The organism is Phycisphaeraceae bacterium (assembly GCA_019636655.1).
Taxonomy (GTDB): Bacteria; Planctomycetota; Phycisphaerae; order Phycisphaerales; family UBA1924; genus JAHBXB01.
The window spans coordinates 346,029-446,801 of sequence record JAHBXB010000003.1 but is presented as its reverse complement, the minus strand read 5'-3'; the positions used below and the strand labels follow the sequence as shown (position 1 = coordinate 446,801).

The window sequence follows — 100,773 nt, the reverse complement described above, 5'->3', positions numbered from 1 at the left end:
GAGGTCGGCGACGTCGCGGAGGGTGAGGGTGGGGTCGGTGACGGAATCGAGGATCTTGGCCGCGAGATCGGGGGAGGGGTTGAAGGAGGGGAGATTGAGCATGGCCCGCGCAGGATACGGGTTTTTAACGGTATGTCAATAGGTTTTTGATAGGATCTCGATTATCTCGTCAAATGGTGTCTGGGTATGCACTTGCGCTGGTGTGCAAAGCACTCGCATCAAGGCAAAGACGAGATGACCACACGCTGTTCCACGCCGTGACGATTCATGGCGGATGAGCATCAGCGTATCGAGGGAGTTGCCGGGAATACGCGCGCCTTGGCTTGTCGATCTGGAGGGTCAAAGTACCGGGCCGGCGAACGTCCAAGGGCTCTACGAAAGGCGGCAACGAACGCGCTGGGGCTTGCATATCCGACACGATGAGCGACCGATGTCACGGGCATTCCGTCGCCAAGAAGCCGCAGGGCTTCCAAGAGACGCACCTGGTGGCGCCAGCGTCCGAACGTCATCAGGGTTTCGGTGTGGAACGCTCTCTCAAGCGTCCGAGGACTAGCCCCTACTCCCTTTGCCAGCCGCGCAAGCGGCAGCCTTGCGCCGGGACCTGCGAGCACGCGATCGGCCACGCGACGCGCCCGCGGGTCGTGCGGCATCGGCACGGTCAGCGGCGATTCGGGCATCGCGACCAGAAGGTCGAGAAGGAGGCCTTGAAGCCGAAGGTGTGCCGCGTTGTCCTCGTAGAGAGCGCCAAGATCGACGATATGCGTAATCAGTTCGCGGAGCAGGGGTGACACGCTCATCACGCAGCAGGGTCGATCCACCCCCGATGCGGCCTTCGGGGAGAAGTAGATCGTGCGCATCGCAACGGTGCCCGTCATGTCAAGACGGTGCGAGACGGCCGCGGCCATCCATACGGCACGCATAGGCGGAACGACCCAAGATCCGCGGTCGGTCGTTACGGTGATTACACCGCTCACGGCGAAAATGAGCTGCGGCCAATCGTGCTGGTGATGCTCGATCCGAAACCCCGGGGGGAGGGTCAGAGCCAGAGTTCGGACGGACGCTGTATGTCGCTTTCCAGACATTCATTGGCAGTATATCGGCTTTACGTCCGGCCACCGGGCATGTAGCCTTCGATCCACAGCATCCACCAAGGAGCATTCGATGCCAAATCCGATCAGCCACTTTGCGATTCACGCGGACGATTGTGAGCGGGCCAAGACCTTTTATGAACGAGTGTTCGGGTGGTCGTTCGAGGAGTGGGGGCCGCCCGGCTTCTGGCGAGTGCACACCGGCCAAGTCGGCGTCGAAGGGGCGCTGCATGCGAGACACGAACCACTCTCCGGGCGTGGACTCCGAGGATTCGAGTGCACGATCGCGGTGGAAGACGTCGCCAAGACGGCTCGGATGATTGTGGCCGCGGGAGGCACGATCACGATGCCGCCGTTCCTCATCAACGGAGTGGGGACCGTCGTCAAGTTCGCTGATACGGAGGGAAACGCGGTCGGCGCCATGCAGTATTTGCCCGGTGTGCTTGAGTCGGCCGGAGGTGGGGCGTGAGGCAGTGCTGCAAGAGCGGAGTCGCCGTTTGGACGGGCCTCGCGATCGGAATCGCTGCGGTGCTGGGGTGCACGGCGACTCACGAGCCGGCGCGCCTTTCGCCGGCCGAGCAACTCGCCATCCAGACTGATATCAAGGCGTTCTTGGAGAAATGGGTGTCGGCCTTCGAGGCGAGGGATCAGCAGGCTGTCCGTTCCATTCTCGTCGAGGACGATCGCTTTACGTGGTATGAGGATGGGACGGCGCGCTACCAATCGGCGGACGCGGTGATCGATGGACTGCAGAGATTTCCTCCCACTTTGACGTTCGGGCATGAGCTTGTGGAGGTGAGAGTCATTCCGGTCACTCGCGACATTGCGTGGACGGACATGCTCACTCGTACTGAGATCCGGCAGGGCGGGGTGGTTGTCGCCGCGTTCAGCGGCGCTGTTGCAATGCTGGTCGAACGCCATGGGAGCACATGGCGTATTGTGGCGGCGCACAGTTCGACGGAGCGACCCGCCCAGGAGACTGGGCGTCCGGCGGAGTGAGATACGATCGTCCGGCGGCCGCGAGGCGATTGGTCTGCACGGGAATCCTGCACGCCTTCATAGAGACTCCTCTTCGTGGCTCATCTGCGGCGGATAGAGTCCAGGGTGACCGCGCCACACTCCCGATATCACCGCCAGGCTCTTGTGCCCATGATCGGGGACGAGGGGCAGGCGCGTCTTGCCGCGGCGCATGCGCTGCTGGTTGGTTGCGGCGCGCTGGGGACGGTGATCGCGGATCTGCTGGTCCGCGCGGGGGTTGGCAGGTTGACGCTGGTCGACCGCGACCTGGTCGAGGTCACGAACCTGCAGCGGCAGACGCTCTTCGACGAGTCGGACGCGCGAGGGGGGGTTCCGAAGGCCGAGGCCGCAGCGGGGAGGCTGCGGGCGGTCAACTCGGTGGTCGGCATCCGCCCTGTGGTCGCGGACTTTTCGTGGCGGAGCGCGGAGGAGTTGGCGCTGGGATCGGGCGGGGTTGCGGTGCTGCTTGACGGCACGGACAACTTCCAGACGCGATTGCTGATGAACGACCTGGCGGTGAAGCACTCGATTCCGCTGGTGTACGCGGGCGCGGTCGGGACGACGGCCACGTCGATGACGGTGATGCCGGGGCGGTCGCCGTGCCTGCGGTGCATCGTCGAGACGCCGCCGCAGCCGGGCGACACAGCGACGTGTGATACGGCGGGCGTGCTGGGGCCTGTGACGGCGATGGTGGCGGCGTGGCAGGCCGCGGAGGCGATCAAGATCCTCGCCGGGCGTGCTGACCTGGTCAGCACGACGTTGCTCCGCATCGACCTGGCGGCGTCGCGCGTGCAGCAGATCGACGTGGCGGGGGCAAGGGCCGAGTCGTGCCCGTGCTGTGGCGAGCGGAGGTTCGACCACCTGGAGGGGCGGACGAACGTCGACACGACCGTGCTGTGCGGCCGCAACAGCGTGCAGGTGAATCCGCCGCTCGAGCTGATCACGCGGCGGCTTGATCTTGAGTCGGTCGCCGCGAGGCTTGCGGCGCATGGGCGTTTCACCGTGACGCCGCTGATGCTACGGGGGCGGCTCTCATCGGTTGAGGGGGCGGCGGCCGGCGAGGAAGGCGATGAGGCCGGGATCGATGACGAGTCGAACACGGGCCTTGAACTGACGCTGTTCCCCGATGGCCGCGCTATCGTCTCGGGAACGACCCGCCCGGAGGTCGCCCGATCGATCTATGCGAAGTTCGTGGGCGTCTGACGGGGCCGTGCGGCGGAAGTTCCGGCGCGGCGGGCTGCGGGAGCGGCGTACGTGATTCCGTGCTTGCTGATCCGTATTCAATCAATCGTGACTCCAAGGAGCCGACCATGACCGCGATCTCAGACTTCATGCTCCCCCCGGCCAAGCTCGCGATCGGTTATGCCGAGAAGCTCCTGGCCGGCATCACCCCCGAGATGTTCGCCCGCCAGCCCTCTCCCGGCGGGGCGCTGGTGACGACGAACCATCCGGCGTTCGTGTATGGGCACCTCTCGCTCTATCCGGCGAGGCTGATGACGATGATCGGGCGCGATGCGGACCGCGTGCCGCACCCGGCGCGCTTTGAGGAGTTGTTCAAGGCGGGCGCGGAGTGCCGGGATGATCCGGAAGGGAAGATCTACCCGGACATGGAGTCGATCACCTCGCACTTCATGCGTGGAACCCGCAAGGCGATCGAGGCGATTCCGTCGGTTGATCCGGCGCTGTTCGCGCAGCCCAATCCGGCGGAGGGGCGCGCGAGGGAGTTGTTCCCGACGATCGGGGCCGCGGCGAACTTTGTGCTTGGGGCGCACGTGATGATGCACCTGGGGCAGGTGAGCGCGTGGCGCCGCTGCATGGGGCTGGCGGGGGTGCTGTGAGGCGCCCGGGGCGGGCGGGGGTCAGACTCGCGACCGGGTCTTCCGGGCCGAGAGATCGGCGGCGGGCTCGGCGCCGTTCTCGCCGGCGTTGGTGCCGTCCGGCTCGTTGGGCTCGCCGGTCACGGGGTTCGTGAAGTGGGATTCCTGCACGGGCACGACGTGTTCGAGGACGTGCTGGAGCACGCGGGCGGGGGAGCCCATGGCGCTGACCTCGGCGATGATCTTCTTCGGGTAGTACTCGAGGACGGGGTAGGTCTCGTCCTCGTACACCTGCCAGCGCTTGCGGATGACCTCTTCCTTGGCGTCGTCGATGCGGTTTTCCTTGAGGGCGCGGCGGCGGAGGCGCTTGATCATCTCGTCCTTGTTGGGGCAGACGAGGTGGATGATCTTGAGCACCTTGATGTGCTTGTCCATCAGGCGGGCCTGGGAGGCGTTGCGCGGGATGCCGTCGAGCACCAGCAGGTCCTGCATGGGCTTGTAGCGGGAGAGGACGGTCTGGGCGTGGATGTTCTGGTGCCACATCTTGACGGTGACGTCGTCGGGCACCAGTTCGCCGCGGGAGGAGAACTCGTAGAAGGTCTTGCCGAGTTCGGTGGACATGTCCAGGGCGCGGAAGACCTCGCCGCAGGAGAGGTGGAAGAACCCGGGCACCTGGCCGAGGATCTTGCCCTGGGTTCCCTTGCCGGCGCCGGGGGCGCCGAAGAGCAGGACGGTCTGGTACCGGTGAGGCATGCGCGGATTCCCGTCGAGCCGCGCGGGCGACACTCTCCGCCTGACCCGGCGGAACCCTCGCGGCGAGACCAACAGCCTAATCCCTTGGGGCGGGAGCGGCAAGGGCCGCTGCACGCAAATCCAGCGATAGGGCCTGCTTATGACGCCTGGCGCCGGGCCCGGGGCGGCCGATAAAGGCTGCTCGGGGCGGCCTCGGGCCAAAGGGCGGCAGGTCAGTCCTTCTCGATGACTTCCTTCATCAGGTTGGTCGGCATCTGGCGGTACTCGAGGAACTCCATCGTGTTGGAGGCGCGGCCCTGGGACATGCCGCGGAGGGCGGTGGTGTAGCCGAACATCTCGGAGAGGGGGACCTCGGCGGTGATCATCTTGACGTTGCCGCGGTCCTCGGTGTCGACGATCATCCCGCGGCGGGAGGAGACGTCGCCGGTGACGTTGCCGAGGTAGTCGTCGGGGCAGGTGATGACGACCTTCATGATGGGCTCGAGGAGGACGGGGCCGGCGGCCTTGACGGCCTCCTGGAGGGCGAGGCGGCCGGCCTGCTCGAAGGCGACCTGGGACGAGTCGACCGCGTGGTACGAGCCGTCGACGAGCAGGACGCGGACGTTGATCATGGGGTAGCCGGCGAAGCAGCCCGTCTTGGCGGTCTGGCGGACTCCGTACTCGACGGAGGGGATGAACTCCTTCGGGATGGCGCCGCCGACGATCTTGTTCTCGAAGGCGAGGTTGTCCTCGAAATCAAGCTCCTCGGCCTGGGCCTGGGCGGCGGTGAAGGGCTCGATGGTGACGGTGGCATCGCCGAACTGGCCGCGACCGCCGGTCTGCTTGACGAACTTGCCGCGGATGTACTCGGCCTTCTTGGTGATGGTCTCGCGGTAGGAGACGCGGGGCTTGCCGACGTCGACGCCGATCTTCATATCGCGGACGAGCTTGGTCTTGATGATGTCGAGGTGGAGCTCGCCCATGCCGGAGATGATGGTCTGGCCGGTCTCTTCATCAAAGTGGGAGCGGAAGGAGGGGTCCTCGCGGCGGATGACCTGGAGGGCCTCGGAGAGCTTGCGCTTGTCGTCGGAGGTCTTGGGCTCGATGGACATCGAGATGACGGGCTCGGGGAAGGTCATGCGTTCGAGCAGGATCTCGTTCTCGGGGTCGCACAGGGTGTCGCCGGTGTAGGAGTCCTTGATGCCGACGATCGCCACGATGCTGCCGGTGGTGATCTCGTCGATCGGCAGGCGGTTGTTGGCGTGCATCTCGAACATGCGGGAGGCGATCTCTCGCTTGCCGTTGCCGGGGTTGACGACGCGGTCGCCCTTCTTGAGCGTGCCGGAGTAGACGCGGAGGTAGGTGAGGTCGCCGTGCAGGTCGGAGACGACCTTGAAGACGAGGGCGGAGAAGGGGGCCTTGTCGTCGTGCGGGCGGGTGAGCTTCCTGTCCTTGTCGCGGGGGTCGACGCCCTGGACCTCGGGCACCTCGTCGGGCGCGGGGAGGAAATCGACGACGGCATCGAGGACCTTCTGCACGCCGATGTTTCGAAGGGCGGCGCCGCAGAGGACGGGGAAGCACTTCTCGGCGATCGTGCCCTTGCGGAGGGCCGCGCGGATCTCGTCGGCGGTGACGGAGGACTCGTCCGTCAGGTACTTCTCGGTGAGGGCTTCGTCCTGCTCGGAGGCCTTCTCGACCAGGATGTGGTGCCACTTCTTGGCGGTGTCCAGCCACTCTTCGGGGATGTCCTTCTCGGTGATGACGGCGCCCTTCTCGTCGGCGTCGTAGTAGAAGGCTCGCATAGTGATCAGGTCGATGATGCCTTCGAGCTGGTTGCCCTTGCCGATGGGGTACTGGATCGCGATGGCGTTGGCGCCCAGCCGCTCCTTGATCGTGTTGAAGGAGAAGTCGAAGTCGGCCCCGAGCTTGTCCATCTTGTTCACGAAGCAGAGGCGGGGGACGTGGTAGCGGTCGGCCTGACGCCACACGGTCTCGGACTGCGCCTCGACGCCTTCCTTGCCGTCGAACACCGCGACGGCGCCGTCGAGCACGCGCAGCGAGCGCTCCACCTCGATGGTGAAGTCGACGTGTCCGGGGGTATCGATGAGGTTGATCTTGTAGTCGACGCCGCCCTTGGTCCAGGGGCAGGTCGTCGCGGCGGCCTGGATGGTGATGCCGCGCTCCTGCTCGTCCTGCAGGAAGTCCATGGTGGCGGTGCCCTCGTGGACCTCGCCCATCTTGTAGTTCTTGCCCGTGTAGTACAGGATGCGTTCAGAGACCGTGGTCTTGCCCGCGTCGATGTGGGCGCAGATGCCGATGTTGCGGATGTGGCTGAGTTCGGTGGCCATGATCGTTCTTTCCTTCGGACTCGTCCGTTTCCATCCTGCCGGATGGGGATACACCTACCGCTGGCACCCCGGTATGCTGCCGCCGGTTCCAGCCCGGTTCTTGCGGCGATTCAGGGGCGGGGAGGCCTGACGCATCCCCAAAAATGCACCGCCCTCCCGCGTGGGCGGATCGTAGCCACCACGAGGGGGGTTTCAAGGTTCGGCGGCCCACCGTCGGAGATCTGTTCGGTCGTTCTCGCGGAGCCCACGGATGCCGGGATCCAGGACGGTCTGTCCGTCGAGTTCGAGCGCCCGCCGTGCCCAGGAGCCGCGTTTGGCGTTGTCGCCAAGGCGGTCGTAGACGTGGGCCAGCCGGTTCGCAGCCTCCAGGTTGTACGGGTCGCGGGCGAGCGCTGACTCCAGGGCCGCCGCGGCGCGTTCACGGGCCTGGTCCAGGTGGTTCAGGTCGTGGGCCGTTTCGAGCACGACGGCCAGCCAGGTCAGCATCGCGGTCCGGGCGGTCGCGGCGTCCTCGGGGGTGGCGACACGAACCGCCTTCTCGAGCCACAGGGCGCCCTCGCGGGCGTCTCCAACCTGCACCAGGCGCGCCGCGATCGCTATCGCCAAGCGCGACGCTTCGCGGCGCGTACGCCACTCCCCCGGCTCGATCGCGCCCGCGGCGAGGAGTTCATCGAAGGCGTCGGCGAGCGACTTGGTGTAGACACTGTCCAACGCCAGCCGGAGCGACTGGGCGTCGGTCGCCATCGGAGAGCCGGTAAGGGCGGCGACGTCCGCGGCGAGCGCCCGGAGCGCTGCATCCCGGTCGGCAGGGGACGTCTTCGCGGCGGCCTCGTCCCATCGCTGGCTGAACTCGGTCGCCGGCGCGACGAATCTCGCCGCGGTGCGGAGGTGGGAGGTCCAGTGTGTCGCTGGAAGCGCGCCGTGTACGGCGACGAACCCGGCCAGGACCAGCATGATCACCGCCGCCACGATTCCCCCGGCGGGGCGCGCGGGCGCGACGCGATGTCGCCAGGACATCGCGCTTGAGGCGAGGACTGCCGTCACCAGGGCGCAGGACGCGGGCCAGCTTGCAGCGACATCGATCTGGATGAGCAGGCCGAGCGTCACCCCGGCCGCGGCGAGCGAGACCGCGAGGGCTTTCTCGGCGCTCCGCAACGCGACGCCGACAGCCACGGCGATCCACAGTCCCATCATGACGATCCGCACCGCCGCCATGTCGGGCGTCAGGAGCATCCGATCGATCGCCACGCAGGCGATGGTCGCCCCGGCGACGACGAGCCCGATGAAGCGCCACTCCGCTCGGCCTGAGTTGTTGGCGTGGATGGCGCCGGAATCGCTGCTCTCGGCGGCGCGGCGCAGGCCCGACCACAGCCACCACACGGCGAGACCGCACCAGGCCAGGCCCCCGATGCCCAGCGTCGCGACCCAATCAAGCATGATCGCGTGCGGGCTCCGCACGTCCTCGGGCGAGAGCGGCGGCTTGGCGAGCAGGTACGCGCCCTGGAATCCATCGGGGCCCACCCCGAGCGGCAGGTGCTCCCAAACGATCTTCGCCGCGGCCTCGAGGTAGAACCACCGGAACAGGAGGCTCTTTTCCCCGGTCCAGCCAGCGAACTGCCCGCGCGTGATCAGCCCGGCCAGCGGCGCCAGGAAGGCGAACACGGCGATACACGGGACGAGACGCCGCAGCCGCGAGCGGCCGGAGGGCGGCCCGCTCCCGCTGCGTCCGCACACCGCCACCAGGAGGACGAGGACGGCGAGGCCGGCGAGCAGCCCTGCGTACCCGCCCTTCGAACCGGCGAGTACGACGCCGAGCAGCGACCCGGCGAGCCCGGCCAAGACCAGCAGGACGCTCCGGTGCCCCGGTGCTGTCCGCCACGTCAGCGCTACAAGCCCGGTGAAGGCTACCGCCGCCGTCGCGGCGAGGGTCGCGTACACGTTCGCCAGGGCAAACCACCCGGTCGCTTCGCGCTGCAGAAGGCGCCGCTCGTAGGACAGAGCGCTGGCGGAGGATTCCGCCCAGCCATGACCCTCCAGGATTTGCCGGCGGTTGCGCCGGAAGTCCGCGACGGTCGCAGGGTGCTCGATGAACCACTGCTGCAGTCCCCTTACTGCCAGTGCCGCCACCACGCCCAGCAGCACGGCCGCGGTCACCCGTCGCAGGCGTTCATCGCGGCACAAGTGGGCCACCGCTACGCCCGAGCAGATTGCCGCGACCCATGCCATGCCGATGCGCTGATCCTGAAGCGCCGGACCGTGCGTGAGGAATCCATGCCAGAGCGCCGGAACGATCCCAGCTCCCGCCGCGAGGAGCATCCAGCCATGAACACGCTCCCGTGCCAGCCCGACCCCGAGCAGCGCCAGCGCCGCGCCGCCGATGATCGCTGTGTCGAACCACATCGATCCCGCCGGGCCGATCCCGGTCATCGGCACCACGAACCGGAGCGGGTCCAGGTCCCAGTAGGGCAGTTCGCTCGTGACCACGAGTGCCCGAGCCGTTATGCACCCGAGCATGAGGGCCAAGGACACCCACTTAAGGCACGCTGCCGCGGTATCCGAGGCCGGTGACGGTGGAGCGGATGCGCTCATCGGCCGTCACCGTTGGGCTCGCCGGCCTGCTTCGCGCTCGCCCACTCCACCAGAGCGATCACGGCCAGCACGAGCAGGGTCTGGACGGCCACGAGCACGGCCTGCCAGCCGCTCAGCCCTCCCAATGAGACTCCCCCGATGGCGGTGACCGCGGTCAGGGCATAGATCACCAGCACGGCGTCGCGCCGGGACAGGCCGCGGCGCACAAGCCGGTGCGACAGGTGGTTGAGATCTCCGACAAAGGGCGAGCGGCCCTTTGAGAGGCGGATGGCCGTCACCGTCACGAAGTCGTAGAGCGGGATCGCCAGCACGACGAGCGGCATGAACACCGCGTACCACCCGCCGCCGAGTTTGGGCGAGTAGTAGGTTGTTCGAGCGGTCAGGAATGCGAGCAGGAACCCCAAGACCAGGGATCCCCCGTCGCCCATGAAGATTGTCGCTCCGCCGCGTCTGGGGAAGTTGAACCACAAGAACCCGAGCAACGATCCCAGCAGCACCGCCAGCGCCGCGGCTACGAACCACTGCTCGTTGACGAGGGCCGCCGTCAGGAAGAACCCGGACGCAATGGCGCCGACGCCAGCCGACAGGCCGTCCATGTTGTCCAGGAAGTTCATCGCGTTCGTCACCACGACAAACCAGATCACCGTTACGGCGTACGACGCCCACGGTCCGTGAGCGGGGCCGTCCAGGAGCGTCAGCAGCCGCGTCTTGGTCTCGATGATGACCGCGAGCGACACGCCGACCATGACGCCCAGCTTCACCCACGGCCCCATCGGGCGGCGGTCGTCGACCAGACCCATCACGTGGAGCACGAGCAGTCCCCCGAGCAGCACGAGCGCGTGCCCGGAGGATTCCACCAGCCCGGGGAGGTGCCTGGCGAGTTCCGGCACCATCCTGGTGATGAAGCCCGCCTCGCCCAGCTTTGCAAGAGCGATGATTCCCAGGAATGGGGCCGCCACGCCCCAGAACAGTCCGATCCCGCCGGTGTTCGGTACGCGCCGCGGCGACATCTTCACCTGTCCGGCGACGCCGGGCGAGTCCATCGCGTTGAGCCGCCGGCCGAGGGAACGAGCGAGCAGCGTCATCGGCAAGGCGATCACGAAGGCGATCCCGGCCAGCAGCATGCACAGTGCGATCATCGTGGTGGCAGTCTAATGGCGTGGCGATCGCGCCGCCGGTGGGCTGATGGGCGAGTGAGTGGGGGGAGTGCTGCTAGCGTTCCAGGCTCGGCGTCCCGGGCCCCGTGAACATCCACCAGGGAACCCATGCCAGCACCATGGCGGCCGACGCGATCAGCACGATCACGGCGGCCCGTGCCGGCCAGGGTCCGAGGACGTCCACGAGCGTCCCTGCGCCCTCTGCCCCCGGACCGAGGTACGCGTAGTTCCATCCCGTGAACGCATCGAGCGTGAAGATCGCGGCTGCGTAGGCGACGCTGATGAGCCATGCGGTCCGCAGGTCCCTGAACTCCGGCCGGAAGCCGCGCACGACGACCGCGTAGACGGCCGAGCCGACGATCAGCGTGTGGCTTTCCCAGAAGATCCAGAACTCCGCGAATGCGGGGCCCAGGCGTACCACGGGCGTCACGAACGCCTGCGTGCACAGGGGGATGGCCCAGAAGTACAGCAGCGAGGTGACCCATCTTCGCCCGGTGAGCAGCGCTGCCGCGGCCACCAGCCCCGCGACATCGCAGTAGTGCAGCGGCAGCGACCGGCTTGGATCGAACCGCGAGGGGATGAGCCACCACGCGATCAGCGCGATCCAGTACGCCAGTGCCAGCGCGCCCAGAAGGCGGCCGGGGGGGTCCGCGCGCTCGGGGCGAGCGGACGCCCGCGCCGTCTTCCATCCGATCCACACGACGCCCGTGATGGCGATCACTGTGCACACGAGCGCCGCCGCGTGCACGTCGGTAAACGGGTGGAACTCACGGCCCCATCCGTCCCACGCCGGCGCTGCACCGCCCGTCGCCCCGTTGACGCTGGCGGAGGCTTCCTGGCCCGGGCTGGCGCCGAGGTCAGGCAGGTCGCTTCTCCCGCTCCGCGGCCTCGTGCCGCAACTGCCCGCACGCCGCGGCGATATCCCTGCCCCGGCTGCGGCGGATGTGGGTGTTCACGTGCTGGTCGCGCAGGATCATCTGGAAGGCGAGCACGTCTTCATCGTGAGGGCGGCGGAACTCGCCGCCGTCGAGGCCGAGCCCCGGCACCTCGTTGTACCGGATGAGGTTGATGTTTGCACGGAGTGACTTGGCGAGGCGTGACAGTTCCCTCGCGTGCTCCGGCCGGTCGTTGACGCCGCGCAGCAGCGTGTATTCCAGCGTGATCTCGCGCCCCGTCTTCTCAAACCACCTCTGGCAGGAGGCGAGCAGTTCCTTGATGGTGGAGTACTCCGCCCACGGGATCAGCCTCCGACGGAGTTCGTCGTTCGGAGCGTGCAGCGAGAGGGCGAGTGTTACGGGGAGTTCGAGTTGCTCGGCGAGGCGTTCGATCGCCTTGGGCAGTCCCACCGTCGAGATCGTGATCTTGCGGGCCGAGATGCCCGTCGCCCAGGCGGAGGCCAGGGTCCGCACCGCGTTCATCACGGGGCCGAAGTTGCTCAGCGGCTCGCCCATCCCCATGAATACCACGTTGGAGATGCGTCCAACGCCGGGCAGGCGGCCGAGTCGCCAGACCTGCTCCACGATCCGTCCGGCGGAGAGGTTGCCGTCGAGTCCTCCCTGCCCAGAGGCACAGAACCGGCACCCCACAGGACACCCTACCTGCGAGGAGATGCACGCCGTCCGCCGGCTCACCTCGCCGTCGTCACCGGTCGCGGGGATCATCACGCACTCGGTCTGCCTTGCTGGGTCCGGCGACGGGAGTTGCGGGAGCGAGGACGGAGTGCCTGCGCTCCCGTCATCCCACTGCACCAGCAGCTTCTGGGTTCCGTCCGTGGCGGTCTGCTGCGAGAGCACCGTGCCGGAGAGGAATCGCATCTCCGTGGCGAGTACTTCCCGGTCCCGCTTCGACAGATTCGACATCTGGCCCGCGTCGACGACGCCCCGTTCGTATACCCACTCGAGGATCTGCTTCCCCCGGAAGGCCTGCATTCCCCGGTCCTTGCACCAAACGCCAAGCGACTCGGGTGTGAACTCAAAGATGTGGAAGGGCGGGTGCTTCACGGTGCGATCGTAGGAAACGCCCCCGAAGCTGCCCCGGCGCAGCATTTTGGCCAGAATCTCGACCGTTGTTGAAACTCAGTCTCAACAAGAATACATTGTGTCCCCCTCCGGTCCCCCCAAACGGAGTGGGTAAAAGGAGATCCCGATGTCCATGAATGCCACCACCGCCGCCGCTCTCGTTGCTGCTCTTGCCTTGGCGGGCTCCGCCCAGGCGGTCATCAACCCGTTCACTGAGCCGTTCAACTCCGCCGCGAACAACTGGAGCGTGGGTTCGGTTCTGACCCCTTTGAACTACTTCCCCTCGGGCGGGCCGGACGGATCCGCTTACGGCAGCACCGATGTATCCCTCGCATCTGCCATAGTCGGGGATCAACCCCTGCTGTTCCGCGCACAGAGCAACTTCAACTCTTCGAACAACGCGTTCGTGGGCGACTGGCTGGCCTCGGGGGTGACGGAACTGACGTTTTCACTCCGCCACAACGGGCCCGTGCCGGTGACTTTTTATACCCGCTTTGCGCCGGCCGCGGGCCCTGGAGCAGTGGCGGTTTTGCCGACGGCGGTGCAACCGAACGAGTGGACCACGCTTTCGGTAGCGATCAACCCGGCGACGCCGTTCATCTATGAGGGGACGACCTTCGCAGGCACATTTGCGTCGGTCGCCCGCCTGCAGTTTGGTTTGATGGTTGATGCCGGCCTAGCGGGGCAGTCCGCTCCGCTCACGGTTGATATCGACAACGTCGGCATTGTGCCCGCGCCGGCGGCCGGCGTCCTATTCGGTGTGGCTGGGCTGTTCGGATGCCGCCGGCGGCGAGGCTGATTCGGTCAGGTGTGCCTGGGCCCGAGGAAGCTCCCGATCGGCATTTCCCGCGGCGGCTCGAAGGCGGCCATTCGATCCAGCAGGCGAGAGGGGTCGGTGTCGGAGAGCAACAAGTCGCGGTGCACCCGCTGGTAGAAGCCCTCGGCCACCGCGTGATCGAGGAACGCGAGCAGGGGGTCGAAGAATCCATCGACGTTCAGGAGCCCACAGGGCTTGGCGTGAATACCAAGCTGCGCCCAGGTCAGCACTTCGAAGGTTTCCTCAAACGTGCCCATACCGCCGGGCAGGGTGATGAACCCGTCGGACAGGCTTGCCATCGTCGCCTTGCGCTCGTGCATGGACTCCACGACGATCTGGCGAGTGAGTTTCTGGTGCCCGAGCTCCTTGTCGAGCAGGAGCCTCGGGATGACCCCGATGGCCTGGCCTCCGTGCGACAGGGCGGAATTGGCCACGATCCCCATCAGGCCGACGTGTCCGCCGCCGTATACCAACTCGATCCTCCGTTTCACGAGGGTGGCGCCGAGATCCCTTGCGGCGTCGGCGAACACTTCCCGCCGGCCCGAGTTGGCGCCGCAGAAGACACAGATCCGGCGGAGTTCTCGTCCCATGCGGAGAGGGTACCGCCTGGAGCCCGAACCGGGTGTCCTGGTGTCATCCCCGGCGGGTTTTTCCACAGTCCCTGATTTTTTCGGAAGTTACGTCACACCGGTGGGATCAGCCCCGTCTATATGGGAGCAGTCCTGATCTCCTCCCGAGCGAAAGCTCCGGGAACCACACGCGGCGCACGCGGCTCAACATCCGGCGACTTGACGCGCTGCCGGATGAAGAGCCCGTCGCCGTTTTTGGGGAGTGCGATCGGATCGTCGCGATACCATGCCTGAGCCGCGCGCTCAGGAGCATCCAGCAAAATGCCAGGGACCGAATCGACCGTTGCTCGCCCGCTTCACTCGTTATCCGTTCGGATGGCCGGGGTTGGTGCGTTGGTGTTCCTTGCGGTCGCGGCCGGCGGGTGCGCCACGACCGTTGTGCCGCCGAAGAATCCACACGACCCGGTCTCGGTGTACATCGTTGATTACGGGAAGCACTCCAGCCTGATGGTCCCGCGGGACAATGACCGGGTGACCGAGTTCGCCTTCTCGTCGTGGACGTGGGAGGCGCTCAAGTGGAACACGTGGCTCAACGTCTTCCCGATCCTGACTTCTCCATCGCAGGGGACCCTGTGCGTCAAGGAATGGCCAGGGCCGCTCAACGAGATGACCATCCGCATGCAGACCACTGCGGATGTGGTCTACAACGTCAGGGTGTCCAAGCAGGATGTCGACCGGCTGATCGCGAAGCTGGATGAGGCCTACCGGAAGCGGGAAGACGAACTGATCTTCCATGCGCCTACGGGATGGGTGTACGTCAAGTCCGACACGTCCTACTGGTCCGCCCACACGTGCAACACCGAGGTGGCCGTCTGGCTCGAGGAACTCGGCTGCACGGTCAAGGGCCAGCAGGTCTACGCCGACTTCCAGGTCACCAACCCCGGGGGGTGAACCGGCCCCCGCGGCACTGGTCGACCTGCCGGGCCCTACCCTGTGGGTGATGTGCGCCGCGCTGCGGCGGGAGCGGGGGGGGCAAGGAGAGTGGTTTTCATGTCCGCCAAAGCCGCCACCGCTGGTCCGTCCGCCCCGGTTTCCAAGACCGATCCGCTCGAGCAGTTCCAGTGGAAGCCGCAGCCCCAGGCCCAGGCTCTCATCAACGCGATTGTCGACGAGTTCCTCAAGGCCTGTCCCAGCTCGGCCGAGCTCGCTCGGCGCATGAAGCACGAGTCCGGCACCCGCTTTGTCGACTGGATCGATTACATCCAGGTTCACCGCACTCCCGAGCTTCGCGCCAGCCTCACGGCCGCGGGCTTTATCCGTCGTGCCGCCCCCGGCGCCCCGGACTGCTATGTGCATGACGGCGGCATCTTCCCGCAGGTCGTTCTTGATTCCAACGCCGTTACCCGTGTTGCGATCAAGGCGGACTCGGTGGTTGACTTCCTGGCGGCCCACAACATCACGGACGAGCACCCGATCGAGGGCGAGCCGATGGCGCAGCTGCGGCGCGCCCTTGCCTTCCGGGCCAAGGGTGCGGTTCTCCTGATCGTCGAACGCCATGGCTACCGCGGCTACACCGTTCCCGAGGTCGAGGAGGCCAAGGTCGTCAAGATCCTCAAGCACCGCGAGGCGTTCCGCCGCCGCACGCGGGACTGGGCCGACGACGAGATTGGGTACGACCACATCGATCAGTTGGTCGAGTCCTCCATCGCCGACCTGGGTGTTGATCTCTCGTGCGACCTGTTTTTTGCTGCGGAGCGGCAGTACTGGCAGCGCCGCAATCGGGCCGCCCAGATCCAGAAGGCCCGCCAGGACAAGCTCGGTCTGGGCTGGGCCAACCACGACCACCACACCTACCGATCCTCGCGTCACTGCTTCCCCCGCCTCATCCGCGTCCTGGAGCGGCTGGGGTTCCGCTGCCGCGAGCGGTTCTACGCGGGCGAGGAGGCCGGGTGGGGGGCCCAAGTTCTCGAGCAGCCGGCTTGCAACATCACGATCTTTGCCGACGTCGATCTTTCTCCGGACGAGGTCCGCGGCGACTTTGCGCACGAGGGGCTCCCCGCTCGCTCCGAGCTTGGCACGGTCGGCCTCTGGTGCGGTCTCCACGGCGAGGCGATGCTGCAGGCCGGGATGCACCACCTTGAATGCCAGTTCGACTTCGATTCGCTCCGGGCGCAGCTCGAGGCTGCTCACATCGAGACGATGGAACCGTTTACGAACTTTGAGTTTCTGCGCCAGGCGTTTACGGTCGGGGAGCGGTGGAAGGTTGCCGATGATCGAATCGATCGGCTCCTGGCGCAGCAGTTGGTGACGCCGGCGCTCGCGTCGCAGTTCCGCGCTCAGGGGGCCATCGGCTCGCACCTTGAGAACCTCGAACGCAACGACGGCTACAAGGGCTTCAACCAGCACGGTGTCAGCAAGATCATCGCGAAGACGGATCCGCGCAAGCAGGCGAAGGACGACCACGAACTGATTGGGGCGTAGCCGGCGCCCCCGGGCAACCAGTTCTTTACAGAGCAGGGCGGGGCGGCCCTGCGGCCGTTCGGGCCGCGGTGCGGTGTGCCATGCCATGTGGTGGACGCGGGGGATTGCCCCCCCGGGGGTGGAGGGTGGAGGTGTTCTTTCCACTTGGGTGATCACCGCTTTACAGGGCGGCCGATTCGTGGCACAATGTAATAGTCCACTCGGGCTTCCGGTCTGACCGAACCTCTCGCAAGACAATCTTGGAACAATCAATGCTCAGCCGCTTGATTGCCGGTGCCGTCGCAGCCGTCGCGGTTGCCGCGGCGGCGAATGCGCAGTGCAACGGTCGGTGGATTCCGGGCGGGTCTCTCGGCGGAGGCTGGGGCGCCTCCAACAGCTACGGCGGCTCCTACGTCTCGCATGCGGCTGGGTGGGACCCTGACGGCCCCGGCCCGCTTCCAACGAACGCCGTCTTCGCCGGGTTCTTCAACGGCATCGGCAAGACTGCCGCTGTCAACATCGCGATGTGGGACGGCCAGCGGTTCCTGCCGATGGGGACGGGGATTGGGTCCGTGACAAGCCCGGAGCCCTTCGCTCCGGTGCGGTCCATGGTTGAGTTCAATGGCAAGGTCATCGTGCTTGGGTACTTCAGTGCTGCCGGTGGCGTGCCCTCGCAGGGGTGCGCGATATGGGACGGCGCATGGCACCGGTTCACGCCGCCGCCGGGATTCACCGGCGAGCTTGGCAGCCCGGCAATGGTCCTCCGGGTTGAGGGAGAGCGGCTCTACGCGGGGGGCAGCCTGGGGTTCTTCCGTTGGGAGGGCGATCAGTGGGTGTCGCTTGCGGATCCGTTGCCGGGCGCATCAGTGTACGGGATTGCGATCTACCAAGGACAACCGATACTCGCAGGGGTGTTTCAGACGATCGGGGCCAACCAGTACAACAACATCGTTCGTTGGAACCCCGGCGGCCGGTGGGAGCCGGTTGGCGACGGAGTTCGGCAGGTGGACTACATGCAGGGCCTCGCCGGTGTGTACTCGCTTGCGGTCTATGAGGGCGACCTGATCGTGATCGGGAACTTCTCGCACGCTGGTCCGATTGTCGCCTCCAATGCGGCTCGCTGGAACGGTCAACAATGGACGGCGATGTCGACGAGCACACGTGGTTCGGCACTCGCCATCTATCAAGGCAACCTCTACCGGGCGGGAGGGTCCCCTTATCACTCCTACTCGTGCCATATGGACATCACGGTCAGCATGGTCCAGCGATGGGAAGGGAGTTGGGTCACGGTGGCTTCCGACACTCCCGGTGGCGTTTCGCTCGGGCTAGTCGGCGACAAGCTCGTGGCCGTCGGTGGCTTCTCCGGTCTCGGGGGTGTTCCCTCCCGTCACATGGCATCCTTTGATGGCCAGTCATGGTCGGACTTTGCGGAGGGGATCACCTACCCAGTCCTGTCGTTCTACAGCGTTGACGGAATGACTTATGCAGGTTCTGCGCCGCCGTGTTCGACCGCATACAGGGGCAACGTGCCCAATGCGCCCCTCAGGTGGAACGGCGTTTCATTCGTGCCTATCGGGACACCTGCTCTCGGCTGCAGTTCCTCTTGCTATGGCGCATCTTCCATCTATGCCATGGTCGCCCACGGCGGCGAACTCTTCGCGGGCGGGGATTTTCGAGAGAATGTCGCGCACTGGGATGGCTCCGAGTGGCGGGCCACGAGCTTCTTCCCGGCTGGCTATCAGAGGGTCAATGCTTTGGCCAGCTTCCAGGGCAGCATCTACGCAGGGGGTTCGCTCAGCGGCCCCATAGATGGACGCCTCCGCCGGTGGGATGGCACTCAGTGGCAGGGCATTGGAATCAGTTCCGTGTACGAGGTTGATGCTCTGCTCGAGTTCCGCGGCGAGCTGATCGTTGGCGGAACATTCGGGGTCTTGGCGTGGACTGGTTCCGAGTGGCATCCCCTCGCAGGCACCATCTCGGGGCGGGTGCGAGCGCTTATCGAGTACAACGGAGACCTTGTGGCCTGCGGGTCATTTGGCTCTACCAGCGGCGCCGCGCTGAACTCCATCGCACGCTGGGACGGAGAGTCGTGGCATCCGCTTGGCAACGGCCTGACCAGCACATCGTACTGCTCCGCGTTGGCAGCGACGATCCTTCGCGGTGAACTCGTCGTCGGCGGGATCTTCACCAAGGCGGGCGAGGTCGCGGTTGAGTCGCTCGCCGGCTGGAACGGTTCGCGGTGGCGGGCCGTTGGCAACGGCATCTATCACTCCAGCTATGTGTACGCGCTCGCCGCCGACCGCGACGAGCTCCTCGTTGCTACCGACTACATTTCGTCGGGCTCAACCACGGCCCGCTACTTCGCCCGCTGGACCGAGACCAACATCCCTTGGATCGCCGTACAGCCCGTCGGTGTTCCGCATGCGTGTCCCAACTCGTCCGCTGTCCTCACGGTCTCGCCCGCTTCGGGCTACCCCGGTCTCACGTACCGCTGGAGCCGCAATGGCCAGCCCCTCGTCGACGGTCTGACCCAGTCTGGTTCACTCGTTGCCGGGTCCGCGACCGCGACGCTGCGGGTCTCAAACCTGAGTGCCGCTGACTCCGCCTCCTACACCTGCCATGTGCAGAACACCTGCGGCTCGGCCGTCAGCGCCGCCGCGGTTGTTACGGTCTGCATGGCGGACACGGACTGCAACGGGGCGATCGAGCCGACCGACATCGCCGCGTTCATCCAGGTGTGGCTTGCCAGCCTGCACGCCGGCACACTCGCCGGCGACTTTGACCGCAACGGGACCGTCGAGCCCGCCGACATCTTTGGATTCATCTCCGCGTGGCTGCAGGGTGTGCAGACGGGCTGCTGAACCCTCAGCGTTGAACCAGGAAGCCAAGACCGCCAGGAGCCGACCGTGATCAAGACCTCTCTCCTTGCCGCGTCGCTCGTCTCGCTTGCCATTGCCCCGGTCGTCCGTGCCCAGTGCGAGGGGCAGTGGCTGCGCGGTGGTTCCTACACCGGCGTCTCGGGCGCGACCGTCCCCGACGCATCGGGCAATCCGATCTACCCGGTGCCCTCTCGCGTCGCCAGTTGGGACCCCGACGGGCCGGGTCCGCTGCCACCGCAAACAGTGATTGCCGGATCGTTCTCGGCGGCGGGGGTTGCGAACGCGGCCAACATCGCGCTCTTCGACGGCGAGCAGTTTCTTCCCATGGGTTCCGGCCTGACGCCCTTCGGTGCCAATCAACTGCTTGGGCCGGTGCGCTCGATGGCCGATCACGCCGGGAGCCTCTTCGTTCTTGGTAGTTTTTCCAGCGCCGGGGGCGTTCCGGTTCAGGGGTGCGCCCGTTGGGATGGAACATGGCACGCCGTCCCGCCTCCGCTGGGCTCGACGGCATCTCCCGCCGCGCCGGGGGAGGGTGTTGTTCTCTCCTCGCATGATGGCGAACTGGTTGCCGGCGGCGCGGCGGGGTTCGTCCGATGGGACGGGGCACAGTGGCAGGTCCTGGCGGGCCCGCTTGCTGGCGCGAGAGTAAACGCCGTCACCATGTACAACGGTGAGCCGATCATGGCTGGGCAGTTCGCCGCGCTGAATGGCCAGACATACAACCACATTGTCCGGTGGGACGGTTCGGCATGGCAGTCCCTCGGTGGCGGAGTCTCTGACCAGGGCCAGTACCCGCCGGCCCAGGTGAACTCCATGGATCACTACAAGGGTAACCTGATTGTCTCCGGCAGCTTCGTCGCAGCGGGCGGCGCCACCGCCACCAATGTTGCGAGATGGAATGGCCAGGCATGGTCGGGCATGGGGTACACCACGGGATCGCTCGTGGCGGTTGTTGGTGGTTCGCTCTACCAGTCCGCGGCCGTCTCCCGGTCCGCGGGTATCTGCGGCTTTGTCGATGAGGGATCCGTGAACCGATGGACCGGCAGCGGATGGCAGTCGCTCTCAGCGTTCTGCCCCGGCAGGGTTCGAGGTATGGCCGCTTGCGGCGATCGCCTCGTCGTGGTCGGCGATTTTTATGGTCTCGGCGGCGTTCCCAGCCAGGGAATGGCGGCGTTCGATGGTCAGGCCTGGTCCCTCGTTCCCTCGGCGATCGTGAGCGAGGTTCAAGCGTTTGCGACGCGAGCCGGCGCGACGATCATCGGCCGCGGCGTTCAGTGCAAGAAGTTCGATTCGGCAAGGGTGCTGAACTCCCCGCTGTCGTGGAGTGGAGATTCGGCCATTCCCGTTGGGGCCGCCGGATTCGGGTCCAACATCCGGTGCGACTCCTACACCGAGTGCCGAGCCTTTGCGGAGCACACCGGTTCGCTCTACGCCGCGGGGTACTTCACGTATGCCGGCGCCAACTTCTCACCGATGACGCTTGTCGCTCGCTTTGACGGGACAACCTGGCAACCTCTTTCCTCAACCCTGTCGACTACGTCAACGCTGCCAGTCATCCATGCCCTCCGGAGCTACAACGGAAGCCTCATCGTGGGTGGGGACTTCGCGGCGGGCTTGGGTGGAGGCAGCGCCGCATCTGCCAATATCCGACGGTGGGACGGCGCCTCGTGGCAGCCCTTCGGCTCTGGCGCCAACGGCGCCGTCCGCGCTCTGGCCGAGTTTCAGGGTGAACTGATCGCCGCGGGCGAGTTCACCACGATCGACGGCGTGCCCGCGAACCGAGTTGCCCGCTGGGACGGTTCCGCATGGCGAGCGCTGGGCGGGGGCATCGGCCCGACCGGCTCCGTCAAGGCGCTTGTCATCTACAACGGTGCCCTCATCGCCGTCGGCCAGTTCTCGACCGCCGATGGGTTCGGTCCTGTCTTCGGCGTCGCGAGTTGGAACGGCGTGAACTGGAGCCCCGTCGGAAACCCACCGCAGGACGCTAACGCCAACGCTGCGGTGGTCTACCGCGGCGACCTTGTGGTCGGCGGGAACGCCCTGATGCGATGGAACGGCTCAACTTGGCGGCACCTCGATCCGGATTGGGGACCGCCGTTCGCCAGCACCGCCACCGTCAACGCTCTCCTCGTGGATCACGACGAACTCCTGATCGGGACGAGCGCCGGCACGCTCGGCGCCTCACCAAGCCGATACTTCCATCGCTGGACCGACACCAATACCCCCTGGATCGCCGGCCACCCGGTGGCTGTTCCGCTCGCCTGCATCAACTCAACGGTCACCCTCCGCACGACCCCCGCCGCGGGCTATTCCGGCCTTTCCTTCACTTGGCGCCGCAATGGCCAGCTCCTCGCCGACGGCCCCACCCCTCACGCCTCGATCATCGCGGGCGCCCAGACGCCCACACTCCAGATCGCAAACATCGCCGGGGCGGACGCGGGGTCGTACGACTGCGTGGTTTCCAACGCCTGCGGCTCCGCCGCGACTGCTCCCGCGTCGATCGGCCTTTGCCCTGCTGATACGGACTGCAACGGGATTGTCGAGCCCCGCGACATCGGCGCCTTCATCAACCTCTGGATCACCAGCCTCAACCAGGGGTCCCTCGACGGCGACTTTGATCGCAACGGCACGGTCGAGGCGGCCGACATCGGCGTGTTCATTTCGTCCTGGCTGGCGGCGGTCAATACCGGGTGTTGAGCCCCGCCCGCCCTGCCGGCGGGTGTTTGGGGCCCAGTTGACCTTCCCCCTTCCGAGTGCTTCAATCCCCCTCCACATCCCGGCTCAGTCATGCCCGGATCTCACCCCTGCCGGACCGCAGCCGCGGCCACCCGGCGCAGATCGCCCGCGTTCCACCGCGGGCACCCCGCCACTTCCTTTAGGAAGCCAGGCCGGGGACGGAAGGAATCAGCGCGATGGCTCGGTACACAGGTCCCAAGGTTAAGCTCTCCCGTCGGATCGGCGTTCCCATCGCCGACAACCCCAAGCACACATCCAAGCGTGAGCTCACCCCGCCCGGGATGCACGGGTACCGCGGCCGCCGTCTGCGTGACTACGGCCTGCGCCTCAACGAGAAGCAGAAGCTCCGCCACCACTACAGCGTCCTCGAGAAGCAGTTCCGCCGCTACGTCGCCGAGGCCACCCGCGGCACCGGCAACACCGGCGAGGTTCTCCTGCAGCTCCTCGAGCGCCGCCTTGACAACGCCGTCCGTCGGGCGGGCCTGGCTCGCACGATCTGGGCCGCTCGTCAGATTGTCGCCCACGGGCACGTTCTGCTCAACGGCCGCAAGACTGATCGTCCGTCCTGCTCGGTCAAGGTCGGGGACGTCATCACCCTCAAGCCGAAGATCCAGAAGCTCATCCGCGAGAACATGGAGTCCCTCCCCGGCCACGAGGTCCCGGGCTGGCTTGACCTCAACCCCGGCGAACTCACCCTGCGTGTTGTCGCGCTTCCGACGTCGGACCAGATCCCGTTCGATGTCAACGCGAACCTGATCGTCGAGTTCTACCGCTAATCAAGGGCGACCGCGCCGGCCGAGTCTCGCCCGATCCAGGGGAGCGTCGGGCCCGGGCGGTACGCCACCCCGGCTTCGCCCACGCCCCGCGCGCCGGGCGACGCCGCGGAGTTCTCCCTGCAGTGCACCCCGGGGTCATTCTCGCATGCTCAAGTTCCTGCGCAAGTACAACCGTTGGATCCTGGTGGTCGGCGGGGCGCTGCTCATGGTCGCCTTCCTGCTCCCGCAGACCGTGTCCCAGATGGGGCGCGGGGCGGGCGAGGGCGCGACCTATATGCGCATCAACGACACCAAGATTACCGGCGCCCAAGCCAATCGCGCCAAGTACGAGCAGTACATCCTCGAGCAGCTCGGGCTGATGGACAAGCAGACGAACCTCGATACGTGGATCCTCCAATCCTACGAGGCGGCCCGCGAGGGTCTCATCGGCGGCCCGGAGGACGGCCAGCGGCTGCTCAGGGACGTCGCCAATCTGGTCGCTCAGCGCCAGGCGATGCAGGCGTTCCAGTCCGGCATCCGCGATCTCGACATGTCCAGACTGGTCGAGAACGCCCGCTCCGGCGTTGAGCAGATGGCGCTGCAATCGGCCGCGTCGGCCCACATGACCTCCGACGAGCTCTACATGGCCCTCGCCAAGTTCCGCGGCGTCAATCGCGTGGAGAGTCTGTACCGCGCCGGGCCCGGGGCCCTCTCCATCCAGCGGGAGGCCATCGAGGGTCGCCATAACTTCGACCAGGCCATTATAGACTACGTCTACCTCAACTCCGAGCGACTTGCCCCCAAGATTCCCAAGCCGGACGACGCCGCGCTTGCGGAACTCTTCGCGACCTACAAGGGTGTCAAGCAGGGCGAGGGTGAGTACGGCATCGGATATACCTTGCCGCCGCGTGTCAAGATCGAGTGGATCGCCCTGGACCGAACCGAGTGGGAGAAGCAGATCCCAATCGACCCGATCGAGGTGCACAAGCGATTCCTCGCGGCCAACCCCGGGAAGGCCGACGCCGCTTCCAGCCCCGAGTTTGAGACCGCGAGGCCGGGGATCGAGGCCCAGATCCGCAAGGAGAAGACCGACAAGATCCTTGCCGAGGCCGTCCGCACGATCCGCGGCGAGATCGCCAAGTCCACCATGCGGCTGGAGACGGCGGCGGCTGGGGAGTACTTTGTACTTCCCCCTGACTGGGCTGCCCCGTCGCTCGAATCGATCCGTGATACCGTCGCCGAGCGCATCAAGACCACCTCCGGCATTTCGGTGACTCCGCCCACGGTTACGGTCATGAACTCGTGGCAGGACCGCACGGCCCTCTTTGGCGCCCGCAACATTGGCCGCGCGTACCTCACCCGCGGCAACGCCCGCATTCTCTTTGCGGACCTCTCACTTCGCGCAAAGGAGATCGCGCCGGCCAACGACCTGGGGATCCAAGAGCGGGTGCCCTTCGGTCCGATTGAGGATCAGTCCGGCAACATGTACTTCTTTACGGTCCTCGCCGGTCGGGCCGAGTCGCCGCCGGATTCGTGGGAAGAGATCCGCGACCGTCTCACCACCGACTACCAGCGTCTCGAAGCCTTCAAGCAACTCCAGGCCGACGCGCCCAGCCTTCGCCAGCGGGCGATCGCGAGCGGAATCGAGGGAATTGCAAACGACCGGACGTTCCTGGACCCTGAGGCGATCGACCCGTTCCAGCGGATCCCCAAGGTGGCCCGTGATATCCGTATCACCCGCCAAGATCCGATTCCGTTCGACATCGACACCCCACAGCTCCGAAACGAGGTTATGGACACGGCCGAGAAGCTCGACCCGCTCAAGCCCGTCTCCGAGGCCGACGCGGCGGTGACGACGCTGGCCGTTCCGCTCCCCTCGAAGCTCGCCGTCGCGGTCATCCGGATCACTGGGTTTATGCCGATGACCGTTGAGAAGATGCGTCAACGCGACCGGGAACTCGCCGGGATGGCGGCCCAGGACGCCTTCAAGGACCTGACGGACGATCCCTTCACGCTCGCGAGCTATCTCAAGCGATACAGGGTCGACACGGAGGAACGCAAGGTCAGCGAGCAACTTGCGAAGGAAGCAGAAGAGGCGGCTGGCAAGTAGGGTGATCGGCGCGGGCGGGATGGCGGGGGGCCGTTACGCGCGTGTCGCCGTGTATTCCGAGAAGATCCCGCTTACGACGTGCCGCCGCTCGTTCGAGAAGCCGGCGTTGCGGAGCGACTCGAGAATCAGCTCCGGGGGGAGGCAGCGGTCGATGGTCTCCCAGTAGTACTGCCAGAGTTCCGGGGTCCTAGGCGAGAGCCTAGCGACGGCGCCGAGCAGGCGCGAGACACCCCCCAGGTACGCATAAAGCCACGCCCGCCCGGCACGCGTGCGGGGGCGTGTGATCTCCAGGATGCACAGACGCCCCGGGCCGAATGGACCACCGGGGTTGAGCACCCTGTGAAACTCTCGAAACGCACCGTTGAGGTCATCGACGTGGCGCAGGGCGTACCCCATCGAGAGGAAGTCGAACGATCCGGCGAGGAGCGGAAGGGACTCCGCGGTCCCTTCGAACGTCTCGATGCCCAGCCGTTCCCTGGCCCGTCGCATCATCTGCGGGCTGGGGTCGACCCCGACAACGTTGCCGGTCGGTCCGGCCAGTTTGAGCGCCTCTCCCGCGACAAGCCCGGTTCCTACGGCGATGTCGGCGACGCGCATCCCGGGTTGCAGGCCGGCCCTTGCCAGGGCCTTTCGGCGGTACCAACGGCCGCTGCCGAGGGAGAGCCACCGCTCGACCCGGTCGTAGTCCGGCGCGGTCTCGTCGAAAATGCCGTTGAGAAATGCCCGCTTGTGCTCGGGCGCCGAGTACGAGCGAGGGATCGTCGGATGCGGGGCGAGCGGCGGCGGTGATGAGCCCGATGAGTCGGGCCAGTCATGGACAGCCATGTCCGAGCTCCTGAAATCGTCGCATCCGGCCCGTATCATACAGGCTGGTTCGGATACGGAGGGCTCGCTCGAGTCAGCGTTCGGGCCGGCGGCGCACGGCGTCGGACAGGAGTCTACGGAGTCGCATGCCTAGCACCGAGACATTGAGCCGCGTGAAGGGGGTGATCCGCCGGTGTCTGAAAGTGGATGAGCAGACGCTGTTCGAGGACACCATGCCGCTGGTAGGGGGCGAGTACGACCTCGATTCACTCGACATCCTGCTGATCGTGACGGAGCTTGAGAAGGAGTTCGGTGTCAAGATCACGGACGGATCGATGAGCAAGGCGGCGTTTACGAATGTGACAACACTCGGGTTGCTGATCGAGGGGTTGCCACAGGATGGCTCGAAGAGAGGCTGATCCTCATGCGCACAGGGACGCTGGAAAACCTGCCGCACCGGCCGCCGTTCCTGTTTGTAACCAGCGTCGAGGAACTCGAGGCGGGGAGGAGCGTTCTGGGCACCTGGCGGGTGCGGGGAGATGAGGATTTCTTTGCAGGCCACTTCCCGGACAACCCGGTCGTGCCCGGTGTGCTGGTCGCCGAGGCGCTCGCCCAGGTGTCCGGCGTGATGGCCTTTTCCGGCGGGGCTTCGGGGTATTCTCCTTCAGCGAGGCTGGCGCAGGTGGATGTGAAGTTTCATACCGGCATTGTTCCGCCGGCGGAGATCCGGCTGCACTCGGTACTGGCCCGGGAGATGTCGGGTCTGTGCCTCTTTGATGTGCGGGCGACGGTTGCCGGGGCGGTCGCCGCATCGGGGTCGCTTGTTCTGGCGAGGGTGGAGTGATGCTGATTGGAGCCGTCGGTCCCGTGTGCCGCTTTGCGATCGCCGCCGCGTGTGCGATGGCGTCATGGTGGGGCCGACCGTTGGACTCATTCTGCCAGCCCGCCGCATCCCAGTCCGCTTCGTCCTCTGATGGGTCGCGATTTGTTGAGCGGCTCGAGGCGGTTGACGCGGCGATGTCCACGGTGCAGGATCTCCGCGCCGACTTCGAGCAACGGCGGCACTCGCCGCTTCTCAAGAAGCCGCTGGTGTCCCAGGGAGTTGTCCGGGCAAAGGGGGAACTGGTTCGATGGGACACCGCCTCGCCGCGGAAGTCGTCGCTCTTGGTCTCGAGCGAGTCGATCCAGATGTACTACCCGGACGATGGTCTGCTGGAGATCTATCCGGTCGGCGAGGGGTTCAGGGACCTTGCAGGCGGGCCGCTTCCTCGGTTGGCCGTGCTTCGGGAGCGGTTCGAAATCGAGCCCTTGGAGCCACGGATCATGGGCGAGGATGGCGATGGTAAGAGTCTTGCTCTTCGGCTCACGCCGAGGTCCGAAGCCCTGCGGCGGCACGTCAGTTTTGTGCGGGTTCTGATCGATGAATCAGCGCCGGCGGCGAAGCGGGTGGTCATGACCGATCCGGAGGGCGAGGAGACGGAGATCGTGTTCAGCCATGTGCGACTGAACACCGGGATGAAGCCGGATGATCTCGAACTCAAGGTGCCGCAGACGACTCGCGTGTCCCGCCCGATGGGGGACGTTCGCGGTGTCCATCGGAGCGAGGCTGGCGCGGGCAACGGTCCCGAGAGGACGCCCTGAGACCACAGGGTGCTGGAGACGAGCGTGGCGAGCCAGGGCGCTGAACTGCTGCAGTCATCGGGGAGGGCGATGGTGCCGGCGTGGGCGAGGCGGCTGACGCCCCACATGGTCGCCTCCCGTCTTGCGGGGCTGGCCGCGGGAGGGTCGGCGGGGTTAGAGCACTACCGGGGCGACGGGATCGGGATGGTGGCCGCTGTCGTGCCTGGCGCCACGAGCCTGTCGACGGGCCAACTGAACGAGAGTGTCGCGGCGGTGTTCGAACTGGTGCTCGCGGGCCTGAACGAGGGTGGCTTCCCGCATCCGCTGAGGACGTGGGCGTTTGTGCCCGGCATCCACGACCAGATGGATGAAGGGCTTGATCGCTACCGGGTCTTCAACTTGGGTCGATTCGCCGCCTATACGCGGTGCTTCGGGACCAGACCCTTCGCGGGAGTTCTCCCGGCCGCATCGGCGGTAGGTCATGATGGCGACCACCTCGTCGTATGCGCGATGGGATCAGGTGTGCCCGGTGTGCCGGTAGAGAATCCGCGGCAGATTCCTGCGTTTGAGTACTCCCGGGCGTATGGTCCGCGGCCGCCGTGCTTTGCACGGGCGACAGTGGCCTCATTGCCGCTGGGCCGGCGTCTCCTCGTCTCGGGCACGGCGAGCATCAGGGGTGAGGACTCTGTGCATCCGGGCTCGCTGTCGCTTCAACTGGAGGAAACGCTCGCGAATATCGATCGTCTGGCTCGGGGCGTGCCGGGTCCAGACTCGTACTCGATAGACGGGACCGAAACGGCGCGAGTCTACTTTCGGCGGCCCGCGGATCGTTCGGCGCTGAGGGCGGCCCTGTCGGGGAGGTTGCCACGGACCGCCGATGTGGAGTACTTCCCGGCGAAGATCTGCCGGGCCGAGTTGCTGGTGGAGATCGAGGCGACGGTGGTGCCGGGCCGCATGGGTGGCGCGCCGCATGAATAGGTCGGTCGAGCAGCGGCTGGAACGCTCCTCCGGCGCGCAGGGCGTTGGGTGGGGGGTGATTGATGCGATCAACCGGCACGCGCTGGAACGGCCGGAGGCGGAAGCGGTGGGGGAACTGGACGGGGCGAGGGGGCGCTGTACCTTCGGCGAGTTGGCGGGTCTCGTGTCTTCACGGACTCAGCAACTTCGCGGGTCCCTGGACCCGGGCGACGTGCTGATTGCGGTGCTCCCGGCCGGTACTGAGTTCGCGGCGTGGTTCTGTGCGGCCATCGCGGCCGGCCTGCGGTTTCTGCCGATGCACCCGCAGATCGCGGGCCCCGAGGCGCTGGCGGCGGCGACGCGGGCCGGGGCCGTTGCCGCGTTGGTTGGTCCAGGCCTTGAGGCGGAACCGGCGCTCAGTCACCTGGCGTTGGGACTCGGCGTGAACCGGAACGCGCTGGTGCCCACGGCCCATGGTTCGCTGGTGCTCGGGTCCTCCGGAACGACGGGACTGCCGAAGCTCGTCGTGCGAACGAGCGAGTCGTTGGATGCCGACGCGGCCGGGGTGATCGCCGGTATGGGCCTGACCGCCGCGGATCGGATCGTGTTTCCGACGTCGCTCAGCCACTCGTACGGTGTGGATGTGCTGGTGGGCGCGTTGACCGCCGGGGCCGGGCTCCGCGTGATGGGGCAGTTCGACGCCGAGTACGTCGCGCGGGAGCTCGAGGAGGGAGCCACAGTACTTCCCGGGGTTCCGTTTGTCTTTGAGGCGCTCGCTCGCCGCGAGCGCACGCGTCCCACGGCGCTTCGGCTGGCTGTGTCGGCGGGTTCGCCCCTGCCCGACCCGGTGCGCCGGGGGTTCGCCGCGGCGTGGGGGGCTGACATCGGGCAGCTCTACGGGGCGACTGAGCTTGGGACCGTGGCGATCGATGCGCCGGGATCTGATGGGTTCGATCCGGCTTCTGTCGGTCGGCCGCTCGCCGGAGTTTCGATTCGCATTGTGGATATTGCGGATCCGAGCCGGTTGCTCCCAACAGGCCAAGAGGGACAGCTGGCGGTCCGCGCGGCCTCCATGCTGTCGGAGTACCTTGACGGAGATGTTCCGTTGGTCGATGGGTACCTGCTGACCGGAGACCTGGCGAGGACCGATGCGATTGGCCGGATCTGGATCACCGGAAGGCTCAAGCACCTGATCGACGTCGGGGGATTCAAGGTGAACCCCCTTGAGGTTGAGCGGGTGCTTGCTACGCACCCCGGGGTCGCCGAGTGCGTCGTTGTGCCGGTAGCGGCCTCTCAGACGGTGCAAAGGCTCCGTGCGGTTGTGGTTCCGTGTGCGGATCAGCCGCCCACCCCTGATGAACTCCGGCGTTATGTTCGGGCAAGACTCTCGTCGGTCAAGGTTCCGCGGTCGATTGAGCTCTCGGCGTCGCTGCCGAAGTCGGCGACGGGCAAGGTCCTCCGACACCTCGTCTAGGTGGAGATCCAAGTGGTGTGCCGAAGGACGATGACGGGAGCAGCGGCGGCCGCGGCCGGGCTGTTGAGCGGGTGTGCGGGCTCACTGCCGGTTTACCCAACGATGAGTGCCGAGGAGTCGCTCACAACCATCGCGGATCGCCAGGCCTCGGTGACGCATCTCGTGGCGGAGTGCGACCTGGACCTCACCGACTCCGAGGGTCAGAGCGTTCGAGTTGATGGCGTGATAGTGGCCGAACTTCCCGGCAAGATGAGGATGCGCGCGTGGAAGTTCGGGCACGCTGTGTTTGATCTGACGGTAACGGATGATGGGGCGTGGTTGATGACGCCGGAAGAGGAACAGGGCGGTCGGCGCCTGGACGCCGAGCACGTGTCGTCGACAGGGGTGCGAGATGTTTTGGGGCTGCTCGGACCGGGCTACTTCAGGACCGCGCGGCCCGTCCGTGCGGACGCTTCGATGCTTATCGCGTGCGGGGCCGCTCTGGGGCGAGACGATGTGGTGTGCGAGATTGTCCGGGCCACACTGGCGCCGCGGCGGTTTGTGATGGGGTCCGGCGCCTCGTTGAACGGCGGGGAGGTCGTTCTCGATCAGTACCAGGCGGTGGACGGGGCCATCTGGCCGATGCGGGTGCGAATACGGAGCCAGGCGGGCGAGGTGGTTGTCCGGGTGCGCCAACTGGAAATTAACGGAGAGTTGCCCCCCGGGGCGTTTGTGCCGTCGCAGCGGGCAAGGGCGATCCCTTGAGTCGTGCCTCAACCAGGACTGATTCGGGACACATCGGCGACCTTGCTGCACGCCTCGCAGGGTGGTCCGCGACGCGGCCGGGCTGGGTGCTGGCGGGCGCGGTGGTGGTCCTGGCCTTCTCCTTGGTTTCGCTCAGTCGGCTTCACATCACGTCGTCCCTGACCGGCATACTCGGGAGTGGTTCCGGCGCCGCCGCCGCGATGGAGCGGGTTGTTTCCGGGTACCGGTCCGGGGCGGAGTTGATGCTGCTGGTAGAGCTTCCGGAGGGCCGTGCAGCCGATGACGCGGGGCGGGCGGAGTTGGTGGGCTATGCGACGCGCCTTGCGTCAGCACTGGGGAGCGACCCGGTCGCTTCGCGGCTCGTCTTGTGGGCGCGGTTCCGCGAGGATCCTGAACTGCTGAGGTTCGCACGCGAGGTGATGCTCCCTCATGGCGTGTTCTATCTCAGCGAAGGGGCCGTGGAGGAGCTCGAGCGCCGGCTGCAGCCGGCGCAGATCCGCAGGCAGATTGCGAGAAACGAGGCGATGATCTCCGCGCCGGGCGCCGCTGGGGCGGCGCTGAGTGAGGGGGTCCTGCGGGATCCCCTTCGCCTATTCGATCTGGTGCCGCCCGAGCTGCGCTCGGACGTCGCGGCTGATGCCCCTGTGGTCGGGAAGCCAGAGTTGTCGGACGATGGCCGGGCGATTCTCCTGAGCATTGGAACCGTGGGGGATGGTGGGGACTACGAAGCGGCGGGCAGGACGGTCGATGCCGTTGAACGGCTCGCGGCCAAGACGAACTCGACGGGTCTGAGCGTGGCCATGGCGGGGTCCGCGGCTATTGCGCGCGAAACCTCACGTGTCATTCGGCGTGACTCGATCGTGAGCGTTCTGGCCTCGGTGGCGCTGCTGTATGCCTTGTTCTTCCTGTTCTACAGCCGATGGTCGGCGGGTCTGGTGATCGGCGGAGTCGCGGCCGTCGGCATGCTGGCGGGGGTTGGCGCGGTGGCGGTGGTGGTCCGCGAGGTCTCGCCGCTGGCGGCGATGATTGCGGCGTTGCTCGCGGGGATCGGCGCTGACTACGGGGTCCACTTCCTGTCTCGCTACGACGGGTATCGCGGCGAGGGCCAGGGCAGCGCGGCGGCGTCGGTGGAGACGGCACGGCACATGGCCGTGCCGATCGGGACCAACTGCTTCACGAGCATCTTCGGATTTATGAGCCTGTGGCCCTCCACGATCAAGATGCTGAGCGACTTCGCGGTCATGGGGGCAGCGGGGCTGCTCGGGGCGTTCCTCGCGGTGTTCGTGCTGATGCCGGCGGTGCTGGCGGTCACTGATCGACGAGAGACGCATCGGGCGGCGGGCCGGGCGATGTTCAATAGGTTTGCCGATGGTGTTGTGGACCGGCCTCGCACGTGCATGGGACTGTCGCTGGCGATTCTTGGTGCGGGCGTTGTGGCGGCGGCCGCCCAGGGGTTCTCGATCGGCTTCGAGTCGGACCTCACCGTGATGCACCCTCGCCCGAGCAAGGCCCTCGATGCGACTTCGGAGGTCATGCGGCGGTTCTCGAGGCAGGGGGCTCTGGTCCCGATCGAGGTGCGGGCGGCGGCGGCGGACCAGCTGGTCGGCGTTGCGCACGATGCTGCCCGCGCGCTGACCTCGCCGGCGTGCCGCGAGGCAGGGGTGACTGCCGTTCTGGGGTTGGGCACGCTTCTGCCTGATCCGAGGCAGACCGCGGGCAGGCTGCGGATGCTCGACCGGCTCGATCCGAGCAGGGTCATCGAGGCGTTTGATGCAGCGATTGCAGAGAGTCAGTTCGAACCGAAGGCCTACGCCGGCTACAGAGGGGTGCTTGCTGAGATCCTGGGGTCGCGGCGTGTGCCGACCGTGGCCGACGTCATGCGGTATCGCTCGGTGGCGGAGCGGGTCTTTCCGGCCGCGAGCCTGGTTGGCGGAGGTCAACCGACGAGCACCATGCTCGTTGTGCGGCTTGCGGAGCCGCTGCACGACCGCGAGCAGCGGCGGCACACCATCGCGGCGCTCAGGAAGGCGGCGTCGGGTGTTCGTGGCGGGGAGGTCACAGTTGCGGGGATCGACGCCGTGTCCGAGGAGCTGGACGCGGCCGCCAGGGTCGGGCTCCCGCGAGCAATAGCAATCTCGTTCGGGCTCGTGCTGCTCTGGCTGATGATTGTCTTCCGTCGCGCTGTCGATGTGCTGCTGGCGCTTCTTCCGCTGGCGTTTGCGGCGGTCGCCACCGTTGCGTTCATCGTCGCGACGCGGCAGCTCTTCAATCCCATCAATACGGTTGCCATCCCGCTGCTCGGAGGGATCGCGGTTGATGCCGGTGTGTTTCTTGTGTCGGTCTTCCGTTCGGACGGCGCGACGCGCGCCGAACTGCGGCCGCACCTGCGACCCACGGTTCATGCCATCTCGCTCTCGGTAGGCACGACCGCGACGGCGTTCGGCTCGCTGTGCATCTCGCACACGCCGGCCATACAGTCCCTCGGGCTCGTCTCCGCCGTGGGGATCATGGCGTCCGGCGTTGGCTCCCTGCTGCTGTTGATGCCGATCCTGATCCGCCGTGCTCCGCGGGCCGGCGTGCGCGGGCGGAGTGAACCATGTGCGAGTTGAGCCGGGCGTGCAGGGCGACAAACGCATCGACCAGTCGCGATTCGATGTCGTCCGGGTCGAGCGCCGGGTCGATCGGGTCGCCGTAGATCAGCCCGTATCGTGTGAGACGGAACGGGAGCCAGCTTGCCGGACGGCTGTAGAGATGGGAATCAACAATCACGCAGGGGACGACCGGCGAGGCGGTCAACCTCGCAACTCGGCCGACACCCTGGCGGATGCGCCGGGTGTAGACCACCGATTCGGCCCCCTTGCGGAACGCACCCTCCGGGAACATCGCAACCGCCCGGTCTCGCTCGAGCCGTTCCAGGATAATCCGGACGGTCTTGGCGTCCGGCCGGGAGCGATCGAGCGGGAATGCGTTCAAGGATCCGTAGAACCAGGCGACAAACGGATTCTGGAAGACCTCGACGATGCTCACGAAGTCCAGGAGCCGCGGGGTGTGCCGGATGAGCAGCGCCACGTCGTACGGGCTCTGGTGCGTAGCCGCGAGAATGCACCGCCCACTGAGGGGGATGTGCTCCGCGCCAATGACAACGGGAGAACCGCTGATCCAGAACGGAGCGGAGCCCAGGAACCGCACGGCTCGATAGAACGCGTCACTCATCGGGGGGATCCGGTGGTCAGGGAATGTCGCCGTCCGTCAGCCCCGTCCTGGCGAGGAGGTCGTGGTACAGCCGGATGAACTCAGCTCCCAACCGGGAGGCCATCTCGGCGCGATCGGCCCGGCGAGAGGCCGAGCGTGGCGGCGGGGCGACATCGTGGCCGAACGCATACCACAGCCGGCCTCGACGGAAGGGCAGCCAGGGCGACACCTGATTGAGCCTGTCCGTGCCAAGCACGATGACCGGCAGAATCGGTGTACGCGAGGCAACGGCGACGGTGCAGACCCCGTGCTTGAAGGGTGCGCCGCGGAGCATCGACTGCCGTCCCTTGGCTACGCCACCTTCCGGAAAGATGCCGACGCACTCCCCGGATTGTGCGAGCCGGACGGCCGTGCGGACGGCCGGGAGCGAGCATCCGTAGCGGTCGACCGGGAACGCGCCGCCAAGGTTGAGCGCCGCGGCACCCCACCAGGGGCGATAAAACTCGATGCGTGCCATCCAGCGGATGTGCCGCTCGATCGTCGCTGAAACGAGTATCGGTTCGAGATGGCTTAGGTGCGTGCAGGCAATGATGAAGCCGCCCTTTCGGTCGGCGCGGTCGGAATCAAGAACGACTTCCCGGAGCGTCTGCCACGCGATGAACCGGCTGCAGAGCCTGCACGACCGGTAGAAGAGCGATCCCATGTCCTCATCATGATACCGAACCGCGATCCGCCGGCGATCGCTCGGAGTGGGCCCCTGTATACTGCGCGTTGATGCAGGCTCGGGTGGACATTTCGGTGCAGTCTGCAGCCCTCGGGGCAACGCCTACCACCACGCCGAAGGCGCTTGGGCCGTTCTTTGGACTCGCGGTGAGGGCACCGGGTGTACTGAGGGCAATCCGGCCTCTGGTAACACGAGTTGTTCCGCTCGTTTCTCGCGGGGTCCGGGTGCAGACCCGTCGAAACGCGACACGGATCTTTGGAAGGCCGCTGAGTCCATCCGAGGGGCGGGCGTTCACTCGGGCGGTGCTGGACAGTTTCTACGAGTTTATTCTGGACGTCGGCCAGGCAAACCGCGAGCCGATCGAGCGGCTGCGGGGACGAATCGAGCGAGTCGAAGGCGAGGAGGCCTACCGGGCACTTCGGGGTGATGGCCGAGGGGTCGTTCTCGTCACGGCTCACATGGGTTCGTTTGAAGTGGGACTGGCGGCGCTCATGCGTGTCGAGCAGCGGGTGCACGTGGTGTACAAGCGGGACGCATCCGGACCATTCGAGGCCATGCGGGCGAGATTGCGGCGGCTCCTGGGTGCGCTTGAGGCGCCGATTGATGAGGGGATGTCGACGTGGATGGGCCTGCGCGATGCGCTGCTAGGCGGCGACGTCGTCGTGATGCAGGCGGACCGGGCGATGCCCGGCCAGCGGTTCGAGGTGGTCCCGTTTCTCCACGGCCATCTCCGCCTTCCAACCGGCGCGATCCGCCTTGCGCGGATTACCGGGAGCCCGATCGTGCCTGTGTTTACGGTGCGGCTCGCATCGGGCCGGTTCGCCGTCCACTTGTGTCCGGCGATCGAGCCGGGGCAGAGCGATCCAGGCCCGGGTGCGACGGACCCGTCGCTGGTCGCGATGGCCAGGTCGATTGAGACGATGATCGCCCGATACCCGTCGCAGTGGCTTGTGCTTGGAGCGGCCTTTGAAGAGGACGCGGTGAGTGCCTGAACGGTGCGAGCAAACCGAGCGAGTTCCGATCGCCATTACCGGTGTGGCGGCGACCGCGTCGCTGGGGGGTGATGCCGAGTCGATCTGGCGTGCGATGCTGGCCGGACGCTGCGGGATGGCCCCGATGACGGATATCGAGTCGGCCCTTCCTCCGGGGAGCCTCGGGGGCCAGGCGGCGGACCTGCCCTCCTCGTATTGCCCGGGCCTCCCTCGCGAAGCCCGCTATCTTCGATGGACGATCGAGCACGCCCTTGCGGATGCGGGCCTCTCCGCCGCGATCGGGCCCGCTTCTCGCCGGTGCGCCGTCCTTGGCACCACGCTTCACGGGCTGCGAGCGGGCGGCCGCTTCCTGCGGTCGGGCAAGGCAAGGGACCTTGGCTCATTTCTTGCAAGCGCGACCGCAAGAATATCTCTCGATGGCCTGGGTATTGAGGGCGGCGCCCTCACAACGTGCTCCGCCTGCTCATCGAGTCTCGGGGCGGTGGCGCTGGCCGCAACGCTCCTCGAATCTGGTCAGGCAGACGTGGTCGTCGCGGGCGGGTACGACGCGATCAGCGAGTATGCCTGGGCGGGGTTCAACTCGCTCAGGCTGATCGCGGAGGGGCCTCTCCGGCCCTTCTGCCGTGGTCGCCAGGGGATGAAGGTGGCCGAGGGGTACGGGATCGTGATCCTCGAGCGGGCGTGCGAGGCCGCCGAGCGTGGAGCACGCGTGCGGGCGGTCCTGGCGGGCTGGGGAGAGACGGCCGACTCGCACCACCTCACGCAGCCGCACCCGCAGGGGGAGGGAGCGCTCGCAGCAATGCAACAGGCCCTCCGCGGCGCCGGGGTCGAAGCGGCGGACCTTGGGCTGATCGCCGCCCATGCGACCGGAACACCCGAGAATGACGAGTCCGAGTTCCGGGCCCTGTCGCGGCTGCTCGGCGAAGACCTTCCTCGGGTGCCTGTCGTCGGGTTCAAGAGCTTTCTTGGCCACACACTTGGCGGCGCTGGAGCGGTTGAGCTGGTGATGTCGTGCATGGCACTGCGGGATCAGCGGGTTCCCGCGTGCCCGAACGTACGGGCGGAGGAGATCGAGTTTCCTGGGCTGAACGTGTCGAGCGGCGGCGCGGCGGATCGCCCTGTGCCATGCACCCTCAACACTTCGCTCGGGTTCGGCGGCGCCAACACGTGCGTGGTGCTGACCCAGGCGGAGCGCCACCGCAAGCAGTCGGCGCGTGCGGGATCCGGCCTGCCCGCGGGGCGACGCGCGTGCATCACCGGCGTGGGTGTTGTTCTGCCTGGCGCGGTGGGGCACGCGGCGTTCGTGAACTGCTGCTGTCGGCCTCCGGACTCTCGGGCGCAACGCGGACAGGGGATCAGTGACGAGGCGATGGCCGAGTACCTGAACGTGCGTCGGGCACGCCGTCTCAGCCAATACGTCAAGTTCTCGCTGGCGGCCGCCGCGATGGCCGTCCGGGACGCCGGTCTGGGCGGTGACCGCGAGCGATTGGCCTCTGCGAATGCGATCCTGGGCTCGATGCACGGGTCGGCGTCGTTCTGTTACGAGTACTACTCGGAGATTGTCTCCCAGGGGGTCATGGCCGCCAATCCTGTGCTCTTTGCCGAGGGGGTTCCCAACGCTGCGGCCGCGCACCTGAGTGTGTCGCTGGGCGTGCGGGGGGCCTGCCAGACGATCATCGGCTCGCGCACCGCCGGGCTCGATGCATTGGCTCTGGCGGCGCTCCGCGTTCAAAACGGCACGGCCGACACAGTCCTCGTCGTGGCCGCGGAGGCCCCCTGCGGCGTTGTCGATGATGCCTATAGGGAGTACGGGCTGCATGCGAGCGATGAACGTGTGTCGAACGCGCGGCATCCGGGGTTCTTCAGGTCGTTCGGCGGGGTCGCGTTCGTGGTCGAATCGAGTACCGCGGCCGCGGCACGCGGGGCGATGGCGTATGGGGCCGTGCTTGGGAGCCGGTGGGCCATGCCGCGGGCTGGGGGGGGCGGCGGGCCGGCAGGGGCGGTGGCATCGGTACTCACTCGGCTCAAGCCGGTGCCGGGCCGGGTGATCGGATCCGCAAGCGGCACATGGGTGGATCGGGCAGAGCAGCTTGGGCTGCGCCGGGCGGGCATGAAGGACAGCGGATCGGGGAGCGAGGTGTTCGGCGAGCTGTTCGCGGTGTCGCCGTTCGTGGGGATCGCCAGGGAGCTGGTGGGCGGCTCGACCGGTGAGGTGTTGGCCTCGTTGTGCACGGACTGGTCAGGGGCAGCATCGGCGGTCGGGCTCGAACGCTTGGAGCGGCGGCTCGGCGGGGCGGAAACACCCGTTGGGAGGGGTGTATGAAGCGGGAATACGACGTCGTCATTGCCGGGGGCGGACCTGCCGGTTCAACCGCCGCGATCCTCCTGTCCCGCGCCGGGTTCAGCGTCTGCGTGCTCGAGAAGGACCGGCATCCGAGGTTCCATATCGGGGAGTCGATCCTGCCGCGGACCATGCCCCTGCTGCGAGAGCTTGGCATCGACCGGGCCGTGCTAGCTCTCCCCCACGTGGCGAAGTTCGGCGCCGAGTTCGGTTTCGGAAACGACCCGGCGACGCGGACATTCTCGTTCACCGATGGCCTGCTTCCCGGCGTGCCCGTCTTTAACATCGAGCGGTCGTGCTTCGATGAGTTGCTCTTGAACACGGCGCGGGATTCCGGCGCGGATGTCCTTGAGCAGTGCGCCGTCAAGAGCATCTCGCGGCTCTCCGAAGGGGACATCGAGCTGGAATGCGCGGCGGGGCCGGTGCGGGGCCGAGTTCTGCTTGATGCAAGCGGGTCCAGCACGCTGGTGGGACGCGAGTTGAACCTGCGTCGCAACTTTGAAGACCCCGAGCTCCAGAAGGTGGCCTATTTCCAGCACTTTGATGGTGTGGAGCGGCTGCCAGACCGGGGAGCCGGGCACCCCGCCATTCTCATGTGCGACGAGGGGTGGTTCTGGTTGATCGCCCTGAATGAGTCAACAACGAGCGTGGGGTTTGTGACACGCCCGTCGTTTGTCCGCACGCTGGGTGTTCCCCCAACGCGACTCCTGCAGTGGGCGATCGCCAGATGCCCGGTCGTCCGACACCGCATGAGGGGCGCCACCGGGAGCAATGAGAACGCCGTGCTCTCAGACTTCAGTTACCGGTGCCGGCCCTACTGCGGGCCCGGGTACTTCTTGCTCGGAGATGCCGCGTGCTTCCTCGACCCGATATTCTCGACCGGCGTCACGCTGGCGATGATGAGCGCATCGTGCGCGGCGGACCTGTCCGCGGAGATGCTCCGCGGCGTGATGAGGCCTGCCACGGCGCAGCGTCGGTATCGACGCCACATCGAGTGCGGCACCAGGCCGTTCTGGAGGCTCATCCGGAGTTACTACAAGCACTCCTTCCGCGAACTGTTTGTTCACGGGACGGGTCCGCTCCAGATTCCCGGCGCCATCATCTCAATTCTCGCCGGGCAGGTCTTTCCTCGCCAGCCATGGTCGTTGCGGTGGCGGCACCTCGCCTTCGAGGTGTTCGTGTGGTTGCAGCAATACGCGGAACTCTCGCCGAGACGCGCACCGTTCTGCCTCGCCGCGCAGCCGCCGGACGAGCTTCCCATGGTCGGATCTGGGCCGCGGCCGCCGGGAGTGATCAGGCGCCCTCGTGGCTCGGGCGGTCAATCAGCGCCGGCGGCCGGTGTGCAGGACGCATAAGCAGGGCTCGGGTCAGTGAGTACCCGATCAGGCCGAGCAGCGCCGACGCCGCAACGCTGCCGACGAGCCATTCGATCAGCAGGGCATTGACGGTCGACCACCGGGACGCCTGCCGCAGATTCAGGTCCGCGAGGTCGGGGATCTGGCCGTGCAACGCGATCCCCCCGACACAGAGCGCGATCGCGACAAACACCAGTCCGAGCGGCGGGGTGGAGAGGCTCGAGATGCTGACCACGGCGAGCGGGTGGAGGCAGAACCGGCGCGAGAGCCACAGGCAGGTCACCGTCTTCAGGCCGTAGATGGGCAGCGCGGCCATCATCAGTCCGACACCGACGGATGCCGAGAGTCGTTCCCGAGAGGCCGCATCCCCCCGGGCCATCAGCCGCAGACGCCGCGGGCTGAACCAGTGGCCGAGGCGCCGCAGGACCGTACCGGTGCGGTAGTCTTTGGTCAGCCCAACGCGATCAGGTCCCGGAGCATGCGCCCGCATCATGAGGCGTGCGTGCATCACGACCGACGACACCGTGTCCCGGACGAGTCGGAAGTGAGTGGTGCGTCCCCCCGGGACGCGGTAGATGCACTGAATCGGGCATTCGATTACCGGAATGCCATGCCAGCCCGCGCGCACAAGCACCTCGGTCTCGAACCCGTACCGCTCGGCATCGCTGGCCAGCGTCCCAAGATGCGAAAGCGGATACACGCGCATGCCGGACTGGCTGTCTGTGGTTGAGATACCGCTCTCATACCAGACAAGGGCGTTCGAGACGGCGCGACCAAGGCGGCTGGCCACGGGGGCGCCCGAGCCGTTGCCCCGTCGGGCGCCAACGACCAGGGCGCCGGGGTCGCCTTCGGAGAGCCGTACGAGTTGCGCAAGGTCCGCCGCGGCGTGCTGGCCGTCGGTATCGATCGTGATGGCATGGGAATACCCCGCCCGGATCGCCGCCGCAAAGCCGGAACGCAGCGCGGCCGCTTTGCCCTGGTTGGTCGCGTGTGTGACCACGCTTCTGGCCGGTTCGGACGGGCTTCCCAACCACTGTTCGAGCACAGCCTCGGTCGCGTCGGTGGCGCCGTCGTTGACGACAATGATGGGAAGGCGATACTGACCGAGCGATGCTAGAACCGCGCCAAGCGTTCGGGCATGGTTGTACGTCGGGGCGATCAGGACCCACCGGAGCCTGGGAGCGGAGGAAGGAGCAGCCTGGGTCGCTTCTGGCGCCATCCCGTTCATCTTACAGTGGAATGTCGAAACGCCGCCGGGCGAGGTCTTGGTAGGCTGTGAAGCGCCGGTTCAACCCGAACTTCCAGGAGGAGCCCGTGAATCCCAGAGCATCGCTTGCCTGCGTCCTCGCCGCGTCCGTGCAGATGGCCCTGATCGGCTGCAACCAGGGGGCTCGCGGCGGATCTGCCACGGTTGATCCAAAGTCCAATCAATGGTTTGTGGCAGCGGCTTCCAACGATTCAGCGGCACTCGGTGCCGCGGCGGTTGCTGGCGCCGACCCGAACGCCCACGAACCTCGCGACTTCAACACCCCGCTGCATGTGGCTGCCATCGCCGGCAACGATGCAGCGATCCGCGCCCTTCTGGCCGCGGGAGCAAGCCCGGATGCGATCGATGAGGACGGGCGAACGCCGCTGATGATCGCATGCCACCGGTCCAACACGTCCGCGGCGATCCTCCTTGTCGACGCCCCCACGGACCAGCAGGTCCGTGACCGCCAGATGCAGACTGCCCTCATGTTCGCTGCAAAGAACGGGGAACTCGACGTTGTTGTGGCGATGATCGCCCGCAACGCACCCCTGAATGCTCAGCGGGCAGATGGCTGGACGGCCCTGCATCTGGCCGCGCGGGAAGGCCACGTCGAGGTTGCACGCGCGTTGAAGAATGCCGGAGCCAGCACCACCATCGTCGACAAGCGAGGGCGATCCGCCCGCGACGTTGCGGTCTCGGCCCGGAGGCCGGAGGTGGCAGCTGTGCTCGTGGGACCGTAACAACTGTTCGCGCGCGGCCACTGATTGGGCCGGAAGTCAGCCCATATGCGTCCAAGGGCCTCGGCTACCATCGCCCGATGACAAAGAGCACCGAGCGGGTCAATGTTCTGCTAGTCGGCGGTGGGGGGCGTGAGCACGCGATTGCGTGGAAGCTCCGCCAGTCCGGCCGGTTGGGCCAGTTATGGCTCACCCATCCCGAGAACCCCGGCCTTGCCGAGCTTGGGCGAGCCGCCGATGTGCCTATCGAATACGACCGGCCGTTTCGGCTTCAGCGGTTCTGCGAGAAAGAGCGGGTTGGCCTGGTGATCATCGGGCCCGAAGCCCCGCTTGCCGCTGGGCTGGCCGATGCCCTTGCCGCGGGCACCGGGAGCGGCGATGCGGCCCCGGTCGTGTTCGGCCCCGGAAAACAGGCGGCCATGCTCGAGTCGGACAAGGCATGGGCGAAGCAACTCTTCCGCGCGGCGGCGATCCCCACTGCGGAAGGACGGGTCTTTTCGGATGCCGACGCGGCGAAAGAATACATCCGCTCGCGTGAGTCCCCGCAGGTGGTCAAGGCCGCGGGGCTTGCCCAGGGAAAGGGCGTCATCGTGCCCGACACCGCCGACGATGCGGTTGCCGCGATCGATCGGATCATGGTCCGGCGGGAGTTCGGAGACGCGGGCGCGAAGGTCGTTATTGAGGAGCGGCTGCGCGGCCGAGAGGCCTCCGTTCTCGCGCTGGTGGATGGCCGGACCATCTACCTTCTTGAGGCATGCCAGGACCACAAACGCCTTGGAGACGGCGACACCGGTCCGAATACCGGAGGCATGGGCGCGTTCTGTCCGGGCGGTGTCACCGACGACAAGGTCATCGAGCGCGTCTACCGCGAGATCCTCGTCCCCACGATCGACACCTTGAAGCGTGATGGGATCGACTTCCGAGGCGTCCTGTACGCCGGGATCATGCTCACGCCCGCCGGTCCGAAGGTGCTGGAGTTCAACACCCGCTTCGGCGACCCCGAGTGCCAGGTCCTCATGACCCGTATGCGGGCGGATTTGGTGGATGTCTGCCTGGCAACGGCGACCCGTAAACTCGACAACGTGTCGATCGACTGGCAACCCGCCGCGTCCTGCTGTGTCGTGCTCGCGAGCCACGGCTACCCCGATCGGCCTCGCACGGGTGTTCCCGTTGAGGGCCTCGCTGACGCCGCCGAGGTCGAGGGCGTCACGGTGTTCCACTCCGGTACGCGGCGAGATGAGGCGGGCCGGATCGTGACGGCCGGCGGGCGGGTGCTGAGCGTGACCGCGGTCGGCGAGTCGATGGAGCAGGCCCGCCAGCGTGCCTACCGCGCCTGCGACCTGATCCGATTCGAGGGCAAGACCTACCGCAAGGACATCGGCGCCGACACCGGCCGCTAGCCGCTACTACTTCATCGGATCCGTCGGATCCCCGGCCACCGCGGGAACCGGTGTGATCGCGGCCCCGCTTCGCACGAGCCAGTCGCGTACGAACGCCGGTACCGCTTCCATGGGATAGGACCGATAGACCTCTCCCGAGCGTGCGACGAGCGCCTGTCCTGCGACGCCGATCTCCACGATGTCCAGCGGAGAATCATCGAGTGAAAGCAGGGAGATCTCCCCCATGCGCCGGTATTCGTGCGGCGCCGTGATCACGACTGACGCAGGCTGGCGGTCGTGGAGCAACGCCAGGAAGTCGACTGCTCCCTTGGCCTGTGCCTCCGCGAGCATCGACTCGGACCCATTGGGCAGCACCTCAACCCAGTTCGAGAGACTCCGCTTGAGGCTTCTGCGAGCCGGCGCAGCGGCAGGCGCGGTCGGCGCCGCCGGGTCGGGCTCGCCTGTGAACGCGATGCCCCCGACATCTGCCGGGCTCAGGTGGGTCGCCGGCGCCGCGATGTATGCGATCGGATCGGATGAGAGAGCCGCGGACAGACCCGCGGCGTCAATGACGAAGGTGCGGGGCGGTCCGTCTCCTGTCGTGAGTGATGCGAACAGGGACTTGCCGGTCGTGTCGGCCGGCCCGCCCACGCTGAGCTGGAACGTGGTCGTGCCACCTGCAGGACTTGTCGGGCCCGCATCGGTCTCGGTAGTCACCACGGCCACCGGAGCATCAAGGCCGGTCATCGAACCATCGGGCTGCCTGGAATCCAGGAAGTCGGTGATGACCACGCCGTTGAGCGCCCGGATGATCGACGCAACCCGGGGCTCGTTGGCCGGCGCGGAGACCGGCTGCCGCACGAACCAGCGTTCCTTGAGCCGGGCAAGGGCGATCGTTCTGTCGGAGTTCTTGATCGTGATCCGGCTTGCCTCCGGACCGATCCCGGGCAGCGCCGCGGTGTCGCGCCAGAACGCCAGATCGGCGGCGCGGAACATCTCGTGGATCCCCGAGTCGATCTGCGCCAACCGCACGTCGGCCGCCGTGTCGTTTCCGCTCGGTATCTCGTCCGTCTCGGCGAGCCCGGCTCCAGCCAGTACCCGCTCCGCGAGGCGAAGACGCCGGCGCGACCCGTCGGAGAGCGTGATCGTGACGGTGGTGAATCGCTCCCCGATACCGGACTCCCCCTCCGCCGCGGCGCGGGCTCTGAGTTCCGACAGCCTCCGCAGGGCGCCGCGGACACGCTGCGGCAAGACGCTCCACGTCGGCCCCGGCTCCGATCCGGAGGTCGGCATTTGGATCAGCCACTGGTCGGGCCCGGCGCCGCGTCGGATCGAGTGGGTCTTCCCATCCGGGTCTTCGATGTCGATGGTCGTGACCAGGGCCTGGTCAAACGCCAGGATCACCGAACCCGGCACGACGGCTCCGCCCGCTCCTGAAGAGCCGGCCGGGCTCGGACCTCGAAGGATCACTACAAGGGCCACCCCGAGCACGATCGCGACACCGAGCCAGATGAGTACTGTTCGAGTGGACATGCAGGGAGTGTACTCGCTCGCCGTCCCGGTCGGGCCGGTTCCGACGAGTATCCTTGCATCGCGGCTGTGTGCGTGGCCAGGCTTCGGAGTGTCAGCGTGCCAAGGGATCGCAGCGAGTTTGGCGGTTGGAGGCAGTCGCCCCGTCACGACCAGGCGGCTGCACCGCGACAGGCGCCGGTCGGCCAGCCGGCGCCGCAGCGGCGACGCCCGGTCGTCGGGATCACCGCGGATCTCTCCGAGCCAGTCGAGGGGAAGCCACGTGCGACCTGCTCGCTCGCCTATGCCCGCGCGGTGAAGGAGGCCGGGGGCGTGCCGATCATTCTGCCGCCAGACCCGGCGATGGCCGAGACCCATGTCGGCCTCCTTGATGCCGTTGTCCTGACCGGTGGCGACGACCCGAGGACGGAGCCCTTTGGAATGCCGACGCACCCGAAAGCGACGCCGATCCACCCGGTTCGCCAGGCCTACGAGACCGCGCTGCTCGCTGCGCTCGGGGCCCATCCGGAGCGTCCGGTGCTCGGTGTGTGCCTGGGTATGCAGATGATGGCTCTGACCCACGGCGGCCGGTTGCACCAGCACCTTCCAGATGTGCTGGAGACCGCCGAGAGCCACAGCGGCAACCGGCTGCACCCCATCACCGTGCTTGTTCCGGGGGCGCTGCCACCGGCCGACTCGGCGGCCGACGGTGGGGGAGTGACCAGCCACCACCACCAGGCCGTATGCGACGCGGGACGGCTCCGGGTGATTGCCCGCTCGGCCGATGGCGTGATCGAGGCGATCGACGATCCCGCGAGGAGGTTTTTCATCGGTGTGCAGTGGCACCCGGAGCGAACCGAGGACCACCGATTCGGCATCGCGTTGTTCCGGCGCCTCGTCGCCGCGGTCGGCGACTGATGGCGGGTTTTCACGCGCCCGGGGGCGTCGTGGTCCAGATCACCTGGTCCTTGCCGGGCCGTGACAGCGACCGCGAATCCTGTACACCAAGATTGAGATAGATGTCGCGCGTCGCCGTCGACCGGTTCAGTGTGTAGAAGTGGATTCCGCGGGTGTCATTGTCCAAGAGGTCGCGGCACTGCTCCGTCGCCCAGTGCACGCCGACCCGCCTGATCGCATCGGCATCGCCGCTGGTGCGGTTGATTGCCCGCATCAGCGGGGCCGGGAAGCGGCATCCCAGCGCCAAATCCGCCATCCGGAGCATCCCCGGGAGCGAGGTGACCGGCATGATCCCGGCGAGGATCGGGACCTTGATGCCCATCAACTCGCATCGATCCCGGAAATCGAAGAAGTCCCGGTTCTCGAAGAAAAGCTGCGTGACGATGTAGTCGGCGCCCGCGTCGACCTTCGCCTTGAGCAGCTCCATCTCGCGGAGGCGGTTGGGCGTTCCGGGATGACCCTCCGGGTATCCTGCGACACCGATACCAAATCCCCGACGGTCGAAGTGCCCGCCGCCGTCGTTGTACTGCCGGATGTAGCGGACCAGGTCGGCGGCATAGCGGAACGAATCGGAGCTGCGGTCATGGCCGTTCAGGGACTTGGGGACGTCCCCACCCAGGGCGAGGATGTTGGTGATCCCCGCCTCGGCGTACCGGTCCAGGATCGACTTGACCTCGTCCTGCGAGTGACACACGCAGGTCAGGTGCGGCACCGGGTCCAGCCGCGTCGACGACTTGAGCCGCACCACAAGGTCGCGGGTCAGTTCCCGTGTTGAACCGCCGGCGCCGTAGGTCACCGAAACGAAACTCGGCTTGAGCGCCTCGAGTTCCTTGGCCGACTGGAACAGCGCCTCCGCCGCCTCCGCCGACTTCGGCGGGAAAAACTCGAAGGAGAACGTCGTCGGGTCGAGTTTGAGAATGTCCTGGATGTGCAACAGTCACACTCGGGAGAGGTTGTGGGAATCGGGGGCAGGGCCGCTAGGCCGTGCCCCCGCAAGCCGATCAATACCGGTAGTGGTCGGACTTGTACGGTCCGTCGGGCGAGATGCCCAGGTACTTCGCCTGCGCGTCGGTCAGCCGCGTCAGCCTGACGCCGAGTTTGGCCAGGTGCAGACGGGCCACCTCCTCGTCGAGCTTCTTGGGCAGCGTGTAGACCTTGCCGGTCTCGTACTTGAACCCGCTGAGCGTCGGCTTGTTGTTGGCGTTGAGCCACAGATCAAGCTGCGCGATCGTCTGGTTTGTGAAGGACGAGGACATGACGAACGACGGGTGGCCGGTTGCGCACCCCAGGTTCATCAGCCGGCCCTCGGCCAGCACCAGGATGCTTTTCTCGCCGGAGGTGCCGGGCTGGAAGACGAACTCGTCGTACTGGGCCTTGATGTTGATCCGCTTGGCCTCGCCCTTGTCGCACGCCCTGAGCAACGAGGCCATGTCGATCTCGTTGTCGAAGTGGCCGATGTTCGCAACGATCGCCTTGTCCTTCATCCGCTTCATGTGGGACAGGTTGATGACGTCCTTGTTGCCGGTGGCGGTGATGAAGATGTCCGCCGTCTCGACGACGTCGTCGAGCGTCGCGACCTGGTACCCCTCCATCGCGGCCTGCAGGGCGTTGATCGGATCGATCTCGGTGACGATCACGCGGCAGCCTTGCCCGCGGAGCGCCTGGCAGCACCCCTTGCCGACATCGCCGTACCCGAGCACCAGGGCCACCTTGCCCGAGAGCATGACGTCCGTCGCACGGTTCAGGCCGTCGACCAGCGAGTGCCGGCAGCCGTAGAGGTTGTCGAACTTGCTCTTGGTCGCCGAGTCGTTCACGTTGATCGCGGGGAATGCCAGCGTGCCCGCCCGCTGCATCTCGTACAGCCGGAGCACGCCGGTCGTCGTCTCCTCGCTCACGCCCTTGATCCCCTTGAGAACCTTGGTAAACCGCCCCGGGTTGGCCTTCTGCTGCTCGCGCAGAAGGTCGAGGATCACGCCCCATTCCTCGGGGTCGCTCTCCGCGTTGAAGGCGGGAACGCTGCCGGCTTTCTCGAACTCGAAGCCCTTGTGGACGAGCAGCGTGGCATCGCCGCCGTCGTCCAGCAGCAGGTTCGGGCCGGTGCCATCGGGCCACGCCAGCGCCTGGTCCGTGCACCACCAGTACTCTTCAAGGGTCTCACCCTTCCACGCGAAGACCGGAACCCCCTTGGGATTCTCGACCGTGCCGTTGGGGCCGACGGCCACCGCGGCCGCGGCGGAGTCCTGCGTGCTGAAGATGTTGCACGAGACCCAGCGGACGTCCGCGCCCAGGTCCACGAGCGTCTCGATCAGCACGGCCGTCTGAACGGTCATGTGCAGCGAGCCCATGATCTTTGCGCCGGCCAGCGGCTTCTTGCCCTTGTACCGTTCGCGCAGGGCCATCAGCCCCGGCATTTCGTGTTCGGCAAGTCGGATCTCCTTGCGGCCCAGTTCGGCCAGCGAAAGGTCCCGAACCTTGAACGCCGGGCGGGCGCTGGAGGCCGTGCCGTTGGAAGACTTGGAAGCAGGTTTCGCGGCAGTGGTCGTGCTCATGGGATCTCCGAGGGGTTGAGTGTCTATCGGCCTCGTGCCGATACAAGCGCTACGTGATCCGCCCCCTCGCGCACCGAGCGTGCGCTCGTGCGGTCGGTGACGGTTTGACTGTCATTCTGGGACCTTCCGGCCAGCGTCCGATCCGGCGAACGCCGTGCAGGCAAACAAGCCCGGGCCCTTGGCCTCAGGGTGTGATCGCAACTCCTGGTACTTCGGGTTTCGGAACCCGGCCTGGGTCAGCAGACGCTCGATAGCCGACCGCGAGAACCCCAGCCACCGGTGGCCCATGGTGTGGCGGTAGGACGCCCGCTCGTGCTCCACCATGTCCACGATCAGGACAACGCCGCCGGGGCGCACCGTGCGATGGATCTCCGCACATGCGGCGCTGGGGTCCGCAACATGGTGCAGGACCAGCACGCACACCGCTGCATCGACCTCTCCGGCCGACAGTGGCAAGGCGTCAAGGTCGCCGCGACGGAAGTCCACGTTGTCGCACCCAGCCAGACGCTTCTTCGCGGCTTTGATCATCGGGGCCGACTGGTCCACGGCGATCACGCGAGCGACATTGGCGGCCAACAACTCCGCCGCGTTCCCGGTGCCGCAGCCAAGGTCGGCTACGGTCCAATCTCGGGGGAGGAGCGACAGCATCGCCTGGAACGTGGCGCGGTCGCCGAAGAGATCATTTCTCAGATCGTCCCATTCCCCCACGACGCGGCCGAAGAACGACTGGCTGTCGGTCCGTCGCTCGGCGAGCACCGACTCCAGCCGCCGCGTGTCCTCGGCGAGTTCCGGCGAATGGTCCGGGCTCATCTGTGCCCGGACCGCGAGCCAAAGGGCCCTTGCGTTTGCATCCATGTCGTCGAGAACCAGCCGGTACAGCGTCGCCGTGCCCTCGCTCCGCTTGAACAGCCACTCTCCATCGGCGAGCACCTTGAGGTGGCGACTGACCGTTGATTGCGGGAGCTGGACGACCCGCGCCAACTCACCCACCGATAACTCCTCTTCTTCGAGCAGCCGAAGGAGGCGAAGGCGGATCATCTCGCCAAGCGCGGCGAGACGGGCGGTGACCAAGGTGTCGGCGGCTGTGCGATCCATCCGTTTATCCGGATGAATGGTAGATAGAGCCCCGGGAATGTCAACCAAGGGGTCTACCAAAAAGGAAGCGAGGGCCGCTGGGGCCCTCGCGGTGGACGTTTCTATCGGGCCCCCGGTCAGGGAGCCTCATCTGGCTTGATCGCGAACGTGGGCCCCGTCACGGCATTGAGCGTCTTCATCCGCTCGGCTACTCGTGTGTCGCGTGGGTTCAGGTAATAGGCCATCCTGAGCCGCCGGACGGCCTGGTCCTTGTCGCCGATGCTGCTGTAAAAGTCGACCATGGCCAGCTGAACCTCGACGGTTTGGCCCTCATCAAGCCTCGCGGCCATGACGAGAGCCTGTCGGGCCTCGTCGGCATCTCCCAGTTCCTGGGCGTAGCGGGCCAGCCGCAGGTAGTCGCTGACCTGCTGCCGGTCGAGCGCACGCTGCCGCAGGAGCTTGTACAACTCCTCGTCGCGGTCGCCGGCGACCAAAGCATCGCACAGGGCGTCAACAACCGCGGGATCGTTCATCCGCTGCGGGTAGGCGAGCCAGAGGTGCTCGCGGGCCGGCACGGGGCGGGGTGGGGTGACCTTCAGGTAGGCCCGTCCAAGGTTGTACTGCCCGACCGGGTCCCCCGGCAGTCGCTCGACGTACTCCTGGAAGTCCACAATCGCCTCGCTGTACTGGCCGGCGACGTAGTGCCTCTCGCCACTCTCACGCACCGCGGACAACGAACGCTGGGCGCAGGCTGGAAGGAACAGCATGGCCATGCCAAGCAGGAGAACGCACATGATCGGGCGTGATCGGTCTGGTGAGAAACGGCGTGTATTCATCTCGATCTCTCGTGAAATAGGGCCTTCGGTCATCCTGCCGAAGGTGGTTGGCAGAGAGTGTATCGGTTCGCGGTGCGTTGTGGGACCAGCGGGGCCCTGTTCCGGGTAGGGGCTCGCCGCGGCCCGCTTCCCAAGGGGGAGGGGGGACCTTACCATTCCACAATGGGTGCCTGCGTACTCCTCGAGCACACCCTCCCGGATGGGAGCGTCCACTTTGACTGGCTCTTCGAGCCCGACGGCCCGCCCCTGGGGGGGCTCCTGTCGTTTCGGGTCCAGGAGCGGATGGACCAGCCAGGGTGCACGGAAGTGCGTGCCCTGAGCCGTCCCGACCACCGGCGGGCCTACCTGGAGTTCGAAGGGGAGGTTTCCGGCGGGCGGGGCTCCGTGCGGCGGATCGCCGCCGGTGAGTGCGTCATCACCGAGCGGACGGACGCCCGCCTTGATCTCACCGTTGCCTTCGGTGAGGGACCATCGGCCCGATGGGTTGGACACCGCTTGTACGGGCCTCCAGAGGCAATGTGGTGGCACTTTGTTCGTCAGCGGTAGCGTTCTCGCGGCAGTTCCGCGATACTGAGGCGGCCATGTGAGACGCCCCGGAAAGGTCATTCGACCAGCCCTTCGAGGGCCCGGGATCAGGGTTCGTTCCACCAACAGGGCATTCGCCCATGGGAGGTACGCATGACGCCGTGGATTCACCAGATCAGGCGGTCGCCGGAGATCCAGTTCACGGGAGGCGGAGGTCTCGGCCATCGCCCCGCGACGACCTCGCCCACCTCGAGCGATCACCCTGAAGCCAAGCCGCAGATCAAGCTTGTCGAGCAATCGCTCGGCGCGGCGAAGCACCAGGAGGACTGGGCGCGAAAGCCGAAGGGAACCGGGACCGGGGCCTGCCATTGCCGGACCTTCCATTGCAAGCTCACCGGTGACAGTCTTGAGAATCTCGACCGGCAGATCAACGAGTGGCTCGACCAGCATCCCGATTACGAGGTGAAACTCTCGACCACGACCGTTGGCGAGTGGACCGGGAAGCTCAAGGAGCCGAACCTGATCGTCCAGGTCTGGGTGTGACGCCCGCCGGCGCCGTCAAGAGTTCTCTGTGGAGCGATGGCACCGCATCCAGCAGCGTGCGCGTGTATGGGTGCGCGGGCGCTCGCACAACTGTGTCCGTCTCGCCGATCTCAACAAGCCGCCCGCCTTTGAGCACGGCGATCCGGTCGCACATGTGGCTGACGACGGCCAGGTCATGGCTGATGAACAGGTAGGAGAGGGAGAGGTCGCGCTGAAGGTCCCTGAGCAGGTTGAGGATCTGCGCCTGGACCGAAGCGTCGAGCGCGCTCGTCGGCTCATCACATACCAGCAGGCTCGGCTCCAGCGCCAGCGCCCGCGCGATGGCTACTCGCTGTTTCTGCCCGCCAGAGAGTTCGTGCGGGTAGCGGTCCGCGCTGTCGGTCGGCATGCCGCATCGCTCGAGCAGCGCGTCGACCCGCGTCCTCGCTTCGGCTCGAGACGAGACCAGGCGGTGCACGACCAGCGGTTCGGCGACGATCTCGCCGAGGCGCATCCGGGGGCTTAGCGAACCGCCGGGATCCTGGAACACGATCTGCATCCGGCGGCGCAGCGGGCGCAGCCCGCCTTCCGACATCGCCAGCACATCCCGTCCCTCAAAGAGAACCCGGCCGCTCGCGGCGGGGACAAGGCGCAGCACGGCCCGCCCGATCGTTGTCTTGCCGCTCCCGGATTCGCCAACGAGCCCGAGCGTCTCGCCGCGGGCGACCTCGAAACTGACGCCGTCCACAACGCGCGTAGCCTTGCGCCGCAGTCCAAAGGCGCCGCCGGCGCGGGGGAACTCGACCACCAGGGACTCGACGCGGAGCAGCGGCGGCACGGCGCCGGGTGCGGCGGGCTCGGCGTCTGGCGCATCGCTGCGGGTCGGTTCGGGCATCTCCGCCGATCGTATCGGAATGCCGGTTCGTCCGATCCGGACCCGCTTGACCCAAGAGGCCGCCCCGGTACCCTTGACGCTTGAGGAGTTTGCCTTGAAGCAGGGCAGTTAGCTCAATTGGTAGAGCACAGCATTGAAAATGCTGGGGTTCCCGGTTCAAGTCCGGGACTGCCCATTTCCGGCCTACAAGTTGGCAATGGGGTGGTGCGGTACGCGGAAGTTGTGCCGTCCTAAACCGATTCCGCCGGGGGCGCGAGCAAGTCGCTGTACGAGCAGTCGATCGGTTCTCCGAGCACCGGCTGGAGTCTGGTACGAAGAGAATCCACCAGCGCAAAGCACGCCGGGATGCGGCGGTCCGGGGATACGGGCGCCTCGAACTCGAGGTACGTTCCGAGCCCTTCGACATCATCGAGGTGGACCCGCACGCCGTCGACCAGGTACACCTCGCGGATCTTCCGTACCACAACCCAGACCGGGAGCGGTGTCACCCCGTACCGCGTTGCGACCTGTTCGGGGCTGAAGACGTCGTACCGGCTCAGCCTCGGTCCCGACTTATCGGCCCGGTCGTAGTAAATCCACTCCACTGCGGTCTCGGGTTCACCGCCGTCGGGGCCGATCCTCGCGATCTCCCGCTTCTTCAGCCGACCATCCGCGAGCCGGTGGTACGTGTCGACCTGGCGGATCGTCTCCGCATGGAGGCCGCCGGTAGCCAGGACGATGGTTCTCGCGAGGGGCAGATCTCGAAGCTCGGCCTTGAACTCGACGTTCTGCATCGCCAACGCTAGGTCCGGATTTGGGGCGGGCGAGCGGGGGGTTTGGAACGGATCTCAGCCCCGCTCGGGACGAGAAACCCGCGAAAGTTCGCGGCAACTGTGCACCACTTCCGCACGCGTCGCGTACGATACTGCTCCGGCGGGCCCTTCCGGCCCGGCAGGTCGCTCTGACACCCCGCTGTGCCCCCGATCCGGAGGATCTCCATGCCTCTCCTGCCCCGTTCTGTCGCAACTCTCCGAGCCGGCGCCGTCGCGACAGCCCTATATGCATCCCCGCTGGCCACACTTGCCCAGATTGACGGCAACGTTCAATGGTCGGGGGTCAGCCACATTGATTGGAACAGCCGCCGCCCCCGCGTCCCCAGGAACGGCGAGGCGTTCACGGTGCTCCTCCAGACGCTGCGGGACGACGTCACCGCCGTCCGTGTCCGGGTCGATACCGGGACCGTGACATTCGTTGACGCGGCGAAGACGGGCAGCCGCGGACCCTACGACCTCTGGGAGGCCACGATCCCGGCGACGGCCGCATCGACCGAGCGGTACCTCTTCGAGATCACCGACGGCGCCGATACGGACTACTACAGCCGACTGGGGATGTCGGACGACCTGGTCACGACCAACCAGTTTGAGATCAACTTCACCACCCTGGAGCACGCCCCCGTGGGGGCGACGCCGGTCTCGGGTGGTACCGTCTTCAAGGTCTGGTCGCCGTCGCGGACAACCGCGCACGTCCGGGGGGAGTTCAACTCCTGGTCGACGGCCAACCCGTTGGCGAAGGTAGGCGAGCACTTCATCGGCTTTGTCCCCGGCGCCGTTGCTGGCCAGTCGTACAAGTACTTCTTCAACAACTCGGTCTGGAACTCGGATCCTCGTGCGGCGGCGCTGGTTCCGACGAACAACTACAACGCAGTAATTGTCGATCAGGATGCCTACCAATGGCAGGCCCCGGGCTTCAGTTCCAGACCGACCGGCGAGCTGGTCATCTACCAGCTCCACGTCGGCTCGTTCGCGGGCCGTAACGACCCCGGCGGGGTCACCCCGAATCCGTCGCGGTACATCGATGTGGCGGCGCGGGCCGATCACCTCGCCCAGCTTGGCGTGAACGCCGTGATGCTCAACCCGGTCCACGAGTTCCCCGGCGATTTTTCCGGCGGGTACAACTCGGTAACGCCGTGGGCGATCGAGTCCAAGCTCGGTACTCCCGACCAGTTCAAGCAGATGGTCGATGCGCTGCACCAGCGCGGTATCGCCGTCATCCTCGATGTGGTCTGGAACCACGTCTCCTCCAGCGACAACTTCCTGTGGAACTTCGACGGCACGCAGTTGTACTTCGACAGCACCGCGGTGGACACGCCGTGGGGGGCCCAGGCCGATTTCGACAAGGCCGGGGTCTTCAACTTCTATCTCGACTCCGCCGAGCAGATGCTCACCGACTATCGGCTCGACGGCTTCCGCGTCGATGCCACGATGTACCTCACTGATTCCGGGCTGACCCCGCAGTGGTCCGCTGGCCAGGCCTTTATCCGCGGCGTCAACAACCTGCGGAACAGCCGGCACGCCGATGCCCACACTATCGCCGAGATCTACATCGATAACCGCTGGGTCACCGATCCGACCTCTTCCGGGCTCGGCTTCACGGCCCAGTACCAGAACGAGTTCAAGGAGGCGGTCCGTGCCGCGGTGTTCGACTCCGCGTTCACCAGCCCCAACGTGCAGCGGGTCGCCAACGTCCTTGACGGCCAGGGCTTCGGTGTTTCCGGCAGCAGCGTCCTCAACTACTTCGAACTGCACGACGACTGCTGGCCGCTCAACAACCACCAGCGGGCCGTGAAGCAGATCGACACGACGGCTCCGCACGACGACGAGTTCGCCCGCGGCCGGACGACCCTCGCGCAGGCTCTCAACCTTCTCTCTCGCGGCGTTCCCGCCATCGTCCAAGGGACCGAGTGGCTCGAAGACGATGGCTGGGAGTCGAGCAAGATCGATTGGTCGCACAAGACCACCTATGCCGGCGTGTTCAAGTTCTACAAGGACCTGATCGCCCTCCGCACGAGCGAGCCTGCCCTCTACGCCGACTCGCCGCTGTGGGCGTACCACGTCAACGAGGCGCTCGATGTCCTCGCCTTCGAGCGGTATGAGGTCGGCGGCGGCTCGTTCGTCGCCGTGGCCAACTTCTCGAACAACGGCCTCAGCGACTACCGGATCGGCCTGCCCCGCGACGGGCGTTGGAGTGTCGTCATCAACTCGAGCGACACCCAGTACGGTGGTCCGGGTGGGGGGGCGACGGGCGAGGTCGCGGTCGAGGCGATCGCATCAGGTCCGTTCCAGCAGTCGGCGGCGCTCAACATACCGGCCCGGACGATCCTCCTGCTCCGGCACGAGGCTCTCCCGGCCTGCCCCGCCGACTTTGATCACAGCGGCGATGTGAGCCCGACCGACATCGCGGTCTTCATCAATGCGTGGCTGGCCGATGTGCAGGCCAGCACCCCGCCGCCCGCACCCAGCGATTTTGACGGCAACGGCGCCGTGGAACCGAGCGACATCGCGGTGTTCATCGCCGCGTGGCTGTCGGCGGTAACCAACGGCTGCTGATTACCTGTCCCGTTGGCTACGCTGGCCCGTGAGCGATCCCGGGCGCATCCCAGCCGACGTGGCGAGACTGATGTTCGTGCATGGGCACGGGCTGCTCGACGATCCCACCCGCCCGGCTCCCCGCCGCGAGGTGCTGGGCGTCATCAAGCGGCTCGGCTTTGTGCAGGTGGACAGCATCTACACCGTCGAGCGTGCCCACCACCACATCATCTGGAGCCGGCTCCACGCCTACCGGCCCACTGATCTGGCTCCGCTTCATCGATCCGGCGCCGTCTTCGAGGGCTGGACGCACGATGCGGCGATTATCCCGACGGAGTTGTACCGGCAGTGGGGGCACCGCTTTGCCGCACGCCGGGAAAGTCCCTCGGCTTGGCTGCGCCAGCGGATGGGCGACGAGTACCAGCATGTGCTTGAGGTTGTTCTGGACCGGATCCGCCGCGAGGGGCCCCTCCTTGCCCGCGAGTTTGAGCATTCCGGAGGGCGCAACGGGCCGTGGTGGGATTGGAAGCCGGCCAAGGCAGCGCTCGAGCACCTCTGGCGCTCCGGTTCCCTGGCCATCGCCCGCCGCGGCGGAGCCGGTGGCTTCGAAAAGGTCTACGACCTCGTCGAGCGCGTTCTCCCTGGGGTTCACCCCGCTCGCCCCCCCGAGAGAGGCACCCACGTGGCGTGGGCCTGCAGGACGGCCCTGGACCGCCTGGGCACCGCAACGCCGCGAGAACTTGCTGCGTTCTGGGGCCTGCTCGAGGTCGAGTGCGCCGCCCAATGGTGCCGGGCCGAAGCGGCCAAGGGCCGCATTGTGCCCGTCGAGGTGTCCGGTTGCGGAGATGGGCCGCCTCGTCACGCGTTCGCGTTCGCCGACTGGCGCCGCCGGGCGGAACTCGCGGCGGAAGCCCCGATGCCCCGCGGCATCCGAATCCTCAGCCCCTTCGACCCGATCGTCCGCGACCGCGCGCGGTGCGCTCGCCTCTTTGGATTCGACTACCGATTCGAGGCGTACGTCCCGGAGCCGAAGCGGCGCTTCGGGTACTACGTTCTGCCGATCATCGAGTGCGGCGGCCGCGGGGTCCGAATCGTCGGCCGGCTGGACCCGAAACTGGACCGCGACCGGGGCCGGCTGAGCGTCCGCGGCCTGTGGTGGGAGCCGGAGATCAAGGCGACCAAGGCCCGTCTCCGGGACCTGAGCGCGGCTCTGGTCCAGTACGCCGCCTTCCTGGGGGCGGACCGTGTCGAGCTTCCGGCCGAGCCCAAACCGGCCGCGCGGCAGCCGCCGAAGCAACGCGCATCCCCGGCACGAGTGCCCTCCGGGGCATCCCGCCGGGTCGTGGACAACCGACCGGCATCACCATAAAGTCCAGACCCTTTCGGCGATTGGCCGCGGGAACCCGGGCGTGTACCGAAGTGGTCAAACGGGTCAGACTGTAAATCTGATGGCTTACGCCTTCGCAGGTTCGAGTCCTGCCGCGCCCATTGATGCAGATCCGCGAGTCCGCTCGTGACGGTCGGCGTCCCTTCGAAACTCCACGAGACAGCACTTCGTCGAATCGCGATTCGTTCGCGTGGCCACTTCGCGCCACCGCGAGCCGAATGGCTCGGGTTCAGGCCTGGGTTCCATCTCTTGTCGAAAGCAGTGGGAGCGCCAACGGGGCGCCCGCATCCATATTCCAGGCGCCATTGCACTCCGGACAGACCACGCACCCATCGTCCTCCGCCTTCAAGCCCTTGATGGTGTAGCCGCACGATGGACACTGCCCCCGTCGAATCCAGCGCTCCGCCAAGGCTCCGGCGCTCGCCTGCCAGAGAAGGATGATTCTGAGGACCCAGAGCAGAAACGCAAGCGCAATCAGGGCCAGGAGCGTCCTTCCTCTCCATAGGTTCGGCGCGGCGACGACGGCAAACACCATGACCGGAATCACGAGGGTCACCGACGGGAATGCGGGCCCCGTGTTCGCCGTGAGAGACTTGCGGTCCACCGCTCGCCACCGGTCCACGATCGAGCCGGTGACGCCGCGCATGACGCCGCGTCCGTCCCTCGTGCGGAAGAGCCAGCTTCCGCGATGGTCGTGCTCGGCGGGCATGTGGCCGCAGTTTACCGGCGCTGATCACGGGGAGGGCGGCTGCTCGCAAACAAACAGCGGGCGCCGGAGGTCCGGCGCCCGCTGTAGAGTGCGCAAGTTGTCGCGGCCGCGATCAGCAGCCGTTGGTCACGGCGTTGAGCCACGTCGTGATGAACACGGCCACGTCGGTCGGCCCGATGCCGTCGGCTCCGTCGATGTCGGCCATTGTGGTGCCGAAGTTCAGGTCGGCGAGCCAGTCGTTGATGAACCCGGCGATGTCCGCTGGCTCGATGGCGCCGTTGCCATCCCAATCCGCGAGGCAGTCGTTGCCGCCCTCGGTCGGCATCTCCGACCAGAGACCGCCCTGGAGCGACAGGTCGCCGCCCGACATCTCATCGATGTCGTGCTGGCCGACGGTGCCCGAGAGTCGCACAGTGGCGGCGCGGACGCCGGTCGCCGTTCCGGCATCGACGGTGGACCAGGAGAGGTCCAGTTCAGGAGGATCGGCTATCGCGGCCGAACTCAGCAAGCCCGCCGCGCCGAGGGCGGCGACCAGGCCCAGCGGGGCCGATCGACGGGCGCTGCGGTGTGAGGTGTGAAACATGGGAGTCCTTTCTGTTCACCCGGGATCAAGTGAGCCGGGTGTGGATCTTCAAGACTGCGGTCTTGTCTCCGCGTTTCCCGGAACCCGAGCCCGGGGCCGCCGCCGCGAGGTTGAACACACTCGCGGCGGCGGGACCCGGACGAGCCCGGTGAGTACTCAGGACTAGAACTTGCTAGCCTTGAGGAAGCTGTTGGACTGGACCGTCAGCGTGTCGCCGGAACCGCTCGGGTTCGTGTTCATCGACCACTGGAGTTGAACGTTGCCAGCGGTCGCCCCGGTCACCACGGTACCCGTGACGCGAACCATGGTTGAGGCGCTTGTGGTCGCACCGTAGACAAGGGTCCCGGTTCCGCTCGTCGTGCCGAGGTTGACATTGATATCGGCCCAGTCGCTGCCGACATCGTTTGCGGGGCCGATGCCGCCCCACCGGATCGTCGCGCCGGCCGGAACGGTGAACCCGACCTGAAGGTCGCAGTTGCTGTCGTTCGTTGCGACGCTCAGGAACATATCGAAGACCCAGACCTGATTCGCTCCGACGGCAAAGAACAGGTGATCATCATTCTGCTGTGTGGTTGACTCCGTGACCGTCTCGTCCACGGTCTTGCGGACAAGAGTGTCCCCGGGACCCTGTGGTCCTTGCGGTCCGGTTGCTCCGGTCAGGCCCTGAGGACCCTGCGGCCCCGTGGCGCCAGTCAGACCCTGCGGTCCCTGGGGACCTGTCGCACCAGTCAAGCCCTGAGGACCGGCGGGACCCATCGGGCCGACTTCACCCTGAGGACCCTGGGCGCCGTCAGCGCCCGCGGGGCCCATGGGGCCGACTTCACCCTGCGGGCCCTGGGCGCCGTCAGCGCCCGCGGGACCCATCGGGCCGACCTCGCCCTGGGGACCCTGGGCGCCATCCGCGCCCGCGGGGCCCATCGGGCCGACCTCGCCCTGGGGACCCTGAGCGCCATCCGCGCCCGCGGGACCCATCGGGCCGACCTCGCCCTGGGGACCCTGAGCGCCGTCCGCGCCGGCGGGACCCATCGGTCCGACTTCACCCTGGGGGCCCTGAGCGCCATCCGCGCCGGCGGGACCCATCGGGCCGACCTCGCCCTGGGGACCCTGAGCGCCATCAGCGCCGGCCGGACCCATCGGTCCGACTTCACCCTGCGGACCCTGAGCGCCGTCCGCGCCCGCGGGACCCATCGGACCAACTTCACCCTGCGGGCCCTGAGCGCCATCGGCGCCGGCGGGGCCCATGGGGCCAACTTCACCCTGCGGGCCCTGAGCGCCATCCGCGCCGGCCGGACCCATGGGGCCGACTTCACCCTGCGGGCCCTGGGCGCCATCAGCGCCGGCGGGACCCATCGGGCCGACTTCACCCTGAGGACCCTGAGCGCCATCGGCGCCCGCGGGACCCATCGGGCCGACCTCGCCCTGGGGACCCTGGGCGCCGTCAGCGCCCGCGGGGCCCATCGGGCCGACCTCGCCCTGAGGACCCTGGGCGCCGTCAGCGCCCGCGGGGCCCATGGGGCCGACTTCACCCTGCGGGCCCTGGGCGCCATCAGCGCCCGCGGGGCCCATCGGGCCGACCTCGCCCTGGGGGCCCTGAGCGCCATCGGCGCCGGCGGGGCCCATGGGGCCAACTTCACCCTGTGGGCCCTGAGCGCCGTCCGCGCCGGCGGGACCCATCGGGCCGACCTCGCCCTGGGGACCCTGAGCGCCATCGGCGCCCGCGGGACCCATCGGGCCGACCTCGCCCTGGGGACCCTGAGCGCCATCGGCGCCCGCGGGGCCCATCGGGCCGACTTCACCCTGGGGGCCCTGAGCGCCATCGGCGCCCGCGGGGCCCATCGGGCCGACTTCACCCTGAGGACCCTGAGCGCCGTCAGCGCCCGCGGGACCCATCGGGCCGACCTCGCCCTGCGCGGCGATCATCGACCACTCGGCGGGGTTGGTGTCGGGTGAGGCGCCGGCGCTGGGAGCGGTGGCGACATATGACGAGCCGTTGAAGAAGACCGCGTCTCCGATCGCGTAGACGGCTTCGGAGTTCCAGGCTGACTGCCAACTGAGTCCGGCGGCACCCGTATCACCCTGGGGGCCGGCGGGGCCGGTGTCGCCCTGCGGACCCTGCTCGCCAGTCGGGCCCATGGGGCCCATCGGTCCGGCTTCGCCCTGAGGGCCGGCGGCGCCGGCGGGCCCAACGGGGCCGGTGGGACCCATCGGGCCGGTGGCGCCGGCCGGGCCTTCTGGGCCAGCGGGGCCTGCTTCACCCTGGGCTCCCTGTGCGGCGTTCAGCGCGTACAGGGCGTAGGGGGCGGGGGTAATGGACTGACGTGGGTTCAAGGTTGTGTACGGCGGCTCGACGCCCACCCCGTTCCAAGCGGGAATGCGGACTGCGATCTGCAGCCAGCGGCCGTCGCCGTTGAAAGCGCCGGGTCCGAAGTCGAGCTGCGATGAAACCAAGCCGCGGGTCACACTCGTGTTGGCGAGACCGAGGGTGGTTCCAACCTGGGTCCCGCCGGAGGCCGAGTCCCAGAGCGTGAAGAGAACGTCACAGTTCCCGTTGAAGGGGGCGCCTGCCTGCCGCAGTTGCCCCTGGTAGGTAAAGGCGCGATCCGTCGGCGCCTGCGCGAGCAGGGCGCTGTTGGTCGCGAGCAACGCGGCAACAACGATCGCCAAGTGCAGCTTCGAGTTCTTCACTTCTTTGCTCCCACGAGAGACGGGCACGGCGCGCCGAACACAGCGCGCAAGATGCACGTCGAGTCAGTCACTCACTTATGCTCGATGGCAAGCAACCGGCAAGGTCACGCCAGCGTTATAAAGGAGAGCCACGACCAACCGCGCGTGGCGCGGACGGGCGGGCGATCCAAGTACCCCGGATTTACTCGATAGCGCTGCGTCGAATAACGCGTGGAAGGCGAGGCGTTGCTCGAGCGGGAGGGGCGCCGCCTGCCTACGACGGGCGATCCAGCACCATCTCGACTCGCTGCGACGGGACCCACATCTGCCGCCCGTCGCCCAGCCGTACCTGGGTCCACTCGCCGACCCGGGCGGTCGCCTGCAACTCGCTTCCAGCGGGCAGGGAGACCGACTCCTCGCTTGTGGCGACAGCGCCGGGAGAAGGCAGGCCCTCGGTGGGACTGATAATGACAGCGCGGCGATCGCGAGCATCCGCGGCGGTCTGCAGGGCCAATGAGGCAAATGCCACGAGCGAAATCACAGCCAGAGCGGACGCGGGGACTGATGTGAGTCTGCCGCGGACACCAACCATCCGGAGAATCAGAACAGCCCAAAACAAGGCGAAGCAGGCGAGGAACGTGTAGACCTGCCAGGCCGTGGGGACGATGCGGGTAAACGACGCGGTCGAAGCCCACGCCGGTTCGCGGGCCGCAGGAGCGGCGGCCGACGGGACACGTGCCCTGGCGTCTGCAAGGTTGGTGGAGAGTGACTGGCTGGCGGGCATCAGCCGCTGGGCGCGGAGGTAGGCGGCGATCGCCCGGCCGACATCGCCGGACATCATGTAGGCGTTTCCAAGGTTGTACCAGAGAGGGCCCGACTCGATGCCCTGGCCGAGAATCAGGGCGCGGTACGCCGCGATGCTGCTCTCAAAGTCCGCCTTGGCGGCGGCCGGCGAGTTGGCGAGTTTGTCGATCCCGGCGTGGTATGCGGAAGCAGCCGCGGCGGTCAGCGAGGAGGGATCGGCAGTAGTGTCCGCGGCAAGTGAACTTGCCGTAACAGACAAGATCACGCCAAGTGCCGCGATGAGGCGAAGTGCGGGGCTCATCTGTTCCTCCGGATCTCGGATCGCAAGTCCGTGGCAATCGAGGCGGCCTCGTCGACAAGGGATGTGCTGGAGCCTGAGGTACCTCCTCCTCCGAAGCGAGCAGCATCACAGGCGGCGAGCAGGGCGGCCAGCCGGGTGGTTGAGGCGCCGGCGGACTCGGCCACGGCGAGGCATTCCTGGTCGGTCAAAGAGCCGTCCGGCTTTTCGAGAAGGTCGGCAATCAGCGAGCGTGCGGCCTGGCTTACTTTCGCCGGCTGCTCGCTTGGGGGGGCGCTTCGTGCTGACGCCAGCGACTCCGAGAATCGCCTCATGGCGTTTCTGCTGCGTTGCTTGGCGGGATCTCGCCGGGCACGGCGGCGGCCCGCAAGCAAGATTGCGATTCCGAGGTACGCGGTCGGCGGGGCGGCAACTGCGGCCACGAACGCGGGCCGCCCGATGAAGGCGACAAGATCGAATCGCGTGGTGGCCAAGGTCAGATTTGCATCCATCAGCGGCGCCAACCCGCCGGGCTTGGCTGTCGGGGCAAGGGCCGGATCCGACTGGTCGGGCACGCCACCCAGTGTCAGACTGGTTGTAGGACGGACGGTGAGCGGGATGGGATCGCTTCGGGCGACCCGGTACTCGCCGGACTTCGTGTCAAAGTACGGCAACTCGATCGGCGGGATCTGCTTGACCCCGTCGGATCGAGCCCGCAGCGTGTAGGTGAACAGTGCGTGGTCACGATCGATCTGTGGGAGCGTGGGTTCGGAGGGGAGCTTGAACGACTCGTAGATCGACCGTTGCCGCTCGATGGGAATCGACTGGACCAGGTCGAGAGGGGGCGGCCCACTGACCGTGACGGTGACAGTAATCGGGTCACCGACGTTGACTGCGGTTGGCGTCGCGTCCGCACGGAGGGAGTACTCGCCGACAAGGCCGGAGAAGTTCGAGGGCCTGCCTTCGCTCGGGAGCGGCTTGACTGCGAGGGTGGCCTTGGGCGCCGAGACGACGAACCTCTCGCTGACCGAGAGATCATCGAAGATGCTGTCAAAGAAGCCTCGCTGCCGTTGACCGACGATGGCCTCAAACGCCGCCCGGAGCGGGCCGAGAGTGATCGAACCGGGCTTGCGAGGGATGAGCACCTGCTCGAAGGTGATGGTGTTGAAGGTGCGGCCGTTCACCGTTGCGCGGGAGATCGTGCCGACGACTGGTGATCCCATGACCGTCAGGTTCGCGAATCGAGGGTCGTCCGCGGCAACGGTGTCGGGCCGCGGGCTTGGCGCTGGGAGCAGGTCGTAGGCGCCATCGGCGTCCGGCAGGCTGAACACGTACTTGCGTACGGGCTTGGAGACGTACCACGTGACGGTCAGGCGGACGGGCTCACCCACGTACGCCTCGGCCGAGGAGAGCGATACGGCGAGCTTGAAGTCGTCGGTATCCGCGGGTTCGACCGCCGAGAGCGAGACCGGGACGGTCCGGTAGACCTGACCGTCGACCGTGACAGGGATGGAGGGAATGGTCATCACGCCGGCCCGCGTAGGTGTCACCTCGTACTGGAAGACCACACGGATGATCGAGCGATCGGTGACCCGGCCGTTGATGTTCATCTGGATCCGCTGCGACGCGTCGATCATGTTGTCGTAGCGGACGGCAAGGCCGTCAACGCCGGGAACAACGGGTTGCTCGGCCGAAGTGGTGCCGTCGACAACAACATGGAGTTGGACAGAATCACCGACATAGGTCTGGGTCGTTGAGAGCTCGGCACTGACCGAGACAGGGCCGGCCGCGCGTGCGGAACCGAGCGGCGCCAGGATCGCTGTGAGAACGAAGACCAGCGGAAGCAGGGGGTTGGGGCGAGTGTGCATGATCACCAATCCTTGTCGACGGGCAACGGCCGCCCGGAAGCCGATCGCCGGATGCCTTTGAGCAGTTCACGGTCCCGCCGCTCCTTGTCCAGGATCTTCAGGACGGTCATGTCGCGCGGGCTGCTTGAGTTCGAGTCGTCGGCGGCCGTGCCAGAGGCGGCCGCCGCGGCCGCAGCTGATTCGCCTGGTTTGCCTTGGCTGGAGGCCTCGTGCTCACCAACCTCTGCGGTCTGGGCGTGGGACTTGCTGTCAGCGCCCTTGTCCTCGGGCGATCCGTTCTCACTGGAACTCTGTTCGCCGGTGCGGGGCTCGGAACTTGACCTGTCGCTCTCGGCGTTGCGCATCGAGGTTGCGGCCTCGCGGAGGCGCTCGGCCGCCTGCTTCTGGGCCTTGGCTGCCGCGTCGGGATTGCCCTCGCGGAGATCACTGGCCGCTTGGTCCTGAAGGTCCGTCGCCTGGTCGGCACGGTCGGCCGCCCGTTGGCGCTGTGGTTGAGAACCCCGGTCATCACTCTTTGGACGCAGCGAATCCGCGGCGGCCTTGGTTTGCTGGTTCAGGGCCTCCTGCTCGCGCGCGAGTTCCTCGGCCTGGCGGGCCAACTCCTCGGGATTCTGTGCGGGCTGCTCGCCGCGAGCCTGCTTGTCCTTGGCGAGCGCCTCAGCCTTTTCTGCGGCTTCTTGCTGTTTCCTGGCAAGGTCATCGAGCTGGTCCGCGGGTGATGGCGGTGTGGGCGGCTGCCCATCTTCTGTCTCGGGCGGATGCCTGTCCTTCTGGGAGCCTTGATTCGGATTTGGCGTACCTGACGGATTGCCAGTATCAGCCGAGGCGCCCGACTGCGGCTGGGACTGGCCTCCCTGCTGCGGCGAGTTCGGATCGCCCTTCTTGCTTCCGCCGCTCCCCGATTGCTGTTGCCCGTCTGCCTCGCCGGGAGAAGACTGGCCATTCTCGCCACCCGACTCCGAGTTGTCCTTGGAGTCCTGCTTTTCGCTCTTGTCCTGCTGCTTTTGGCCACCCTGCTGCTTCTGTTGCTGCTGTTGTTGTTGGGCCTTCTGAGCGTCTTCGAGGGACTTGATCGCTCGCCGCAGGGCCTCGACGTTTCTGGCGGAAGACGCATCTGTCGGCTCAAGTTCAAGCACGCTCTGGAACTTTGACTCCGAGGCTTTGAGGCCCTCGATGGCCTTGCCGGGATCGGTCCTAAGCGATTGCTCCGCCTTCCGAAATGCGAGCACCCCGAGGTTGTACCTTGCCCTGGCGGCTAGCGACGGGTCCGTTGCGGCGGCACGATGATCGACTTCGCGGAAGAGCGACTCCGCCTCCTCAATGTTGCCCGAATCGGCCAGGGCGCAGGCACGGTTGTAGTCGGCCTGGCCCGCATAGCGGGCGTCCTTGGCCGCGGCGGTGTATTGCTCGATCGCTTCCGCGGGCTTTGACTCACGGAGGAGCGTGTTGCCGCGGTCGATCCGCTCGCGCGCGGACTGGGCGGTCGCGGGGGAGGCGATCGCCAGGAGCGACAGGGCGGCGGCGAGCGCAAGGTTAGGAGCGGCGTGGGCGTTCACCGATCAGGCCCTCCAGGATCAAGAGTGCGAGTGCGGGGATGAGAAGGAACTGGAATCCCTCCGTGTACCTCATTGAGGCTGTGTCCGAGATCTCCCGTCGCGAAGCGCCGGACATCAGTCGCTCGTAGAGGCGGTCGAAATCGGCGTTGCCTGTCCCCATATTCAGGAAGACGCCGCCGGGAGTCGCCTCGGCGATGCGCCTCAGCGAGTCCGGGTTCATCTTCGTCCTGACCGGCCGGCCCTCGTAGGTCAGTTCACCCGGGGCTCCGGTCCTGGTGGCGACCGGGACCGCGGATCCATCCTGATCGTTCCCGAGCCCGACGGTGATGATGCGGACCCCCTTCTTCGCCGCGGCGGCGGCGGCCTCGGTGGGGAAGCTCTCGTGGTCCTCGCCGTCGGTGAAGATGATCATGTCGCGGTATTCCGACTGCGACGCCTCGTCGGTGTCGAACACCTGGTCCATCGCGGTCCTGACGGCATCGCCGATCATGGTGCCGCCACGGGAGATCGTGTCGGGCGTCACGTCATCAAGGGCCAAGCGTACGAATCCATAGTCGGTTGTCAGCGGGCATTTCACGACCGATGAGCCCGCGAAGGCGATGAGGGCGAAGCGATCGCCCTTGGCAACGTCGAGCATGTCCTTCACGGCGAGCTTCGCCCGCTCGAGCCGGTTGGGGCGGAGATCCTGGGCCAGCATGCTTCGGGAGACATCGAGCAGGATGGCGACATCGCGGCCCGATCGTGTCGCGGGGACCGGGACCGGGTTCCAGGCCGGTCGGGCGAGCGCGGCGGTGATGCACGCCAGCGCCAGCAAGGCAGCCGCCGCACGGGCCCAGGCACGCGCGGGTCGGATCCCGGCGCGGGCGCTGGCACGATCGGCGAGCGCGGGGCCCATCATCCTGACTACAGCGCGCCTGCGGCGGATGAGACTGAGGCCGGCGATCAGGGCGATCACCACGACGGCGACAAGCCCGTAGAGCCATGTCTGCTGGAGCCACAGCATCAGGGCAGCCTCCTGAGCACGGTTGCGGAGAGCAGGACCTGCGCCGCGAGCGCGGCGGCCGCCGCGGCGGCAAACGTCGTGAAGCGCTCCTCGTAGTCGGTGTACTCGAACGTCTGGACGCGGGTCTTTTCGAGCGAGTCGATCTCGGCGTAGATGCGCTCCAGGGCGTCGCCGTCCTGGGCACGGCGGTAGACCCCGCCGGTCATCTGCGCAATGCGCTGAAGTGTGGGTTCATCGAACTCGCGCAGATCGAAGAATCCCTCACGGGCTCCGATGCCGATGGTGTAGACACGGATTCCCCAGTCCGCGCACATCTGCGCAGCCTCGATCGGCATGTGATCGCCGAGGCCGGGGGTCTGGGCTCCATCGGTGAGCAGCACGATGACTTTGCTCTTGATCGTGACCGAATCGCCTGCGCCCGTCTCCTGCCTTCGCTTGAGGTCCTCCTCGGCCCGCTGAAGGCGGGCGGCGCCGAGCGCCAAGCCGTCTCCGAGCGCGGTCTGGCCCTCGGCCCGTGTCGTTGGGATCTGGATCGAATCGATGAGATCGACCAGTGCCTTGGGATCCCGGACGAGGGGGCACACGGTCTCGGCCAGCGATCCGAAAGAGACAAGACCGACCAGGTCGGCGGCGCGGCCCTTGAGGCCCCTTCCGTTCCCTTCGACAAAGCCGGTGAGCACGTGCTTGACAACGTCCAACCGGCGAGCGGCCGACCCCTGGTAGAGCATTGGCTCGGCCATCGAACCGGACCGATCCACGACGAGTTGGATGGCGACAGCATCCGTGCTGGTTTGAACACGACCCGAACCGAGCTGGGGCCTGGCGATCGCCACGACAAGGAGAGCCACGGCGGCGGCACGGAGCAGCCACAGGGCCGGCATCAGCCGGGTTCGCCACGTGCGACCGGACATCGCCGCGAGGCGTGCTGTCGGGAGCAAGAGCGCGGCGGTGCGACCTGGGCGCCGTGCGAGATAGATCACAAGCGGGACCAGCGCCAGCAGCAACAGGGCCCATGGCGATTCGAACCGCATCATCGCCGGGCCTCCTCTCGACCGTGCGGCGCAGCGGGAGGTCTTTGCTTGCTCCCGGGGTCATTGTCGTCGGGGTGCGTGGTCTCGATGAACTGGGCGACGCGCCGGCAATCATCGCGGAGAGTCTCAATACCGAACTGCTCGCCCCCGAACTTCGCCTCATCGCTGCGGGAAAGGTGCGGGATGATCCACGGGCGATCCGCGGCGGGAACTTCGGACGAATCCAGCCTGGTGGCGAGTTCCTGTGTCGTCATCTCGGTCGCCGGGATCTGGAAGCGGAGGGACAGGTACTCGCGCAGGACCGCGGACAGTTCGATGTAGAAACCGAGGGGCCGCACGGGCGCCTGTTGGAGGGAGGCGTCCAGCGCCCGCAGGCGGCCTGTCAGCAGCCCGAGAAGATCGATCGGCTGGGCCCGGCGTCGGTTCCGCAGCGAGGCAATCGCCGCAGCAATAGCGATCGCGGCTACGCCGGCACCGGCCACACCGAGCCAGAGCCACGGCGGCGCCGATTCGGCCGGGAGCGAGACAACTTCGCGAAGCACGCTCGGGTCAGGCGGATCACCCTGCGGATCAATCTCGGAGCGTACGAGGACGGAGATTGGGTCGGTAGAGATCGAGACCGAATCGTGGCCCGGTGACTTGAACTGGACTTTCAGTGGCGGGATGCGGTAGTCGCCAGGCAGGTAGGGCGCCAGCACATAGGTTCGGCGCGAGACCTGCTGCAGCTCTGCCCTGTCGCCAACACGCGCAAGAGTGGGGGGGCTGTCGGTGGTGCCGGAGACCGTGAATCCGCCGAGATCGCTGGGAACATCGGGCCACAACACCGCCGAACCTGGAGCGCCGGCAGCGGTGAGCGTGAGGACCAGTTTGTCGGTGCAGGAAGGCGAGGTATCTGAGAGCGATGCGACGAGGGTGCCGCCCTTGGCGTGATAGGTCGAGCTGTGCGGGCCACGCGATGCGGTTGCGGCGGGGGCGTTTGAGCCTGGCAGAGCCGGCTGGTCAGCGAGAACGCTGGCCGACCAGAGCAGCGCGGTGGCCGCGGCGACGAGAGGCAGAGAGAGGGATTGGCGGGGACTGAGGCTCACCGATTGTCCTTTCGGCTGATGCGTCACAGGGTCGAGCCGTCGTGTCAGCGGCGGTGTTCTCTTCGTTTGAACAGTTTGGTGAGTTCATGGATGTAGTCACGATCGGTTCCGATGCTGACGCGATCGATGCCGAGCCGCGAGAGCGTGGCGTCGAGTTGCCCGCGGATCGAGTGCGACAGCGCGCGGTAGGCGTTGCGGACCCGCCGGCTTGAGGTGTCCAGCAGCACTCGGTGGCCGGTCTCCGGATCCGTCACCTCGACCAGGCCGATGCCCCGGCCGAGCCGGTCGAGGGAGGACTCAAGCGGGTCGGATACATCGATCGCAACAACATCGTGGCGCTGGGTCAGCAGGCCGAGGGGATGTTCGATCTGCTCGGTTTGGAAATCGGAAACGACGAACAGGACGCTCCGCCGGTGCAGCACTCGCGCCAAGTGATCCGATACCGCGGCGAGGCTCGTGCCGGTGCGATTGGGTTCGAAGGCGAGTAACTCACGGATCAGGCGGAGTGTGTGGCGGGCGCCCTTGCGGGGTGGGATGAAGAGCTCGACCTCATCGGAGAAGGCGAGCAGCCCGACGCGGTCGTTCTTCTTTAGAGCAGCGAACGCCAGCACCCCGCAGACCTCGGCCGCGAGCTCACGCTTCTCGCGGTCGGTCGTCCCGAATGCGCCGCTGGCGCTGAGGTCCACCGCGAGCATCACCGTCAGTTCCCGCTCTTCCGTGAACCGCTTCACGAACGGACGCCCTGCGCGGGCTGTGACGTTCCAATCGATAGTCCGGACGTCGTCGCCGGGCTGGTACTCCCGCACATCGGCGAACTCGATGCCGCGTCCCTTGAATGCCGAGGAGTACTCCCCGGCGAAGACCTCGGTCACGACGCGGCGGGTCGTGATCTCGAGGTTGCGGACCTGTTGTGCAAGCAGTTCCGGTGTCATGGAGCGTCCTGGAGACGGGTGTGGGGAGTCGATCCGGCCTAGGGAACGGCGATGGCCTCCAGCACCTGCGAGACGATCCGTTCGGGAGTGATGGACTGGGCCTCAGCCTCGTAGGAGACACCCACGCGGTGGCGCAGCACATCCATGGCGACCGACTTCACATCGTGCGGCGTGACGTAGCCGCGGCCGCTGAGAAGGGCATGGGACCTCGACGCGATGGTCAACGCGATGGTGGCGCGGGGGGAGGCCCCGAACTCGATGAGATTCGAGAGCGCGAGGCCGTATTCGGTCGGCTCCCGCGTGGCGTGCACGATGTCCACGATGTAGTCCCGGATCTTGGCATCGACGTGCACCGAATCCGCCGCCGCGCGGGCGGCAATCAGGTCGTTGATGTGGATGACGGGTGATATGCCGGCGGGGCGTTGTGTGGTCGCCATGCGGTCCAGGATCAGGCGCTCCTGCGACTTGCTCGGGTAGTCGATCTTCAGTTTGAGCATGAAACGATCGACCTGCGCCTCGGGGAGCGGGTAGGTGCCCTCCTGCTCGATCGGGTTCTGTGTCGCGAGCACAAGGAAGGGGTCGGGGAGATGGAACGTGGTGTCGCCGATCGTGACGTGACGCTCCTGCATCGCCTCGAGGAGCGCTGACTGGACTTTCGCCGGCGCCCGGTTGATCTCATCGGCGAGGACGATGTTCGCGAAAACCGGCCCCTTGCGGGCGGAGAAGGTCGCCTCGCGGGGGTTGTAGATCTGTGTGCCGACGACGTCGGCCGGGAGCAGGTCCGGCGTGAACTGGATTCTCTGGTAGGTCGCATCGATGGCTCGGGCGAGCGTGCTCACCGTCAGCGTCTTGGCGAGACCGGGCACGCCCTCCAGCAGCACGTGGCCGTTGGAGAGCAGGCCGATCATCAAGCCTTTTACCATCTTTTCCTGCCCGACGACGGTCTCGCCGACCTTGTCGGTCAGCGACTTGATCGTCCGTGCGTGCGACTCGATCTCGCTGTTCATGGTGCCCGTTGCCGTCGTCATGCGGGGATCCTTCGTGGGGCTCTGTGCCTCGCTCTCGGTCGGTCCGGTCCGCCGGATGCTGGCTCGGTGCGAGCGACAATCTACCCGATGCCTATGGGTACGTTGTCCGTCGCATTTCGATCGGAAAAGTGTCGCCAAAAAATCAAACACGCGGGGCCGTGCGGCGCCCGCGTGTTCTTGGACCGTCCCTTTGCCGCGGCGGTGCCGGGCTGTCACTTTGACAGCCGAGGCCCGTTCGTATCGCCGCCTTGCTGGGGCTGCTGGCCCATCCCCATGTCGATCGTCCCGTTGCGCTCCTCGTACTGGCGGATGACCTGTCCGAGACTGATGGCGAGCCGCTTGGCGCCGCGCCAGTTCATGACCACCCGGCTGCCGACGCTGAACAGGAAGGTCGGCGTGTTTCCTTCGGATGGCATGGGCAGGTTGATGCCGAAATCAAGCACGACCTCGTCCGCGGTCGTCGAGGTGCGGATCGTGTTGGCGTAGGTGGTGTGCATCTTCGCTTCGTCGATGCGGAGCTGAGCCTGCTGCTGCTGAGGATTCGGGGTATCCGACATGCGTGCGCCTTTCTGGTGCGTGGATATGGACAAAACTGAGCGACGGGCCCCAACGGAGTCGGGGACCACAACGTTAGCCGCGAAACCCTCCCCCGGCTCCACCTCCCCTGTGCAGCCCTCGTACGCCGGCCCCGCACGTCGGGTTCCTTCGGCTGCTCGGATTCTGTCGGCCCACGCCGACGGCGGCAGCCCTCGGGAGGCCCGCCAACTCGCCAATGCCGGAGACAGGAATCGAACCTGCACGGGGGTATCAGCCCCAACGGATTTTGAATCCGTCGCGTCTGCCAGTTCCGCCACTCCGGCCCTGCAGGGTTCGAAGCATAGCGGCCGTCCGGCCCGAAGGGGATGTGCCTCGGGACCGCGATGCCCCTGGCCAGGAGGAGCCTGAGATCCGATAAGGGGAGTCACGGGGGTCAAGCAGGGGGAGCTCCACTGGTTGTTCGCTGGAGCCCGGAGCATTTGCTCTGGACGAATGGACGTGTTGCCCGAAGCGGATCACACTGGGTATTGCCATGAGCCGAATCGAAGACACCGCACTCTTGGATCTTGTTCGCGCCGCGGTTGCGCTGCCGCCTTCGGAGCGTGCGGCGTTCATCGCCCGTCGGTGCCCTTCCGACCGTCGAGCGGACTTCGACCGGCTTATGCGGAGCCAGGAGGAAGCCACCGTTGATCGGCCATCGGCCGCGAGCGAGGGGATCGCAGCTTCGGAGCCCGGAAGACGCCCGGTCCATCCGGAGCGAATCGGGTCCTACGCCATCGTGGATGTCCTCGGTGAGGGCGGGATGGGAGTGGTGTACCTTGCCCGCCAAGAGCGTCCGGACCGTCTCATCGCCCTGAAGGTTGTACGCCCAGGGCTGCTGACTCCGCGGATGCTTCGGAGGTTCGAGCACGAGGCGCAGATCCTGGGACTCCTGCAGCACCCGGGTATCGCCCAGATCTACGAGGCGGGAACGGCGGACACAGGGCTTGGGCTTCAGCCGTTCTTTGCGATGGAGCACGTCGACGGGGTGCCCCTGGGCGACCATGTTCGACAGGCCGATCTCGGCGTGCGGGACCGAATCCGCCTCATGATTAAGGTGTGCGATGCCGTTCACCATGCCCACCAGAAGGGCATCATCCACCGTGACCTCAAGCCCAGCAACATCCTGATCGCAAGGCGAGGAGCCGACGCCGTCGGAGAGCCGAAAGTCCTGGACTTCGGTATTGCCCGCGCGGATTCGGATAACCCGTCGGCGACGCTGCAGACGGAAGCGGGTCAACTGGTCGGCACGGTGCCCTACATGAGCCCCGAACAGGTCGCGGGCGACCCCAACGACCTCGATACCCGGTCCGACGTGTACGCGCTCGGCGTGATCCTCTACGAACTGCTCGCCGGCCGGCTCCCGCACGCCATCGCCGATCGAACGTTCCCAGAGGCTGTGAGGATCATCGGCCAGGACGAGCCGGTTCTCCTCGGATCGTGCGACCGCGGTCTGCGGGGCGACCTCCAGACCATCTGCTCGAAGGCCCTTGAGCGGGACCGCGAGCGGCGGTACCAGTCCGCGACTGAACTCGCTGCCGACCTGGGGCGCTACCTCAGGCACGAACCGATCGTGGCGCGACCCGCGAGCGCGGTGTACCAGTTCACCAAGTTCGCACGCCGAAACCGCGGCCTCGTCGCCGCGATCGCGGTCGCCGGCGTCATCCTGATCGCCGGCGCGGTTGCCACGGCGTGGCAAGCGGCCGAAGCGATGAGGGGATGGGAGCTGGCCCAGCGGCGGGAGAACGAGGCGACCATCGCTCAGCGAGCCGCGGAAGAGGAGGCGGCCAACGCCAAGGCCGTGAACCAGTTCCTCACCACGATGCTCACCGCGGCCGATCCCGAGCAGGACAACGAACGAGACATGACCGTCAGGGAGATGCTGGATATCGCCGCGGAGTCGCTCAAGGCGTCCGCTCCGGCTCGCCCACGGGTCAGGCTCTCCATCCTCGGGTCCATCGCGAACACGTACAAGGGGGTCGGCCAGTCGGCCAAGGCCGAGCCGCACGCCCGGAACGCCGTCGACCTTGCCCGGGAGACGTACGGACCCGATCATCCAGAGACCATCACCGCCGAGCGCATGCTCGCGCTCGTGCTCAATGATCTGGCGAGGTTCGACGAGTCCGAGCCGCTGCTGATCCATGCTCGGGAAGCGACGATCGAACGGTTTGGCCCGGACAGTGCCGAGTCGGCCGCGGTCATCGGCGATCTTGCGAGCCTGGAGTACCAGCGCGGCAACCTCAAGGCCGCCGAGCCCCTGCTCCGCGAGGCGATCCGGCTGGGTACGGCAAAGGGAGGCCGGACCGATCGGGATGTCCTGACGAACATGGACCACCTCGGGTCTCTGCTGAGCATGCTGGGCCGATTCGAGGAAGCCGAAGAACTGCTCCGGCGGACCCTGGAGATCAGGTCCGAGGTCTTCGGCCCGGAGCATCCGGTCACGGCGTTCACGATGAACTCGCTGGCGAACGCGGTTCAGAAGCAGGGGCGCGGCGCCGAGGCGATCGAGTTGATCAAGAAGGCGCTCGAGATCCGGCGTCAAAAACTGGACCCCGAGCACCCGAGTCTGATCGTGACGATGCAGAACCTTGCCGTGGCCTTGGTGGGGGAGAAACGCCTAGACGAGGCCGAACCCCTGCTTCGGGAAGCGGTACGGCTCCAGACCCGAAAGCTCGGTCCGGACCATCCCAAGACGCTGCTCATGATGGGTAACCTCGCTTACCTCCTCGAGGACCAGGGAAAGTTGGACAAGGCCGAACCGCTCTATCGACAGGTGGTCGAGGCGCGTCGTCGAGCCGACCAGATGGCCGACCCGGAAGCCTGGCCGCAGATCAACAACCTGGCGATGTGCCTGCAGGCGCTCGGCAAGCCCGCCGAGGCCGAGCCTCTGTATCGGGAAGCCCTGATGCTCGCGAGCCATCAGCTCCCCGCAGACCACTACTACCTCGCGATCTTTCGCAACAACCTTGGCGATTGCCTGACCGAGATGAAGCGGTTCGAGGAGGCGGAATCGGAGCTCAAGGCAAGCCTTCCGGCTCTTGAGAAGTTCTTTGGTGAGGCCCATCCCCGCACCACCAAGGCGATTAGTCGGCTTGCCAAGCTCTACGACGCTTGGGACCGGCCGGGCCTGGCCGAGGCGATGCGGGATCGGACCGCGAAGCGGTAGACCTACCGCCGAATGCCCTCGAACTCGATGGAAGCAACAGTCGCATCGTCGTCGAGTATCGCGCCGTTGGCCCATCTGGTCAGGTCGGCGAAGATCGACGCGATATCCTCTTCGGCGGACTTGGTCGTTGACAACGCGGCGAGCACTCGGTCCTTGCCGAACCGCTCGCCCATCGTGCTCCGTTGATCGAGGACACCGTCACTGTACGCGATAATGCGGTCAGATGGCCGAAGAGTCAGTGATGATGCGCGGTAGGCGAACCGCGGATCAATGCCCACCGGGATACCCGTGTTCGACGTGGCCCCGTCGAGCACCAGCGGCTCGCTGCCACGGACGTGCATCCAGTGCCCGTGCCCGCCATCAACGTACTCAAGCGAACCATCGCTGGAAAAGACACCGAGCCAGAGCGACACGAACCGGCCGTGCACCGAGTGGTCGCACAGGTAGCGGTTTAGGGCGTTCATCGCCCTGGCGGGGTCTCCGGCCGAGCGGAGCTCTGCGTTCAGATAGGACTGGGTCGACGCCATCAGCATCGCAGAGCCGGCCCCGTGTCCGGCGACATCGCCGAAGCTCACACCAACGCGCCCATCGCCCAGGGCGATCACGTCAAACAGATCCCCGGCGACAAAGAGCCCTGGCCGCATTTCCATCGCGTACCGCACCACGCCCACCTGACCGAATGCCGCGGGCAGAATGAACTGCTGGGCATCGCGGGCCGAAGTGAGTTCAGCCATCAGTTCCCGCTGGCGGCGCTCAAGTTCAGCTCTCTTGAGCGCGGCGAGGGACATCCCGTAGGCCGTCGCGATGGCTTCACAGAAACCCGCCGCATCCGTGCGCACCCGGGACTCCTCGCCCCGTGCGTCCAGGTACAGGAAGCCGGCCAGCGTGTCGCCCATCAGCACCGGTGTGCACAGCGCGGAGTGGATCTGGAGTTCCGCGATGCTGCTCCCGTAGGTCGCCGAGGTGAGCGGTGTGCCACCCTCGAAGAGGGCCACGGTGCCTTCCGCCGCTGCACGTCGGATCAGCGACCGACTGAACTGGAACTCGGTCGTGTCGCCTGCCGTCGTCCGGGTGGTGGCGACCACCTCAACATCGCCGTCTGAATCGAGCGCACGGAGCACCCCGCCGCGTGTGTACCCACTCCCAGCCAGGGCGGCGTCGAGAGCCGCTTCGGAGAGCAGCCGCTCATCCACCGCTTCGTTCAGCCTCGCGATGCACGCTGTCAGCAGCCGAAGACGTTGGTCGGATCTGGATCCGAGATGCACCGCTGCCCGCTCGACTCGCATCATTCCTGAGGGGGCGTCATCGACCGTGGCGTCGGGGCGGGAGGTGTCCACGCCGAAACGGACCATGAACGTCCAGGGGCCGATGCGGATCAGGTCGCCGTTGTCGAGCACCGCGGGCGATTCCCGCTCGAGTTGTACGCCGTTGAGGAAGGTGAGGCTTCGGCTCCCGATGTGGACGATGTACCAGCCGTCGTTCCGCCGCGAGATCGTGGCGTGCCGGCGCGACACCGCATCGTTGAGCAGGCAGATGTCGCTCTCGGCGAGGCGGCCGATATGGCTGGCACGGTCGCTGGGCAGCACGAACACCGCAGCATCAGGACCGGTCAGGGTCCGAAGGGTGATCTGCTCTGGCGCAGCGGGCATGCGGCTCTCCGGCATCGCTGCGACTGTACCACCAAACCGCCACCCGCGTGCTGCTTACTCGCCGTCGTCGATCGCGAGGCTGTTCGCCCGGTTCCGAGGCGGCTTGCCCAGCCCGGGTGTGATGCCCCGCTTGCTGGCCGCGATGAAGTCGGCCATCTCGAGCAGCGGCGGGCAGGAGGAGCCCCTCTCTCGCATTGCTGCCACGGTCTCGTGCCTGGGCATCGGGTGCTTGAGCAGGTCGCGGAACGCTCGCCGGAGCTCAGTGATGTGCTCCCGGGCCATGCCGCTCCGCCGCAGGCCGACCTGGTTCAGCCCGCCGATCCGGTTTCGCTCGTTGACCATGCAGAACGGAGGCACGTCGAGCGACACCGCGCAGTCGCCCGACATCATGACCAGGCGTCCAATCCGACAGAACTGGTGGATCACCGCGTTCCCGCCGAGGGTTACGTTGTCGCCCACCTCGCCATGGCCGGCAACCCCGGCGCCGTTGACGAACACCACGTTGTTGCCGACCGTGCAGTCGTGGGCCACGTGGGTCGACACCATGAGGAACACCCGGTTGCCGACGCGGGTGGGGGTGTGCTCGGTGCTCGCGGCGTGAACCGTCGCGTGCTCACGGATCAGGCACTCCTCCCCGATCTCAACGCCCGCGGTCAGTGCGCCGGGCTTGAACTTGTAGTCCTGCGGTTCGAAACCGATGCACGCGAAGGGATAGATGATCGTGCCCGCCCCGATCCTTGCCGGTCCGCTGATGTAGTTGTTGCCCAGCAGGCGAACGCCCGCTCCAAGCACGACCCGCCCCGTGAGTGAACAGTAGGGCCCGATCTCGACGCCCTCGCCGAGTTCGCACTCACTGGAAACAACCGCTGTTGGGTGCACTGACGCCATGGTGCCAATGGTATCTCGCACCCAGATCGCGGTACGGCCGCCGCCACTACGATCCGGCGATGCCCCCGAACCTGGAAACCATCGATCTCGGTAGCCTGCCATACGCTGAGGCGTACCGCGTGCAGGTCGAGCACGTCGATCGGCTCCTTGATGCCCGAGAACGAGGGGAGCCCCGCATGGGAACCCTTCTCCTGGTCGAGCACGACCCGCCGGTAATCACCTTGTCGCGTCGTTCCGCCAACGGTGAGCACTTGCTTGCGACGGCTGATCACCTTGCCGCGGCGGGAGTGACTTTGGCCGCGACCGATCGGGGGGGTGACATTACCTACCATGGCCCCGGCCAACTGGTCGCGTACCCGATTCTGGATCTCAACTACCTTAGGCTCGGCCTGCACGACTACATGCGGTTGCTCGAGCAAGCGGTCATTCAGGTGTGCGACGGGTTTGGGTTGGCGACCGGCCGCGATCTGGGCGCAACGGGGGTGTGGACCAGCGGCCAGGGCGGGGAAGCCCCGGCGGCGAAAGTCTGTGCGATGGGTGTCCGCGTGCGGAAGTGGATCTCCATGCACGGGCTGGCGCTGAACGTCTCCACGAACCTGGAGCACTTCAGGCTGATCGTCCCCTGCGGCCTGGCCGGGAGGCCTGTAACCAGCCTCAGCAACGAACTCGGCCCCGCCGCTCCTTCAATGGGCAACGTTAAGCTGGCACTCGCCGCGAGCCTCAGCAGCCTGCTGCGGACCGCGCGAGATCAGGCCGCGCGGTCCGGCGACGCCGACGTCGCCTAGAGCTTCAGATCTTTGACGACATCCTCAGTAATGTCCGTCCCTTCGGGCGCGACAATGACCGGCCTCGCCAGGATGCCCTGGATCACCACCTGCACGGCCTCGGTCTGGATATCGTCCTTCTGTTTGGACGCGATCACGTACGTGTAGCCAAGGTCCCGGCCGACCGCCTCGGCCGAAGCACGCACCTGCTTGTAGGCCTCGACGTACTTGATCGCGAAGAGCTTCTCAAGGTCCCTGGACATCTCCGCTTGCTTCTGCTGCGCGGCCCGCTGCTTCTCCTGGAAGTCGTGGTACAACTGCTGCGCATCCGCATCCTGAGGAGACATGCCTTTGAGCTTGTCGGCCATGGTCTGCAGTTCGGTCTGCAGCGTCTCCAGTTCACCTTTCATCTTGTCGCCCGCCGCGGTCAGCTCGGGCTTGAACCGGTCGCTCTCCATCAGCTTGTCGGAGATCATGTAGATGTCGCACGTAGCGATCTTGTCCGATGCGGGGTCGGCAACCGCGGCGCCGTGTCCTGAGGCGTGGGCTGTGCTTCCCCCAACGACCAGGAGCCGATCCATGAGGAGAACGAGCAAGGCCGCTCCGAGGATCCCGATGAGTGCCGCCTGCGTCGAACGTCGCATGTCAGAGGCTCCGAGTGTGGTCGTGGGTTGGTTCGGTCAAGGCGGCAAGTGTAGCCGTGTCCGTCGTCTGGTCGTGGGACCGATGTTGCACTGCCGCCGGCCCTATCCTTTGCCCTCATGAGAGACCCACGCCTCGACCGTCTGGCGGACGTTCTGGTTCGATACTCCACTCGCGTCAAACGCGGCGACCTGGTGGCGATCCAGGCCGACCCGATTGGGATGCCTCTCGTCGAGGCGGTCACGCAGGCGTGCATCCGGGCTGGCGCCCATGCGTTCTACTACCCCGCGGCGGAATCGCTCGCGGAAATCCTTCTGAAACACGGCTCGGACGACCAGATCGCGTACGCCAACCCGGTCGCCCAGCACATGATCGAGACGATCGATGTGCGCATTTCGCTTTGGGCCCAGGTCAACACGAAGTACCTGTCCCGGGTTGACCCGCTCCGCATCGCCAGGAACCAGGCGTCGCGAAAACCCCTCCTCAAGACGTTTATGGACCGTGCGTCAACGGGGCAACTGCGCTGGGTTGGGACTGCCTTTCCCACTCAGGCGATGGCGCAGGACGCCGAGATGTCGCTGAGCGAGTACGAGGAGTTCGTGTTCAACGCCGGGCTGCTCCATCTTCCCGACCCGGTCGCGGAGTGGGAGAAGATCCACGTCTGCCAGGAGCGGGTGCGGGAGTTCCTCCAGGGTAAGCGGTCGTTGCGGTTTCAGTCGCCGGCATCAGAGAACCACGACGGCACCGATCTCACCGTGGATGTTTCTCCGCCGGCCACGTGGGTGAACTGTGCCGGGAGAGAGAACTTTCCGGATGGGGAGGTCTTCGCGGGTCCCCAAGGTGTCGATGGCCACGTCAACTACACGTTCCCGGCCGTTTACCAGGGGCGTGAGGTCCATGGTGTCCGCCTGGAGTTCAAGGCCGGACGGGTCGTCAATGCGTCCGCGCGGAAGAACGAGGATTTTCTCTTCAAGATGCTCGACCAGGACTCGGGCGCCAGGACGCTCGGCGAGATCGCCATCGGCACCAACTACGCCATCTCGGAGTTCTCTCGCAACACGCTGTTCGACGAGAAGATCGGCGGCACGTTCCATGCGGCTGTCGGGGCCGGGTACCCCGAGTCCGGGAGCACGAACCAGTCCGGCCTTCACTGGGACATGGTGTGCGACCTGCGGACGGCAGGGACCATCCATGCCGACGGCGACCTGATCCTTCGCAACGGCCGGTTTACGCGGCCCGATTGGCCGGGCAACTAATCCCGGCAGAGGCCGCATGACCAAAGGCCACATTCCTGTCCTGCTCAATGAGGTGCTCGCGACGCTCGATCCCGGGGCCGGCGAGACGTACGTAGATTGCACCGCCGGCCTCGGTGGCCACGCCGCGGCAATCGCGCCGCGATTGGGGTCCGCCGGCACGGTCGTCCTTTGCGACGTCGATCCGGCCAATCTCTCGGCGGCGGCGAGGCGCATTCAGGAGATGTGTCAGTCCCCGAATCTGGTGACGATTCGCGCAAATTTTGCAGATCTTCCCCGGCAACTGACGGAGCGAGGCTTGCGGGCCAACTTGCTGCTCGCCGATCTGGGGTTCGCTTCTGTTCAGGTCGATCAGGCCGACCGCGGCTTCTCCTTCTCGCGGGAAGGCCCGCTGGACATGCGGCTTGACCCCGATTCTCCGGTTACCGCGGCCCAACTCGTCAATTCGCTTCCGCAGTACGAACTTGCCCGCCTCATCCATGAGTTCGGCGAGGAGAAGCAGGCCGGCCGGATCGCGCAAAAAATAGCAGAGTCGCGGGCGGATGCGCCGATAACCACGACGACGCGGCTTGCGGCGATCATCCGCGAGGCGCTTGGCTCAAGAGCGAGAAGACCTGGTGCGTCAATCGATCCCGCCACGAGGACCTTTCAGGCCCTGCGCATTGCTGTCAACGATGAGATGGGGAACTTGGCTGCGCTCCTTGATGCGATCGAGCGGCAGGCGCGAGCGATTGGTCGGCATTCTTCGCCGGCCGGCTGGGCGGGCTCTGGCGCCCGCCTCGCAGTTATCTCGTTCCACTCGCTGGAAGATCGCCTCGTCAAGCGGTCCTTCGCCGCGGTGGTCAAACGGGGGCATGCGAGAGATTTGGTTCGCAAGCCGATCGTTGCGTCTCCGGCCGAAACGGCCGCAAATCCCCGATCGAGGTCTGCCAAGATGCGGGCCATTCAGCTCGCTGCGGCGACGCCGGAATAGCGGGGCGCGGGGCGGTCCTGCCGGTGCCAACGCGGCGCCAAAATCCGGCGCACGAAGTGGCGGGCTGAAGCATTCAACTCCAGAGGCCGCGATGCACGATTCAAGGAGCGGATCGTGCCAGGACGGCGCGCCGCTCACACCACGTCCTCAAACCGCAGGGAAGCGTCACTGTGACACGTGAACACAAACTGGCTCTCGTCGTCGGATTCTCGCTGGTCTTGGTCGTCGGGGTCCTCATCTCGGACCACTTCTCCAAGGCCCGCTCTGCTCGTGTGCTCGACGCGAACAACACCGATCCGGTAGCGGTTGCCGGCGTCCTTCCGGCCGTCCTCGTATCCACCGCCGACGCGTCGGACCTGCAGCCGCTCCCATCTCCTCCTCCGTTGACCCTTCCGGGTCCGGCCTCGGAGCCTCTCCTGGGTGGGAGGCATGAGCCCGAGATCATCAACATGGCCGCGACCGCGCAGACCACCCGGCCAGTGCTGATCGCGGATGCCGGCGGATCGGACCGCACGCCCGGATCGCTGGGGATCTCCTCGCTTCAGCCCGCGGTTCGGGTCGACACCCTGCAGGTCAATGGCGAGGCCCCGGAACCGGTTCCGGCTTTGAAGTTCTCCGGCCTTCCGGTTTCGACCGGCTCGCTCAGGCGGCACGAGGTTGTAAAGGGAGACACCCTCTCTGTTATCTCCGAGAAGTACTACTCGGAAAAGGGACTGTGGAAGCAGTTGATGGCCTACAACAAGGGGCGAGTTGGATCAGAGGGCTCACTCCGGATCGGCGTGACCCTGCTCATCCCGCCGCGAGAGGTTCTGCTCGGAACCGCCCAGCTCCCGCCTGAGGCCAAGGCCGACCAGCCTGCCTCTCCGACACCGACCACAGAGAAGCCGCAGAAGCCCTCCAAGCCGACCTCGGGCACTCTCTATGTGGTCCAGGCCGGGGACACCCTCGCCCGCATCGCCGATCGCCAACTCGGCAGCAAGTCGCGGTGGGAGAATATCCGCGATCTCAACGCCGACCTGATCGACGATGCGGATTCGCTCTCCATCGGTATGAAGCTCAAGCTTCCGGCACGCTGAGTGCTCCGGCAGGGTCACCCATGTTTGCCAAGATCTGTGCTGTCATCGTCACCGTCGGCGTCATCGGCTGTGTGCTGTTGACCAACCGGCAGCTCCGCCTCCAGGCGGTGCATGACTTAGCAGTGCTTCAGAAGCGAGTTGCAGAGCACGACCGGGCCCTGTGGCACCTTCGCGTCGAGATTGCAGGCAGCGTCACGCCCGGCAACGTCGAGCAGCTCGCACGGGCGATCGGTCCGCTCGAGAGCCTGCCGGTTCCAGCCCGCCCCGGCGCTGTACCGGCCTCTCAGGTCGCATCCGCTGCCGTCATCACCGCACGCCAGGATTCCCATCGCGAATGATCGCCCCACCGGCCACCAACACGTCTCGGTGGCGTCCGACCCGGTCCAGGGCCGACTGCTGCGCCGCCGCCACCGTCTTCGGCATCGCCGCGTTCCTGGTGGTCATGCTCGGGCGGGTCGCGCAGCTTCAACTCCGACCGTCGGAGGATCTCCGCCAGCACCTCAACGACAGGGTAAGCGTCGTTCGCGAGCCGGGCGTGCGAGGCGAGATCCTGGACCGCCGAGGTCGCCTGGCCGCGGGCACGCGTTTCGGGTACCGGATCTTTGTCGATCCGACGCGGTTCCCTGTGCCGCCCGACGAGGCCCTCATCAAGCTGGCCGATGCATCGGGCCTGCCGATGAGCTACCTGGCGTCCCGCCTGGTGCCGACAATCGCGGAGAACGAGCGCCGCGCCGCCATGGCGGCTGGAGAGGTCACGCGGGTTGACCCTGAAACCAATGCGGTCTACTCGCCAAAGCCGCTGCCGCTCTCCCGGTACCGGACAATCGGCGACGTGCTCGAGGACTGGCGTGTCGATTCCGTCCGTGCCGCCAAGATCCCTGGGGTTTACCTGGAACTCCGCGGGGTGCGGGAGACTCCGGGCTCTGCGCTCGCCGCGTCGATCATCGGCAAGGTCGGCGTTGATCACGCGGGGCTTGCCGGCGCCGAGCTCATGCTCGACAACGCGGTCTCGCCCACCCCAGGGCGTCTCTCCTATGTCCGGGATGCCTTCTCGCACCCGCTTTGGATCGAGCAGGGCGCCTATGTGCCACCGACTCGCGGACGCGATGTCCGGCTTTCGATCGACCTAGAGCTGCAGCGGATGGCGATCGAGGAGCTGGAGCGGGGGCTTGTCGATGCGGACGCCGCAGGCGGACGTCTCGTGATGCTGGATCCGCTGACAGGCGAGATCGTCGCCATGGTCGATCTGGTCCGCGACCTGCCGGATGCCGTGCCGTTTGATTGGAACAATCCGCTCGCTACCGGTCGCCGCTACATCACAATACGTCCGGACCCGAATGGCCGCGCCCATCCGGAGCTCGCGAGAAACCGCTGCATAGAGGACGTGTACGAGCCTGGATCGACCTTCAAGCCGTTCATGTGGGCCGTCACGACCGAACTTGGTCTGGCAGATCCCGGCGAGGTGATCGACACCGGCGGGGGCAACTGGTACACGGCCTACGGACGACATGTCGCCGATGTCGTCAAGAAGGACCGCCAGACATGGGCCGAGGTCCTGATCAACTCTTCGAACATCGGCATGGCCAAGGTCACTCGGCGAATGTCGGATGAACAGATGCGTGGCGCCGTGGTCCGCTTCGGCTTTGGGTCCCGCGTGTTCCCGGACAAACCGGAGCCGGGGCAGTTCCGCGGACTCCCAGGGGAGTCGCCCGGTATTGTCACGAGCCTCAAGAGTTGGAGCAAGTACACGCAGACGTCGGTCGCCATGGGGCACGAGGTCGCGGTGACGCCAATCCAGATGGTCCGCGCCTACTCCGCCTTTGCTCGTACAGGAGACGCCGCCGGGACGATCCCCCCAGTTCGATTGGTCGCCCGGGACATCGATGGCCCAACGGATCGGGTTGTTCGCGTGCTCCCCTCGACGATCGCCAATCTCACCCGCGAGACGATGCGGGGCGTCGCACACAACCTCGATTTGCGACTGGCTCGCTCAAAGGAGGAGCCGCTGCCGAAGTACGATCTGTTCGCCAAGTCAGGCACGGCAGAGATCCCGATTGGCCCGGCGCCCAAAGGCATCAAGAAGCCCCGCGGCTTCAAGGGGTATTACCCCAACCAGTACAACGCGTCGTTCATTGCGGCGGGGCCGAGCGAGTCCCCAAGGCTGGTTTGCATCGTCGTCATCGACGATCCGGGTCCTGATCGAGTCCGTCGGAGGCTGCACTACGGATCGCAGACCGCGGGGCCGGTCGTTCGGCGAGTCATGGAGCGATCACTCGCATACCTGGGAGTGCCGCCGTCGTTTGCCAGCGAGGCGGATGCGGTTGCCCAAGGGCACACGCCGGCTGAAGTTCGGACGGCCTCGGCGGGCAGCCAGCGATAGTTCGGCGGCGGTTCACCCGCGGGCCGGTGCCATCAACTGCTCGGGATCCTGCAGCAACTCGATGACCTTCGCCAGAGCGAGGGCCGCGGTTGCACCGTCAACGACCCGATGGTCGCAGGCGAGGCTCAGAGGGAGCAGCTGACCGACAAAGATGCCGCCGCCACGGACGACCGGCGACTGCCGACCACGGCCGACCGCGAGAATCGCAACTTCAGGGTAGTTGATGATCGGCGTGGCAAACCGGCCCGCATGGCTGCCGACGTTGCTGATCGTAAAGGTCGATCCGGTCAGTTGCTCTCGCGGGATGCTGCGGTTCCTCGCGGCGGTGGCGATCCCCGAGATCTGCCTGCCGATCTCGAGCACGCCGAGGGCATCGCAATCCCGGATCACCGGGACCATAAGGCCCGCGTCGGTATCGGTTGCGATCCCCAGGTGAACAGCGCGGTGCTGGACGATGGCCGCCTCGTAGGTCTCATCGCCGGCACGCTCATCGACCGTTGCATTCATGGCACGGAACGACTCGCTGCTCAGCACGCGACAGACCGCGGACGCAACGAACGGAAGGAACGAAACCTTCTCCCCGCTCGCGGCCGCAAGCTTCCGGCGGAGGATGTCGAGCTCGGACACATCGGCCTCGTCCATGACATTGAAGTGGACGGCCTGATTGACACTCTCTCTGAGCCTGTTGGCAATCGTGCGGCGGACACCCCGGAACGGGATACGGATGGAATCTTCCCCGGCGGGAATGGCGGCGGCTGCCCGTGGCGGCGGTGCCGGCGTCCGCGTCGCGGCTGATGGGGGGGGTGTCGTGGCCCGACGTGCGGCCGGGGCCACCGTCACTGTGGGCGCCGGCGCGTGTCCACGCTTGCCGTTGGACTTCCCGGTCAAACCGCGGACGTCCTTCTCGGTGACCCGTCCAGCGATTCCGCTGCCGTGGACGGAGTTGATGTCAACGCCGAGATCGCGGGCGAGCCGACGGACAGCCGGTGTGGCGAGCACCTTGCCCGGGGCGGCTTCCATCTTGGTCATGCGGCCGACAACGGTGCCGTCGTCCTCGGATCGCTCGTAGTCGTCGGACGATTCCGGGGCGGGCTCGGCTTTCGGCTCGGCTGGGCTTGCCTGCGCCTCGCTCACCCGTGTGACAGGAAGCCCGCCGCCGGAGGGGGCGGCGCCCTCGTAGGTCACCAGCGCATTGCCGACCTTCAGGATCTGGCCGGGCTCTCCGTGAAGTACGGCGATCACACCGGCCCTCGGGCTGGGCACCTCGACCAGGGCCTTGTCCGTTTCCATCTCCGCGAGGATGTCGTGCTCGGCGACCTTCTGTCCGACGGTTACCTTCCAGGCGATCAACTCGGCCTCGTGGACGCCCTCTCCCAGGTCGGGGAGGATGAAGTCGTTGGGATTCGCGGTGCTCTTTGAATGGGCCATGGTTCTTGCTCGCGGGAGCCCTCCCTCCTTGCGGCAGGGAAGCGGAATTCAGGTGTACCGTCTCGGCTCGATGACTCTCAGGTTTCGGTCCGGTTGCAGGGCTCCAGAGCCGCGGCAGGGGCCTAGTAGTTCAGACACTCCGCAACGGCCTTCCCAATCCGCTTCGCATCCGGAAGGTAATCCAGTTCCAGTTTGTAGTACGGCATTACCGTGTCAAAGCCGGTCACTCGCTGCACCGGCGCCTGCAGGCTCAGGAAGCACCGTTCCTGGATCAGGGTGGCGATCTCGGCACCCATTCCCGCGGTCTTGGGCGCCTCGTGCACGATCACGCACCGCCCGGTCTTCTCGACGCTCGCGGCGATCGTATCGACATCGATCGGGTAGATGGTCCGCAGGTCGATCAGTTCGACGCTGACGTCCTCGGGGAGATCGTCCATCGCTTCCATACACTGGTGCACGGTGGCGCCCCAGGACACGATCGTGAGGTCCGTCCCCTCCGCGACGATCTTCGCCTCGCCGATCGGGATCGTGTATTCCTCCTCCGGAACTTCCTCGCGGAATGCGCGGTAGATCCGCTTGGGTTCAAAGAACACCACGGGGTCCGGGTCGCGGATCGCAGAGATAAGTAGGCCCTTGGCGTCGTAGGGGGTGCTCGGCATTACGACCTTGAGACCCGGTGTGTGGGCGTAGATCGACTCCGGAGAATCGCTGTGGAGTTCCGGCGCGTGGATTCCGCCGCCGACCGGGACACGCACCGTTAACGGGACCGTGATCGCGCCGCGGCTGCGAGTCCGGTACCTTGCCGCGTGGTTGACGAGCTGGTCGTACGCGGGTCCGAGGAAACCCTCGAACTGGATCTCGGGAATGGGGCGCATGCCGGCCATCGCAAGACCGATCGCCGAACCCATGATTCCTGACTCGGCCAGGGGAGTATCGACGACGCGGTCCTCGCCGAACCTGGCTTGGAGCCCTTCCGTGGCGCGGAAGACTCCGCCGTTCTTGCCCACATCCTCCCCGAGCACGACGACGCGATCATCGCGTTCCATTTCCTGCTGGAGGCCAAGGGTCACTGCCTGTACAAGGGTCAACTGGGGCATAGGCGATCTCAGAAACAGCGTTGGATCAGGAACAGGTTCCGGCGAGCAATGACCGGTTACACGTGCTGCGGCTGACTGCGCAGCCCCGCTTGCTCGGGAAACTGCCCCAACGAGTGGGTCTGCAGCGTCCGCTTCTGGAGTTCGAGTTCCGCGGGGAGCGGGCCGGCGAACGTCGAGTCAAAGATGTCGTCCGTGACGGGCTTCTCGATGCCCTCGGCTGCCTTGACGACCTCCGCCACGACCGCCTTGGACTTCTCATCGATCGCGGTCTGCTTCTGGTCGTCCCAGAGTCCCTTGCTTTCGAGGTACTTCCGCAGCCGCACGATCGGATCGCGGCTCTTCCACACCTCGACCTCTTCCGGATCGCGGTACCGCCGCGCATCATCGGCCGTCGTGTGATCGCCGAGGCGGTAGGTCACGGCCTCGATGAAGCTCGGTCCTCCACCGGCCCGTGCCCGGTCGACCGCCTCCTTCGAAGCCTTGTACACCGCAAAGAGATCGTTGCCGTCGACCTGCACGGTCGGCATGCCGTATGCGAGGGCCTTCTGGGCGACGGTCTCCGAAGCCATCTGCATGTCCCGGGGGACGCTGATTGCCCAGTGGTTGTTCTGGCAGATGAACACGACAGGCGCCTGCAGCACGCTCGCGAAGTTCATAGCCTCGTGGAAGTCGCCCTCACTCGTGGCGCCGTCCCCGAAGTAGGTCAGCACGACCTTCGGCTCCTTGCGGATCTTGAACGCCCAAGCGATCCCCGCGGCGTGCAGCATCTGCGTGCCGATGGGGATCGAGATCGGGGTGACGTTGACGCCCTCGGGAATCTGGTTGCCCCGCTCATCGCCCATCCAGTGCAGCAGGATGTAGTGCATCGGGAGGCCGTGCCAGTACAAAGCCGCGTTCTCGCGGTAGCACGGCACGAGATGGTCCACGCCCTTCTGTGCGGCAAATGCCGACCCCAGCGCGGCGGCCTCCTGCCCCTTGTTCTGCGGGTAGGTGCCCATGCGCCCCGAACGCTGCAGTTTGAACGCGATCTCGTCCAGGTGCCGGCAGGTGATCATGAACTCGTACAGGTGTACCACCTGCTCATCGGAGAGCGTGTCCTTGGCGAGGGCCTCGTCAAGGTTGCCCTGCTCATCCATGAGCTGCAGGTAGTCGATCTGTGCCGTATACACGGGACGCTTGGGCATCGATGCTCACTCCACCACCACCACAGTTTCCTGTTGAGGCGGGCTCAGAACCGGACCTGCCGGGTGATTTCACCCGGTCGCGATGGCTGACCGCCTAGTCTAGCCGAAACCGGGCATCGATTCGCGGTGACCGCCCGGCAAAAACACCCCTGTAAGGGCCCGCTACATCGTCCGGCCGTTGGTTGAGGCGGGCTGAAGGGACTTGTCGCCGGGGAACTGCCGGATGCCGTCCTGCTTCAGTTTGCGGCCCGTTCCTGCCGCGATGGGCGACCGTTCCGGAATTGAGAAGAGCTCGTTGGGAAGCGAGTCGTTGTGCTTGAGGGCCGCCGCGGCGGCCGGCTGCATGGACGTGTCGGTGTTTTCCTGCAGGTGTCGGAAGTTGTCGTGGATCTCGACTTCCGCCAAGTCAAAGAAGTGCTTCGCGGCGGCCTTGTCCCGCTCGAACTCCAGCCCCTCGCTCCCATCGCGGATGTCGTGATCGAGGCGACTGAGGGTGCACGCCCATGCGTGGAGCCACAACGCGGTGTCGGCGACCCGCGCCTGGACCGCCTGTCGCGTGATGATCTCCTCGCGGTACCGCTTGCTAGCCTGCTTGAACTGGTGGCTGTGCTCGCGGACAAGCCGGCAGAATCGGTCCGCCTCGTCGCGGAGCGACGCGTGGATGTTCGAAAGGGTCGGGGCGGCACGCCGGACGCCCAGGAATAACTCGATCCCGAGGGGGATCGCGACCTTCCGCACCGCACCCTTGCTCATGTTCCGGGCGATCCGCGTGAGGTTCGCGAGCAGCCCTTCCTGATCGCTCCAGCCCACCGCCTCCTGTACCCCCAGCATCCGCTCGGCGAGCTGCTTGCCGCCGTAGGCAAAGATGAACGACTGCATGACCTCGTTGGCGCCTTCAACGATCAGGTTAATCCGGCTGTCGCGGAACACCCGCTCGACTTCGTTCTCCGTCATGTACGACTCGCCGCCCATGATCTGGACAGCATCGTTGACGGTCCGCCAACCCATCTCGGAGCAGAAGACCTTGCAGACAGCCGTCTCCAGCATGATGTCCTCATCATGCCTGTCGAGCATCCCGGTGGTCATGTACAACACCGAGTCCATCGCGTAGCACAGCGCCGCCATGTGCGCGATGCGGGTCCGAACCAGTTCGAAGTCGCTGAGCGGTCGGCCGAACTGGAACCGCGTCTGGCTCCATTTGATCGCCTGGTCCATGCACCGCTTGGCCCCGCCGATCATGCCCGCTGAAAGCGTGCAGCGCCCGTAGTTCAGGCACGTCAGTGCAACATTCAGGCCCCGTCCCTCCTGGTGGAGCAGGTGGGCCTTCGGCACCTTCACATCACGGAACCTGATCCTGGCCTGCCACGTCCCCCGGATTCCGCACTTGCTGCGGTTCTTCTGGAAGATGTCGATCCCCTCCATGTCGGGCATGCACACCAGCGCGGTAACCCGGTCGCCCTCCTTGCCCGTCTTGGGATCCTTGATTCTCTGCTTGGCCATGACCGTAAACAATCCGGAGATTGCCCCGCTCGTAGCCCACTTCTTCTCGCCGTTCAGGATGTAATGCGACCCGTCCGCCGAGAGCTCGCACCGGGTTTCTTGGCCGCCGGCGTCGCACCCGACGTTCGGTTCACTGAGGCAGAACGCGCTGACCCAGTCCTTGGCCAGGTGTGGCAGCCAGAGCTTCTTCTGCTCCTCGTTCCCGAAGAGCATGATCGCCTTGCACCCGATCGACTGGTGCGCGGAGACTAGCACCGCGGTCGAGCCGCACGACCGGCCGATCCGCTCGAGCACCCTGTTGTACGACGTGATCCCGAGTCCCAGCCCACCGTACTCCTTGGGGATCGTCATCCCCAGCACACCGAGCGAGAACAGACGATCAATCACCCACCTGGGGATCTCCTGCTCTTGATCGATCGTGACCGCCGGGTGCTCGCTCTCCAGGTACTCGTCCAGCCGCGCAAGGAGCTGGTCGCACTCGGCGCTCTCCTTCGCATCCTGATCCGGGTACGGGAAGACCAGCTCCTCCCGCAGGTTTCCCCAGAAGAGGTTCTTGATGAACCCCATGGACGTAGGCTCAGGACCGAGCAATGCCTCGGCATCCTCGATCAGTCTCCGGTCCTTGTCCGACATCTTCATGCTCTTGAGGTCAGCCATGTCGATCCTCGCTCGGGGGACACCCAAATGCCGTGACTGGGCTCAGCATCAGGCCCTGTCTGGGTTAAAAGTTGTCAAACGAATCGACAACGTACTGGACCCAAATCGAAACCAAACTCAACTCGGTCCGGGGGCGGCATACGGCCGATTGTACCTCGGTTTGTGTAGCCGGCACGGAGTTGCCGACGCCCTCGCGGAACCACGGGGGTGTTTGGGTTCACGAGCCAGGCGTTTGGACGCTCGCTGGCCCTGAACGGGACGATGCTCAGAAGTTCCGACAGGATGGGGCTCTCCGACGCCGGAGAGAGAGAGAGAGAGCTCAATCCGCCTCGCTCTCCGTCTTGGAGCCGAATCTCGGGGCCGATGGCAACCCCGACGGTCGCTCTCGCCCACCGGCGACGGCCCTCTCGGACTCTCGCGATCTCTGGTGGCGGGTGGGCTGGGCGTGGCAGGAGAGTTGGTCTCGGGGGTCTCTGCTAACCGGCGGGTCGCTAGTTTCGGGCCCGGCGACTTGCAGCATGTTCTTGCGTGCATGGTGGTCGTCGCGCCGAAGCCTCCTGACCGTGGGTCCCGAGCGGGGCGAGAACCGAGTGCGCTGCGCTCGGACTCTACGGTCGTGGTCCGATTAACTCGCGTTCTGTTGGTTCAACACGCGATCGGACGCGCATTGCCCCCGGACCTGATACTCAGCCTTTGAGATTCACAGCGTGAGCCGCTCACGACTTGCCGGTCTTGATCTCATCCCCGAGGGCTTCGTCCAGCTCCGCGAGTGCCAAAGGCCAGTTCTCCTTGTGCGCAGCGCAGGACTCCTCGGAGACGAAACCCGAATGGGTCAAGCGGATTTCCGTGGCCGCTCCTTTGGGAACGAGCTCGATCCGTAGGACGGTCTCGGCCCCGGCCGTTCCCTCGGCTGTCCCGTTTCCCGTCATCCACGTCATCTCGACGAGTCGGTTCTCAATCACGTCGAGGAACCGGCCGTAGTGGGGATGCCTGCCCCATTCTTCCCGGTTGTAGAAGAAGTACGGCCGCCCCGGCTCCGGCACCATCGAAACCGTTCCGGCCTGGGCAAACCAGAGATCGAATTGCTCTGTCCAAGCAGCGTAGACCCTGCTCGGCTTCGCATTGACGGTGTGCTCGCACGTCATGTGCAGCGGTCGCGTGGAAAGGTCGGGGCGGGGTATTGAACTCAAGAGGATCTCCTGAATCTGTTCGGCCACACCAGCGGGGTCTGAGCCTTCCTCAGATTCTGTTTGATCTCCGTGGAACCGATCTGGACAAATCATAACCAGTGATACGGCTTCTCCCGCGGGCCTGTGGCGGTACCCAACGCTTTGAAGAGTCACGCAGGTCGCTCGCGATGATCGCTGCTCACTATCTCGGAGGCTCCTTCACATCGAATCCGGCTGTTCCCATCGGTTCGAAGCCGTTCGAATCGCGGAGTTCAATCCCCCGTCAAAGGTGACGGGGGATTTGTTTTTTCGGCCCGAGCCGAGTGCTTGGGCCCCGTTTTCACGTCACGGCGGCGTTCGGTGCACTCAGCTCGATCCAAGAGCCGAACCGGCTACGCCAAACGCTCCGTCTCCGACATCCGATCGACCGCGGGCTCAGTACCTTCGATGATGATCATCGCGTCGTGTTCCCCGCCATCGAAGGTCAACGACTCCGCGCTCCAACGCGATATTAGTCAGATCCAAACACTCAGGCGTATCACCGTATGAAGGCGTTTGTCGCCTAGTGTCGAAAATGTCGCACGCCGGTCGTGAGGAGGGTCACGCCACGGGATTTGCACAGTTCGGCGGTTTCGATATCGCGTTTCGAGCCGCCGGGGTGAACGATCATCCGTACGCCGGCCTCGATCAGCACTTCCGGTCCATCGGGAAAGGGGAAGAAGGCGTCGGAAACGGCCAAGGCGTCGCGCGACAGGGCGCCGGCCTTTTGTACGGCGATACGGCACGATGTGAGGCGGTCGACCTGCCCGCCGCCCAGACCAAACAGCCTCGTGCTCGCGCTGCCGGTCGATGTGTCAACACCGCCGATCACCACCGCGTTGCTCATCGCGCCCTTGCACACGATCTCCAGAAACGCCGCCGCGGCGAGCTGCTCGGAGGTTGGAGCAGGGCCTGCCACGTGAGTCCATGATGTGGGACCTGCGAACAGCCGATCGCGATCCTGCACCAGGAGGCCGCCGGGCACCGATCGGTAGTCGAGCTTGCGAGCCGCGGAAGGGTGATTGTGCCCAACCTCAAGGATCCTCAGGTTCGCCCACCGGCTGCGCAGGATACTCAGTGCCCTGTCGCTGTATTCCGGAGCCACGACAACCTCGAAGAACACGCCATCGCGGCACAGTCGCTCTGCTGCCGGCTCGTCGATCGCAGCACTTGCCGCAAGAATGCCGCCGTAGGCCGCCAGCGGATCGCCAGCGATCGCCCGGTCGATCGCCACCGCCGCATCGCCGGCAATCGCTGCGCCGCAAGGCGACAAGTGCTTCACCACACTAGCCGCGACATGGTTCATCTCCCCGCGCAGCGCCAGGACCTTCACCGTTTCAAGTGCGGCGGACGCATCGTTGATGTTGTTGTACGAAAGCTGCTTGCCGTGCAACTGCCGGGCATTGACAATGGTCTGGCCCGTGGACGCAGGGTCGCGGTACAGCGCCGCCTGCTGGTGCGGGTTTTCGCCGTAGCGAAGATCATCGGCCTTCGTGTACGTCAATCGGAGGGTGGCGGGGAATGCCTCGGGGGACCGCCGGGAAAGGTACGCCGCGATCGCTGCGTCGTACTCGCTGGTTACCGCGAACGTCTCGGTCGCAAGCTGCGACCGCAGCGTGGCGCCTGTGCAGCCGTTATTGGCATCCAGCTCACTGATGACGGCGTCGTACCGGCGAGTCGACGGCACAACGGTGGTCCAGCGGTGGTTCTTGGCGCCTGCCCGCAGCATCGCTGGTCCGCCGACGTCGATGTTCTCAATGGCCTCATCGAGCGAAACATCCGGGTCGGCGATGACACGCTGAAAGGGGTAGAGGTTGATGCAGACAAGATCGATTGGCTCGATGCCGTGGGCACGCAGGAACGCGGCGTGGTCAGTGTTGTCCCGGACCGCGAGGAGCCCGGCATGCACCTTCGGGTGCAACGTCTTGACCCGACCGTCGAGACCCTCCGGGAATCCCGTCAGTTCATCGACGCCGGTCACGGCGAGTCCCGCAGCGGCGAGCGCTTGCGCCGTGCCGCCGGTCGAGATCAGCCGTACGCCGCGCGCCGCGAGTGCCGCGGCAAACGGGACCAGATCGGTCTTGTCCGAGACGCTCAGCAGGGCGGTCTTGATGGGTACAAGGGAGGACATAGCGTCGGGTTCAACGCCCGGCAACCCGGGCGAGATCGGGGGCTCCACGGGTGACCCCGATGCTACCACACAGCCGTCGGGGCCGATGGCGACTACTTCGGCAACAGCTTGGTGATGACCCCGTATGAAGAGCAGAGGTAGACCGTCCCGTCCACGAACGAATCGGTCACAACCATCGTCGTTGTTTCAAGCGTCACGCGGTTGATGACCTGCCCCGTCGCCGGATCGAGCGACGTGGCGACCTGCATCGCGGGATCCCAGGCCAGCAACCGACCGTGGTGCATCGCAAACACGGTTCCGCTGACCCCCTGCGCGGCCCACTCCTGATTCCCCGTGCCGGCATCAAAGGCCGTGATCCCGCGGCCAGGAATATCGAGGTACACACGACCATCGTGGTACACCGGACGATTCCTCAGCGGGGTCTCGGTACGAACCCGCCACAGCCGCCGCATCGTCTCCGCATCGAAGGCGTACAGCGACTGATCCAGGCAGGCGACAAACACGATCGCTTCTGATGCGGCGAGTCCGCCGTCCGGGCCAACGCCCCCGCCAACCCTCGCCCGTCCGTTGCCCGAGCCGGTCGCCGCGTCGAGCACGATGAGGGTGCCGTCCTGGCTGATCAGCGCCACCGAGTTCGATGCCCCGACCCTGACTGGCGGGCCGATGATCGGGCCGGGCAGCGAGTTTGTCCACGCGTTCATGTGGCCGGTCGCCATGTGGCCGACGATGTGGCCCGAGGCGGTTGGGCACACGAGCACGTTATTGACAAGCAGAGGGGAAGCCGTGATGACCTCGTTCAGCGTGTCACGATCTACGAGGGTTCCAGTATCAATCGCGTTGAAAACGACTTCGTTGTCGGTTGCCGTGATTATCCGTGTCGCATCCCGGCTGGAGGCGAAGCACTTGGTCAGGGGGTCAGCAAGCTGGTCCGACCAGCGGATGGCGCCCGACCGGGTATCGATAAGCGTGAGCTGCGACGACGACTCCTGCACCGCCATGACGTCGCCCAGCACCCGGATCGACGTCACGCTCGCGCCGGCGTTGAGCACCGGAAACGCTCGCCATACGCGCCGATACCCGGCTGTGGCGTAGTCGATGTCGTCGAGCGGTGTGGCAGCGCTCCGCTCCTCCGCGGATACCTGTCTGGGACCAGAGGCACAAGCCGCGAGCCCGAAGGCAAGCGCTGAGAGGATTCCGATCCGGGCGAGGAGGGCAATGGGCTGGGGCATTTCCGGGACTTCTCCGGTTCAAGTGCATGGCGTCTGGGGAGGCGCGCCTGGCCTCCCTTCCCGGCGATGATTGTCTTACTCGCCGCAGGGGTGGCAGTATGGTTTGCCTTCCGACAGGGGTCAAGCGGGCCCGATCAGGATTTCGGGTAGAGAGGCCCGACCCAACCGCCGGTTCTATCGTGATCCCGCTGTTCGGCGGGGGGCCGGTAGGGCGAGTGTGGAGAACGGCGTTGTTTACTGGTTTGGTACAAGCCGTCGGCCGCGTGGTGACGTGCCACCCAACCACAGCGGGTCGGCGCCTGACGGTTGATCCCGTCGACTGGAACCACACACCGCGGCGGGACGACTCCATCTCGGTTGCAGGGTGCTGCCTGACCGTTGTCCGCGATCCAGGCCCTGATCGCCTCTTTGAGTTCGACATCATTCCCGAGACGCTGACTCGAACAACGCTGGGGAGACTGACGCCCGGAAGCCAAGTCAATCTCGAGCACTCGCTGCGGGCCGACTCGCTCCTCGGGGGTCACCTTGTACAGGGGCACATCGACGGTGTCGGGCAGGTGACAGTAGTGGCCAGGGACGAGCCGGATGGGGGCTGGCGGCTTCGGATAGGCATGCCCGAGGCGGTCTCGCCGTATGTGGCTCCCAAGGGGTCGATCACTGTCGATGGTGTGTCGCTCACAGTCGCCCTGGTTGGCCCGGGCAGGCATGAGACTGATGGCGCACCTTCGTGGTTTGAGGTGGCGCTGATCCCGACCACTCTGCAGCGGACCACGCTCTCGGCCCTGAAGCCCGGCGATCTCGTGAACCTTGAGGCGGACATGATCGCCAAGACCGTGGTGTGGCACCTTCAGCGATTCGGCAGGAACTGAGTTCGGCTGCGGTGCCGATTGATCCACACTCCGGACACACCGCCGCCGCGGGGCTCGGGCCGATCCCGCTGACGTCGTACCCGCATCGGACGCAGTGCCCGCGCCGCGAGCCCGGGAGTGCCAGAACCGTGAGCCCGGCGCCGAGCACACTCGCCGCGGAGACAATCGCGGTGTCCGAGAGCGATCTTTCCAAGCAGATGACCCCAATGAGCATCAGGATGACGATGCTGAACCCGGCGAACAGGCCCGCGACGATCGGCCAGGCGCCGGCGCGGCTGCGCGAATCGAACATTCGAGTCCACCTGACCCACGCGCCAAGCTCGGCCACGACCACCGAGATGGTCAACGGCAGCGCCGTCATCAGGAGCGCGACGCGGGCATGGGACGCTGGCCCGCCGTGTGTCTGGCTGCAAATCAGCACGGCCGTGAGCCCGAGCACAGCCGCCAATCCGAGTGTAAATCGAAGCATCCGTGAAACTCCTGCGCAGGTGTCCCCACCTACTTCGATCGACTCTCGCCGCTGTTGGTGAGGGATGGAGCTGTTGGAACTGGCGGACACGCGATATCTCCGGCGACAAAGACCTTGCCCCTGATCGGCGGCGCCATACCCGGCAGGTACGGCGCCACCCAGTCGGCCAGCCATGCGATCGGCGGAAGGGACCTCAACCAACCGTCCCAGTACCCGGGCGATCTGGCCAGGGTGCCGCCGGTCGTAATCAGCCCGACGACCGCCGCGACACGAACGGCCGCACGAACCAGTCGTTCTCGCGCGGCCCGCAGACCCACCGGGCACTCCCTGGTCAGGATCGTCCCATCCGCTCGCCGGTAGAACCCGGCGCAAATCCGCCCCGTCGCCTCGCGGAGGACGGTTTCGGCCTCGTCCGCTGTCATGTTCGAGAAGTTGTGGACGGTCAGGTCACACTTGGCGCAGCGCCGTCGGCGGTCATCGCCCGTCATGTCCTCCCACCGCATGTCGCACGGCGAGGCGATCCGCACACGGTCCAGGAGTCTAAGGGGGATGTCGGCCGGCATGAGAGTCTCCTGGTGCTGCCATGGAGTTGGACTCATGGTTCGCCGCCCGGTTCCGGGAGGCCGTGTCACGGCTTTGTCACGGCGCACGACGAATCATGACGAGGTACAGTGCCGGCGATGCGGATAATGGGAATCGATCCCGGGTTGCGGCTCACGGGCTATGCCTGCGTGGAATGCCCCGAGCCGGGCGACCTCTCGGTGGTCGAGGCCGGGGTCTTTCGGCTTCGCCAGAAGACGACCGTCGCCGACCGTCTGCTCGAACTCGAGACAGACCTGGTCGAGGCGCTCGGCCGGCTGAGGCCCAGCGTGGTCGCCGTAGAGAGGGTCTTCTCCCACGCCAGGCACCCGACGACCGCCGCGATCATGGGACATGCCCGCGGGGTCATCCTGCTCTGCGCTCGCCGCGCAGATCTCCGGCTGGTTGAGCTGGGGGCGACCGAGGTCAAAAAGTCCCTGACCGGGAACGGCCATGCGAGCAAGGCCCAGGTGCAGGGCGCCGTCGCTTCGCAGCTGGGCCTGATCACCCGTCCCGAACCTGCCGACGTGGCGGATGCTATCGCTATCGCCCTGTGCTGCGGCCGCCGGATGTTGAGCCGGCACGCGGCGGCGCTCGAACGCGTATAGCAGTTGACGGCGAGCCGGGCGGCACCCTGCGGCGGGCGGCAGGCCGATACCATCGGGCCTATGGCCGACTCACGGACGAACTCAGATCGTCGACTCGCCGCGCAGGTCCTCATCGTCGAGGACGAGCCCGACCACGCCGACGTCATGGCCGAATCGCTGAAGAAGCCCGGTCACGTTTGCACGATCGTCAACGGCGTGGCCGATGCGATGCAGGAACTTCACCACGGCACCTTTGACGTGATCATCACCGACCTCCGCATGCCCCCGTCAGCCGGGGTGCGTGTCGCCGTCGGGCCCGGAGTGGGCGAACACGAAGCCGTGGTCGCGGCCGATGGCGGAGATGCCGGCCTGATCGTCCTCCGAGCGGCCCGCCATCTCCAGCCGAACGCCGAGACAATCATGGTCACCGCACACGGCGACGTCGCCACCGCGCGCGCCGCCTTCAAGGAGGGCGCGTACGACTTCATCGAAAAGCCCCTCGATCTGGATGTTTTCCGCAACCTGGTCAATCGCGCAGCGGAGACGGTCCTGCTGCGGCACGAGTCCGCCGACCTGGGCCTGGCCGGGGGTGCGGATGAACTGGTCCAGCACGATGGTTTCGAGGGGATCATTGCCGGCAGCGAGCCGATGCGGCGCATCTTGCGGACCGTCAAGACCGTGGCGGTCGCCACCATGCCGGTGCTGATTACCGGTGAGAGCGGCACGGGCAAGGAACTGATCGCCCAGGCGGTGCACCGCAACTCGCCCCGGGGACGCCCCAGGGCCGAAGGAGGCACCGGTGGTCGTTTCGTGGCCCTCAACTGTGCGGCGGAGACCGAGACACTGCTTGAGGATCAGCTTTTTGGGCATGTCCGCGGCGCATTCACCGGCGCCGAGCGGGACCGGGAGGGCGTGTTCGAGTACGCCGACAAGGGAACGCTTTTCCTCGACGAGATCGGCGACATGCCGCTGAAGATGCAGGCGAAGTTGCTGCGAGTCCTCGAGTCGGGCGAGGTGGTGCGGGTGGGCAGCAACGAACCCCGGCGTGTTGATGTGCGGCTGGTCAGCGCGACCAACAAGGACCTCAAGGCCATGTGCGCGACCGGGGCCTTCCGCGAGGACCTGTACTTCCGCATCAAGGGTTCGCAGGTCCATCTGCCGCCGCTGCGGGAGCGCCGCGAGGACATCCCGCGAATCGTGCGGCACGCGATAGCCCGGTACACCGAGCAGGTGCTGGGCAAGGGCGGGGCCGCGGCGATCCCGCCGGACATCACGGATGTGGCCATGATGAGACTCACCAGCTACAACTGGCCGGGGAACGTCCGTCAACTGCTGAACGTGGTGCAGAACATGGTTGTCATGGCTCTCGGCGAGGCGGGCGGCGGCGTGGGAAGCGGTGGTAAGACGGGTGCGGTCGTGCTCGACGTCCGTCACATCCCCGACGAGATCGTCACCGGGGACACCGACGAGGCGGATGCAATGTCCTCGCCTGGCTCGGTCGGCTCGCTCGCCGGGACCAGCCTGGAGCAGATCGAGAAGCGGGCGATCCGCGAGACCTTGCGGCTCACCGCTGGAAACCGCGAGAAGGCAGCCGAACTGCTGGGGATCGGCGAACGGACGCTCTACCGCAAACTGAAGGAATACGGGCTCCGGTAACGTTCCAAGATCCCGCTTACTGGGCGACCGGATTGCCCTGCACCGTAATCGGCGTCTTGGACGGGGCCGCGCCGTACGCCTCTTCGGTCAGGTGGTACTGGCCCACGCGGATGCGGCGGGAGTCCGGATCGATGCCTCGCTCTCGCATCAGCCGCTTGAGCGTGGCTGGCAGGCCGAACTCGACGTCCTCGTTGAACACATCGCGCTGCTCGATCGAGCCTCCGTACCGACGGATCAGGTGCCGGCACAGCTCCGCAACCAGGTCCTCCGGCGCCGAGGCGCCGGCGGTCACCAGCACGGTGACCTCATGGGGCTCTCGTTCCAGGTGCGGGGGCGAGAACCACTCATCGCGGATCTCGCTCACATCGTCGAGCAGGTAGGCCGGGACGCCGACGTTGGCGGAGATTTCCGTCAGCCGGACCGAGTTGGAGGAGTTCTTCGAGCCGATGACGAGCACCAGGTCGCACTCGGGCGCGATCTGCCGGACGGCCGCCTGCCGGTTGGTGGTGGCGTAGCAGATGTCCGATGACGGCGGTTCCTTGATGCCCGGGAACGAGGCCTTGAGGGCGTCGATGATGACCGAGGCGTCATCGGTGGAGAGGGTGGTCTGCGTCAGGTACACCGTCTTCTTGGGGTCCCGGATCCGCAGGGAGGGAATGTCCTCCGGGGACTCGACGACCTGGATGGACTCCGGCGCCTCGCCACGCGTGCCCACAACCTCCTGGTGGTCGGTGTGGCCAACGAGAAGGATGTCGTACCCCTGCTGGGCGTAGCGGATGGCCTCGGAGTGCACCTTCGTGACCAAGGGGCAGGTCGCGTCGACGGTGGTCAGCCGCCGGGCCTTGGCCTCCTCCCGCACCGCCGGCGAGATCCCGTGAGCCGAGAAGACCACGATCGAGCCCTCCGGCACCTCGCTCACTTCCTCCACGAACACCACCCCGCGATGCTTGAACCGATTCACGACATGCTTGTTGTGCACGATCTCGTGGAACACGTAGATTGTCTGGTTCGGACACAGGTCCAGCACCTGGTCAACCACATCGATGGCCATGTGGACGCCGGCACAGAATCCGCGGGGGTTGGCGAGCAGAATTCGCATGGGCGGATGATAGGGACGACGGGGAGTGGGGGGCTCGGCCGTACGGGAGTGGAACCGAAATGCCCCACCCAGCGACCTCCCAGCCTGCAGTGTTTGCCGCTCGCCCTTCGCCGTGGCGGGCCTTCGTCGCCGCAACGGCGATCGCCGCGACCCTCGCGGGGGGAGCCAATGCCGATCCCCCGATCGTCGCGCATGCCAGTCCCGACATGGCCGACATCGGGATCGATCCGGACCTGTCCGAGATCGTGATCCGGTTTGACCGCGACATGAGCCCGTTGGGTCACTCAATCTGCGGCGGCGGGCCGACATTCCCGACACTCACCGGCAAGCCCCGTTGGAGCGATGCCCGCACGATCATCCTTCCGGTTCATCTGACTCCCGACACGCGTTACGACCTCAGCATCAACTGTTCGGCCGCACAGAACTTCCGCGCCGCGGACGGGACTCCAGCGACGCAGTATCCGATCTCGTTTCGTACGGCGCGGGCCGGTGAGGCCACTGCCACCCTCACACCAGATCAGTCGAGAGCCGCGTTCGCCCGTTTGAAGTCAGCCATCGATGGCACCTACGCCTATCGCGACCTCGACTGCCGAGGCGGTGCCGTCGACTGGGCCGCTTCCTACAAGGAGTTTCAGCCCCGCCTGGAGTCCGCACCGACTCCAGGGGCCTTCGGCCGCATCGCCGCGGAGCTGCTCCGCCCGGCAGCCGACATCCACATGACAATCCAGGTCGGCGAGTTCCTGCTGGCCACGGGTTCGCGCTCCGTGACCCCCAACGTGAATCCCCGCGGCCTGAAGAAGGTAGTCTCGGACCTGGCCCAGCCAAGTCCCAGCGTCCTGACCGGTCGTGTGGACGGCGGCCTTCACTACGTCGCGATTCTCTCGTGGTCCGGTCCGCGAGAATCACTCGAGCCCGCTTTCCAGGCCGTGCGTCTCGCGCAAAGCTCGAAGGGCCTGATCGTCGACGTCCGGGCCAATGCCGGCGGCGACGAACTGCTCGCCCGGGAGTTCGCGGCTCTCTTTGCCACCAGCAGGGCGGCGTACTCAAAGAACCGGTTCCGCGACCAGGAGTCCGCAGACGGCTTTGGACCGCTTCACGATCGCTTCATCGATCCGGCAACACCCGACCACCCCGCGTTCGATGGCCGCGTATGCGTCCTCATCGGCCCCTACTGCATGAGTTCCTGCGAGTCGTTCGCACTCATGATGCGGCACGGTGCACAGGCCCCCTTGATCGGTGAGACCACCTACGGCAGTTCGGGGAACCCACGGCCGATCGACCTGGGATGCGGCGTCACTGTGAACGTCCCGACCTGGCAGGACTTCCAGCCCGACGGCACGCTGGTCGAGGGGGTCGGAATCACGCCCGACCAGGCCGTCCCAACCACCCCAGAGGCCCTCGCCGAGTCAGACCCGATCGTGGAGGCTGCCGCGAAGTGGCTCCGGAGCAAGCCTTGACCGCCAGTCGTCGCCGTGTTCCGTCGTGGATGCTCTGCTAGGCTGTCCCCCTGATGAACCCGGGCGGATCATCCTCAGCGACCCTGGACCCGAGCACGCCGCCGATCGACCTGCTCCCGCTCGTCGGGCCGGAGGCTGACGACACCCGCGCCCCGCCCACACCCGAGCAGGCATTGGCGTACGTCCGCGGCCTCGCTGTCTCGCACTACGAGAACTTCTCCGTGCTCTCGAGCCTGGTGCCCGCTGACCTGCGGGACGACTTCGCAGCCGTGTACGGGTTCTGCCGATGGGCGGACGACCTTGGTGACGAAACGGGCAACACGCCCGAGGCCCGCCTCCGCGCCACCCAACTGCTCGATTGGTGGCGGGCGGAGTTGCGTGCGTGCTTCGCTGCGGCTGAATCCGGTGATCGTTCTGGGATCCTCCACCCCGTGTACGTCGCTCTGGCCTCCACCATC

Annotated in this window: 83 protein-coding genes and 3 tRNA genes (1 of these 86 cut by a window edge); 42 read left to right on the top strand and 44 right to left on the bottom strand. The window is 66.4% G+C overall.

Annotation, left to right across the window (positions count from 1 at the left end; genetic code table 11):
- Nucleotides 1-281: 281 nt before the first annotated feature.
- A complete protein-coding gene (locus KF745_11655; protein ID MBX3359067.1) occupies nt 282-875 on the bottom strand; it encodes a helix-turn-helix domain-containing protein in 594 nt (197 codons plus the stop codon).
- Between the two features lie 286 nt (nt 876-1,161).
- Here KF745_11655 and KF745_11650 point away from each other — a divergent pair, with 286 nt between their 5' ends.
- The 4 genes from KF745_11650 to KF745_11635 all read left to right on the top strand — a co-directional run bounded on the left by KF745_11650 (nt 1,162) and on the right by KF745_11635 (nt 3,943).
- Nucleotides 1,162-1,557 carry a VOC family protein gene (locus tag KF745_11650; GenBank protein MBX3359066.1) on the top strand — a complete coding sequence of 132 codons (396 nt, stop codon included), beginning with the start codon at nt 1,162-1,164 and terminating at the stop codon, nt 1,555-1,557.
- Nucleotides 1,554-2,087 (top strand): nuclear transport factor 2 family protein, encoded by a 534-nt coding sequence (locus KF745_11645; GenBank protein MBX3359065.1) that lies wholly within the window; start codon nt 1,554-1,556, stop codon nt 2,085-2,087. Before KF745_11650 ends, KF745_11645 begins: the two co-directional genes overlap by 4 nt.
- A 150-nt stretch (nt 2,088-2,237) precedes the next feature.
- A complete protein-coding gene (locus KF745_11640) occupies nt 2,238-3,308 on the top strand; it encodes a ThiF family adenylyltransferase (GenBank protein MBX3359064.1) in 1,071 nt (356 codons plus the stop codon).
- Between the two features lie 107 nt (nt 3,309-3,415).
- The gene (locus KF745_11635) at nt 3,416-3,943 is read left to right on the top strand and encodes a DinB family protein (GenBank protein MBX3359063.1); all 528 of its coding nucleotides are present in this window, start codon (nt 3,416-3,418) and stop codon (nt 3,941-3,943) included.
- Nucleotides 3,944-3,964: 21 nt separating this feature from the next.
- Here KF745_11635 and KF745_11630 read toward each other — a convergent pair whose 3' ends face one another.
- The 6 genes from KF745_11630 to rlmN all read right to left on the bottom strand — a co-directional run bounded on the left by KF745_11630 (nt 3,965) and on the right by rlmN (nt 12,748).
- Complete coding sequence (locus KF745_11630; GenBank protein ID MBX3359062.1) at nt 3,965-4,675, bottom strand: nucleoside monophosphate kinase; 711 nt, start codon at nt 4,673-4,675, stop codon at nt 3,965-3,967.
- Nucleotides 4,676-4,887: 212 nt separating this feature from the next.
- Nucleotides 4,888-7,002: an elongation factor G gene (gene fusA, locus KF745_11625; protein MBX3359061.1), complete on the bottom strand. Its 2,115-nt coding sequence runs from the start codon at nt 7,000-7,002 to the stop codon at nt 4,888-4,890.
- A gap of 192 nt (nt 7,003-7,194) precedes the next feature.
- Nucleotides 7,195-9,591, bottom strand: coding sequence for an O-antigen ligase family protein (locus tag KF745_11620; protein ID MBX3359060.1), 2,397 nt, complete (start codon nt 9,589-9,591; stop codon nt 7,195-7,197).
- Nucleotides 9,588-10,730 (bottom strand): undecaprenyl/decaprenyl-phosphate alpha-N-acetylglucosaminyl 1-phosphate transferase, encoded by a 1,143-nt coding sequence (locus KF745_11615; GenBank protein MBX3359059.1) that lies wholly within the window; start codon nt 10,728-10,730, stop codon nt 9,588-9,590. Before KF745_11615 ends, KF745_11620 begins: the two co-directional genes overlap by 4 nt.
- Nucleotides 10,731-10,803: 73 nt before the next feature.
- Nucleotides 10,804-11,478: a TIGR02206 family membrane protein gene (locus tag KF745_11610; GenBank protein MBX3359058.1), complete on the bottom strand. Its 675-nt coding sequence runs from the start codon at nt 11,476-11,478 to the stop codon at nt 10,804-10,806.
- 127 nt (nt 11,479-11,605) lie between these two features.
- The gene (gene rlmN / locus KF745_11605) at nt 11,606-12,748 is read right to left on the bottom strand and encodes a 23S rRNA (adenine(2503)-C(2))-methyltransferase RlmN (GenBank protein ID MBX3359057.1); all 1,143 of its coding nucleotides are present in this window, start codon (nt 12,746-12,748) and stop codon (nt 11,606-11,608) included.
- A gap of 145 nt (nt 12,749-12,893) precedes the next feature.
- On the opposite strand from rlmN, the gene KF745_11600 reads away from it, so the two are divergent.
- Nucleotides 12,894-13,565: a hypothetical protein gene (locus KF745_11600; GenBank protein MBX3359056.1), complete on the top strand. Its 672-nt coding sequence runs from the start codon at nt 12,894-12,896 to the stop codon at nt 13,563-13,565.
- Nucleotides 13,566-13,570: 5 nt separating this feature from the next.
- Here the strand turns inward: KF745_11600 and KF745_11595 are convergent, their stop codons facing one another.
- Complete coding sequence (locus tag KF745_11595; protein MBX3359055.1) at nt 13,571-14,173, bottom strand: TIGR00730 family Rossman fold protein; 603 nt, start codon at nt 14,171-14,173, stop codon at nt 13,571-13,573.
- Between the two features lie 354 nt (nt 14,174-14,527).
- On the opposite strand from KF745_11595, the gene KF745_11590 reads away from it, so the two are divergent.
- The 6 genes from KF745_11590 (at nt 14,528) to KF745_11565 (ending at nt 25,092) form a co-directional block, all read left to right on the top strand.
- A complete protein-coding gene (locus tag KF745_11590; GenBank protein MBX3359054.1) occupies nt 14,528-15,103 on the top strand; it encodes a DUF2459 domain-containing protein in 576 nt (191 codons plus the stop codon).
- 99 nt (nt 15,104-15,202) lie between these two features.
- Nucleotides 15,203-16,633, top strand: a complete 1,431-nt coding sequence (locus KF745_11585; protein ID MBX3359053.1) for a hypothetical protein — start codon at nt 15,203-15,205, stop codon at nt 16,631-16,633.
- Nucleotides 16,634-16,884: 251 nt separating this feature from the next.
- Nucleotides 16,885-19,473 (top strand): immunoglobulin domain-containing protein, encoded by a 2,589-nt coding sequence (locus KF745_11580; protein ID MBX3359052.1) that lies wholly within the window; start codon nt 16,885-16,887, stop codon nt 19,471-19,473.
- Between the two features lie 45 nt (nt 19,474-19,518).
- The gene (locus KF745_11575; GenBank protein ID MBX3359051.1) at nt 19,519-22,188 is read left to right on the top strand and encodes an immunoglobulin domain-containing protein; all 2,670 of its coding nucleotides are present in this window, start codon (nt 19,519-19,521) and stop codon (nt 22,186-22,188) included.
- A gap of 215 nt (nt 22,189-22,403) precedes the next feature.
- The gene (rpsD, locus tag KF745_11570) at nt 22,404-23,003 is read left to right on the top strand and encodes a 30S ribosomal protein S4 (GenBank protein ID MBX3359050.1); all 600 of its coding nucleotides are present in this window, start codon (nt 22,404-22,406) and stop codon (nt 23,001-23,003) included.
- Nucleotides 23,004-23,148: 145 nt separating this feature from the next.
- Nucleotides 23,149-25,092, top strand: coding sequence for a hypothetical protein (locus KF745_11565; protein MBX3359049.1), 1,944 nt, complete (start codon nt 23,149-23,151; stop codon nt 25,090-25,092).
- A 33-nt stretch (nt 25,093-25,125) separates the two neighbouring features.
- Here KF745_11565 and KF745_11560 read toward each other — a convergent pair whose 3' ends face one another.
- Nucleotides 25,126-25,917: a class I SAM-dependent methyltransferase gene (locus KF745_11560; protein MBX3359048.1), complete on the bottom strand. Its 792-nt coding sequence runs from the start codon at nt 25,915-25,917 to the stop codon at nt 25,126-25,128.
- 125 nt (nt 25,918-26,042) lie between these two features.
- On the opposite strand from KF745_11560, the gene KF745_11555 reads away from it, so the two are divergent.
- From KF745_11555 to KF745_11525, 7 genes are all read left to right on the top strand, one after another.
- Nucleotides 26,043-26,315 (top strand): acyl carrier protein, encoded by a 273-nt coding sequence (locus KF745_11555; GenBank protein ID MBX3359047.1) that lies wholly within the window; start codon nt 26,043-26,045, stop codon nt 26,313-26,315.
- A 5-nt stretch (nt 26,316-26,320) separates the two neighbouring features.
- On the top strand, nt 26,321-26,740 hold the full coding sequence (locus KF745_11550; protein ID MBX3359046.1) for a beta-hydroxyacyl-ACP dehydratase: 420 nt from the start codon (nt 26,321-26,323) through the stop codon (nt 26,738-26,740).
- Nucleotides 26,740-27,537 (top strand): outer membrane lipoprotein carrier protein LolA, encoded by a 798-nt coding sequence (locus KF745_11545; protein ID MBX3359045.1) that lies wholly within the window; start codon nt 26,740-26,742, stop codon nt 27,535-27,537. The genes KF745_11550 and KF745_11545 overlap by 1 nt, the downstream gene beginning before the upstream one ends.
- A gap of 24 nt (nt 27,538-27,561) precedes the next feature.
- Complete coding sequence (locus KF745_11540) at nt 27,562-28,494, top strand: hypothetical protein (protein ID MBX3359044.1); 933 nt, start codon at nt 27,562-27,564, stop codon at nt 28,492-28,494.
- Nucleotides 28,487-29,947 (top strand): long-chain fatty acid--CoA ligase, encoded by a 1,461-nt coding sequence (locus tag KF745_11535; GenBank protein ID MBX3359043.1) that lies wholly within the window; start codon nt 28,487-28,489, stop codon nt 29,945-29,947. The genes KF745_11540 and KF745_11535 overlap by 8 nt, the downstream gene beginning before the upstream one ends.
- 102 nt (nt 29,948-30,049) lie before the next feature.
- Entirely contained in the window at nt 30,050-30,691 is a 642-nt protein-coding gene (locus KF745_11530; GenBank protein ID MBX3359042.1) for a hypothetical protein, read from the top strand.
- A complete protein-coding gene (locus KF745_11525; protein ID MBX3359041.1) occupies nt 30,688-33,300 on the top strand; it encodes an MMPL family transporter in 2,613 nt (870 codons plus the stop codon). The genes KF745_11530 and KF745_11525 overlap by 4 nt, the downstream gene beginning before the upstream one ends.
- Here KF745_11525 and KF745_11520 read toward each other — a convergent pair.
- Together KF745_11520 and KF745_11515 are read right to left on the bottom strand one after the other, a co-directional pair.
- Complete coding sequence (locus tag KF745_11520) at nt 33,197-33,904, bottom strand: 1-acyl-sn-glycerol-3-phosphate acyltransferase (GenBank protein MBX3359040.1); 708 nt, start codon at nt 33,902-33,904, stop codon at nt 33,197-33,199. The two genes, KF745_11525 and KF745_11520, sit on opposite strands and share 104 nt — an antisense overlap.
- A gap of 16 nt (nt 33,905-33,920) precedes the next feature.
- Entirely contained in the window at nt 33,921-34,586 is a 666-nt protein-coding gene (locus KF745_11515; protein MBX3359039.1) for a 1-acyl-sn-glycerol-3-phosphate acyltransferase, read from the bottom strand.
- Nucleotides 34,587-34,657: 71 nt separating this feature from the next.
- Between KF745_11515 and KF745_11510 the strand changes: the two genes are divergently transcribed.
- From KF745_11510 to KF745_11500, 3 genes are read left to right on the top strand one after another with little or no spacing between them, the layout of a single operon-like run.
- Nucleotides 34,658-35,599 (top strand): lysophospholipid acyltransferase family protein, encoded by a 942-nt coding sequence (locus KF745_11510; protein ID MBX3359038.1) that lies wholly within the window; start codon nt 34,658-34,660, stop codon nt 35,597-35,599.
- A complete protein-coding gene (locus tag KF745_11505; protein MBX3359037.1) occupies nt 35,592-37,922 on the top strand; it encodes a beta-ketoacyl-[acyl-carrier-protein] synthase family protein in 2,331 nt (776 codons plus the stop codon). Before KF745_11510 ends, KF745_11505 begins: the two co-directional genes overlap by 8 nt.
- On the top strand, nt 37,919-39,295 hold the full coding sequence (locus KF745_11500; GenBank protein ID MBX3359036.1) for a tryptophan 7-halogenase: 1,377 nt from the start codon (nt 37,919-37,921) through the stop codon (nt 39,293-39,295). The genes KF745_11505 and KF745_11500 overlap by 4 nt, the downstream gene beginning before the upstream one ends.
- On the opposite strand, the gene KF745_11495 is transcribed toward KF745_11500, so the two are convergent.
- Nucleotides 39,234-40,523, bottom strand: coding sequence for a DUF2062 domain-containing protein (locus KF745_11495; GenBank protein MBX3359035.1), 1,290 nt, complete (start codon nt 40,521-40,523; stop codon nt 39,234-39,236). The two genes, KF745_11500 and KF745_11495, sit on opposite strands and share 62 nt — an antisense overlap.
- 86 nt (nt 40,524-40,609) lie before the next feature.
- Between KF745_11495 and KF745_11490 the strand changes: the two genes are divergently transcribed.
- A complete protein-coding gene (locus KF745_11490; protein MBX3359034.1) occupies nt 40,610-41,284 on the top strand; it encodes an ankyrin repeat domain-containing protein in 675 nt (224 codons plus the stop codon).
- A gap of 77 nt (nt 41,285-41,361) precedes the next feature.
- Entirely contained in the window at nt 41,362-42,681 is a 1,320-nt protein-coding gene (gene purD, locus KF745_11485) for a phosphoribosylamine--glycine ligase (GenBank protein ID MBX3359033.1), read from the top strand.
- Between the two features lie 6 nt (nt 42,682-42,687).
- Here purD and KF745_11480 read toward each other — a convergent pair whose 3' ends face one another.
- Nucleotides 42,688-44,193 (bottom strand): hypothetical protein, encoded by a 1,506-nt coding sequence (locus tag KF745_11480; GenBank protein ID MBX3359032.1) that lies wholly within the window; start codon nt 44,191-44,193, stop codon nt 42,688-42,690.
- A 96-nt stretch (nt 44,194-44,289) separates the two neighbouring features.
- Here KF745_11480 and KF745_11475 point away from each other — a divergent pair, with 96 nt between their 5' ends.
- Nucleotides 44,290-45,087 carry a gamma-glutamyl-gamma-aminobutyrate hydrolase family protein gene (locus tag KF745_11475; GenBank protein MBX3359031.1) on the top strand — a complete coding sequence of 266 codons (798 nt, stop codon included), beginning with the start codon at nt 44,290-44,292 and terminating at the stop codon, nt 45,085-45,087.
- Nucleotides 45,088-45,097: 10 nt separating this feature from the next.
- Here KF745_11475 and metF read toward each other — a convergent pair whose 3' ends face one another.
- From metF to KF745_11455, 4 genes are all read right to left on the bottom strand, one after another.
- A complete protein-coding gene (gene metF, locus KF745_11470) occupies nt 45,098-46,060 on the bottom strand; it encodes a methylenetetrahydrofolate reductase [NAD(P)H] (protein ID MBX3359030.1) in 963 nt (320 codons plus the stop codon).
- A gap of 67 nt (nt 46,061-46,127) precedes the next feature.
- Complete coding sequence (gene ahcY, locus KF745_11465; GenBank protein ID MBX3359029.1) at nt 46,128-47,675, bottom strand: adenosylhomocysteinase; 1,548 nt, start codon at nt 47,673-47,675, stop codon at nt 46,128-46,130.
- Between the two features lie 111 nt (nt 47,676-47,786).
- Nucleotides 47,787-48,770 carry an ArsR family transcriptional regulator gene (locus tag KF745_11460; GenBank protein ID MBX3359028.1) on the bottom strand — a complete coding sequence of 328 codons (984 nt, stop codon included), beginning with the start codon at nt 48,768-48,770 and terminating at the stop codon, nt 47,787-47,789.
- A 116-nt stretch (nt 48,771-48,886) separates the two neighbouring features.
- Entirely contained in the window at nt 48,887-49,585 is a 699-nt protein-coding gene (locus KF745_11455; GenBank protein ID MBX3359027.1) for a hypothetical protein, read from the bottom strand.
- A gap of 162 nt (nt 49,586-49,747) precedes the next feature.
- On the opposite strand from KF745_11455, the gene KF745_11450 reads away from it, so the two are divergent.
- Together KF745_11450 and KF745_11445 are read left to right on the top strand one after the other, a co-directional pair.
- Nucleotides 49,748-50,131, top strand: coding sequence for a hypothetical protein (locus tag KF745_11450; GenBank protein ID MBX3359026.1), 384 nt, complete (start codon nt 49,748-49,750; stop codon nt 50,129-50,131).
- Between the two features lie 132 nt (nt 50,132-50,263).
- Entirely contained in the window at nt 50,264-50,653 is a 390-nt protein-coding gene (locus KF745_11445; GenBank protein ID MBX3359025.1) for a hypothetical protein, read from the top strand.
- Here KF745_11445 and KF745_11440 read toward each other — a convergent pair.
- Nucleotides 50,616-51,527 (bottom strand): ABC transporter ATP-binding protein, encoded by a 912-nt coding sequence (locus tag KF745_11440; protein MBX3359024.1) that lies wholly within the window; start codon nt 51,525-51,527, stop codon nt 50,616-50,618. The two genes, KF745_11445 and KF745_11440, sit on opposite strands and share 38 nt — an antisense overlap.
- Nucleotides 51,528-51,629: 102 nt before the next feature.
- Between KF745_11440 and KF745_11435 the strand changes: the two genes are divergently transcribed.
- Nucleotides 51,630-51,702: transfer RNA gene (locus tag KF745_11435), tRNA-Phe, on the top strand.
- Nucleotides 51,703-51,757: 55 nt separating this feature from the next.
- Here the strand turns inward: KF745_11435 and KF745_11430 are convergent.
- On the bottom strand, nt 51,758-52,300 hold the full coding sequence (locus KF745_11430; protein ID MBX3359023.1) for a class IV adenylate cyclase: 543 nt from the start codon (nt 52,298-52,300) through the stop codon (nt 51,758-51,760).
- A 204-nt stretch (nt 52,301-52,504) separates the two neighbouring features.
- Here KF745_11430 and KF745_11425 point away from each other — a divergent pair, with 204 nt between their 5' ends.
- The 3 genes from KF745_11425 to KF745_11415 all read left to right on the top strand — a co-directional run bounded on the left by KF745_11425 (nt 52,505) and on the right by KF745_11415 (nt 56,359).
- On the top strand, nt 52,505-54,892 hold the full coding sequence (locus KF745_11425; protein MBX3359022.1) for an alpha amylase N-terminal ig-like domain-containing protein: 2,388 nt from the start codon (nt 52,505-52,507) through the stop codon (nt 54,890-54,892).
- A 28-nt stretch (nt 54,893-54,920) separates the two neighbouring features.
- Nucleotides 54,921-56,240 (top strand): YcaQ family DNA glycosylase, encoded by a 1,320-nt coding sequence (locus tag KF745_11420; GenBank protein MBX3359021.1) that lies wholly within the window; start codon nt 54,921-54,923, stop codon nt 56,238-56,240.
- 36 nt (nt 56,241-56,276) lie between these two features.
- Nucleotides 56,277-56,359 (top strand) — tRNA-Tyr (locus tag KF745_11415).
- Nucleotides 56,360-56,487: 128 nt separating this feature from the next.
- Here the strand turns inward: KF745_11415 and KF745_11410 are convergent.
- The 13 genes from KF745_11410 to KF745_11350 all read right to left on the bottom strand — a co-directional run bounded on the left by KF745_11410 (nt 56,488) and on the right by KF745_11350 (nt 70,658).
- Nucleotides 56,488-56,967 carry a hypothetical protein gene (locus KF745_11410; protein MBX3359020.1) on the bottom strand — a complete coding sequence of 160 codons (480 nt, stop codon included), beginning with the start codon at nt 56,965-56,967 and terminating at the stop codon, nt 56,488-56,490.
- Between the two features lie 112 nt (nt 56,968-57,079).
- Nucleotides 57,080-57,550, bottom strand: coding sequence for a hypothetical protein (locus KF745_11405; protein MBX3359019.1), 471 nt, complete (start codon nt 57,548-57,550; stop codon nt 57,080-57,082).
- A gap of 162 nt (nt 57,551-57,712) precedes the next feature.
- A complete protein-coding gene (locus tag KF745_11400) occupies nt 57,713-60,235 on the bottom strand; it encodes a hypothetical protein (protein ID MBX3359018.1) in 2,523 nt (840 codons plus the stop codon).
- 253 nt (nt 60,236-60,488) lie between these two features.
- Complete coding sequence (locus KF745_11395; GenBank protein MBX3359017.1) at nt 60,489-61,319, bottom strand: tetratricopeptide repeat protein; 831 nt, start codon at nt 61,317-61,319, stop codon at nt 60,489-60,491.
- Complete coding sequence (locus KF745_11390) at nt 61,316-63,163, bottom strand: BatD family protein (protein MBX3359016.1); 1,848 nt, start codon at nt 63,161-63,163, stop codon at nt 61,316-61,318. The genes KF745_11395 and KF745_11390 overlap by 4 nt, the downstream gene beginning before the upstream one ends.
- Nucleotides 63,164-63,165: 2 nt before the next feature.
- Entirely contained in the window at nt 63,166-64,719 is a 1,554-nt protein-coding gene (locus KF745_11385) for a hypothetical protein (GenBank protein MBX3359015.1), read from the bottom strand.
- Nucleotides 64,697-65,722 (bottom strand): VWA domain-containing protein, encoded by a 1,026-nt coding sequence (locus KF745_11380; protein MBX3359014.1) that lies wholly within the window; start codon nt 65,720-65,722, stop codon nt 64,697-64,699. Before KF745_11380 ends, KF745_11385 begins: the two co-directional genes overlap by 23 nt.
- Nucleotides 65,722-66,756, bottom strand: a complete 1,035-nt coding sequence (locus KF745_11375; protein MBX3359013.1) for a VWA domain-containing protein — start codon at nt 66,754-66,756, stop codon at nt 65,722-65,724. The genes KF745_11380 and KF745_11375 overlap by 1 nt, the downstream gene beginning before the upstream one ends.
- Nucleotides 66,753-67,838 carry a hypothetical protein gene (locus KF745_11370; protein MBX3359012.1) on the bottom strand — a complete coding sequence of 362 codons (1,086 nt, stop codon included), beginning with the start codon at nt 67,836-67,838 and terminating at the stop codon, nt 66,753-66,755. Before KF745_11370 ends, KF745_11375 begins: the two co-directional genes overlap by 4 nt.
- A 44-nt stretch (nt 67,839-67,882) precedes the next feature.
- Nucleotides 67,883-68,770 (bottom strand): DUF58 domain-containing protein, encoded by an 888-nt coding sequence (locus KF745_11365; GenBank protein ID MBX3359011.1) that lies wholly within the window; start codon nt 68,768-68,770, stop codon nt 67,883-67,885.
- A 38-nt stretch (nt 68,771-68,808) separates the two neighbouring features.
- Nucleotides 68,809-69,798 (bottom strand): AAA family ATPase, encoded by a 990-nt coding sequence (locus KF745_11360; protein ID MBX3359010.1) that lies wholly within the window; start codon nt 69,796-69,798, stop codon nt 68,809-68,811.
- A gap of 212 nt (nt 69,799-70,010) precedes the next feature.
- On the bottom strand, nt 70,011-70,355 hold the full coding sequence (locus tag KF745_11355; GenBank protein MBX3359009.1) for a DUF3467 domain-containing protein: 345 nt from the start codon (nt 70,353-70,355) through the stop codon (nt 70,011-70,013).
- 216 nt (nt 70,356-70,571) lie between these two features.
- Nucleotides 70,572-70,658, bottom strand: a tRNA-Leu gene (locus tag KF745_11350).
- Nucleotides 70,659-70,867: 209 nt separating this feature from the next.
- Between KF745_11350 and KF745_11345 the strand changes: the two genes are divergently transcribed.
- Nucleotides 70,868-73,540 (top strand): serine/threonine protein kinase, encoded by a 2,673-nt coding sequence (locus tag KF745_11345; GenBank protein ID MBX3359008.1) that lies wholly within the window; start codon nt 70,868-70,870, stop codon nt 73,538-73,540.
- A gap of 2 nt (nt 73,541-73,542) precedes the next feature.
- Here the strand turns inward: KF745_11345 and KF745_11340 are convergent, their stop codons facing one another.
- Together KF745_11340 and lpxA are read right to left on the bottom strand one after the other, a co-directional pair.
- The gene (locus KF745_11340) at nt 73,543-75,189 is read right to left on the bottom strand and encodes a SpoIIE family protein phosphatase (GenBank protein ID MBX3359007.1); all 1,647 of its coding nucleotides are present in this window, start codon (nt 75,187-75,189) and stop codon (nt 73,543-73,545) included.
- Between the two features lie 54 nt (nt 75,190-75,243).
- Complete coding sequence (lpxA, locus tag KF745_11335; GenBank protein ID MBX3359006.1) at nt 75,244-76,077, bottom strand: acyl-ACP--UDP-N-acetylglucosamine O-acyltransferase; 834 nt, start codon at nt 76,075-76,077, stop codon at nt 75,244-75,246.
- 59 nt (nt 76,078-76,136) lie between these two features.
- On the opposite strand from lpxA, the gene lipB reads away from it, so the two are divergent.
- Entirely contained in the window at nt 76,137-76,862 is a 726-nt protein-coding gene (gene lipB, locus KF745_11330) for a lipoyl(octanoyl) transferase LipB (protein MBX3359005.1), read from the top strand.
- On the opposite strand, the gene KF745_11325 is transcribed toward lipB, so the two are convergent.
- Nucleotides 76,859-77,485: an OmpH family outer membrane protein gene (locus tag KF745_11325; protein ID MBX3359004.1), complete on the bottom strand. Its 627-nt coding sequence runs from the start codon at nt 77,483-77,485 to the stop codon at nt 76,859-76,861. The two genes, lipB and KF745_11325, sit on opposite strands and share 4 nt — an antisense overlap.
- Before the next feature lie 117 nt (nt 77,486-77,602).
- Between KF745_11325 and KF745_11320 the strand changes: the two genes are divergently transcribed.
- The 5 genes from KF745_11320 to KF745_11300 all read left to right on the top strand — a co-directional run bounded on the left by KF745_11320 (nt 77,603) and on the right by KF745_11300 (nt 83,165).
- A complete protein-coding gene (locus tag KF745_11320) occupies nt 77,603-78,739 on the top strand; it encodes an aminopeptidase (protein MBX3359003.1) in 1,137 nt (378 codons plus the stop codon).
- Between the two features lie 16 nt (nt 78,740-78,755).
- Nucleotides 78,756-79,709 carry a 16S rRNA (cytosine(1402)-N(4))-methyltransferase RsmH gene (rsmH, locus tag KF745_11315; protein MBX3359002.1) on the top strand — a complete coding sequence of 318 codons (954 nt, stop codon included), beginning with the start codon at nt 78,756-78,758 and terminating at the stop codon, nt 79,707-79,709.
- A gap of 170 nt (nt 79,710-79,879) precedes the next feature.
- Complete coding sequence (locus tag KF745_11310) at nt 79,880-80,785, top strand: LysM peptidoglycan-binding domain-containing protein (protein MBX3359001.1); 906 nt, start codon at nt 79,880-79,882, stop codon at nt 80,783-80,785.
- Nucleotides 80,786-80,805: 20 nt separating this feature from the next.
- On the top strand, nt 80,806-81,123 hold the full coding sequence (locus KF745_11305) for a hypothetical protein (GenBank protein ID MBX3359000.1): 318 nt from the start codon (nt 80,806-80,808) through the stop codon (nt 81,121-81,123).
- The gene (locus KF745_11300) at nt 81,120-83,165 is read left to right on the top strand and encodes a penicillin-binding protein 2 (GenBank protein ID MBX3358999.1); all 2,046 of its coding nucleotides are present in this window, start codon (nt 81,120-81,122) and stop codon (nt 83,163-83,165) included. Before KF745_11305 ends, KF745_11300 begins: the two co-directional genes overlap by 4 nt.
- A gap of 12 nt (nt 83,166-83,177) precedes the next feature.
- Here KF745_11300 and KF745_11295 read toward each other — a convergent pair whose 3' ends face one another.
- The 7 genes from KF745_11295 to KF745_11265 form a co-directional block, all read right to left on the bottom strand.
- Nucleotides 83,178-84,593, bottom strand: a complete 1,416-nt coding sequence (locus KF745_11295; GenBank protein MBX3358998.1) for a 2-oxo acid dehydrogenase subunit E2 — start codon at nt 84,591-84,593, stop codon at nt 83,178-83,180.
- A gap of 122 nt (nt 84,594-84,715) precedes the next feature.
- Nucleotides 84,716-85,690, bottom strand: coding sequence for an alpha-ketoacid dehydrogenase subunit beta (locus tag KF745_11290; protein ID MBX3358997.1), 975 nt, complete (start codon nt 85,688-85,690; stop codon nt 84,716-84,718).
- Nucleotides 85,691-85,746: 56 nt separating this feature from the next.
- Nucleotides 85,747-86,874: a pyruvate dehydrogenase (acetyl-transferring) E1 component subunit alpha gene (gene pdhA, locus KF745_11285; protein ID MBX3358996.1), complete on the bottom strand. Its 1,128-nt coding sequence runs from the start codon at nt 86,872-86,874 to the stop codon at nt 85,747-85,749.
- Nucleotides 86,875-87,036: 162 nt separating this feature from the next.
- Nucleotides 87,037-89,031, bottom strand: a complete 1,995-nt coding sequence (locus tag KF745_11280) for an acyl-CoA dehydrogenase family protein (protein ID MBX3358995.1) — start codon at nt 89,029-89,031, stop codon at nt 87,037-87,039.
- Nucleotides 89,032-89,747: 716 nt separating this feature from the next.
- Nucleotides 89,748-90,248 carry an SRPBCC domain-containing protein gene (locus tag KF745_11275; protein MBX3358994.1) on the bottom strand — a complete coding sequence of 167 codons (501 nt, stop codon included), beginning with the start codon at nt 90,246-90,248 and terminating at the stop codon, nt 89,748-89,750.
- 514 nt (nt 90,249-90,762) lie between these two features.
- Complete coding sequence (gene purH, locus KF745_11270) at nt 90,763-92,370, bottom strand: bifunctional phosphoribosylaminoimidazolecarboxamide formyltransferase/IMP cyclohydrolase (GenBank protein ID MBX3358993.1); 1,608 nt, start codon at nt 92,368-92,370, stop codon at nt 90,763-90,765.
- A 92-nt stretch (nt 92,371-92,462) separates the two neighbouring features.
- A complete protein-coding gene (locus KF745_11265) occupies nt 92,463-93,599 on the bottom strand; it encodes a PQQ-binding-like beta-propeller repeat protein (protein MBX3358992.1) in 1,137 nt (378 codons plus the stop codon).
- A 266-nt stretch (nt 93,600-93,865) separates the two neighbouring features.
- Here KF745_11265 and KF745_11260 point away from each other — a divergent pair, with 266 nt between their 5' ends.
- Nucleotides 93,866-94,468, top strand: coding sequence for a riboflavin synthase (locus KF745_11260; protein MBX3358991.1), 603 nt, complete (start codon nt 93,866-93,868; stop codon nt 94,466-94,468).
- A 498-nt stretch (nt 94,469-94,966) separates the two neighbouring features.
- Here the strand turns inward: KF745_11260 and KF745_11255 are convergent, their stop codons facing one another.
- On the bottom strand, nt 94,967-95,500 hold the full coding sequence (locus KF745_11255; GenBank protein ID MBX3358990.1) for a hypothetical protein: 534 nt from the start codon (nt 95,498-95,500) through the stop codon (nt 94,967-94,969).
- 117 nt (nt 95,501-95,617) lie between these two features.
- On the opposite strand from KF745_11255, the gene KF745_11250 reads away from it, so the two are divergent.
- Entirely contained in the window at nt 95,618-96,124 is a 507-nt protein-coding gene (locus tag KF745_11250; protein MBX3358989.1) for a crossover junction endodeoxyribonuclease RuvC, read from the top strand.
- Nucleotides 96,125-96,184: 60 nt separating this feature from the next.
- Nucleotides 96,185-97,759 (top strand): sigma-54-dependent Fis family transcriptional regulator, encoded by a 1,575-nt coding sequence (locus tag KF745_11245; protein ID MBX3358988.1) that lies wholly within the window; start codon nt 96,185-96,187, stop codon nt 97,757-97,759.
- A 16-nt stretch (nt 97,760-97,775) separates the two neighbouring features.
- On the opposite strand, the gene ispH is transcribed toward KF745_11245, so the two are convergent.
- Nucleotides 97,776-98,858 (bottom strand): 4-hydroxy-3-methylbut-2-enyl diphosphate reductase, encoded by a 1,083-nt coding sequence (gene ispH, locus KF745_11240; GenBank protein MBX3358987.1) that lies wholly within the window; start codon nt 98,856-98,858, stop codon nt 97,776-97,778.
- A 59-nt stretch (nt 98,859-98,917) separates the two neighbouring features.
- On the opposite strand from ispH, the gene KF745_11235 reads away from it, so the two are divergent.
- Together KF745_11235 and hpnC are read left to right on the top strand one after the other, a co-directional pair.
- Entirely contained in the window at nt 98,918-100,315 is a 1,398-nt protein-coding gene (locus KF745_11235; protein ID MBX3358986.1) for a hypothetical protein, read from the top strand.
- A gap of 53 nt (nt 100,316-100,368) precedes the next feature.
- On the top strand, nt 100,369-100,773 hold the 5' portion of the coding sequence (hpnC, locus tag KF745_11230; protein MBX3358985.1) for a squalene synthase HpnC. It continues 645 nt past the right edge of the window; only the first 405 of its 1,050 coding nucleotides appear in the window; it begins with the start codon at nt 100,369-100,371; the stop codon falls past the right edge of the window.

Bases quoted from the DNA above. Each gene is read 5' to 3' on its own strand.
- KF745_11655 (MBX3359067.1), bottom strand. From the start codon at position 875: ATGACGGGCACCGTTGCGATGCGCACGATCTACTTCTCCCCGAAGGCC.
- KF745_11650 (MBX3359066.1), top strand. From the start codon at position 1,162: ATGCCAAATCCGATCAGCCACTTTGCGATTCACGCGGACGATTGTGAG.
- KF745_11640 (MBX3359064.1), top strand. From the start codon at position 2,238: ATGATCGGGGACGAGGGGCAGGCGCGTCTTGCCGCGGCGCATGCGCTG.
- KF745_11635 (MBX3359063.1), top strand. From the start codon at position 3,416: ATGACCGCGATCTCAGACTTCATGCTCCCCCCGGCCAAGCTCGCGATC.
- KF745_11630 (MBX3359062.1), bottom strand. From the start codon at position 4,675: ATGCCTCACCGGTACCAGACCGTCCTGCTCTTCGGCGCCCCCGGCGCC.
- fusA (MBX3359061.1), bottom strand. From the start codon at position 7,002: ATGGCCACCGAACTCAGCCACATCCGCAACATCGGCATCTGCGCCCAC.
- KF745_11620 (MBX3359060.1), bottom strand. From the start codon at position 9,591: ATGAGCGCATCCGCTCCACCGTCACCGGCCTCGGATACCGCGGCAGCG.
- KF745_11615 (MBX3359059.1), bottom strand. From the start codon at position 10,730: ATGATCGCACTGTGCATGCTGCTGGCCGGGATCGCCTTCGTGATCGCC.
- KF745_11600 (MBX3359056.1), top strand. From the start codon at position 12,894: ATGTCCATGAATGCCACCACCGCCGCCGCTCTCGTTGCTGCTCTTGCC.
- KF745_11595 (MBX3359055.1), bottom strand. From the start codon at position 14,173: ATGGGACGAGAACTCCGCCGGATCTGTGTCTTCTGCGGCGCCAACTCG.
- KF745_11590 (MBX3359054.1), top strand. From the start codon at position 14,528: ATGGCCGGGGTTGGTGCGTTGGTGTTCCTTGCGGTCGCGGCCGGCGGG.
- KF745_11585 (MBX3359053.1), top strand. From the start codon at position 15,203: ATGTCCGCCAAAGCCGCCACCGCTGGTCCGTCCGCCCCGGTTTCCAAG.
- KF745_11580 (MBX3359052.1), top strand. From the start codon at position 16,885: ATGCTCAGCCGCTTGATTGCCGGTGCCGTCGCAGCCGTCGCGGTTGCC.
- rpsD (MBX3359050.1), top strand. From the start codon at position 22,404: ATGGCTCGGTACACAGGTCCCAAGGTTAAGCTCTCCCGTCGGATCGGC.
- KF745_11565 (MBX3359049.1), top strand. From the start codon at position 23,149: ATGCTCAAGTTCCTGCGCAAGTACAACCGTTGGATCCTGGTGGTCGGC.
- KF745_11560 (MBX3359048.1), bottom strand. From the start codon at position 25,917: ATGGCTGTCCATGACTGGCCCGACTCATCGGGCTCATCACCGCCGCCG.
- KF745_11555 (MBX3359047.1), top strand. From the start codon at position 26,043: ATGCCTAGCACCGAGACATTGAGCCGCGTGAAGGGGGTGATCCGCCGG.
- KF745_11550 (MBX3359046.1), top strand. From the start codon at position 26,321: ATGCGCACAGGGACGCTGGAAAACCTGCCGCACCGGCCGCCGTTCCTG.
- KF745_11545 (MBX3359045.1), top strand. From the start codon at position 26,740: ATGCTGATTGGAGCCGTCGGTCCCGTGTGCCGCTTTGCGATCGCCGCC.
- KF745_11535 (MBX3359043.1), top strand. From the start codon at position 28,487: ATGAATAGGTCGGTCGAGCAGCGGCTGGAACGCTCCTCCGGCGCGCAG.
- KF745_11530 (MBX3359042.1), top strand. From the start codon at position 30,050: ATGAGTGCCGAGGAGTCGCTCACAACCATCGCGGATCGCCAGGCCTCG.
- KF745_11520 (MBX3359040.1), bottom strand. From the start codon at position 33,904: ATGAGTGACGCGTTCTATCGAGCCGTGCGGTTCCTGGGCTCCGCTCCG.
- KF745_11515 (MBX3359039.1), bottom strand. From the start codon at position 34,586: ATGGGATCGCTCTTCTACCGGTCGTGCAGGCTCTGCAGCCGGTTCATC.
- KF745_11510 (MBX3359038.1), top strand. From the start codon at position 34,658: ATGCAGGCTCGGGTGGACATTTCGGTGCAGTCTGCAGCCCTCGGGGCA.
- KF745_11500 (MBX3359036.1), top strand. From the start codon at position 37,919: ATGAAGCGGGAATACGACGTCGTCATTGCCGGGGGCGGACCTGCCGGT.
- KF745_11495 (MBX3359035.1), bottom strand. From the start codon at position 40,523: ATGAACGGGATGGCGCCAGAAGCGACCCAGGCTGCTCCTTCCTCCGCT.
- purD (MBX3359033.1), top strand. From the start codon at position 41,362: ATGACAAAGAGCACCGAGCGGGTCAATGTTCTGCTAGTCGGCGGTGGG.
- KF745_11480 (MBX3359032.1), bottom strand. From the start codon at position 44,193: ATGTCCACTCGAACAGTACTCATCTGGCTCGGTGTCGCGATCGTGCTC.
- ahcY (MBX3359029.1), bottom strand. From the start codon at position 47,675: ATGAGCACGACCACTGCCGCGAAACCTGCTTCCAAGTCTTCCAACGGC.
- KF745_11460 (MBX3359028.1), bottom strand. From the start codon at position 48,770: ATGGATCGCACAGCCGCCGACACCTTGGTCACCGCCCGTCTCGCCGCG.
- KF745_11455 (MBX3359027.1), bottom strand. From the start codon at position 49,585: ATGAATACACGCCGTTTCTCACCAGACCGATCACGCCCGATCATGTGC.
- KF745_11450 (MBX3359026.1), top strand. From the start codon at position 49,748: ATGGGTGCCTGCGTACTCCTCGAGCACACCCTCCCGGATGGGAGCGTC.
- KF745_11445 (MBX3359025.1), top strand. From the start codon at position 50,264: ATGACGCCGTGGATTCACCAGATCAGGCGGTCGCCGGAGATCCAGTTC.
- KF745_11440 (MBX3359024.1), bottom strand. From the start codon at position 51,527: ATGCCCGAACCGACCCGCAGCGATGCGCCAGACGCCGAGCCCGCCGCA.
- KF745_11430 (MBX3359023.1), bottom strand. From the start codon at position 52,300: ATGCAGAACGTCGAGTTCAAGGCCGAGCTTCGAGATCTGCCCCTCGCG.
- KF745_11425 (MBX3359022.1), top strand. From the start codon at position 52,505: ATGCCTCTCCTGCCCCGTTCTGTCGCAACTCTCCGAGCCGGCGCCGTC.
- KF745_11410 (MBX3359020.1), bottom strand. From the start codon at position 56,967: ATGCCCGCCGAGCACGACCATCGCGGAAGCTGGCTCTTCCGCACGAGG.
- KF745_11405 (MBX3359019.1), bottom strand. From the start codon at position 57,550: ATGTTTCACACCTCACACCGCAGCGCCCGTCGATCGGCCCCGCTGGGC.
- KF745_11395 (MBX3359017.1), bottom strand. From the start codon at position 61,319: ATGAGCCCCGCACTTCGCCTCATCGCGGCACTTGGCGTGATCTTGTCT.
- KF745_11390 (MBX3359016.1), bottom strand. From the start codon at position 63,163: ATGCACACTCGCCCCAACCCCCTGCTTCCGCTGGTCTTCGTTCTCACA.
- KF745_11380 (MBX3359014.1), bottom strand. From the start codon at position 65,722: ATGCTGTGGCTCCAGCAGACATGGCTCTACGGGCTTGTCGCCGTCGTG.
- KF745_11375 (MBX3359013.1), bottom strand. From the start codon at position 66,756: ATGATGCGGTTCGAATCGCCATGGGCCCTGTTGCTGCTGGCGCTGGTC.
- KF745_11365 (MBX3359011.1), bottom strand. From the start codon at position 68,770: ATGACACCGGAACTGCTTGCACAACAGGTCCGCAACCTCGAGATCACG.
- KF745_11360 (MBX3359010.1), bottom strand. From the start codon at position 69,798: ATGACGACGGCAACGGGCACCATGAACAGCGAGATCGAGTCGCACGCA.
- KF745_11355 (MBX3359009.1), bottom strand. From the start codon at position 70,355: ATGTCGGATACCCCGAATCCTCAGCAGCAGCAGGCTCAGCTCCGCATC.
- KF745_11345 (MBX3359008.1), top strand. From the start codon at position 70,868: ATGAGCCGAATCGAAGACACCGCACTCTTGGATCTTGTTCGCGCCGCG.
- KF745_11340 (MBX3359007.1), bottom strand. From the start codon at position 75,189: ATGCCCGCTGCGCCAGAGCAGATCACCCTTCGGACCCTGACCGGTCCT.
- lpxA (MBX3359006.1), bottom strand. From the start codon at position 76,077: ATGGCGTCAGTGCACCCAACAGCGGTTGTTTCCAGTGAGTGCGAACTC.
- lipB (MBX3359005.1), top strand. From the start codon at position 76,137: ATGCCCCCGAACCTGGAAACCATCGATCTCGGTAGCCTGCCATACGCT.
- KF745_11325 (MBX3359004.1), bottom strand. From the start codon at position 77,485: ATGCGACGTTCGACGCAGGCGGCACTCATCGGGATCCTCGGAGCGGCC.
- KF745_11320 (MBX3359003.1), top strand. From the start codon at position 77,603: ATGAGAGACCCACGCCTCGACCGTCTGGCGGACGTTCTGGTTCGATAC.
- rsmH (MBX3359002.1), top strand. From the start codon at position 78,756: ATGACCAAAGGCCACATTCCTGTCCTGCTCAATGAGGTGCTCGCGACG.
- KF745_11305 (MBX3359000.1), top strand. From the start codon at position 80,806: ATGTTTGCCAAGATCTGTGCTGTCATCGTCACCGTCGGCGTCATCGGC.
- KF745_11300 (MBX3358999.1), top strand. From the start codon at position 81,120: ATGATCGCCCCACCGGCCACCAACACGTCTCGGTGGCGTCCGACCCGG.
- KF745_11295 (MBX3358998.1), bottom strand. From the start codon at position 84,593: ATGGCCCATTCAAAGAGCACCGCGAATCCCAACGACTTCATCCTCCCC.
- KF745_11290 (MBX3358997.1), bottom strand. From the start codon at position 85,690: ATGCCCCAGTTGACCCTTGTACAGGCAGTGACCCTTGGCCTCCAGCAG.
- pdhA (MBX3358996.1), bottom strand. From the start codon at position 86,874: ATGCCCAAGCGTCCCGTGTATACGGCACAGATCGACTACCTGCAGCTC.
- KF745_11280 (MBX3358995.1), bottom strand. From the start codon at position 89,031: ATGGCTGACCTCAAGAGCATGAAGATGTCGGACAAGGACCGGAGACTG.
- purH (MBX3358993.1), bottom strand. From the start codon at position 92,370: ATGTCCTCCCTTGTACCCATCAAGACCGCCCTGCTGAGCGTCTCGGAC.
- KF745_11265 (MBX3358992.1), bottom strand. From the start codon at position 93,599: ATGCCCCAGCCCATTGCCCTCCTCGCCCGGATCGGAATCCTCTCAGCG.
- KF745_11255 (MBX3358990.1), bottom strand. From the start codon at position 95,500: ATGCCGGCCGACATCCCCCTTAGACTCCTGGACCGTGTGCGGATCGCC.
- KF745_11250 (MBX3358989.1), top strand. From the start codon at position 95,618: ATGCGGATAATGGGAATCGATCCCGGGTTGCGGCTCACGGGCTATGCC.
- KF745_11245 (MBX3358988.1), top strand. From the start codon at position 96,185: ATGGCCGACTCACGGACGAACTCAGATCGTCGACTCGCCGCGCAGGTC.
- ispH (MBX3358987.1), bottom strand. From the start codon at position 98,858: ATGCGAATTCTGCTCGCCAACCCCCGCGGATTCTGTGCCGGCGTCCAC.
- KF745_11235 (MBX3358986.1), top strand. From the start codon at position 98,918: ATGCCCCACCCAGCGACCTCCCAGCCTGCAGTGTTTGCCGCTCGCCCT.